Origin of the sequence: Paenibacillus faecis, from assembly GCF_008084145.1 — a bacterium.
In the GTDB taxonomy this organism is placed as follows: Bacteria; Bacillota; Bacilli; order Paenibacillales; family Paenibacillaceae; genus Fontibacillus; species Fontibacillus faecis.
On record NZ_VSDO01000004.1, the window covers coordinates 230,687 to 346,029 of the forward strand.

Annotated in this window: 89 protein-coding genes, 1 tRNA gene, 2 pseudogenes and 2 CRISPR repeat arrays (2 of these 94 running past the window's edge); of the genes and pseudogenes, 71 read left to right on the forward strand and 21 right to left on the reverse strand. The window is 54.5% G+C overall.

The window, feature by feature from the left end; translation table 11 throughout:
• The 4 genes from FRY98_RS19135 to ahpF all read left to right on the forward strand — a co-directional run.
• Positions 1-854 carry the 3' portion of a bifunctional transcriptional activator/DNA repair enzyme AdaA gene (locus tag FRY98_RS19135; protein WP_148454953.1) on the forward strand. 199 nt of this gene lie to the left of the window's left edge, so the window shows 854 of its 1,053 coding nt (coding positions 200-1,053); its start codon lies beyond the left edge, outside the window; it ends in the stop codon at positions 852-854.
• A gap of 157 nt (positions 855-1,011) precedes the next feature.
• A complete protein-coding gene (locus FRY98_RS19140; protein WP_249043492.1) occupies positions 1,012-1,446 on the forward strand; it encodes a DJ-1/PfpI family protein in 435 nt (144 codons plus the stop codon).
• A 239-nt stretch (positions 1,447-1,685) separates the two neighbouring features.
• Positions 1,686-2,249: an alkyl hydroperoxide reductase subunit C gene (ahpC, locus tag FRY98_RS19145; protein WP_148454955.1), complete on the forward strand. Its 564-nt coding sequence runs from the start codon at positions 1,686-1,688 to the stop codon at positions 2,247-2,249.
• Between the two features lie 14 nt (positions 2,250-2,263).
• Positions 2,264-3,793, forward strand: a complete 1,530-nt coding sequence (gene ahpF, locus FRY98_RS19150) for an alkyl hydroperoxide reductase subunit F (RefSeq protein WP_148454957.1) — start codon at positions 2,264-2,266, stop codon at positions 3,791-3,793.
• A gap of 525 nt (positions 3,794-4,318) precedes the next feature.
• Here ahpF and FRY98_RS19155 read toward each other — a convergent pair.
• Entirely contained in the window at positions 4,319-8,230 is a 3,912-nt protein-coding gene (locus FRY98_RS19155; RefSeq protein WP_148454959.1) for a glycoside hydrolase family 10 protein, read from the reverse strand.
• A gap of 616 nt (positions 8,231-8,846) precedes the next feature.
• Here FRY98_RS19155 and FRY98_RS19160 point away from each other — a divergent pair.
• Positions 8,847-12,098, forward strand: coding sequence for a cellulase family glycosylhydrolase (locus FRY98_RS19160; protein ID WP_148454961.1), 3,252 nt, complete (start codon positions 8,847-8,849; stop codon positions 12,096-12,098).
• 916 nt (positions 12,099-13,014) lie between these two features.
• Positions 13,015-15,021: a sensor histidine kinase gene (locus FRY98_RS19165; protein ID WP_148454964.1), complete on the forward strand. Its 2,007-nt coding sequence runs from the start codon at positions 13,015-13,017 to the stop codon at positions 15,019-15,021.
• Here FRY98_RS19165 and FRY98_RS19170 read toward each other — a convergent pair.
• Entirely contained in the window at positions 15,005-15,643 is a 639-nt protein-coding gene (locus FRY98_RS19170; protein ID WP_170287132.1) for a response regulator transcription factor, read from the reverse strand. The two genes, FRY98_RS19165 and FRY98_RS19170, sit on opposite strands and share 17 nt — an antisense overlap.
• A gap of 230 nt (positions 15,644-15,873) precedes the next feature.
• On the opposite strand from FRY98_RS19170, the gene FRY98_RS19175 reads away from it, so the two are divergent.
• The 28 genes and pseudogenes from FRY98_RS19175 (at position 15,874) to FRY98_RS19305 (ending at position 52,704) form a co-directional block, all read left to right on the forward strand.
• Entirely contained in the window at positions 15,874-17,013 is a 1,140-nt protein-coding gene (locus tag FRY98_RS19175; protein ID WP_148454968.1) for an acyltransferase family protein, read from the forward strand.
• 114 nt (positions 17,014-17,127) lie between these two features.
• Positions 17,128-18,732, forward strand: coding sequence for an ABC transporter substrate-binding protein (locus tag FRY98_RS19180; protein ID WP_249043466.1), 1,605 nt, complete (start codon positions 17,128-17,130; stop codon positions 18,730-18,732).
• A complete protein-coding gene (locus tag FRY98_RS19185) occupies positions 18,729-19,715 on the forward strand; it encodes an ABC transporter permease (protein ID WP_249043467.1) in 987 nt (328 codons plus the stop codon). The genes FRY98_RS19180 and FRY98_RS19185 overlap by 4 nt, the downstream gene beginning before the upstream one ends.
• Positions 19,712-20,575 carry an ABC transporter permease gene (locus tag FRY98_RS19190; protein WP_148454972.1) on the forward strand — a complete coding sequence of 288 codons (864 nt, stop codon included), beginning with the start codon at positions 19,712-19,714 and terminating at the stop codon, positions 20,573-20,575. The genes FRY98_RS19185 and FRY98_RS19190 overlap by 4 nt, the downstream gene beginning before the upstream one ends.
• Entirely contained in the window at positions 20,572-21,330 is a 759-nt protein-coding gene (locus FRY98_RS19195) for an ABC transporter ATP-binding protein (RefSeq protein ID WP_249043468.1), read from the forward strand. Before FRY98_RS19190 ends, FRY98_RS19195 begins: the two co-directional genes overlap by 4 nt.
• A 1-nt stretch (position 21,331) precedes the next feature.
• Positions 21,332-22,120, forward strand: coding sequence for an ABC transporter ATP-binding protein (locus FRY98_RS19200; protein ID WP_148454974.1), 789 nt, complete (start codon positions 21,332-21,334; stop codon positions 22,118-22,120).
• Entirely contained in the window at positions 22,104-23,177 is a 1,074-nt protein-coding gene (locus tag FRY98_RS19205) for a pyridoxal-phosphate-dependent aminotransferase family protein (RefSeq protein WP_148454975.1), read from the forward strand. The genes FRY98_RS19200 and FRY98_RS19205 overlap by 17 nt, the downstream gene beginning before the upstream one ends.
• A 4-nt stretch (positions 23,178-23,181) precedes the next feature.
• Positions 23,182-24,327: an amidohydrolase family protein gene (locus tag FRY98_RS19210; RefSeq protein WP_148454977.1), complete on the forward strand. Its 1,146-nt coding sequence runs from the start codon at positions 23,182-23,184 to the stop codon at positions 24,325-24,327.
• A gap of 621 nt (positions 24,328-24,948) precedes the next feature.
• Positions 24,949-25,494 (forward strand): hypothetical protein, encoded by a 546-nt coding sequence (locus FRY98_RS19215; RefSeq protein ID WP_148454979.1) that lies wholly within the window; start codon positions 24,949-24,951, stop codon positions 25,492-25,494.
• 4 nt (positions 25,495-25,498) lie between these two features.
• The gene (locus tag FRY98_RS19220) at positions 25,499-26,155 is read left to right on the forward strand and encodes a PspA/IM30 family protein (protein WP_170287133.1); all 657 of its coding nucleotides are present in this window, start codon (positions 25,499-25,501) and stop codon (positions 26,153-26,155) included.
• A gap of 25 nt (positions 26,156-26,180) precedes the next feature.
• Positions 26,181-27,008, forward strand: coding sequence for a hypothetical protein (locus FRY98_RS19225; RefSeq protein WP_148454983.1), 828 nt, complete (start codon positions 26,181-26,183; stop codon positions 27,006-27,008).
• Between the two features lie 171 nt (positions 27,009-27,179).
• Complete coding sequence (locus FRY98_RS19230) at positions 27,180-27,677, forward strand: nitroreductase family protein (protein ID WP_148454985.1); 498 nt, start codon at positions 27,180-27,182, stop codon at positions 27,675-27,677.
• 573 nt (positions 27,678-28,250) lie between these two features.
• Positions 28,251-29,076: direct repeats of the CRISPR family, unit length 32 nt; unit sequence GTCGCACCCTATGCGGGTGCGTGGATTGAAAT.
• 409 nt (positions 29,077-29,485) lie between these two features.
• Complete coding sequence (gene cas3 / locus FRY98_RS19235) at positions 29,486-31,921, forward strand: CRISPR-associated helicase Cas3' (RefSeq protein WP_148454987.1); 2,436 nt, start codon at positions 29,486-29,488, stop codon at positions 31,919-31,921.
• A 45-nt stretch (positions 31,922-31,966) separates the two neighbouring features.
• A complete protein-coding gene (gene cas5c, locus FRY98_RS19240) occupies positions 31,967-32,686 on the forward strand; it encodes a type I-C CRISPR-associated protein Cas5c (RefSeq protein ID WP_148455880.1) in 720 nt (239 codons plus the stop codon).
• Positions 32,683-34,621: pseudogene (cas8c, locus tag FRY98_RS19245) on the forward strand (type I-C CRISPR-associated protein Cas8c/Csd1). The gene cas5c and the pseudogene cas8c overlap by 4 nt, the downstream one beginning before the upstream one ends.
• A 5-nt stretch (positions 34,622-34,626) precedes the next feature.
• Complete coding sequence (gene cas7c / locus FRY98_RS19250) at positions 34,627-35,490, forward strand: type I-C CRISPR-associated protein Cas7/Csd2 (protein ID WP_148454989.1); 864 nt, start codon at positions 34,627-34,629, stop codon at positions 35,488-35,490.
• Positions 35,480-36,125 (forward strand): annotated as a pseudogene (cas4, locus tag FRY98_RS19255) (CRISPR-associated protein Cas4). The gene cas7c and the pseudogene cas4 overlap by 11 nt, the downstream one beginning before the upstream one ends.
• A complete protein-coding gene (gene cas1c, locus FRY98_RS19260; RefSeq protein ID WP_148454991.1) occupies positions 36,122-37,153 on the forward strand; it encodes a type I-C CRISPR-associated endonuclease Cas1c in 1,032 nt (343 codons plus the stop codon). The pseudogene cas4 and the gene cas1c overlap by 4 nt, the downstream one beginning before the upstream one ends.
• Before the next feature lie 9 nt (positions 37,154-37,162).
• On the forward strand, positions 37,163-37,453 hold the full coding sequence (cas2, locus tag FRY98_RS19265) for a CRISPR-associated endonuclease Cas2 (protein ID WP_148454994.1): 291 nt from the start codon (positions 37,163-37,165) through the stop codon (positions 37,451-37,453).
• Between the two features lie 169 nt (positions 37,454-37,622).
• A CRISPR array of direct repeats spans positions 37,623-39,136; the repeat unit is 32 nt; unit sequence GTCGCACCCTACGCGGGTGCGTGGATTGAAAT.
• A gap of 354 nt (positions 39,137-39,490) precedes the next feature.
• Positions 39,491-42,481: an Ig-like domain-containing protein gene (locus tag FRY98_RS19270; protein ID WP_148454996.1), complete on the forward strand. Its 2,991-nt coding sequence runs from the start codon at positions 39,491-39,493 to the stop codon at positions 42,479-42,481.
• Positions 42,482-42,578: 97 nt separating this feature from the next.
• Positions 42,579-42,929 carry a zinc ribbon domain-containing protein YjdM gene (locus FRY98_RS19275; RefSeq protein ID WP_148454998.1) on the forward strand — a complete coding sequence of 117 codons (351 nt, stop codon included), beginning with the start codon at positions 42,579-42,581 and terminating at the stop codon, positions 42,927-42,929.
• Positions 42,930-43,473: 544 nt separating this feature from the next.
• Positions 43,474-45,753: a helix-turn-helix domain-containing protein gene (locus FRY98_RS19280; protein WP_148455000.1), complete on the forward strand. Its 2,280-nt coding sequence runs from the start codon at positions 43,474-43,476 to the stop codon at positions 45,751-45,753.
• 275 nt (positions 45,754-46,028) lie between these two features.
• The gene (locus tag FRY98_RS19285) at positions 46,029-47,642 is read left to right on the forward strand and encodes an ABC transporter substrate-binding protein (RefSeq protein ID WP_148455002.1); all 1,614 of its coding nucleotides are present in this window, start codon (positions 46,029-46,031) and stop codon (positions 47,640-47,642) included.
• Positions 47,643-47,654: 12 nt separating this feature from the next.
• Positions 47,655-48,566, forward strand: a complete 912-nt coding sequence (locus FRY98_RS19290) for an ABC transporter permease (RefSeq protein ID WP_148455004.1) — start codon at positions 47,655-47,657, stop codon at positions 48,564-48,566.
• A 33-nt stretch (positions 48,567-48,599) separates the two neighbouring features.
• Positions 48,600-49,526 (forward strand): carbohydrate ABC transporter permease, encoded by a 927-nt coding sequence (locus FRY98_RS19295; protein ID WP_148455007.1) that lies wholly within the window; start codon positions 48,600-48,602, stop codon positions 49,524-49,526.
• A gap of 85 nt (positions 49,527-49,611) precedes the next feature.
• Positions 49,612-49,764: a hypothetical protein gene (locus FRY98_RS28485; RefSeq protein WP_170287134.1), complete on the forward strand. Its 153-nt coding sequence runs from the start codon at positions 49,612-49,614 to the stop codon at positions 49,762-49,764.
• Positions 49,765-50,213: 449 nt separating this feature from the next.
• The gene (locus FRY98_RS19300) at positions 50,214-51,221 is read left to right on the forward strand and encodes a VanZ family protein (protein WP_148455009.1); all 1,008 of its coding nucleotides are present in this window, start codon (positions 50,214-50,216) and stop codon (positions 51,219-51,221) included.
• Between the two features lie 88 nt (positions 51,222-51,309).
• Entirely contained in the window at positions 51,310-52,704 is a 1,395-nt protein-coding gene (locus FRY98_RS19305) for an ABC transporter substrate-binding protein (RefSeq protein WP_148455011.1), read from the forward strand.
• 91 nt (positions 52,705-52,795) lie between these two features.
• Here FRY98_RS19305 and FRY98_RS19310 read toward each other — a convergent pair whose 3' ends face one another.
• Complete coding sequence (locus FRY98_RS19310) at positions 52,796-54,598, reverse strand: right-handed parallel beta-helix repeat-containing protein (RefSeq protein ID WP_148455013.1); 1,803 nt, start codon at positions 54,596-54,598, stop codon at positions 52,796-52,798.
• Positions 54,599-54,813: 215 nt separating this feature from the next.
• On the opposite strand from FRY98_RS19310, the gene FRY98_RS19315 reads away from it, so the two are divergent.
• Genes FRY98_RS19315 through FRY98_RS19330 form a run of 4 tightly spaced genes read left to right on the forward strand, consistent with a single transcriptional unit; the run spans position 54,814 to position 58,412 of the window.
• Entirely contained in the window at positions 54,814-55,530 is a 717-nt protein-coding gene (locus FRY98_RS19315; RefSeq protein WP_148455015.1) for a PspA/IM30 family protein, read from the forward strand.
• Between the two features lie 43 nt (positions 55,531-55,573).
• Positions 55,574-56,605: a TFIIB-type zinc ribbon-containing protein gene (locus tag FRY98_RS19320; protein WP_148455017.1), complete on the forward strand. Its 1,032-nt coding sequence runs from the start codon at positions 55,574-55,576 to the stop codon at positions 56,603-56,605.
• Entirely contained in the window at positions 56,602-57,399 is a 798-nt protein-coding gene (locus FRY98_RS19325) for a TPM domain-containing protein (protein WP_420819710.1), read from the forward strand. The genes FRY98_RS19320 and FRY98_RS19325 overlap by 4 nt, the downstream gene beginning before the upstream one ends.
• A 17-nt stretch (positions 57,400-57,416) precedes the next feature.
• Entirely contained in the window at positions 57,417-58,412 is a 996-nt protein-coding gene (locus tag FRY98_RS19330) for an SPFH domain-containing protein (RefSeq protein ID WP_148455019.1), read from the forward strand.
• A 398-nt stretch (positions 58,413-58,810) separates the two neighbouring features.
• Here FRY98_RS19330 and FRY98_RS19335 read toward each other — a convergent pair whose 3' ends face one another.
• Positions 58,811-59,647: a hypothetical protein gene (locus tag FRY98_RS19335; protein WP_211373335.1), complete on the reverse strand. Its 837-nt coding sequence runs from the start codon at positions 59,645-59,647 to the stop codon at positions 58,811-58,813.
• A gap of 600 nt (positions 59,648-60,247) precedes the next feature.
• Between FRY98_RS19335 and FRY98_RS19340 the strand changes: the two genes are divergently transcribed.
• Together FRY98_RS19340 and FRY98_RS19345 are read left to right on the forward strand one after the other, a co-directional pair.
• The gene (locus tag FRY98_RS19340) at positions 60,248-61,423 is read left to right on the forward strand and encodes a DUF5050 domain-containing protein (protein WP_148455023.1); all 1,176 of its coding nucleotides are present in this window, start codon (positions 60,248-60,250) and stop codon (positions 61,421-61,423) included.
• A gap of 303 nt (positions 61,424-61,726) precedes the next feature.
• Positions 61,727-63,844 (forward strand): ATP-binding protein, encoded by a 2,118-nt coding sequence (locus FRY98_RS19345; RefSeq protein WP_170287135.1) that lies wholly within the window; start codon positions 61,727-61,729, stop codon positions 63,842-63,844.
• A gap of 87 nt (positions 63,845-63,931) precedes the next feature.
• Here FRY98_RS19345 and fba read toward each other — a convergent pair whose 3' ends face one another.
• From fba to iolA, 4 genes are all read right to left on the reverse strand, one after another.
• Positions 63,932-64,786, reverse strand: a complete 855-nt coding sequence (gene fba, locus FRY98_RS19350; protein ID WP_148455027.1) for a class II fructose-1,6-bisphosphate aldolase — start codon at positions 64,784-64,786, stop codon at positions 63,932-63,934.
• Between the two features lie 94 nt (positions 64,787-64,880).
• Positions 64,881-66,215, reverse strand: a complete 1,335-nt coding sequence (locus FRY98_RS19355; protein ID WP_148455029.1) for a gluconate:H+ symporter — start codon at positions 66,213-66,215, stop codon at positions 64,881-64,883.
• Between the two features lie 86 nt (positions 66,216-66,301).
• The gene (gene iolC, locus FRY98_RS19360) at positions 66,302-67,285 is read right to left on the reverse strand and encodes a 5-dehydro-2-deoxygluconokinase (RefSeq protein ID WP_148455031.1); all 984 of its coding nucleotides are present in this window, start codon (positions 67,283-67,285) and stop codon (positions 66,302-66,304) included.
• A gap of 17 nt (positions 67,286-67,302) precedes the next feature.
• Entirely contained in the window at positions 67,303-68,766 is a 1,464-nt protein-coding gene (iolA, locus tag FRY98_RS19365; RefSeq protein WP_148455884.1) for a methylmalonate-semialdehyde dehydrogenase, read from the reverse strand.
• A 313-nt stretch (positions 68,767-69,079) separates the two neighbouring features.
• Between iolA and FRY98_RS19370 the strand changes: the two genes are divergently transcribed.
• Positions 69,080-69,841, forward strand: coding sequence for a DeoR/GlpR family DNA-binding transcription regulator (locus FRY98_RS19370; protein ID WP_148455034.1), 762 nt, complete (start codon positions 69,080-69,082; stop codon positions 69,839-69,841).
• A 32-nt stretch (positions 69,842-69,873) separates the two neighbouring features.
• Positions 69,874-70,263, forward strand: a complete 390-nt coding sequence (locus FRY98_RS19375; RefSeq protein WP_148455037.1) for a tautomerase family protein — start codon at positions 69,874-69,876, stop codon at positions 70,261-70,263.
• Between the two features lie 55 nt (positions 70,264-70,318).
• Here the strand turns inward: FRY98_RS19375 and FRY98_RS19380 are convergent, their stop codons facing one another.
• Positions 70,319-71,224 (reverse strand): AraC family transcriptional regulator, encoded by a 906-nt coding sequence (locus FRY98_RS19380; RefSeq protein ID WP_170287136.1) that lies wholly within the window; start codon positions 71,222-71,224, stop codon positions 70,319-70,321.
• Positions 71,225-71,647: 423 nt separating this feature from the next.
• On the opposite strand from FRY98_RS19380, the gene FRY98_RS29020 reads away from it, so the two are divergent.
• Together FRY98_RS29020 and FRY98_RS19390 are read left to right on the forward strand one after the other, a co-directional pair.
• On the forward strand, positions 71,648-73,033 hold the full coding sequence (locus FRY98_RS29020; RefSeq protein WP_148455042.1) for an SEC-C metal-binding domain-containing protein: 1,386 nt from the start codon (positions 71,648-71,650) through the stop codon (positions 73,031-73,033).
• A 322-nt stretch (positions 73,034-73,355) separates the two neighbouring features.
• Entirely contained in the window at positions 73,356-74,588 is a 1,233-nt protein-coding gene (locus FRY98_RS19390) for a hypothetical protein (RefSeq protein WP_148455044.1), read from the forward strand.
• 48 nt (positions 74,589-74,636) lie between these two features.
• Here FRY98_RS19390 and FRY98_RS19395 read toward each other — a convergent pair whose 3' ends face one another.
• The 4 genes from FRY98_RS19395 to FRY98_RS19410 are packed head-to-tail and all read right to left on the reverse strand — an operon-like array spanning position 74,637 to position 79,709.
• Positions 74,637-75,473 (reverse strand): WYL domain-containing protein, encoded by an 837-nt coding sequence (locus tag FRY98_RS19395; protein WP_148455046.1) that lies wholly within the window; start codon positions 75,471-75,473, stop codon positions 74,637-74,639.
• Positions 75,460-76,770 (reverse strand): helix-turn-helix transcriptional regulator, encoded by a 1,311-nt coding sequence (locus FRY98_RS19400; protein ID WP_148455048.1) that lies wholly within the window; start codon positions 76,768-76,770, stop codon positions 75,460-75,462. Before FRY98_RS19400 ends, FRY98_RS19395 begins: the two co-directional genes overlap by 14 nt.
• Positions 76,771-76,817: 47 nt before the next feature.
• The gene (locus FRY98_RS19405; RefSeq protein ID WP_148455050.1) at positions 76,818-78,641 is read right to left on the reverse strand and encodes a vWA domain-containing protein; all 1,824 of its coding nucleotides are present in this window, start codon (positions 78,639-78,641) and stop codon (positions 76,818-76,820) included.
• Between the two features lie 6 nt (positions 78,642-78,647).
• Entirely contained in the window at positions 78,648-79,709 is a 1,062-nt protein-coding gene (locus FRY98_RS19410) for an AAA family ATPase (protein WP_148455052.1), read from the reverse strand.
• 600 nt (positions 79,710-80,309) lie between these two features.
• Here FRY98_RS19410 and FRY98_RS19415 point away from each other — a divergent pair.
• The 5 genes from FRY98_RS19415 to FRY98_RS19435 all read left to right on the forward strand — a co-directional run bounded on the left by FRY98_RS19415 (position 80,310) and on the right by FRY98_RS19435 (position 87,032).
• Positions 80,310-80,393 (forward strand) — tRNA-Lys (locus tag FRY98_RS19415).
• Positions 80,394-80,782: 389 nt separating this feature from the next.
• Positions 80,783-82,288 carry a TROVE domain-containing protein gene (locus tag FRY98_RS19420; protein WP_148455054.1) on the forward strand — a complete coding sequence of 502 codons (1,506 nt, stop codon included), beginning with the start codon at positions 80,783-80,785 and terminating at the stop codon, positions 82,286-82,288.
• Between the two features lie 6 nt (positions 82,289-82,294).
• On the forward strand, positions 82,295-83,092 hold the full coding sequence (locus FRY98_RS19425; RefSeq protein ID WP_148455056.1) for a nucleotidyltransferase domain-containing protein: 798 nt from the start codon (positions 82,295-82,297) through the stop codon (positions 83,090-83,092).
• Between the two features lie 46 nt (positions 83,093-83,138).
• Positions 83,139-84,407, forward strand: a complete 1,269-nt coding sequence (locus FRY98_RS19430; RefSeq protein WP_148455058.1) for a class I SAM-dependent methyltransferase — start codon at positions 83,139-83,141, stop codon at positions 84,405-84,407.
• A 3-nt stretch (positions 84,408-84,410) separates the two neighbouring features.
• Positions 84,411-87,032: a metallophosphoesterase gene (locus tag FRY98_RS19435; protein WP_148455060.1), complete on the forward strand. Its 2,622-nt coding sequence runs from the start codon at positions 84,411-84,413 to the stop codon at positions 87,030-87,032.
• 503 nt (positions 87,033-87,535) lie between these two features.
• Here the strand turns inward: FRY98_RS19435 and mscL are convergent.
• Positions 87,536-87,928: a large conductance mechanosensitive channel protein MscL gene (gene mscL, locus FRY98_RS19440; RefSeq protein ID WP_148455062.1), complete on the reverse strand. Its 393-nt coding sequence runs from the start codon at positions 87,926-87,928 to the stop codon at positions 87,536-87,538.
• A 73-nt stretch (positions 87,929-88,001) separates the two neighbouring features.
• On the opposite strand from mscL, the gene FRY98_RS28495 reads away from it, so the two are divergent.
• From FRY98_RS28495 to FRY98_RS19470, 7 genes are all read left to right on the forward strand, one after another.
• Positions 88,002-88,175 carry a hypothetical protein gene (locus FRY98_RS28495; protein WP_170287137.1) on the forward strand — a complete coding sequence of 58 codons (174 nt, stop codon included), beginning with the start codon at positions 88,002-88,004 and terminating at the stop codon, positions 88,173-88,175.
• 273 nt (positions 88,176-88,448) lie between these two features.
• Positions 88,449-89,003, forward strand: coding sequence for an RNA 2'-phosphotransferase (locus tag FRY98_RS19445; protein WP_148455885.1), 555 nt, complete (start codon positions 88,449-88,451; stop codon positions 89,001-89,003).
• A gap of 59 nt (positions 89,004-89,062) precedes the next feature.
• The gene (locus FRY98_RS19450; RefSeq protein ID WP_148455064.1) at positions 89,063-89,980 is read left to right on the forward strand and encodes an ATP-grasp domain-containing protein; all 918 of its coding nucleotides are present in this window, start codon (positions 89,063-89,065) and stop codon (positions 89,978-89,980) included.
• Positions 89,981-89,988: 8 nt separating this feature from the next.
• The gene (locus FRY98_RS19455) at positions 89,989-90,864 is read left to right on the forward strand and encodes an ADP-ribosylglycohydrolase family protein (RefSeq protein WP_148455066.1); all 876 of its coding nucleotides are present in this window, start codon (positions 89,989-89,991) and stop codon (positions 90,862-90,864) included.
• 89 nt (positions 90,865-90,953) lie between these two features.
• On the forward strand, positions 90,954-91,676 hold the full coding sequence (locus tag FRY98_RS19460; RefSeq protein ID WP_148455068.1) for a LytR/AlgR family response regulator transcription factor: 723 nt from the start codon (positions 90,954-90,956) through the stop codon (positions 91,674-91,676).
• The gene (locus FRY98_RS19465) at positions 91,673-93,043 is read left to right on the forward strand and encodes a sensor histidine kinase (protein WP_148455070.1); all 1,371 of its coding nucleotides are present in this window, start codon (positions 91,673-91,675) and stop codon (positions 93,041-93,043) included. The genes FRY98_RS19460 and FRY98_RS19465 overlap by 4 nt, the downstream gene beginning before the upstream one ends.
• A 91-nt stretch (positions 93,044-93,134) precedes the next feature.
• Positions 93,135-93,671, forward strand: coding sequence for a hypothetical protein (locus FRY98_RS19470; protein WP_148455072.1), 537 nt, complete (start codon positions 93,135-93,137; stop codon positions 93,669-93,671).
• A gap of 109 nt (positions 93,672-93,780) precedes the next feature.
• On the opposite strand, the gene FRY98_RS19475 is transcribed toward FRY98_RS19470, so the two are convergent.
• The gene (locus tag FRY98_RS19475; RefSeq protein ID WP_148455074.1) at positions 93,781-94,926 is read right to left on the reverse strand and encodes a DUF4261 domain-containing protein; all 1,146 of its coding nucleotides are present in this window, start codon (positions 94,924-94,926) and stop codon (positions 93,781-93,783) included.
• Positions 94,927-95,058: 132 nt separating this feature from the next.
• Between FRY98_RS19475 and FRY98_RS29595 the strand changes: the two genes are divergently transcribed.
• Positions 95,059-95,490, forward strand: coding sequence for a hypothetical protein (locus FRY98_RS29595; protein ID WP_249043469.1), 432 nt, complete (start codon positions 95,059-95,061; stop codon positions 95,488-95,490).
• Positions 95,491-96,227: 737 nt separating this feature from the next.
• Here the strand turns inward: FRY98_RS29595 and FRY98_RS19485 are convergent.
• A complete protein-coding gene (locus tag FRY98_RS19485; RefSeq protein ID WP_148455078.1) occupies positions 96,228-97,217 on the reverse strand; it encodes a dimethylarginine dimethylaminohydrolase family protein in 990 nt (329 codons plus the stop codon).
• Between the two features lie 417 nt (positions 97,218-97,634).
• Here FRY98_RS19485 and FRY98_RS19490 point away from each other — a divergent pair, with 417 nt between their 5' ends.
• Both FRY98_RS19490 and FRY98_RS19495 read left to right on the forward strand, forming a co-directional pair.
• Positions 97,635-98,936, forward strand: a complete 1,302-nt coding sequence (locus FRY98_RS19490; protein ID WP_148455080.1) for a GntP family permease — start codon at positions 97,635-97,637, stop codon at positions 98,934-98,936.
• 21 nt (positions 98,937-98,957) lie between these two features.
• Entirely contained in the window at positions 98,958-100,094 is a 1,137-nt protein-coding gene (locus FRY98_RS19495; RefSeq protein WP_148455082.1) for a glycerate kinase family protein, read from the forward strand.
• 43 nt (positions 100,095-100,137) lie between these two features.
• On the opposite strand, the gene FRY98_RS19500 is transcribed toward FRY98_RS19495, so the two are convergent.
• Positions 100,138-101,172, reverse strand: a complete 1,035-nt coding sequence (locus FRY98_RS19500) for a CdaR family transcriptional regulator (protein ID WP_148455084.1) — start codon at positions 101,170-101,172, stop codon at positions 100,138-100,140.
• Between the two features lie 281 nt (positions 101,173-101,453).
• Here FRY98_RS19500 and FRY98_RS19505 point away from each other — a divergent pair, with 281 nt between their 5' ends.
• The 9 genes from FRY98_RS19505 to FRY98_RS19545 all read left to right on the forward strand — a co-directional run bounded on the left by FRY98_RS19505 (position 101,454) and on the right by FRY98_RS19545 (position 109,712).
• Positions 101,454-102,182, forward strand: a complete 729-nt coding sequence (locus tag FRY98_RS19505; protein WP_148455086.1) for an amino acid ABC transporter ATP-binding protein — start codon at positions 101,454-101,456, stop codon at positions 102,180-102,182.
• Positions 102,183-102,257: 75 nt separating this feature from the next.
• Positions 102,258-103,061, forward strand: coding sequence for a glutamate ABC transporter substrate-binding protein (locus FRY98_RS19510; RefSeq protein ID WP_148455088.1), 804 nt, complete (start codon positions 102,258-102,260; stop codon positions 103,059-103,061).
• A gap of 90 nt (positions 103,062-103,151) precedes the next feature.
• Positions 103,152-103,802 (forward strand): amino acid ABC transporter permease, encoded by a 651-nt coding sequence (locus tag FRY98_RS19515; RefSeq protein WP_148455090.1) that lies wholly within the window; start codon positions 103,152-103,154, stop codon positions 103,800-103,802.
• A gap of 28 nt (positions 103,803-103,830) precedes the next feature.
• Entirely contained in the window at positions 103,831-104,481 is a 651-nt protein-coding gene (locus FRY98_RS19520; RefSeq protein WP_148455092.1) for an amino acid ABC transporter permease, read from the forward strand.
• Positions 104,482-104,573: 92 nt separating this feature from the next.
• A complete protein-coding gene (locus tag FRY98_RS19525; RefSeq protein ID WP_249043470.1) occupies positions 104,574-105,863 on the forward strand; it encodes an ATP-binding protein in 1,290 nt (429 codons plus the stop codon).
• A 3-nt stretch (positions 105,864-105,866) separates the two neighbouring features.
• Positions 105,867-106,838: a response regulator gene (locus FRY98_RS19530; RefSeq protein ID WP_148455094.1), complete on the forward strand. Its 972-nt coding sequence runs from the start codon at positions 105,867-105,869 to the stop codon at positions 106,836-106,838.
• 684 nt (positions 106,839-107,522) lie between these two features.
• Entirely contained in the window at positions 107,523-107,909 is a 387-nt protein-coding gene (locus FRY98_RS19535) for a GntR family transcriptional regulator (protein WP_148455095.1), read from the forward strand.
• Between the two features lie 16 nt (positions 107,910-107,925).
• A complete protein-coding gene (locus FRY98_RS19540; protein ID WP_249043471.1) occupies positions 107,926-109,329 on the forward strand; it encodes a DUF5808 domain-containing protein in 1,404 nt (467 codons plus the stop codon).
• Between the two features lie 182 nt (positions 109,330-109,511).
• Positions 109,512-109,712 carry a hypothetical protein gene (locus FRY98_RS19545; protein ID WP_148455096.1) on the forward strand — a complete coding sequence of 67 codons (201 nt, stop codon included), beginning with the start codon at positions 109,512-109,514 and terminating at the stop codon, positions 109,710-109,712.
• A gap of 98 nt (positions 109,713-109,810) precedes the next feature.
• Here the strand turns inward: FRY98_RS19545 and FRY98_RS19550 are convergent, their stop codons facing one another.
• Positions 109,811-110,467 carry a spore coat protein gene (locus FRY98_RS19550; RefSeq protein WP_148455097.1) on the reverse strand — a complete coding sequence of 219 codons (657 nt, stop codon included), beginning with the start codon at positions 110,465-110,467 and terminating at the stop codon, positions 109,811-109,813.
• 120 nt (positions 110,468-110,587) lie between these two features.
• Here FRY98_RS19550 and FRY98_RS19555 point away from each other — a divergent pair, with 120 nt between their 5' ends.
• A complete protein-coding gene (locus tag FRY98_RS19555; protein ID WP_148455098.1) occupies positions 110,588-111,355 on the forward strand; it encodes a sporulation protein in 768 nt (255 codons plus the stop codon).
• A 235-nt stretch (positions 111,356-111,590) separates the two neighbouring features.
• Positions 111,591-112,265 (forward strand): lysozyme inhibitor LprI family protein, encoded by a 675-nt coding sequence (locus FRY98_RS19560; RefSeq protein ID WP_148455100.1) that lies wholly within the window; start codon positions 111,591-111,593, stop codon positions 112,263-112,265.
• A 48-nt stretch (positions 112,266-112,313) separates the two neighbouring features.
• Here FRY98_RS19560 and FRY98_RS19565 read toward each other — a convergent pair whose 3' ends face one another.
• Positions 112,314-113,399, reverse strand: a complete 1,086-nt coding sequence (locus FRY98_RS19565) for a phosphotransferase (RefSeq protein WP_148455101.1) — start codon at positions 113,397-113,399, stop codon at positions 112,314-112,316.
• 143 nt (positions 113,400-113,542) lie between these two features.
• On the opposite strand from FRY98_RS19565, the gene FRY98_RS19570 reads away from it, so the two are divergent.
• Positions 113,543-113,755: a DUF378 domain-containing protein gene (locus tag FRY98_RS19570; RefSeq protein WP_148455104.1), complete on the forward strand. Its 213-nt coding sequence runs from the start codon at positions 113,543-113,545 to the stop codon at positions 113,753-113,755.
• 22 nt (positions 113,756-113,777) lie between these two features.
• Here FRY98_RS19570 and FRY98_RS19575 read toward each other — a convergent pair whose 3' ends face one another.
• Together FRY98_RS19575 and FRY98_RS19580 are read right to left on the reverse strand one after the other, a co-directional pair.
• Positions 113,778-114,686, reverse strand: coding sequence for an EamA family transporter (locus FRY98_RS19575; RefSeq protein WP_148455106.1), 909 nt, complete (start codon positions 114,684-114,686; stop codon positions 113,778-113,780).
• A 621-nt stretch (positions 114,687-115,307) separates the two neighbouring features.
• Positions 115,308-115,343, reverse strand: the final stretch of a protein-coding gene (locus FRY98_RS19580) for a winged helix-turn-helix domain-containing protein (RefSeq protein ID WP_148455108.1). The gene runs 2,592 nt beyond the window's last position; the window shows 36 of its 2,628 coding nt (coding positions 2,593-2,628); the start codon falls outside the window, past its right edge — the gene reads right to left on this strand; it ends in the stop codon at positions 115,308-115,310.

Below are 115,343 nucleotides of genomic sequence, written 5' to 3' on the forward strand. Positions count from 1 at the left end.
GCCAACGCTGCCGCCCTTTGTCCCATCCGAACCATGTTTCGGAGCTTGTACGCAAGTTGGTCGAAGCGGTCGAAGAAAACCCGGAACACCGCTGGAGAGAGGAAGACTTCCGGAGATTGTCGGTCGATGCTTCAACGGCCCGCCGGCAGTTTAAGAAGAGGTTCGGTATGACGTTTGTCGAATACGCGAGAGCCCGGCGAATGGGGATGGCCTTAAAACAGATCCGGGCCGGCAGCGCGGTGATCGATGCCCAGCTATCCACGGGCTATGAATCGGGCAGCGGATTTAGGGATGCATTCTCGCGGATCATGGGGGCCGCCCCCGCCCAACTGGGGGAGCAGCGGATTTTGAAGGCTTCCTGGTTGGACACGCGTCTGGGTCCGATGGTTGCCATCGCCGACGAACAGGCTCTGTATCTGCTCGAGTTTGTGGACCGGAGAGGACTGGAACGCGAGATCGAACGGTTGAGAAAGCGGACGAAAGCCGCGATCATTCCGGGCAGCACACCGCCGATCGAATCCATTGAGAGGGAGTTGACGGACTATTTTGCAGGCCGGTTAACGGAATTCAAAACACCGGTGACCCTGCTGGGCTCCCCTTTTCAGAAGGAAGTGTGGGACCAATTGCGAAAAATCCCGCCGGGGCAGACCACTTCGTATGCCCATCTCGCCGCGGGAATGGGGAAGCCGAGTGCCTACCGCGCCGTAGCCCAGGCCAATGGAGCCAACCAGTTGGCGATCCTGATTCCCTGTCACCGCGTAATCAATTCGAACGGCGAATTGGGCGGCTATGGGGGAGGGTTGTCGAGAAAGCAGTGGCTGCTGGACCACGAGAAGCTGGGCGTGGCAGAGTAAAAACGGGTTTATGTTCCTTAGGCCGAGTGCTATTGTTATATAAAACAATACATAAAAAGTAGGTGCCTGATGAAATATCATGTTTTTATCTATGAAGGCTACGTCAGCTTTGAAATTATGCCTGCGACATATTTTCTGAAAACCAGGGGGGGACATCATAACCGTAGGCGTCTCCAAAGCGCCGGTCAAATCCTGCGAAGACTTTACGGTTCTCCCGGATGTGGGGCTGGAAGAGGTCACGGCGGAGGAGATTGGGGTTTTCCTTCTGCCGGGAGGCGATTTGGAACCTTGGGCAAACCACCTTCCTTTGCAAAAACTGCTTCGGGAGCTGATCTTCAGGAACAAGGTGGTCGCGGGCATCTGCTCCGCCGCGGAACTGGTCAAGGCCGCGCATCAAGCGGCGCGGGGACCGGATGGAGCGGAGCCCGCCATCGTTCGCAACGGGGTGGAGATTGCCGGGAATATCGTGACGGCTCCGCCGCATAAATATGTCGACTTCGCTATCGAGCTGGGGCGGGTTCTGGACATTTACAAGGATGACGACGATTTCGAGGAGACGATCCGGTTTTTCAAGAAGTTTGAAGCGGAGTAAATCGTGGTAAGCACCCTTTAAGATGTTTTTTTGTCTCCCTCGCTTGATAGAGAGGTGACATTTTTTTGAATTCATCTGATTTAAATCATGAAGACTTTATGAAGTTGCTTGTAATTGAGAATGGTTCGCATATAATAATTAGTATAAATATAAAGTATAGCAAGTTAAGGAAACGGGATACACTACCTTAAACTACTATGCTTATAACGAAACCAAAATAACAGGAGGTACATTTAATCATGTCATTGATTGGAAAAGAAGTCCTGCCCTTTAAAGCACAAGCTTACCACAACGGAAAATTCATCGAGGTGACCGAGGCTGATCTGAAAGGAAAATGGAGCATTTTCTGCTTCTACCCTGCGGATTTCACTTTCGTCTGCCCTACCGAGCTTGAGGATCTGCAAAATCAATACGCTACGCTGAAAGACCTGGGTGTTGAAGTCTACTCGGTTTCGACGGATACGCATTTTGTACACAAAGCATGGCACGACAGCTCCGAGGCGATCGGCAAAGTTACTTATATCATGATCGGCGACCCTTCCCACACGATCTCCCGCAACTTCGATGTGCTGGTTGAAGAAGAAGGCGTTGCTAACCGCGGCACGTTCATCATCGATCCGGACGGCGTGGTTCAAGCGATTGAAATTACGGCGGAAGGCATCGGCCGCGATGCAAGCACGCTGATCGACAAAGTCAAAGCCGCTCAATATGTACGCAACCATCCAGGCGAAGTATGCCCGGCGAAATGGAAAGAAGGCGGCGAAACCCTGAAACCAAGCCTTGATCTTGTAGGCAAAATCTAAGGAGCGTTAAAATCATGAAACTGGATGCAGATATTAAACAACAACTAGAACAGTACCTCCAGCTCATGGAAGGCAACGTTCTGCTGAAAGTCAGTGCAGGAAACGATTCTGTATCCAACGACATGCTGGACTTGGTTCAAGAACTGTCCAGCATGTCGGACAAAATTTCAGTTGAACAAACCTCCTTGCCCCGCACTCCGAGCTTTAGCGTCAATCGCGTGGGGGAAGACACGGGCGTGACCTTTGCTGGGGTACCGTTAGGCCATGAATTCACCTCTTTGGTGCTGGCTTTGCTGCAAGTGAGCGGAAGACCGCCCAAAGTGGAACAAAGCGTTATTGATCAAATTAAAAGCATCAAAGGCGAATACCACTTCGAAACCTATGTCAGCCTGACCTGCCATAACTGCCCGGATGTGGTGCAGGCCCTGAACATGATGAGCGTTCTGAATCCCGGGATCACCCACACGATGATTGACGGCGCGGCATTTAAGGAAGAAGTGGAACGCAAGGAAATTATGGCGGTGCCGACGGTTCATTTGAACGGGGAATTTTTCGAGAGCGGACGGATGTCCATCGAAGATATTCTTGGCAAATTGGGGACTTCGGACGCATCGGAATTCGAAGGCAAAGAGCCGTATGACGTATTGGTCGTCGGCGGCGGGCCTGCCGGGGCCAGCGCGGCGATCTATGCGGCGCGTAAAGGCATCCGGACCGGTGTGGTGGCTGAGCGTTTCGGCGGACAAGTGAACGATACGCTGGGCATCGAGAACTTTATCAGCGTGAAGTACACGGAAGGTCCGAAGCTTGCGGCCAGCCTGGAGGAGCATACGAAAGAATACGGCGTCGACATCATGAAGGGACAGCGTGCCAAGCGTCTGGAGAAGAAGGAACTCGTCGAAATTGAATTGGAGAATGGCGCTGTACTGAAAAGTAAGACCGTCATCATCTCCACCGGGGCTCGTTGGCGCAACCTTGGCGTACCGGGCGAAGCGGAATTCAAAAACAAAGGCGTGGCGTACTGCCCGCACTGTGATGGTCCTCTTTTTGCGGGTAAGCATGTTGCCGTTGTCGGCGGCGGGAATTCCGGGATTGAGGCGGCGATCGATCTCGCCGGGATTGCGGAGCATGTCACGGTTCTGGAATTTATGCCGGAATTGAAAGCCGACTCCGTCCTGCAGGATCGCCTGAACAGTTTGCCGAATACGACCGTCCTCAAAAACGCTCAAGTGAAGGAAATCACAGGTGACACCAAAGTAAACGGGGTAACTTACATCGAGCGTGCGACCGGAGAAGAGAAGCACATCGAACTTCAGGGCGTATTTGTCCAAATCGGTCTGGTGCCGAATACGGATTGGTTAGACGATACAGTAGAGCGCACCCGTATGGGCGAGATTGTCGTGGATAGTCACGGCATGACCAACGTTCCCGGCGTATTCGCAGCAGGGGATTGCACCCATACTCCTTATAAGCAGATTATTATCTCGATGGGATCGGGCGCGACAGCGGCCCTGGGCGCATTTGATTATATGATCCGGAATCAATAGAGTTTTAGTTGAATTATTAGGCGAATTAGCGGGAGGGTATTCCGCTAATTCGCCTTTTGTTCGACATACAAAGAGGCGCCTAGAGTGCTTCCAAACTTCCAACTCCAAAAGGATGCAAATCTGCAGGAATTTTAGGACGATCTCCGAGGGGATGGGGAAAAAGGTGCAAATCTGCAGGAATTTCTAGCGATTTTAGAGAAACGAGCCGGTTTCGTCAAAAATTCCTGCAGATTTGCAGGAATTTTGAAATTTTGGGCTCCGAACAAGAAAAAACATGCACATATGCAGGAATTCTAATCAAGGATGTCTGAAGGGGGACTAGTAATAATCGCACCCCTACAGGGGTAGGCAAAAGCGGCAACGGCATACTTGAACGTAGTGAAAGCTAGCGCCTTTAGACGCGAGCCGGTAATAAAGGCTTATAGCCTAAGAGCAAACCACCCGTTTGACGGGTGGTTTGCTCTTAGGCACCCAATGAACGGGATGAAATTCCCGTTCATTGGGTGCCGTTTCTTTTAGCGTAACTTACAGTTTCCAAATCCGATAGAGAATCACCGCGGCTTCCGCACGGGTGAGCAGGTCGTTCGGCGCGAGCTTGCCGCCCTTGCCGTTGAGGATGCCATGCTTCACCAGGGCGGCGGCGCTGTCTTTGGCGGAACCGGTCAGACCGGCGGCGTCCGGGTAAGCGTCCAGCGTTCCGCCTCTTTCGAGCGGATTGCCGTCGGCCGCCAGCGCGCGCGCCACCAGTTCCATCATATCCCGGCGGGAAAGCTCGCCGCCCGGTCCAATGCCGCTGCCGATGTTCTCTTCAGCCGTCCCCTTTAATTCAAGAACCCTGACAAGGGCGGCGATGAAATCCGCTTTTTTGATCGGCTCGGCGGGAGCGAAGCGGCCTGGGCTTCCCACGCCTTTCAGGACATCCCGCGCCGCCATAGCTCCAATAGCCGATTTGGCCCAAGGGACATGATCGAGATCGGCAAAAGCCAGCGGCACGTAGGCCACGGCAAAGGTTCCCAGCCGGGTCGTCTCAAATACAACCGCTCCCGCTGCCGCATCATAGCGTCCGTTCGGAAGGGGCACGGCACTGCCGTCCTCATTCATGTACAAAACCACGAGCTGATCCGAGCTGCCCGGCTCTTCGCCAGCCGGAGAGTAAGGAATGGACACAACCCAAGGCGTTTCGCCTTCGGGGTCATCCCAACGGAGAACTTTACCGTCGGCTTTCATCCCCAGTTCGATGACCGGCCGATCGCCAATCCTTTCGCGGACCGTGACATCCGAGCCCTCCGCACCCTCCGAACCCTCCACTGAAGCTTTGCCTACACGGACGGTTACTTGTTTGGCGTTCGCCGCGGCATCCGGCAGCAGGCTGCCCGGGATCTCTATCGAAGCCGGTTCGGTGTCGAGCAAAATCGTAAATGCCCCTTGGCTTCTTAACCCCTGCACCGGCAGCTGCACTTCATACGAAGCTGCGCCTTCCCGCTTTGGAACTTCAATCTTAATCTGTTTTTTCCCGTTGGCCGTCGCAGCGGATTGCTCGAGCGCTTTCTGCAAATGGCCGCTGGAGATGGCCGCTGTGGCCAGGCCGTCAACGACCTTCGTCTCCGGCCGGATCACGCCGTTGACGGGTTCAGCGCCTCCCGGCTGCGGGGCGGAGCTGCCAGGGCTGGCACTACCGCCGCTATTGCCCCCGGAGCTGCCGCCTCCACCGCTGTTGCCGCCCCCGTTATTCGGATCGCCGGGTTTCCCCTTCAGGGTAACCACGCCGAAGACGGAGGTGTCCTGATACGCGTTCCCGGTCGTGTCGTTCCAGGTGGCCACGCTTTGGCGGGCACCGTCTTTCGCGTCGTTGATCTGTACGTCCAAGCCGATGCCCTTGTCGTTATTCGGCGTGATTGTTTTGAACGGAATCTTCACTTCCACCGTGTAATTCGTTCCGGAAACTCGGGCCGCCGAAACGAAACCGTCCGCCCGGCTTTCCGGGCTGAATGAAGCTTGGTTGTCAAAGTTGACGCGGAATTGTCCGTCATCGTTCTGATAGAACGAAGTTTTGGCGTTGTTTTCGTCCAGAAAAATCTCGACGGAATCCTGCTCCCACACATTGGCGCTGCTCTTATCCAATTGCGCGTCACTTACCTCAACGAGCACATACAAATTCCGCTCGTCCCAGAGGGCTTTGGCCGTGCCGGTCGCCCCCTGCCAGGCCAGCTGGTAGCGATCCACCGGCAGGGCGGGTGCCAGGGACCAGACCGGGTCGACCGTTCCGTCGATCACCGGAGTTGCGAAGGCCGCGGTGGAGCGCCGGGAATCCGGCAGTTCGGGTTCATACTCGCGGATGTATTTTGCCGGATCGATCACGCCATAGTAAGCCGGCTTCGCCTGCAGATTCTTGTCGAACAGCAGCGGATTGGACGAGGCCCGCCAACTCGTGCCGTCATCCAGCCCCCAGAACGTAACCCGGCTGATCTGCGCCGCATGGGTCTTGAACAGGTTCATCAACTGGGCATACAGATAGCCTTGAGCTTTCGCCAGATTCTCGGGAAGCCGGTAGTCGCTTCCGGCCTGAACGTCCAGCTCGGTAATGCTGACTTCCACGCCCAAGGAAATAAACTGTTCCAGGGACAGCCGGACATTTTCCGGGTTCGTATTGACGTTGTAATGCCCCTGCATCCCGATCCCGTCGATCAGCAGCTTGCCGTTGTGAGCGGCCGCGTAACTCTCGTTGATCTCTTTTACCATGTGATAGATGGCCTGGGCTTTGTTCCGGTTGTCCTCGTTGTAATCGTTGTAATAGAGCTTGATATCCCAATCGGGATGCTCGTCGAGCACCTCCCGCGCCGCGAGGAAGGCCTGCTCCAGATAGTCGGGACCGATCGCCTGGTACCAGAAGGATTTGCGCAGCGAACCCTCCCAATCGGCGGGATTCGGCGGATTATCGCTCATCGCTTCGTTGACGACGTCCCAGGAAATCACCCTATCGCCGAAATGCTCCACTACCGTTTTGATATGGGTGCGTAAATTCCGCAAAGCCTCCTCCCGGCCCAAGGGGACCGTTTGGCCGCCTTCACCGACGGTGGTGTTCATCCAGGCCGGGGATTGCTGGTGCCATACCAGGACATGCCCGTGCATTTTCATGCCTTCGGCCAGAATTTTATCGACCATGGCATCCGCCGCATCAAAAGTAAACTTTCCCTGCTCCCGCTGCAAGGCGTCCGGTTTCATAGCGTTGCCTGCCGTGGCGGCGTTATGATGCATCTTCAAAAGTTCCAGCCGTACGCCCTCCAGGTCTTCCGCCGAAATGGCGCCCCCGATCAGAAAATCGTCGCGATACGCCTCCTTGACCGGAGTCAGATCCCTTTGAATGTCCGTCGGGTCCGAACCCGTGCTTACCAATTGAATATCGTCGATATAAAAAGACGCGTTGGCGTTATTGGAACTTTCCACATAGATCGTCAAATATTCGCCGCCGACACTGTTATAGCGGTAAGTTCCCTCGAACAGAACCCAGCCGTCGTCCGCGCTGATCGTTTTGGGAGCGAGGGCGACATAATTCGCGCCGCTTCCGCTCCCGACCTGGGTGGACAATTGGAGCTGCGAACTGGCGGGTTCGATCAATTTGACCCAAGCCGAAATTTTGTATTCGCGGCCCTTGTCGACATATTTCTCGACGCGCAAGGACGGGCCGTGCCAGGTGGAGGTCCGGCCCTCTACCTTCAGCGCGTAAGCCCCGCCTTCGGTATGGTTGGCCTCGTTCGTCACGGTCAGCGTTTCGGAACCGGCTCGCCCTTCAAAACCGCCGGTCGTTTGGTCCTCAAACGTAACCGCGGCAAAAGGCAAAGCCGGCTCCCTTGGCGGGTCCTCACCGCCCGAGTCCGCTTTTGCGGTAATTTTTACATCCCCGATGTAAAAAGGAACCTCGGCCCCGGGATCGTTCGACTGAACGCGTAAGGCCGAATCCTTCCCCGTATCGACGGTAAACTCCTTCGTCAAAGTCGCCGCCCGGCCGGGGGTCAGCTCCGCTCCGGCCAACCAGCCGTAGCTGTTCACCGTTTGGAGGTAGACTTGCGCGCCGTCCGGCACAAGTTCCTCGGCGTCCACGTACACGGATACGGTAACCGTATAGGTTTTGCCGTTCTCCAGGCCGATGTCGGCGAATTTGAAATCCGCCGCGTCCCAGTTGTTTGCCCGGTTGCTCACGTACAGGGCCGCTCCGTCCTCGTTTCCGGCAAAAAATTTGCCGCTGACCGGCGTCAGTCGGGCGCCCCCCGCCTGGGTCGCGGCCCCTTGGCCGCCCTCGAATGTCTCATGATACTTCGTGACGGTGCTTTCCTCCTGCGGCGATCCCGCCGCCTGCGCATCCGTCGCCAACCATCCCGACGGAATCAGCAGAATGGCGGCGAGCAGGATCGGGATGATGCGCTTCCTCAATTGACTCATTCCTGGCACTCCCCTCAGTGAAATGAAATGGACTTTCAAACACAAGGTTAAGCGCTTACATAAATAAAGGGCGATCCCTCCTTTCGGTACCAGATCATACCATTTTTTAGGGGCGCGTACCCTATTCAAATTAAAGGACCTGTCGTGAATTTCTTAGGTGAAATGCCTGCGGATGGAAAAGAGGATGATAACTTTTATTAAATTTGTTATTTCAGTACATTGACATTAATAATAACGGATTATAAATTATGGATAATTCAAATGTTGAAAGCGCTTTTAAAAACGTTCTGCAAATCCTCCATACAACCCGCCAGTCCCAGCATCCGAATGAATCCAATCATCCCTTCACCACACGAAATTGCAGGAAACATTTCACCAAGCCGCAGTAATGTCAGAGATGTTTTCAAACGAACTTATTTGAAGACATTTATATAAGTTTGAGCACCTTACAACCGCTTTTTGTTCAGCATGGAATGACGGCGCTGACTGATGTGAAGAGGAGGTGGGAGTATGCCGTGAATTAATTAAAATTTTAACAAATTAAAAACAAAGGCAGGAGAGCAGGGGACAACAAGTGTAAGGTGTTCAAAAAAAATCACTAGTGGGAGGTCCGTGGATGAAGAGGATGTTAATCTGTGTGGTCATTTTCGGCTTGTTTTTTAGTCTCATACCACCGAAGTACGCAGGGGCGGCAGGGGCGGCAGCGGCCAATCTGGCCCGAAACAAACCGGCAGCGGCAAGTACGGTGGAGGATTCCGGCAAATTGGAGGCTATGGCGTTCGACGGGAATCCTTCAACAAGGTGGTCATCCGTTTATGACGATCCGCAATGGATCAGCGTGGATCTGGAAACGGTCCGTGAGATAAACGGGGTCCTGCTGAACTGGGAAGTCGCTTACGGAAAATCCTATCAGATTCAAACCTCCTTGGACAATCATCAGTGGGACACCGTTTATTCCACAACGGAAGGGGACGGGGGAATCGACGAAATTTCCTTTGAAACCAAGCCCGCCCGGTATGTAAGGATGTACGGGACGCAAAAGGGGACGGAGTGGGGCTATTCTCTTTGGGAATTTGAAGTGCACGGTCCGGACGGCATGCCGGATACTACGGCCCCTTCCGCTCCCGCAAATCTTGCCGTCTCCGTCAAAACCGATACGACCGTAACCCTGACTTGGACCGCGTCGACGGACAATATAGGGGTAACCGGCTATGATATTTATCGCGGATCGTTCCTTGCGGGCTCGAGTACCGCGACAAGTTACACCGTAACGGGCTTGACGGCGAACACCGAGTACCGCTTTACGGTCAAAGCCAAAGACGCCGCGGGCAATGTGTCGGAAGCGAGCGGCGAAGTAAGGATTACAACGGACCCGGCATCAATGCGTACCGGGTTTTACATCGACGGGACGACGCTTTACGATGCGAACGGAAATCCGTTCGTGATGAGGGGGATCAATCATGCGCATACGTGGTATAAAGATCAGCTGTCCGCCGCCATCCCCGCGATCGCCGCGACAGGAGCCAACACGGTAAGAATCGTGCTTTCGGACGGCCAACAGTGGTCGAAGGACAGCTTATCCTCCATTCAGAACCTCATTACACTTTGCGAACAAAATAAACTGATCGTCGTGCTGGAAGTCCATGACGGCACAGGATCGGACAGTCCAGCGGTCTTGGAGAACATCGCGAATTACTGGATCGAGATGAAGAACGCCTTAATCGGCAAAGAAAAAACCGTGATCCTAAATATAGCGAACGAATGGTATGGCTCCTGGGATGGGGCGGGCTGGGCCAACGGCTATATTTCCGTCATCCCCAAGCTCCGGAATGCCGGCATCAAGAACACGATTATCGTGGATAGCGCCGGATGGGGACAATATCCACAGTCGATTTTCGACTATGGGACCCAAGTTTTTAATGCCGACCCGCTTCTCAATACGATGTTTGCGATCCATATGTACGAATATGCCGGAGGAAACGCCTCGACTGTAAAGAGCAACATAGATCAGGTATTGAACAAGAATCTGGCCCTCGTGATCGGCGAGTTCGGCATCCGGCATACGAATGGGGATGTGGACGAGGCTACGATCATGAGCTACAGCGAAGAAAAGGGCGTAGGTTATCTCGGCTGGTCCTGGAAAGGAAACGGTTCGGGGCTGGAGTATCTGGACATGTCCCACGATTGGGCGGGCACCAGCTATACCGAGCAGGGGAATATTCTCATCAACGGGCCGAACGGCATCCGGGCGACTTCGGAGATTTGTTCCGTTTTTGATCATGCCCCGTCCGACCGTGAAGCCCCGTCACCGCCAGCGAACCTGACGGGTCTATCGCCGGATTACGCTACGGTAGAGCTTACATGGAGCGCCTCCGCCGATAATGTCGGCGTGACCGGGTATAACGTGTACCAAGACGGAGTTTTGGTGGATATTAGCCCAACTACAACTTATAAAGTGACGGGGTTGAAAGCAAATACGATTTATACGTTTACGGTAAAAGCGGTTGATGCCGCGGGAAACTTATCGGAGGCCAGCGACCCGGTAAGCGTGAAAACCGCGGACAGCCAAGATAAAACGGCGCCTACGGCTCCAGCCAGCCTCACGGTCGTACCTTCCATCACGACGGCGAAGCTGTCCTGGACGGCATCCACGGACAATATCGGCGTGGCGGGGTATCGGGTGTACAAAGACGGGAACATGATCGGCACTAGCCCGATAACCGGTTTTGTCGCTTCAGGCCTGGAAGGGAATACAACGTACACGTTCACTGTGAGGGCTTTTGACGATGCGGGGAATTTGTCGGAGGCCAGCAACGCCGTTACGATAACCACCGGGGACCCGAATCAACTGCCGGTGATCGATCCCGGCATCATTGACGACTACTCGAACTGGTACGTTGGAATAAACGGCGGTGATCAGCCGACGAATCCGACCGAGGCCAAGCTGGCCCCGCTTGAAAACGGCGGACTAACCATGAATTTCGATCTCCAAAAGGAGAATTACCCCAGCTTCCAGGCGGATCCCAGCCCGGCGGCAGACTGGAGTTCTTTTGACTTGATGAACCTTATAGTGACCAATCCCAACTCGGTTGAAATTCAACTGCAGCCGATCGTTAAAGACAGCGCCTGGAGATGGGTGGAGCTCGGTCAGTACATTAAAGTCCCGGCAAAAACGACGATGTTGGCTACCGTTCCGTTGACGGCTCTCTCCGATGAGGAAGTTAATCGGATCATTCTGAGGGTGCAGGGGGGAGGCGGCAATTTAAAAGGCAGCATCCAACTGCATACCGTCAGCTTCGATTTGCCGACGGGTGCCTATGCGGCGACCATTGCCGAGATGAACCGCCCAAAAACCGCAAGTTATTATCCGTGGAACTTTGCGGATTCGGCTTTTGCGGGGAGCATTTCAAGCGGCTTAAATGGAGAGACCGTGTTCGTAAATTACGCCTCCACCTTAAGCGACACGGTGGCGGCGGGCGTGGCGACCGAGACGAAGCCCGGTCTGGGGATTGGAGATGACTGGTCCCGCTATGCGAGCATTTCATCCACCTTAACGAATGACGGCCCCAAGCCGGTTCGCGTGTCCCTGGTGCTCCGGACCGGTACCGGATGGAATTGGGAGGAGACCGGCGGCCAAACCGCAGCCGATCCTTCCGTTGAGCGGGTTATTGCGCCGGGAGAATCAGTGGATGTGACGTACCCATTCAATGCTCCGATCTGGAAGTCCAAAGATACAAACTGGGTGAACAATGCGCCGGTATCCGATCTGACGGACATCCGGGCTATCGCGTTCAAGGTTTATACTGGAACGGGTGAGGCCGTGGAGGCGGGTACCCTGAATATCACGAATTTTGAGGTGAATTTCTAGCAAGTCCCGACAAACTCCAATAAAGGGATAGGAAACAGAGGGCACTCCAAAGGTCATCCGTCGATGGCCGAGGGGTGCCCTTTTCGGGCGGGCCAGGTATATGCTGGGGACAGCCCGTGGCCAAGAGCAGACTAGGGGCCCGTCCTGGGGACAGCATCGTGACCGTGTCCAGGCTAGGGCGGGGCTACTCCGGGCGGGTCAGGGCGCACGAGTCGTACAGCCCGCCTCCCTGTGGAGCCGAGCGCGTCGAGGCGAGTGATAGCGGCCGAAAGAGGCGCTATTTTGTCGAATTTGGCTCATCGGAGGGAAATAGCGGTCTAAAAAGGCCTTATTTTCGTGAAAAACGGGCCAAACCAAGGTTTTCGGGCCCATTCGGTTGAAATAAGGCCTCAAATGACCGCTATTATCCCCGCGGAGCCAAATCGGGCCCGAATAGCGCCCCAAAATGCCGTTAATGCGGCGGCGGCTCGGAGCTTGGCCGGGTGCGTTGCCCGTCTCTGCATCGTACAGCCCGCCCCCCTGCGTGGCCGAGCGCGTCGAGGCGAGTGATAGCGGCCGAAAGAGGCGCTATTTTGTCGAATTTGGCTCATCGGAGGGAAATAGCGGTCTAAAAAGGCCTTATTTTCGTGAAAAACGGGCCAAACCAGGGTTTTTGGGCCCGTCCGGTTGAAATAAGGCCTCAAATGACCGCTATTATCTCCGCGGAGCCAAATCGGGCCCGAATAGCGCCCCAAAATGCCGCTAACGCGGCGGCGGCTGGCTTGCGAAGCTTGGCCGGAGCGCGATGCCCGGACGCTAAAATGCGGCCGGTGGCTAACTCGAAGCTTGGCTAGGGTGAAAAAAGTTTTTCCGGCTTGTCACGGGGGAGCGGCGGTCTTAAGATGGGGATAGTTACTTTAAGGAAGGAACATAGCCTGTGAAATTCCCGAATCCCCACTACCCGAATCTCCGCTACCCGAATCGTCGCTATTGGTATGTCCCCATATTGTCAGCGCTGCTCCTGCTCCTTAATGGCGGCGTCAATTTGGCGCTGATGCGGCCGCTGACCGATGTGCCGGCGAGCATGGACAAGCTTCGCTTTCATCTGGACGATGCGGTATTCTCCCTCTTCTTCCTGTTGGCGGCGGCTGTGTTCGCCGGGGCTTTCTCCGTGCTCCGCCGGGAGCGTGGCTACCTTTATTTGAGCTTCTTCTCGCTAATGGCTTCTCAGCAATTTTTCTGGGAGTGGGATGGGAAACATCTGTTGTTCGGCGATTTCCCCGTCCTCCCGGCCGAATCGCTGGCGGTCAAGAGCGGCATGACGTTCGCCGCCTTTCTGTTCTTCCGCTATCTGCAGGGGACGAACCGCCGGCTGACCGACCGGATCTTCATCTATTCGGCCGGCGGGGTCTGGGCGATGTCCGTGATCTCCTCGATCAGCCCGCTCGCTTCGCCTCTGTTGCCTTTCCTGAGCGGGGCGCTGCTCGCTATCGTGCTGGCGTATCTCCTGCTAGCCGCCGGCCGCTTCGCCCATCGGTTCCGCCGTTATCCCGAGGATTCCGAACTGCGCCTGATCGTCAACGGCTTTGCGGTCTTTGCGATTCTGATCCTTCCCGATGTCGGCAAAGATGTGCTGCAAGTCCTCACCGGTCAAAGGCTGGGCTATCTCCCCGTGTTCTGGGAGGCCTGCCTGGAGGATACCTTTCCGTGGGCGCTCATGCAGCTGATTTTTGTGTTCGGCTTGCTATTTTTCCGGCGTTATATGAGGGTGCTGGAGCAAAACCGGGAGGCCCATGCGGAAATCCGGACGCAGCATGAGTCCCTGAAGCAGGAGGTGGCCATCCGGCAGCATATGGACCGGCTTCTGGACGCGCTTTCCGGCTCCTACCGGCTCAAGGATTTGGAGCATACCCTCGTTGCGGAAGGCCGCCGTCTGTTTGAACCGCATTCCTTCCATTGGATTCCCTATAACCGGAAGGCACGGTCCATCGATAACTCTATCGATAACCCGGGTCTGGACAGCGGCGAGCTCCGGGAGTTGGAGGAGCTGCTTTTCGCCGCGGATCACGGGCTCGTCCCCGGAGAGATCCTGCCCGGTTCGAAGTTCGCTCCGGTCTTTATCGGAGTGATGGGCCGCGAAGAGCTGTACGCCGCGATTTCGCCCAAGGGCCGGCCTTTGCTGGAGCGCGAGCGGTTTGCTCTTCAACTGTTGGCGAAGTACGGCGCCTTGTTCCTGGATTATTATGCGATGATGGAAAAGCGTATATCGGAGTTGGAGCGGTACCACGGGGAGCAGCCTTGGGTGGGGAAATTGTTCATGCAAATGGCGGAAAAAGAACGTAAGCGGCTGGCCTCCGACCTGCATGACGAAGTGCTGCAGGAGCTTCTTGCGGCGCGCCGATGGCTGGAAGGTTCCGGGTCCGCCGATGATCCGATGCCCGCGCCGGAGCGGATGCGCCTGGCGCTCGACAACGCGGAATTTATGATTCGGGAAACCTGCGCGGAACTTATGCCTTCGTTCTTATCCGAACATGGAGTGATTCACGCGGTGCTGAAGCTGGCCGACAAAATGCGGGTCCGCGCCGACTTTCAACTGGAGGTTCGAACCGGAACGCTTGCCGCCAAGCTCGATGACGATCTGTCGTTAACGGTTTACCGGATTGTCCAGGAGCTGCTCAACAACGCCTGGAAGCATTCCGGGGCCGCACGGGTGGGGCTGGATATGGACCAAGAGGCCGGCGAGATCGTGATCCGCTATGCCGATGACGGGAAGGGGATGGATGCCGAGGCCGCCGGTATGAGTCCGGACAGGTTCGGCTTGAGAGGCCTGAACGAACGGGTCCGCCTCATGGGCGGAAGCGCCTCGATCGACACCCGCCCGGACGAAGGCTTCCGGGCCGAGTGCCGCCTGCCGCTAAAACGGACGGCTACGGCTCCAGCCTGAGCCACTTTTTCTCGATCGCCTTGGCGACCGACTCCTGCCGTGACTGGGTGTTCAGCTTGGCCATGATATTCGAGATGATGTATTCGACATTGCGCTGGCTCATAAAGAGCCGGTCGGCAATGTCTTTATTTTTGCCGCCCGTGGCGATGAGTCGAAGAACTTCGATTTCCTTGGCGGTGAGCGGGCGTTCCTCCGTTTCCCCCGGCAACGTTAGCGGCGATTTCGTCCGCAGCCCCCGGGCCAAAGGCAAAGGGAGGACGACCAAATCCTGCAGGGCGAGCCGGATACCGGCGATAAACTCCTCCTCGCCCAGCGATTTTTCCAGCATGCCGCAGACACCCGCTTCGATAAGATGATCGTAATGATCGGCCAGATCCTCCCCCGTCAGGATGACGATCCGGGCTTCGGGCCGCCGCTCGAGCGTCGCCTGGGTCAACTGAAACCCGTTCATCCCTGGAAGCTTGAGATCGAACAAATACAGATCAAAGGCCGTTTCTTCCACCAGTTTTAATGCCTGGTCTCCATCCGAGGCTACCTGTGCGTGAAATCCGTACTTGTCCAAAATCATCGCGGTGCCGCTCAGAAAAGTGCGGTGATCGTCAACCAGTAATAATCGTGCCATGCTTTTTCGCCTCCGCCAGTGGGTTAAAAAGGTCCGTGTTCCGCTTCTGTTCATTGTATCATCCCGGACAGGCTCCCGGCACCGCCGCATTTTGGCCGATCGGCCGAAAAGATGCCGCACCGTTTCCGAAATCTCTCTTTCGGTACCCTGTCCTTTTCTTTCGGTGAAAAGAGGCGGAACTCCATGGTAAGGTAGCATCGATCACGCATTAGCGAAATGGGGGCTGCAATATGATACATAGCGCAAAGCGCATAGTTTATCTGGATCGGCTGAAAACGTTTATGACGATCCTGGTTATCCTTCACCACACCGCGATTACATATGGCGGGGCCGGCGACTGGTATTATGTCGACCCGGAGAATGACGGGGTGTCCGAAACGATCCTGACCATTTTCACGACGGTCAACCAAACCTTTTTTATGGGACTGTTCTTTTTTATCTCGGGATATGTGACGCCGACTTCCTATGACCGAAAAGGGGGAGCCCGGTTTTTGAGCGACCGTCTGCTGCGATTCGGACTCCCGATCCTGGCATATATGACCGTAATCGGGCCGCTGGTCAACGGGATTTCCCAAGGGTTCAAAGGCTCGTTCGCGTCTTATGCCGCCCATGAACTGTTAACGGACTCTTGGCGGGGAATTGTGGAATTCCAGGTGGGACCGCTTTGGTTTCTGGTGGCGCTGCTGTTGTTCTGCGGGGGATACGCGCTTTACCGGCAGGCGGCGGACAAATTAACGGTCCGCTTCGGGATGCGCGAGTTAAGCCCGGGCCCAGGGCTCTTTTGCGGGTATTTGCTTGCCGTTTCGCTCGGCAACTTCGCGGTCCGGCTCGTTTACCCGGTCGGGGAAACGTTCTTTTCTTTGCAGTTGGGGTACTTCCCCGCTTATATCGCCCTGTTCTTCGGCGGCATCGCCGCAAGCCGGGGGCGGTGGCTGGAAAAGCTGACCGCGGTGGAGGCACGCAGATGGAGAACAGTGGCTCTGATCGTGCTTGTGCTGCTCTTGGCCGTGCTGGCGTTTGGCGGGGCCGCGGATGACATCTCGCCGTACATGGGCGGCTGGACATGGCAATCCGCCGTCTATTCGGCGGCCGACCCCGTGCTGGGTTTCGCGCTCAGCTACGGCCTGCTCGTCTATTTTCGGGACGCCCGTAACCATCCTTATGGAAAATACACCGCCTGGCTGACCGGTGCCGCCTTTGCCGCGTATATCATTCATCCGCTGTTCGTCACGGGCGTCACCTACGCCATGCGCCATTGGACGATATTCCCTCTTTTGAAGTTCGTCGTCGCGGCGGCGCTAATCGTGCCGCTTACCTTTGCCGCTGCCGGGATGTTAAAGAGAGTTCCGGGGTTGAAAAAGGGACTATAGATCCAAATCGCATTTTGTCAATTTTTGTTGACAGATATAGAGGACTGGTCCATACTATTGCCATATTAATTCAATAGGAATTATAAGAAATTAGTAATTAAGGGGGCAGTTGTGATGCGTTTCGGATCATCTCTAAAGAAGTCGGCAGGGCTAGGCTTATTGACCATTTTATTATTGGGGTTGGTTGCCGGATGCGGGGGAGGCACTAAATCCGCGGAACAAACCCCAGCAGCCGGGGAGAGCGCGAATTCAAGCGCCAATTCGACCGAACCCGCTAAGGGCGGAACATTCGTGTATGGACGGCCCGCCGCGGTGAACTCGTTTGATTTGCACAATCAAATTACGGCGAACAACGCTTTTGCGATCGATAAAGTGTTCGAATCTTTGGTTACCTTCGACAGCGAGGGCAACATCGTCGACTGGCTGGCGGAGTCCCACAAGATCAGCGAGGATGGATTGACCTATACGTTCGTGCTGCGCGACGGCTTGAAATTCTCCAACGGCAATGCGGTTACGGCGGAAGATGCGGTCTTTTCGCTCCAGCGGCACTTGGAAGTCGGCGGTCCGCTCGCGATTTCGGCCAAAGTGGACGCGGTGAAAGCGCAGGATGACCGCACGCTCGTCATCACGTTGAAGGAACCGTACACGCCGTTTATTTCCGAGTTGTCCAATTTCTCGAACGGCATTATTCCGAAAGACTTCGGCGGGGTTTCCGAGGAGGAGTTCTTCAAGAAACCGGTGGGCACAGGACCGTTTGTGGTCGACAACTGGGACCCGGCGGGCGATGTGACTTTTGTGAAAAATCCGCATTACTGGCAGGAAGGCAAACCCTATATAGACAAGCTGGTTTACAAGCTGATTCAGGATGACAGTCAGGCTATCAACCAGTTGAAGGCGGGGGAAGTGAACGCGATTGAGTCCCTGGCCTTGCAAAATGCCAATGAAATCAAGCAGGGCCCCGGCACAAAAGTACTGACCAATGGCGGCTGGGTGACGGAGCAGCTGTTCTTCAATACGTTGGACGAGCATTTCTCCGATGTACACGTTCGCCGCGCGCTGGCACTGGCCATCGACCGCGCGGGGCTGACCAACGCGCTGACCTTTGGATACGCCAAACCGGCGAATTCGCTGCTGCCGACGGCGATTCCTTACAACGCCAACGATACGATCCAACCGTTGAATTTCGATGTGACCGCCGCCAAGGAAGAGCTGGCCAAGTCGGCTTTCCCTAACGGCTTCTCCACCAAATTGCTCGTTGCGTCCGGAAACAGCACCCGCGCGCAGGAAGCGCAAATTATTCAGGCCGCGGGCAAGGAAATCGGAATCAATATTGAGATCGAATCCATTGAATTGGCCACGTTCCGCGAGCGTTTCTTTGCTTATGACTTCTCGGCGATGCTGAACAGCGGCCAGGCCGATTCGCCCGACGCGAACTCGATTATCGCGTTCCAGACCGATCCGGAGGGCTTCAGCAAATCTTATTGGACGCATTATACCAATGATGAAGTGACCAAGCTGCTGCATGAAGGGCAAAAGACGCCAGATGGAGATGGCCGTGCCGCGGTGTACTCCAAGCTGCTGCAAACTCTGGCGGATGAAGTGCCTTACATCCCGCTTTATTATCCGGATATTCTGAAGGGCGTCGGCTCTTCCGTGGAAGGCCTCACGGTTTTGCCAAACGGAAGCCTCCGCTTTGAAGAAGTGCGTATTCAGAAATGATAAGATCCGGCAGAACGTTGACGAAGTCGGCGGGGACCGCATCATACCGGTGGCTTGCGACAGCCGTCTTGAGAGCCGCGGCCGTCATCCTTCTCGTGATGACCGCCGTGTTCTTCCTCATCCGCATCGTGCCCGGGGACCCCGCCAAAATGATCCTGGGAGAGTACAGCACGCCCGAGGCCATCGCGCGAATGCGCCATACGCTCGGGCTGGATCTCCCTTTGTGGGAGCAGTTTGTCCGGTTTGTGAAGACATTGTTCACGCAGGGGGACACCGGCAATTCCATCATTGCCGGAACCTCCACCCGGGAGCTGATTGCCGAACGGGCACCCGTGACGCTGCTGCTGATCGGGATGGCCTGCATCGCGGCGATCGTGATCGCCCTTTTGCTCGCCACGCTGGCCGCTACGCAGAAAGACAAGCTGCTGGATCATCTGATCCGTATTTTTCCTACCGTCACGCTGGGTATGCCAATCTTCTGGGTTGGCTTACTTTTGATTCTGGTGTTCAGTGTCCGTCTGCGCTGGTTCCCGGTCGGCGGGATCGGGGAAGGCTGGGCCGGTACCCTGCACAGCCTCGCGCTTCCGGCGATTACGGTGGCTTTTTCGCAAATTCCCACCCTGATTCGGTCGCTGCGCGTCCAAATGCTTGAAGTGTTGGAATCGGATTTTGTGGTCACCTTGAAGGCGGCGGGAATTCCCGGCAGGGTGATTCTGTTCAAGCATGTGGTGCGGAATGCCGCTCTTCCGACGCTGATGCTGCTCGGCGTAAATATTTCGTATCTGATCGGCGGCACTCTGGTGGTTGAGCAGGTGTTCGGCATTAAGGGAATCGGCAGCCTGCTGTTCACTTCCATTTCCAATCGGGACTTCCCGGTCATTCAAGGAATCGCCCTTTACTGTGCGATCGGGGTCGTTATCGTCAGTCTCCTGATTGAGATCCTATCCTGGTGGCTTGATCCCAGAACGAAAGGAACATCATGAAACCTATAACGATAGACTCTCCAACGCCAAGGAACGGGAAGACGGGCGCTCTAAGCCGATTATGGCGGACCCCTTCCCTTCTGGCGGGAAGTATCATGCTGGCCGTCCTTGTTTTGCTGGCGGTGTTGATTCCCCTGATCAGCCCTTATGATCCCACGAAGCAGGATTTGAGCGCTTTTTTGCAGCCCCCGTCCGCCGAACATTGGCTGGGGACAGACCAGTTGGGCCGCGATTTGTTCACGCGGCTGATCTACGCCGCACGGACGGATTTGACCATTATGGTCCTGGCCGAGATCATTCCGTTCTGCGTCGGCGTTTTTTTGGGAATGATCGCGGGATATTACGGAAAATGGCTCGATACGGTCATTTCGCTGATTACGGACACATTCATCGCTTTTCCGTTCTACTTGATTGTCATTATCGTCGCTTTTGCCAGCGGTGCCGGGCAGCGGGGTATTTATATCACCTTTATCCTGGTAGGCTGGATCGTATTCGCCCGAGTGACCCGGGGGCTAACGGCCTCGTTTCGCCGTCAGGAATGGGTAGCGTCCGCCCGGACCTTGGGACTGCCCGGAGTGCGGATCATGCTGCGCCATATTTTGCCTAACGTGCTGCCGCAGGCCATTGTAGTGCTTATGACGGACATGGTCGGATTGCTCGTGGCGATCGTGACGCTTGGTTATCTTGGCATCGGCATTACCCCGCCGACCCCGGATTGGGGGACGATGATTTTCGACGGTCAGCCGTTCATCACCACAGCCTGGTGGCTGTCGGCGGTTCCCGGATTTGCCGTCGTGTATACGGGAATCGCGTTGTCTCTGGTGGGGGATGGATTGGCCGATTTATGGAGGAAAAAATGATGTCGATACAACCGCTCCTGGAAGTAGAAGGACTGTCGTTGGCGGCCAAACCCGGCGGCAAAATCTTAGTCGATACGATCAGCTTCACGTTGAACAAAGGAGAAACGTTGGGCTTGGTAGGGGAATCGGGCTCCGGCAAGTCGCTTACGCTGCGTGCGGTCCTGGGGCTTCTTCCCCGGGGCGTGGAGAAGGTCGGAGGAGCCATCCAAAGCGGGGCGAGCAGCGCGATGGTGTTTCAGGACCCCCGCGGGGCGCTGGACCCGCTCTGTCCGGTCGTGAAGCAGCTTACGGAAGTCGTGTACTACCGGCAGAAATTAAGCCGGAAGGCTTCGCGCGCGGCCGCATTGGAATTGCTCGATCGGCTCGGACTGCCGGATTCTTTAAAGCACACCGACCGGTATCCGAGCCAGCTGTCGGGCGGACAGTGTCAGCGCGTCGTCATCGCCATGGCCCTGGCGTGCAAGCCGGGGATTCTGCTCTGCGACGAGCCCACCACGGCGCTGGACGTCACCGTGCAGCGGCAAATCATCGAGACGATTTCGGCGCTGCAGAAAGAGTTGGGATTTGCCATGGTCTTCGTCACGCACAACCTGGCCATTGCGGCGGCGATGTGCTCCAAGCTGTGCGTGATGAAGGAAGGGCGAATCGTTGAGCAGGGAGAAGCCCGGGCTCTTTTGCAGAATCCGCAAGATCCTTACACGCAAATGCTGATGAACTCGGTGCTTCCCGTACCTGAGCTGGAAGGGAGCGTTTAATATGGAGTCAGCCCTGCAAGTCAAAAATCTGACCGTCCATTATGGCGGGTTTACGGCGCTCGATGGGGTCGATTTAAACATAGAGCGGCATGCCACGCTCGGTCTTGTCGGCGAGAGCGGCTCGGGGAAATCGACGCTGGCCCGGGTTGTCGCCGGGTTGATCGCGCCGGATGAAGGGCAGATTCTACTGGAATCGGAACTCTTGACGAAGAAGAGAAGCCGCGAGCAGCATAAAAAGATTCAGATGATTTTTCAGAATCCCGACGCCTCGCTTAATCCCAAGCATTCCATCCGGCAGATCCTCAGCGAAGCGTTATTGTTCCATCGTATCGTGGACCGCAAGCAAGTCGAGCGGCGGTGCAGGGAATGGCTGGACCGGGTCCACATTCCGGGGAACGCTTTGGACCGGTATCCCCATGAATTCTCGGGCGGCCAGCGGCAGCGGATCGCCATCGCTCGCGCTTTAAGCGTGGAACCACGCATACTGATCGCGGATGAACCGACGAGCGCGCTGGATGTATCCGTTCAGCGCAGCGTGCTGGACTTGTTTAACACGCTGAAGGAGGAGCTTCAGCTGACCATGCTGTTTATTTCCCATGATCTGGGAGTCATTCATGAAATCAGCGATACCGTGGCGGTCATGAAACAGGGGAGGCTCGTGGAGGTCCAAGCCAAGGCTCCGTTCTTCGCCCGCCCCGAAACGGCATATAGCCGCGAGCTGCTGTCCGCGGTTCCGAGAATGCCGAAGCTCAGCACAACACCAGGAGGTAATCATGAGTCAAGAACCTAAAAATAGAGGCTTTGCCGGATTCGTACCGCTGTCGCTTTCCGAGTTTGAGACGTTGACAGGACAGCTCTCCAAGCTGTTGTCAACGCAGTATGCCCCCGTGATCATTCCCGGGGAGGCGATCCTCGGCATCGAGGCGATGGCCGCGGGGATCGCCTCGCCCGGCCGGAAGATTTTGAATGTGGTGACGGGCCCTTACGGAAGCTTGTTCGGCAAGTGGCTGGAACGCGGCGGCGCGGAAGTCGTCCAAGTGGAAGTCCCGTTCGACGAGGTCGTTACCGCGGATGAAATTGGGAGGGCGATAGAGAGGCACAAACCGTGTGCGCTCTCTTTTGTGCAGGCGGAAGTGGTCACGGGCGGTTCCAATCCGGCTGAAGACATATTAAAGGCGGCGCGCGAGTTCAACCTCATCACGGTCATGGACTCCGTGTCGGCGGTGGGGGGAGAGGCCCTGCCGGTCGATGCGTGGGGCGTTGACTTCGTGGCGGTAGGCGCGCAAAAAGCCTTGGCCGGTCCCAACGGCGTCAGCGCCGTAAGCATTTCCCCGCGCGGCTGGGACTTCCTTGAATCGAACGCCCATGCGCCGCGCAACTCCATCTTGTCCCTGCTGGATTTGAAGCCGAACGAGCAGGGAACGGCGCCGGTACGGGTGCCGCCGAATATTCCGACCCTGGAGGCCAGAGCTTTGATCTCCGCTTTGGCGCGCGTGGAGGAGGAAGGGTTGGAGCAGGTGATTCGGCGGCATGAACGGGCCGCCGCCTCTGCGATTGCGGGCATCCAAGCCTTGGGGATCGCGCCATGGCAGAAGGACAGCCGATATTATTCGACGCTGACGACGACCGTGCAGATCGCCGGTGAACCGGGTTTGCGGATCGGCCAACCCATCGGCATCGTCGCTCCCGGAGACGGGGAGCTGTTCGGACAGCTGCTGCGCATCAACCACTTCGGAGCGAACGCTTGCCGGGAGAGCGTCGAAGAAGCCATCCGGACACTTGCGGGGCTGGTGAACCGCGATCCCGAACCGTCTGTCGAAGCGATCAAGAAAGTATGGGGGGAATGAGACCATGATCGGCAAAAGCCCTGCATCGCAGCCCCAAACCCTTCATCAAGTGTATATAGCGGGGATGGGGGAGAAAAGGTTTGACATCTCGATCCGAGACGGCCGGTTCGCCTCGATTACCGAAGCCGATCCGCGCCGTCCAGCCGAACCGGATCAGGCGGCCCGGGAGATCTGGATCAGTCCGGGCGTGATCGATCTGCATACCCATCTGGCTTGGACCGACTTTGACCATGCCGATCAGTTGAAACGGGATCCGCATGAGGTGGAAGTGATGCAGGCCCGGGCTTTTGAAGCCACCCTGCGCACCGGCGTGACGACGGCGAGGGATGCGGGCGGGATTCGGCCCGGGACCGTGCGGCATATCGTCGAGCACTATGGGCAGCCCCTGCGGGTACAGACCTGCAGCGATATGTTGGGGGCGGCCGATGCCCGCGGGGTTCAACATCTGGGACGGCGTCTCTCTGAGATTTATGAGACCGGTGCGGGCTGGGTCAAAATCATGGCGACAGGCGGCCTGGGAACGCCGGCGGAGCAGGTGCTCGATCCGAACTTCTCCGAAGCGGAGTTCCGTTTTATCGTCCGCCATGCGCATGAGCATCACAAAAAGGTGATGGTTCATACCTGGGGCGGAGTCACCGTCGATTGGTCGATCGCCGCGGGAGTGGAGTCCATCGAGCACGGGATGTTTTTGACGGCGGATCAGGCCGGACGGCTTGCCGAAGCTGTGGGCGCCTTTGTGCCCACGGCGTCGATTTATCGCATCGCGGCCGATCCGCATGGCGTGCTGGGCCTGCCTCCGGTGATCCGCGACCGGGCGGCTCGCGCCGCCGAAGCCCATCCGAAGGCGCTGGCCTATGCCATGTGTGCGGGCGTCCGGATCGGCTTCGGCACGGATTACGCCACCCCCGCCCTGCACGGGCACAACCTTCAAGAGCTGGACGTCTTGAAGGATTACGGCCTGTCCTGGGCCGATGCGTGGCGGGCCGCCACCGGGACGGCCGCCGAGATTCTCGGCAGCGGCGGCGAGCTGGGGAAGATCGCGGAAGGGTACGTGGCGGACGCGATTCTTTTTGACGCCGATCCTTACCGGGCGCAAACGGCGGCCGAGCTGCAGAAAAGCATCGTATCCGTTATGGTCGGAGCGGGATAAGGCGTTTAAAAATTGAAGCAAAAGCAGAAACAGAGACAGAGACAGAGACAGGCCTTTGCGTTGAAAGTTGAAGCGGCCTGTTGAGTTGAGGCAGCAGCAGCCCTTAGGGGCTGCTTTTTTTGTGCGAAAAAAACCAGGAAAGTGGCAGAAATGCAGTACAAGTAAAGATTGTTGCGTGGTAGCCGTGTTTTCTCGCAGATGAGGGCAGGGGGGGCAGGTGGATAGGGGCCTGGAGAGGCGCTATTTTGTCGAAAATGAACGGTTGGAGCGAAATAGCGGCATTTTGGGGTCTTATTTTAGAGAAAGTCGGGCAAAAACCGGATTTTTGAGCTCGCATCAGAGAAATAGGGCCCTTTTTAGCCGCTATTCTTCCCGAAAAAGCGAATCTGGACGAAATAGCGGCCCAAAACGCCGCTATTATAACGGACGGCCAGAAAAAGCTGCGGACCGGCAGCACTATGTCAGGGTTAATGCAACGTCAGTGCCCTTTAGGGCCGCTATTTATTCTCCCAGAGCACCGGCCCATATCGCCACGCGATCGGCTTTTTTTCCATTTAAGATTCACTAAAGGTTCCTGCCCTAAGATAAGGCCATGGAGATCACGGAAGGAGGTGAACGCCAATGAAACGATCTTCAATGCTTCTGAGTATCGCCCTTGCGGGAATCGCCATCTTGCTGATTGCCTTAGCATTCAAAATGAGCATGGCGCCCTCGTTCGGCGAACCGCTCCCTCACCGCCAGGCATGGCATGATGGGATGCGGCACGGTCAGCATGGATTTGCGTTCGCGATGAAGGAGGCGGGGCGGATGAAGCCGGAGACGGCCGGTTTGGCCGGGTCGGCAGCCGCAGCAGCCTCGGCAGGAACAACGCTGCTGAAACTGGCGGTCTTGCTCGGGGGCGTAGCTCTTTTTGCAAAAGGTACGGGGATGCTCAAATGGATCGGAGCCGGATTCGCGGCCTTATGCACGCTAAGTTTGCTGACGCCGCTTTGGGGCGTGATCGCGCTGCTTCTCGCTTTTTGGCTGTACCGACGATTTGGAAATTATCATCTTAACCATACATCCCCCCAGGCTCTAATCGCCTACACTTCTTCGATGGAAGCCAGTGTAAGCCGGGGCCGGTTCCTGGATGAATGGGAACGGGATCAACATAAAAAGGAGGACTAACCACATGGGGATTTTCGGAAGAATCAAAGATATTGCCGCGGCTGATGTGCATCGGCTGCTGGATCAGGTGGAGGACCCGGTCAGCATGGCCAAATATTATATCCGGCAGCTGGAGGAGCAGATCGACAAGGTCCGCGCGGCGCTGGAGGTGCAAATCGCGGCGGAGCAGCAGTTCGATGTGTTGATCGCCAGAACCATCCAGGTGGTGGACAAGCGTTCCCGCCAGGCCAAGCTTGCGGTGGACCGCGGCGAGGAGGATATCGCGAAGCTGGCGATTCAGGAGAAGCTGCATCATGCGAAGCTGCATCAGACCTACATGGAGCAGCGCGAAGCGATCCGGCAGCAGATGGAGGCCCTGCGCGAGGAACTGGGGCGCCTGATCGACCTGCGCCGGGAGCTGAACGACAAGCTGACGTTCCTGATGGCGCGCATGAACGCGGCGGCGGCTTTGCGGGCTACGGCGCGTACTGTTCCGGCGATCGACGCGGGCCGAATTTCCCGTGGATTCGATCAAATGGAGCAAAAGATCATGCGGCTGGAAGCTAGTACCCTAGCCTATCAAGCGGTGGGTCAACCGACTTCCCGTCTGACGGACTGGTCGGAGCAGGATGAGGTGCAGGCGGAACTGGATAGTCTTAAAGCAGCCAGACAAAGCTCATAAACACTTAACTGAGGAGGAAACCTTCATGAATAAAAAACTACTTGCAGCTGGTGCGCTTGCTCTGACGATGACATTAGGCGGCGGTGCCGCCCTGGCCGGACAAGCTAATGCCGCGGCGGCGGATACGGCGGGCGGCACACAGCAATCATTCACTTCAACGGATACGTCCGCGAAAGGCACGATGAAAAAGAGAGGCGGCGCCCAAAAGTTGGACCACGCGGCGATCGCATCGCTGCTGGGGATGACCGAGGAGGAGCTGCGGACGGCCCAGCGTGAAGGGAAGACGTTGGCGACCCTGGCTGGTGAGCAAAGTATCGTGGTTCAGTCGGTGATCGATTTGGTCTCGGAGCAACTCACTGCGAATCTGGATGCGAAGCTGGCGGAAGGCCGCCTGACGCAGGATGAATACAGCATGGAAAAAGCCGAAGTCTCGACGAAAGCGGCGGAACTGGTGAACCGGGTGCCGGGCGGAAAAGGCGGGTTTGGCGGACGCGGCGGAACTCATCTGGATAAGGAGGGCATCGCCTCGCTGCTCGGTGTGACAGCGGACGAGTTGAAAACCGGCTTGCGTGCGGGCAAGTCTCTGGCTACCCTGGCTGACGAAAACGGCGTGTCCCAGCAATCGGTCGTTGACCTCGTCACGAGCGAGTTGACCGCCGCGCTCGACAAGCGGTTGGCCGACGGCAAAATTACGCAGACGGAGTATGACAGCCGCAAGGCCGGTTTGGCGGATCAAGCGCTGGAGATCGTGAACGGGACGCAGCCGGATAAGGGCGGCCGTCAGGGGCATGAATCTCAGCCGAATCCGGATGAAGCCCAAACGGAAGCGCAAGCACAGACGACGGAAAGCTGATGAAGAGAATCCCTCTGCTTCGAATGAAGCGGGGGGATTTTAAATGTTGAGACAGCCTGGTAACTTAAGAAATAGAGCAGAGTTGCTTTACTTTGACAATCTCCAGGAAGATGTATACATTTGTAATCGTATACTTGTCGTATACATAGGTATTTGCGAGTGAAGGAGAGGATGGAAATCATGAGTAAGGTGATAGAGGCCATTAAGGCCCGGAGAAATATAAAGGCGTTTAAACCCGATATGATCGATGAAAAGGAATGGCTATCTTGGCTGGAAGCCGCCAGCTTCGCTCCCAACCACCGGATGAACGAGCCTTGGGAGGTTTTGGTTGTCGGGCCGGAAACCAGAACCGGTTTGGGCCATAAAACCGATTTTGGCGGGGCGCCCGTCGTGCTTGCAGTCCTGTCGAAACCTGCGCCAACGCCTTTGGAGCGCGACGAGAATGTGATGGCGGTCTCCTGCTTTATCCAGAACTTCATGCTGGCCGCTCATGAAGCGGGCGCCGGCGTATTCTGGTCGTCCATCGGCGCTTCGCCCCGTAACCGCGAGGTTCTCGGCGTTCAGGAAGGTTACGATGTCATCGGCGTCCTGGGTGCCGGCTACCCGGCCGAAGTGCCGGAGGCGAAGGCAAGAACACCGATTACCTCGAAAATCGCGTATCTGCCTTGAACGGTTATCGTCTGTTTTTCGTGTAGGATAGCCAGCTTCTCCGGGGATATTTTCCTAAGGTATAATGTGGAAAAAGTGGGGGATTTCATGGGAATCTCCCAACCTAGTTACTAGTTGCAGGTTAAACGTTGCTGACGACATTCACCATGTAGATATAAAGCCCCACCGTTGGAGTCTATACGCTTAACCATAAATAACGGGAAAACCTCCAGTTAATTTACCGATCTTGACCTTTGGAGCCAATTTAACTGGAAAAGTTCCATCTATTTCGCGACCTAATGGCCGATATACGCAATTTCGGTCAAATTAACGGGAGTTTCTCCAGCTAATTTGCCTCAGCAGCCGCTTAGGCACCAAATTAACGGGAGGAATTCCCGTTAATGATAAAGCGGCATATCCTTTTGGTGCGAATGTGAAGCGAACATGATTTCCTAGGGGGATTCGCACCAAATTATTTTACTTTAGTATCCTTATTTTCATAAAATAAACAGAAAAATTAATCACTTATTTGTTTAAAGTAGTGATTTTGTAATTTTTAAAGCGACATTTTAACAGTATATGTTAAAACACGCTGTCGCACCCTATGCGGGTGCGTGGATTGAAATAATGTCTGATCCGTTGTTGATTAATATATAAAGTTGAGTCGCACCCTATGCGGGTGCGTGGATTGAAATGGGCCGGGTGCTTTGTCCATATCGAAATCGAAGAAGTCGCACCCTATGCGGGTGCGTGGATTGAAATCCCCGGGGTATTATTACGAAGATAATGTATACAGTCGCACCCTATGCGGGTGCGTGGATTGAAATACTGACAACTCCACCACGACCATCATCCGCAATTGTCGCACCCTATGCGGGTGCGTGGATTGAAATCATATTGGGCTGTGTGTATATTACCGTAGTTTCGTCGCACCCTATGCGGGTGCGTGGATTGAAATTTGGTCTTTTTGGCTATTACCTACGCCAACGAATGTCGCACCCTATGCGGGTGCGTGGATTGAAATACCACCGCCGATGCTTTGTCTCCGGGAAGAATATTGTCGCACCCTATGCGGGTGCGTGGATTGAAATAGGAGATATTATTGGGACATCAAATGTTAAAGAAGTCGCACCCTATGCGGGTGCGTGGATTGAAATTGATAAGACCATAAGAGCTAACCATCCTTGGGTCGTCGCACCCTATGCGGGTGCGTGGATTGAAATCATAAATCATTCCGGTTTTGCTCTTTATAATACCGTCGCACCCTATGCGGGTGCGTGGATTGAAATATCAATGCACCCGAGGCACTCCCCTACTGGCTCCGTCGCACCCTATGCGGGTGCGTGGATTGAAATATATTCCAGCGTGTGGATAACAAAGTGCTTTGCGTCGCACCCTATGCGGGTGCGTGGATTAAAAAATAAATCGTGACCAACCAGCGTAACGATTAACAAGTGCTCCACCAGACAACTTTAACTAACATAGAATTCCTGCAAATCTTCATCCTTTGGAGTTGAAAGTGCGGCAGGCACCTTCATTATTTAGAATTACAGGTGTCAGAGTCGGGAGCTTCTCAACTTTTGCTAATACTGTCATGACGCTTCGGACGCAAAATTAAAATACTTTTAAAGAAGGCAGCCCGGCAGGGCTGTTCTTTTTTATCCAATAGATGTGTGCCCAACTTGGGGACTGACGACACACACTTGAAAAAAAGCAATAAACATAGAATAATGTAGAAATTTGGAAAGGGAATTTAATAGTTCTATAGAATTAGATAGTTATCGTTAGAATAAATATTTTGAACTAATTTCCGTAGGGGAGGCAGGGTTATGGAGTTTATCGCTCATATCCGTGAAAGCGACCGGGGACGACAATCCCTGTGTGCTCATCTGCACGGAGTTCGGAAGCTGGCGGAATCATTTGGGGCAAAGCTCGGAATCGCCCATATAGCCGGGCTGGCGGGTTTGCTGCATGATATGGGGAAATTCTCGAACGCGTTTCAGAATTATCTGATTGAGGCGGTGAATCATCCGGAAGCTCCGCCCAAACGCGGGAGCGTAGATCATTCCACAGCAGGTGGCCGACTTCTCTACGATTTATTCCACAAAAGCAACATCGAGCTGGAAAAGGGGATACTGGCTGAAATCGTGGGCAACGCCATTATATCCCACCATTCTTACATACATGACTATCTGGACCCGGATTTGCAATCCCCCTATTTACGGCGAGTCAGAGACAAAGAAGATATAGCGGATTATGACGAAAGTGTGCGCCGTTTCTTTGAACAAGTGATGAGTGAAGTGGAGTTTCAGCATTATGTCGATCAGGCTGCAAGGGAACTAAAACAATATTTGTTGGCTCCTTCTTCTTTTAGCAGGGAAGCTAAATGCATGTTTTTAACAAAGTTTGTATTCAGCGCTCTAATTGACGGGGACCGTACGGATACAAGGCGCTTCGAGGATAATGTTGCTGATGGAGAAGAGGAGGCTCATCCCGCCAAGGAACTTTTTCAGGGTTATTACGATAAATTGATGGCTGTGATCCAGTCCATGGGTAAGCAGACAGGCTCCGCTTCTTCCATTAACAAGTTAAGGAACGCCATGTCGGAGCAGTGTGACCGATTTGCAGATAGGCCGTCGGGGATTTACACGCTGTCCATTCCTACGGGAGGCGGGAAAACGCTGGCGAGCCTTCGATATGCCTTGAAGCATGCGATAACCCATGGCAAAAAACATATTATTTATCTGTTGCCCTACACTACGATCATTGAGCAGAATGCTGCCGAAGTCCGCAGAATTTTGCAGGATGACGCTCATATTCTGGAGCACCATTCCAATGTGATTGAAGATTTGGATGGGGATGATGAGGCGGATGACGGGCTTATGAATGTGCGGCAAAAGCTAAAGCTGGCCAAGGACAACTGGGACTCTCCCGTCATCTTCACTACATTGGTGCAGTTTTTGAATGTGTTTTATGCCAAGGGCAGCAGAAATATTAGGAGATTGCATAACCTTAGCGAGTCCGTGATTATTTTTGATGAAGTTCAGAAAGTGCCGGTTTCTTGTGTGTCTTTGTTTAATGAAGCGGTGAATTTTCTTAATGATTTCTGCCGTACGGGTATCGTGCTATGCACGGCGACCCAACCGGCGCTAAACTTTGTGAAGCATCAGCTCCAGATCCAACCGAATGCAGAAATGATTCAAGATCTGGGTCAAGTGATTACGGCGTTTAAGCGTGTAGAACTGATGGATGAAGCAAGTCATGAAAAATACACGAACGAGAAGCTGGCCAACTTTGTCCTCCATAGGCTGAAGGAAAAACGCAATATTCTAATTATTCTGAACACCAAAGCAGTAGTGAAGGATTTGTATCAGCGTCTCCTTAAACAGTTGCGGGAGATCCCGGTTTATCACTTAAGCACGTCGATGTGTCCGGCGCATCGGAAGGACAGGCTGGGCAAAATCCGCGAACATCTAGCGAATCAGGAGCAAATGGTTTGCATCAGTACACCGCTGATCGAAGCAGGTGTCGATGTCAGCTTTCAATGTGTCGTTCGTTCGCTGGCCGGGCTGGATTCCCTGGCTCAAGCGGCCGGAAGATGTAACCGGCACGGGGAAGACACCTTGCAGCAGGTCTATTTGATTGATCATGCGGAAGAGAATTTGCGGCATTTGCAGGAAATCGGCAAGGGCAAGGAAATCGCGAAGCGGATGCTCATCGATCTGCAGCATGAGGCATCCAGCTATGGCGGTGATCTTTTGTCGGTGCAGGCCATGACCTATTACTTTCAGCGGTTTTATACGGAAGTGAAGCCATTCCTGGACTTTAATGTTCCGAAATTGAATGTAGACATGACCACCTTACTCTTTGCCGGGTATAAGGAGAATAAATATTTCCAGGACTATTGCCTTAGCCATCAAAAGCGGCCCCCTCTGTTTCTGGTCAATAGCTATCGAACGGCCGCAGAGCATTTTCACGTCATCGATAATATGACCACACCGGTCATTGTGCCGTATGGAGAAGGCGAGGAGATCATTACCGAGTTGAACGGGGCAAAAAGTATCGAAGATTTCGGCAGGGTGATGCGGAAGGCGCAGCAGTTCACTGTAAATCTTTTTCCGTATGAGTTGGAGAAATTGAGTAAAAACGGCGGTCTGGAATACTGTCTGGATGGACAGGTACGGGTGCTAAAAGACGGTGCTTATAACGAGGAGTATGGGTTAGATCTGGAGAATGAGAGCTGGTCGGGGGCTAGTTTTTTTTGAAAAATAAAGCGTAACAGTGAACTCGAAAGGAGGTGAATCTATATGATCAGAAATTCTGTTGAATTTTCCGTCTATGGAGATTATGCCTTATTCACCGATCCCTTGACGAAGCTTGGCGGTGAGAAGCTGAGCTACCAGGTCCCGACCTACCAGGCGATCAAAGGGATATGTGAAAGTATCTATTGGAAGCCTACGATTCTTATGATCGTCGACGAGATCCGGGTAATGAAGGCGATTCGAATGGAGTCCAAGGGGGTTCGCCCCATTGACTATAGCGGCGGTAATACGCTTGCCAATTACACCTACTTAAAAGACGTGCATTATCAAGTCAGATGCCATTTTGAGTTCAATATGAACCGTCCGGATATGGCTTACGATCGGAACGAGCACAAACACCATAATATTCTTATGCGCAGCGTTAAGGCAGGAGGACGGAGGGATATTTTTCTCGGCACTCGGGAGTGTCAGGGATACGTGGAGCCTTGCCGGTTTGGAGAAGGTGAGAGTTATTATGACGACTATGGCGAAATCCACCTTGGCACGATGGTGCATGGGATCAACTACCCGGATGAAACGGGCAGAGACCAGTTGGAAGTACGGTTGTGGCAGCCGGTAATGAAGGACGGAATCATTTCGTTTCCACGACCGGAGGAATGTTCACAGGTCCGCGTGATAGCGGAGATGCAGCCGAAGCGCTTTGATTCGTCGGATGTAGAATCCGCAGACCAACTGTTGGCCAGTTGGGGAGAGGAGGAATATCTATGAGTTGGCTGCTCAGTTTATATGAAACTTATGAAGCCAATCTGGATCGTGTAGGCGAGATTGAACTGAATAACGGCCGGGAATACACACTCCTCCCCGTCTCGCATACGACTCAGAATGCACATATCGAGGTGCTCATTACGGAGGAGGGCGAGTTCCACTCGGCAAAAGTGATCGACAAAAGCGACGCAAGTACCTTGATTCCCTGTACCGAGAAGTCCGCCAGCCGGGCGGGGTCCGTCATCGCACCTTACCCGCTGCATGACAAATTAAGTTACGTGGCGGGGGACTTTGTGGCTTACGGCGGGAAAATTAAAGGTGAGGAGCCTTTTGAAACTTACATACATGAATTGCGGAATTGGGCGGAGTCACCTTATGCTCACCCCAAAATAGTAAGCATTTACCGGTATCTCAGCAAAAGAACGCTGATCCATGACCTGGTCGAACATCAACATGTTCTGGCGGTGGATGAGGACAACCGTTTGATTGAGAAATGGGACAAAAAATATGAAGCACGGTATCCTGATAAACCGGATATTTTTGGCGTCGTAGCGGGAGACCAAACCAGTGCGTTTGTCCGGTTCAATGTCTATTCGCCGGATCGTATTTTAGCGGACGTCTGGAAAGATCGCGAAGTGTACGATTCTTTTGTCGCTTATTACCAAGAGCGGCTGGGTGAGGAAGACATCTGTTACGTCACAGGAAAAAGTCTGCCCAGCACAGAACGGCATGCGAACAAAATTCGCAATGCGGCGGATAAGGCCAAGCTGATTTCGGCGAACGATACCAGCGGATTTACCTTTCGCGGGCGTTTTGTTCAGAGCAGGGATGCCGCCAACATCAGCTATGAGGTATCTCAAAAAGCGCACAATGCCCTGAAATGGCTCATTAACCGTCAAGGAAAGACGATAAGATCAACGGGTATTCCTGGTGTGGGGCAATGATTCGTTATATATTCCCGATCCGTCGGAAGACACGTTCGCACTGGATCCGGACGCCATCCCGGCTGTGGTTTACAAGTCCAATACGAATGAAGCGCTAGCCCGGGAAGTAGCCAAAGCATTGGACGGATACAGGAATAAACTTGGGGAAAGAGTGGACAGCAAGCTCCAGCCGACCGTTTATATTTTGGTGTTGGATTCCGCTACTACAGGCCGTATGGCGGTTTTGTACTTCCGGAATATGAATAAGGAGCTGTATTTGGACAGGCTTGCCAAATGGCATAGCACCTGTGCCTGGCTTCACCGGTACCGGAAGAACGACCAGGGTGAATTTGTCGCATTTTACGGGGCTCCGGCCACCAAAGACATCGCATTTGCGGCCTACGGGCCCAGGGCGGGAGATAAGGTTGTCAAAGGTCTGATGGAACGCATGCTTCCATGTATCGTGGACGGTAGAGGGGTTCCTTTGGATATTATCACGAGCGCGGTCAACCGGGCCTCCAATCCTGTAGGCATGGAAAATTGGGAGTGGGAGAAGACGCTAAGTATCGCCTGCGCTTTAATTAACAAGCATTTAACGGATAAACAGGAGGGAATCGGAATGGCACTTGATGTAAACAGCGACGACCGCAGCTATTTGTTCGGACGCATGTTGGCCGTGGCCGATGTGCTTGAAAGACGGGCGCTTGGAAAAGAAGAGAAGCGGGCAACCAATGCCATACGCTATATGAATGCATTCTCCAAGCACCCCGAACGGACCTGGCGGATTATTCAGGAAGGTCTGCAGCCTTATTTGGCCCGATTGGGCAGGGATGCCGCATTTTGGACAAGAGTGATCGACGAAATCGGGTTCAAGTTCAAACCGGAGGATTTTAACAACAAACCGTTATCCGGCAAGTATTTGCTTGGCTTTTATAGTCAGAGACATGTCTTTTATCAAAGTAAAAATCAAGAAAGCAGCACGGAAGCGGAAACATCATCAAATATGGAGGAGTGATTGGAATGAGCAGTTTGGACCATAAAATCGATTTTGCCGTTGTCTTGTCGGTGACTTGCGCCAATCCCAACGGCGATCCGCTAAATGGAAACCGTCCGCGACAAAACTATGACGGTTATGGAGAAATTTCGGATGTGGCGCTCAAACGGAAGATTAGAAATCGGCTGCAGGATATGGGGGAAACGATTTTTGTACAATCGAACGATCGTAAAGTGGATGAGTACGATAGTTTAAGAGAGCGTGCCGAAGGTAACGCGGAGCTGAACCAAATCTTGAAGGCAAAAACGAGTTCGAGCGACGACTTTGCCAAGGCGGCTTGCCGGGAATGGATCGATGTGCGCAGCTTCGGACAAGTGTTTGCCTTCAAAGGAACCGGTAATGGCGGAGGCGTCTCGGTCGGTGTAAGAGGACCCGTGTCCATTCATACGGCCAGAAGTGTAGATCCCATCGACATTAGTAGTATGCAGATTACCAAGAGTGTCAACTCGGAGCCGGGCAAAGACCGCGGGTCCGATACCATGGGGATGAAGCACCGCGTTGATTTCGGGCTGTATGTTTTCTATGGAAGTATCAATACCCAATTGGCGGAGAAAACCGGCTTTACTAACGAAGATGCGGAAAAAATAAAACAAGCCCTTTTGACGCTCTTTGAAAATGACCTATCGTCAGCCAGACCGGAGGGCAGCATGGAGGTGCATAAAGTGTATTGGTGGGAGCATAGTTCCAAATTGGGGCAATACTCCTCCGCCAAGGTGCATCGCTCCTTACAGGTCAAATCCAAGGTGGAGGAACCGCGTTCCTTTGAGGATTATGCCATCGAACTCTATGACTTGGATGGATTGAAGGCCGAAGTTTTGGATGGACGCTAATCCGGAAGATGATTATCTGATGCTGTCCGGCATTCAGCATTTTCAATTTTGCCAGCGCCAGTGGGCACTGATTCATATCGAACAGCAATGGGAAGAAAATGTTGGAACGATTGAAGGCCAGCATCTGCATCGTAAAGCCGATCAGCCATTCGTTAGGGAGAAGCGTGGCGACAAGCTGACCGTACGGGCGCTTCCCGTTAAGTCCGAGGAACTGAAAATCACGGGGATTTGCGATGTAGTCGAATTTATTCGAGATGAAGATGGTGTTGAAATTAGCGAGGCCGAAGGAAGGTACAAGGCTTGCCCCGTGGAATATAAGCGGGGCAAGCCTAAAAAGAACGACGCGGATATTTTGCAACTGGCGGCGCAGGCGATTTGCTTGGAGGAAATGCTGCTCTGCTCCGTTCCGGTGGAATGAAATTAAACGCCGAGTCGAAGTACCATTGACCACGGAATTGAAAGATAAGGTACGGGGAATTGTTGCACAAATGTGGGATTACTATGGGCGAAGACATACGCCCCGGGTGAAGGTGGGTTCTTTTTGCCAAAGCTGTTCCTTGAAGTCGGTGTGTCTGCCGGAGGTTCTGCAAAAGCGTTCGGTGCGAAGCTATATTGAAGGGAAGCTGAAGGAATGAAGAAGCTGCTAAATACGCTGTTCATTAATCAGCCGGACGTTTATTTATCGCTCGATGGCGACAATATCGTACTTTTGAAAGAGCAGGAGAAACTGGGCCGCTTGCCGCTGCATAATCTGGAATCGATTATCGCTTTTGGATATACCGGGGCGAGCCCCGCGTTGATGGGCTATTGTGCGGAGCGGAATATCTCTATCGTCTTCATGACGATAAACGGGAGATTTCTGGCTAGAGTCATCGGCGCTAGCCGGGGGAATGTGGTACTCCGCAAGAAGCAATATGCCATCTCGGAGAACGAGACTTTGTCAGCCAGAGTGGCGCGTAACTTTATTTTAGGTAAGGTGTACAACCACAAATGGATGCTGGAAAGAATGACTCGGGATTATCCTTTGCGGATTGACGTGCCCCAGTTTAAGGAAGCTTCACTCCAGTTGTCGGAACTGATGATGGCCATCCGGGAATGTGAGGACCTGGACCGGCTGAGAGGGCTGGAGGGGCAGGCGGCGTTAAGTTACAACAAACTGCTGGACGCCATGATTTTGCAACAGAAAGAGGATTTTTATTTTCATACTCGGTCCCGGAGACCTCCGCTGGATCATGTCAATGCCATGTTGTCTTTAGCCTACACTTTGCTGGCCAATGATACGGCCTCTGCGCTGGAAGGAGTCGGACTGGATGCCTATGTAGGCTTCTTGCATCGCGACCGGCCGGGGCGAGTGTCTTTGGCCCTGGATGTGATGGAGGAACTACGCGGGGTATTTGCCGACCGGTTTGTCCTTTCGCTGATCAATAAAAAGATAGTGACTGCAAATGACTTTGTCCGCAAGGAGAACGGTGCCGTACTAATGACCGAGGACGCTCGCAAGAAGTTCCTTTCCGCCTGGCAGAGCAGGAAGCAAGAGAAAATGACTCACCCCTACCTGGGAGAAAATATCGCCTGGGGGCTGGTGCCTCACGTTCAAGCCTTGCTGTTGGCTCGATACTTGCGCGGGGATCTGGATGAGTACCCTCCATTTTTATGGAAGTAGGTGGATCGGATGCTGGTACTGATTACTTATGATGTAAGTACCGTTGATGCAGCAGGGCAAAGAAGACTACGTCAGGTTTCTAAAGCATGTCAAAATTACGGACAGCGTGTTCAAAACTCCGTATTCGAGTGTATCGTGGATGCGGCGCAATGGGCGACACTAAAAATCAAGTTGATGGAACTCATTGATCCGGAGCAAGATAGCCTTCGATTCTATCAGTTGGGCAATCAGTATAAGAATAAAGTGGAACATGTGGGAATCAAGGCGGCCCTCGATTTGGAGGGCCCCCTCATTCTGTAGTGCGAATGTGAAGCGAACATGATTTTCCCGGGGGATTCGCACTAAGGAATATACTTAATTTTCCATAATGTTCAGCTGATTTGACGTATGAAGGGAGAATATTTATCAAATAAAGGATAATAATTAGCAATATTTTCATATCATTACTTATTTTATGCCGAAAATCGGAGTCGCACCCTACGCGGGTGCGTGGATTGAAATATAATTCGCTTATTTTCAAAAGAGGGCCTGATATGTCGCACCCTACGCGGGTGCGTGGATTGAAATCATGAATACAAAGAGGCAAAATGCTTTGATTGTGATGGGTCGCACCCTACGCGGGTGCGTGGATTGAAATAAGGTCTACTAATTCGAAGTAAGGTCTTACCCCGAGTCGCACCCTACGCGGGTGCGTGGATTGAAATTAGAGTAATGCTGTTTTCCTTCGTTTCAATTGGACCGTCGCACCCTACGCGGGTGCGTGGATTGAAATCCGACCCCGAATTTCCAGCAACGGAAGGGAACGAAGTCGCACCCTACGCGGGTGCGTGGATTGAAATCTACCATTCGACAGGAAGCGGCATCAGCGCAAGCGTCGCACCCTACGCGGGTGCGTGGATTGAAATACATATCAAGGTATCTCCAATTACGGCGGTACGCGCGTCGCACCCTACGCGGGTGCGTGGATTGAAATAACCGTCAAATGGTGAATAGCTGGCTCGTAGATACCGTCGCACCCTACGCGGGTGCGTGGATTGAAATTTTAACAGCCGGCCTACCAAGTCATCTTCATGCCAGTCGCACCCTACGCGGGTGCGTGGATTGAAATTAATTTGTTGGGGTTTATTGATTGGTGTAGTTAATGTCGCACCCTACGCGGGTGCGTGGATTGAAATGGCTTGCCATCAGGGCCGATCAAATATGCTGCCAAGTCGCACCCTACGCGGGTGCGTGGATTGAAATGTAACTTCGATTAGAGCGGCCGCCGAGTTGGCCCGGGTCGCACCCTACGCGGGTGCGTGGATTGAAATTTCGCCTCGCGTTGGATCGCTTTAAGGCCGCGGATTGTCGCACCCTACGCGGGTGCGTGGATTGAAATATTGAGGAAGTTGAGGAAGCAGAAAAGGAGTGATGTCGCACCCTACGCGGGTGCGTGGATTGAAATGCCGGAGTTGGCTTGGGTAGGTGAGGGAAAGAGCCCGTCGCACCCTACGCGGGTGCGTGGATTGAAATCCTCATCAAATTCAGCATATCTAACCAGGATGTTAAGTCGCACCCTACGCGGGTGCGTGGATTGAAATGGTTGCTGGGTATCATCCCGGACAAGAGGAAAGGTTGTCGCACCCTACGCGGGTGCGTGGATTGAAATATCGACATGCGCATGCGTAACAGTAACGGAAAACTGTCGCACCCTACGCGGGTGCGTGGATTGAAATTTAAGATCAGCAAACCAAGTCACGAGTTGCAGCGTGTCGCACCCTACGCGGGTGCGTGGATTGAAATGTCCAGAATGTGCATCTCCGCCATCTACATCATCACGTCGCACCCTACGCGGGTGCGTGGATTGAAATCCGCGTAAGGCCGCCGCCAGATTGTATATTCCAGTCGCACCCTATACGGGTGCGTGGATTGAAATCCGTCGGGCAATTCGGCATAAAGGGCGGCGTATTTCGTCGCACCCTACGCAGGAGTGTGAATTGAAATTGGAGATCGATGACGGTACCGAGATTACCGCAACCGTCGCACCCTACGCCGATACGTGGTAGGCTTCTTATCCAAGCGAAAACTTGACTCCGCTAAAGTCGCACTCCCGATATCTCCTCCCTCTTTAGGAAACGTCAACTCGTTTTCCGAGAGGGGGATTTTTTTGGCAAAAATTATTTCAAGCCGACAATATTAAAATCCTCTAAATTTATTCCGATAAAGACTTATTGCATATTCACACTTAAAAAGGGAGAGGCGGAGACAGCAGGGATTCACAGACAAGAGGACATCGGAACGTAGTGAGAGATGGAACGTCGCTAAAGTTTATTTCATCCAAGAAGGAGCAACCCAGAATTGAAAAAGGACAAATGGTTATCAGCGGTTCTATCTTTCGTATTGTCGGCAAGCTTTGTGCTGACCTCCGCTTATACGGGAACGCAAGTTGCGTATGCAACGGATTCAATTGTGAATGTAGACAGTGTGGAAATAACCGGAGATGTTGAGGAAGTGTACGTGGGCGAATCCGTGCAGATGACCGCCCGAGTGCTGCCGACCAATTCCACAAATCAAGGAATTCATTGGTCGGTTCTATATAGGGACGGGGTAGCGAACATCGATTCGGAGACCGGTATTTTGTGGGGAATTTATCCGGGAATCGTCGAGGTGTACGCCTTGGCCGATGAGAACAATGTCATCCGGGCCACAAAGCAGATTATGGTTAAAGGGCAGACCTTGCCCACCAGCATGACGATTAGCAATCAAGAAAATACAACCCAAGTTACTTTGGGAGATTCTTTACACTTTATGGCGGATATACTGCCTGCCGACGCCTTTAACAAAAAGGTGGTTTGGTCAATCAACAACCTGCCGACGCCGGGGGTTGACGATCAGGGACAACCCGTGACTCTGCCGGGGGGCTACGGAAGCTTCGATGAGAATGGCGTACTGACCACAACGCAGACGGGTAGAGCCGAAGTAATGGCCATATCCCTCGGCAATCCCAACCTGAGAAAAACGATGCAAATTGAAATTGTTCCGCCTCAGGTCGATGTGAGCGGAATTACGGTTTCTTCTTTGACCGATGAAGTGTATACGGGGGGCAAGTTGTCTATGACTGCAACCGTTACCCCATCTAACGCGACGGACAAACGGGTAACCTGGAGTATAGTGCCTTTGGACGGCCAAGCCTTGATTCACCCCGTTAGCGGTGAGGTCAGCGGGTTAACTCCCGGTCAAGTAAAGGTTGTCGCCACTTCGGTACAGAATCCGTTCCTTAGCGGAAGCAAGACCATTACGGTTAAGACGCCTCCGGCGATCCCCGTATCTTCCATTGCGATCACTTCGCCCGACACCGTTCAGGTTGAAAATACGTTGCAGTTGACCGCAAACGTGCAGCCGGACAGCGCCCATAACCGCGGTGTGACTTGGAGCGTGCAGAACGGAACGGGCTCGGCGACAGTGGATGCCGCTACCGGTCTGCTCACGGTAACGGGGGTTGGGAAGGTAACCGTCACCGCTACGGCGGCCGACGGCAGCGGTGTTTTTGCGACTCAGGAGATAACGGTGACGCCGATTCTAGTGAACGAGATTGTAGTGACGAGCGAAGGATCCACGGCCTCGGTCACTGCCGGAAACAAGCTTCAATTTGCGGCGGAGGTAAAACCGTCTAACGCGACCAACAAGAACGTGATTTGGACGGTTGCGAATGAAACGGGCTCCGCAGTTATTTCCGACGTGGGCTTGTTGACCGCCAACACGGCGGGAACTGTAACCGTAAAAGCGACTGCCGCAGATGCCAGCCGCACCGTCGGCACATTCCATTTGACCATCCAGGCTGCGGCTCCGGGATCCAATCCCAACCCATCCGACGGCGGACCTACCGGTGACGGCGGCTCCGGCGGGGGAAGCGGCGGCGGATCTAATGGCGGCGGATCTACCGGCGGGTCCGGTAGCGGCACTTCCGGCGGTTCAGGCGGCAACACGACATCGGCACCTACACCAACACCGGCAGGCAACACCAAGGAGATTGAGGTCATTGTGGATATGGGCCAAGGTCAATCCGAAGTCTCCAAAGCGAAGATTCAGCGTACCACCGGAACGGACGGGCTCGTCAAGGATCATGTAACCCTCGGCCGGGAGAAGGCGCAGGAAGCGGTGGACAAGGCCGTGGCCGCAAATCAGCCGACCGTGCGAGTCGTCATTCCGGACGAGAAGGACGAGGTCGGCGAGACCCAGGTCAACGTACCGGTTTCCGCGTTGAACGTCGTAAGCTCCGGGGGCAAAAACCTGGAGATTTATACGGAGAACGGCAGTGTACTCGTACCGAATGGTTCGCTGTTGAACTTCCCGGATGATTTGTATTTCCGATTGGTGCCGGTAAAACAAAAGTCCGAACAAGAGGTTATCCGCGACCGCGCCGTGAAAGAGCCGGTGGTTGCGACCATTTCAAAGGAACTGGCGCCATTCGTGGTGAGCCGTCCCATGACGATCGAAACCAATATGCAGAGCCGCCCGGTTACCCTGGTGCTGCCGCTGCGCGATGTAACTATACCGACCGGCGAGCAGGAGAAAAAGGCCTTCCTCGATTCGCTGGCGATTTATATCGAACATAGCGACGGATCGAAGGACTTGGTTCGCGGATCGGTTGTGGATTATGGAAACGGGGAGCAGGGGCTCCAGTTCCAGGTGAACAAATTCAGTACCTTTACCATCCTAAGCTGGGATGGAAAAGAGTTGACCACTCACCAGGCGTACATCAAAGGTTATCCGGACGGCACCTTTAAGCCCGATCAGTCTGTAACCCGGGCGGAAATGGCCATGATGCTGGCGCGGAACCTGGGCTATGCGGGTACGGCAAGCCGCGCGGTTTACCCGGATATGGCGGACGGCTATTGGGCCAATGGAGCGATTTCGTTTGTAAAAGAGAAGAACCTGATGGTCGGGGACGAGCGCGGGAATTTCCGGCCGGAAGCGGCCGTAACCCGCGCCGAAATGGCGGTGACTGCCGCCAGAATTAAACAACTGGCCCCAATGGGCGACGCGGAGGCAAGTACTGCCTTTAACGATATCCAGGGCCACTGGGCCGCCGGGTACGTCGCGGCGGGTAAAGCGTCCGGCGTGATCGCTGGCTACCAGGACAGCAGTTTTGCTCCATCGAAGGAGCTCACCCGTGCGGAGACCGTCACAATCGTGAACCGGTTATTCGACCGCGGTCCTTTGTACGGCGTAGACAACCGGTTTTGGAGCGACGTAGATACCGCACACTGGGCCTATCAAAATATTATGGAAGCCTCCTACAGCCATGACTATGATGTCCGGGCCGAAGGCGGCGAGCAGGTGAAATAATATAGAAGGGCTCCGGAGAAATGCCCGTCCGGAGCTCTTTCTTTTTCCGCATATGTTACAATGGCAATAAATTAAATCAGAGATTGGAGAACCTACCATGTCTAATTTGCCCAACTGTCCGCAGTGCGGATCGGAGTATACCTATGAGGACGGTAGTCTATTGGTTTGTCCGGAGTGTGCCCATGAGTGGATGCCCGGGGCCGAGAGCGGGACGGAGCCGGTTGAGGGTGCCAAAACGGTCAAGGATGCCAACGGAAACGTGCTGCAGGATGGCGACTCGGTAACGATCATCAAGGATTTGAAGGTGAAGGGGAGCTCGTCCGTTTTGAAAATAGGAACGAAGGTCAAGAGTATTCGGCTGATCGAGGACGGAGACCACAACATCGATTGCAAAATCGACGGATTCGGGGCGATGAAGCTTAAATCGGAGTTTGTGAAGAAGGCTTAAACGGAGAATTTTAAATCGTTTGGAAGACTGGGGGCGCGGAGCGCGGCCCCTTGTTTTTAGTGGCTTTAGCCAGTTAATCACGAGAAGCGTGCGAAACAAAAAACACCTGCTATGAAGGGTGGTGTAGTGACTTCCAACTCCAAAAGGATGCAAATTTGCAGGTATTTAGGCCGATTTGCGAGGGGGATGCGGAAAAAGATGCAAATCTGCAGGAATTTCTAGCGATTTTAGAGAAACGAGCCGGTTTCGTCAAAAATTCCTGCAGATTTGCAGGAATTTTGAAATTTTTGGCCCCGAACTAGAAAAAGCATGCAGATTTGCAGGAATTCTATATAATCAAGGTTGCCTGAAGGGACTAGTAATAAACGCACCCCTTCAGAGGTAGGCAAAAGCGGCAACGGCATAAGTAGCTATTTCCGCAGCCACGGCTAACGAACCTCAGTTTGGGTCCGCGCTCACGAGGCGAAATTCGCTCTATTGCCAATCCCCCACCCCGACGCTACGATAAAAAAGATGGCAGTTAGAATAGGAAGGTGGGACCGGATTGGGAAGAAGCAAGGTGAATTTGCTGACGAAGCTGTTGATTTCTTATCTGCTCGTACTGCTGTTTCCGGTGATGATTCTGTTGTTTTACTACTATCCGTACTCGGCGGAGGTCGTGAAGCAGAAGGAGCTGGACTGGAACGCCCATATTACGGAGCAGTTCATGACTTCCATGGACACGTTCACGCGCTATGTCTACAATCTGCCGTTCGAGCTGGTGCAGAACCGCGAGTTCAGAATGTACCAGGCGGAGGAGATCGACTATCAGCGGGTGCTGATTGCCAATGAGATGAAAAAATACAACGCGACCGATGCGTTCATCTACAACACCTTGCTGTACGTAAAGAACATCGGTTATTTGTTCTCTAAAACTGGAAGCGCATACATGCTGGAGGATATGGCGAAACCGGGGGTCGGTTTTTACTACGAAAATTGGCCGTACGAGGATTTGGTGGAGACGCTGGATACGCTGGACGCCACGATCGTCCGGCCCGTGGAGGATGTGGTTATTCCGGGGAATAACCGGATGCGGATGCTGACCTTCCTGCAGCCGCTCCCGGTCGGCGGCTCCCATTCTCCCGGCGCGGTGCTGATCATGGTCCGGGAGGATACGATTCTCCGCATGATGAAGTCGGTGTCGGAAACGTATCGCGGGGAGTTTTTTATATTTGACGGACAGGGAAAACCGCTGGTGGCTTCCAACGGGTCGTTGTACCGCAGCTCGGACGACTTGTCCCGGCTGGTGGACGGGATGGGTCAGACGGCCGGCCCCGTCTCCGGCATTCACAAGATCAACGGCGTCTCCTATCTCGTGTCGGCGACGGTATCGGAAAAGAACGGGTGGAAGTACGTCAGCATGCTCCCGGAATCGGCAACCTTGCAGGGCATTCGCACGATTCAGCGGAACACGGCGCTCCTGGTCGGACTGATTCTTTTGCTGGAAGTGATTGTGATCTACGTTTCGATCCGCAAAAACTACCACCCGATCAAACGGCTGGTCGAGGTGGCCACGGCGCTTTTTGAACCGGGAGCCTCCAAGCCGATGAACGAAATCGAGACGATTCGTTATACCCTGAACGGACTGTCCGCGGCCAACAGCCGGCTGGACGAGGAGGTCAAGGGGACGCTGCCCTTTATGCGGGACAATGTCCTGCTTGAGCTGGTGAACGGCCATTTCACGGCCTGGTCGGAGTTTGAGCGGGAAGCGGTCCGGGCGGGAATTGTCCTGAACGGCCCCATGTTAACCGTAGCCGTCTTCTCCTGCGAAGCCGAGCGGGGCGGGGAGACGAACCGGGTGCTTGAATTTTGCAAAGCCCGGGAGTCCGAGCTGCCCGAAGGGATGCGGGGATACTTTTTCAAAAGTATGTATCATCACGAAATCATCCTGGTCTGCTCGCATGAAGCGGACGTTCCGGCGAAAGCGCATCTGGCGCGGCTGCAGGACGCGCTCCAGGCCAACATAGGGGAGAAGACCCTCGTCGGAATCGGCAGTCCGGCGGAAGCCCGCTGTCCCCACGGGGCGCACGTTTCCTATTTGCAGGCGCTGCGGACGGTGGAGCAGCTTCGGCTCGGCGGCACTTCCCGAATTCTCTCCTTTGAGGAAATCGAGGTATCCCCGTCCGGCACGGTTTCTTATTTCGCCGAACTGCTGCAGTCCCTGGAATTGTCCATCCTGAAAAATGAAGCCGCCCAAGTGGAGTCGCTGGTTGAGCGCATCATCGGGTATATCGGCGGGGAGGGGCTGTCCCCGCACATGCTGCGCAGCGTCTATTTGAACACGGCCAGCGTGATTTTTAACGGGCTGCAGCGCTTCCGCGATGACGATCAGCGCTTGCTGCGCCTGACGGATGCCGCCTTTCAGCCGCGCTATACGCTGGAACAAATGACGGGGATACTGCGGGAGAGCAGCGCCAAGCTCTGCGAGATGATCCGGGAGACGCTGCCCGCGTCCCCCCGTTCGGCCGACCGGGAGGATATCCTCGCGGTTCTCGAAGCGAAATGCCTGGACCCCAACTGCTCCCTGCAGCTCATGGCCGACCACTTCGGGATGTCGGTTTCGAATTTCAGCCACCATTTCAAAAAAACGGTGGGGCAAAACTTCAAAGAAACCCTCGACCGCCTCCGGATTCAGAAGTCCGCGCAACTGCTTCGGGAGAGCGAGGAAGCGTTGGATGCGATCGCGGTCCAAGTCGGGTTTACCAATACTTCGAGTTTTATCCGAACCTTTAAAAAAATCGTGGGCACCACCCCCGGGCAATACCGTCAAACTCACCGAAGCTGAGTCCCGAGCCGCCGAGGCCGCAACCGAAAAGCGCCGCAGCGGTTTTTTGGCGATTAGGCGTGCGATTTAGAACCTTCATTTTTTGAAGATCCACAAAATTTGAATCCCTTGCTGCGATTAAACGCTTTCAAAAATTGTAAACCGGCGAAAAACTGCCCGTATACGCGGCCCGGAACCTCCCGTTACAGTCATAGGTGCCGGCTTAAGCCAGGCGAAACTGTGGCAGCGATCCACAAAAATCGATGTGCCCAAATTCAACGTGTGGAGGTAGAGAAATGCGAAAAAAGGTAACCGTTTTCACGTCGTTCGTCATCATCGCGGCCATGCTGTTGTCCGGGTGCGGCTCGGGAGGAGCAAGCAACAAGGCTTCGGAGGCGGCCGGAGAGGCGTCGGGAGAGAAGGTCAAGCTGACGGCGATTATGACGAAGCATCCGCTCACCAAGCCGCTGAAGGAAATGGAATGGCTGCGGCAGGTGGAAGAAGCCGCGGGGGTAGAGATCGAATGGCAGGAGATCACGTCCGACTGGGGGCAAAAAAAAGGAACGATGCTGGCCAGCGGCGATATTCCGGACCTGTTCATCGGACCGAATGTCATTACGGATGCCGACTTCGCCCAGTTCCAGGGGTTGTTCCAGGATCTGTCCACGATGCTGGATCAGGCGCCGAATGTACAGACCATGTTTAAGGAAAAACCGGAAACCAAACTCATCGCCACGCAGCCGGACGGAAAAATTTACGGGCTTCCGAAGTATCAGCGTTTCTGGCCTTCGTCCGCCCAACGACAGTACATCAACCAAAAGTGGCTGGATGAACTGGGTCTCGACATGCCGACGACCTGGGATGAGCTGTATGAGGTGCTCGTCGCGTTTAAAGAGAAGGATGCCAACGGCAACGGGGATCCGAACGACGAGATCCCGATGGATTGGCCGGGCGGCATCGGCGGCTACTTCAATCCGGCGGTACTGCTCGGCAGCATGGGCGTCACCCTGTCCGACGGGAACGCGGAGGGCTATTTCGTTGAAGGCGGCCAGGTGAAGAATTTTCTGATCGATGACCGCTACAAAACGATGGTCGCCTTCCTGAACAAACTGTACAAGGCCGGCTTAATCAATAAGGAAGTGTTTACCCATGATTATACGAAGTTCCAGTCGGTCGCCCGCGGCGAGGGAGATATCGCAAAGGTCGGGTTCACCTGGGGCTGGGTGGCCTCGGACCGTTTCGGGGAACAGCTTGCCCCGCAGTACGCGTCCATGTCTCCGCTGAAGGTTTCCGCCGATTATACCGGGAAGCTGGGCTGGAGTTACGACCATTACAACCTGAACTACGGTGTGAACCATATCGTGATGTCGGCCAAAACCAAGCATAAGGAAGCGGCCATGCGGTTTATCAACGAAATGTACGATCCGAAGGTGGGCATGCAGGTGCTGTTCGGTTCCATCGGCCCGAATATCAAGGATAACGGAGACGGCAGCTATACCGTTCTGCCTCCGGCGAAGGCGGAGATGGACCCGGGAACCTGGAAATGGACGTCCACGATGGCGGACCATGGCGCTTTTTATATCCCGGATTCCTTGAAGCTGACGCTCGGCAAAGATATGCAGGAAGTGCTTACGCAGTCCGAACCCTTGAAAGAGGCGCAGGAGATCGATTTGGACAACGATATCTTCCCCGCCCTGTTCATTAAGTACTCTACGATGGACAACAACATCCTTAGTTTGAACAATACCAACGTGATGAATCTGGCCGATTCCAGCTTCGCCAAATGGGTGACCAAAGGCGGGATCGAGGCGGAATGGGACGCTTACGTGAAGGAGGCCCAAAAGGCCGGCATCACACAGAACCTTGAAATCATGCAGAAGTACTACGAGGAATACAAAAGCAAGCAGTAAGGGGGAGATGTTATGCCGTCCCGCAAAGGACTTCAGGTTCTGAAACGCGATTATCAGCTGTGGATTATGATCCTGCCCGCTATTATCGTGGTTCTGATTTTCAACTACATTCCCATGTACGGGATTCAGCTGGCTTTTCGCGATTATGATTTCAGCAAAGGGCTGACCGGCGGCGAATGGCGGGGGCTGGCGTACTTTCAACAGTTTATCGACAGCTACCTGTTCACCGACCTGATGCGAAACACGTTTATGATCAGCCTGGCGAGCATCGTGCTCGGCTTTCCGGCTCCCATTGTTCTGGCGCTCATCTTAAACCAAATCCGGCGCAAAAAAATGAAGCAGCTCATGCAGACGACGGTGTACCTGCCGCATTTTATTTCGGTCATCGTGCTCGTGGGGATGCTGAACGTGCTGCTGTCCTCCGAAACCGGGGTGGTCGGGCATTTCATGAAATCGATCGGGCTGGGGCATATCAATCTGCTGGCTTCCACCTCCACGTTCATCCCGGTCTATGTGCTGTCCGACATTTGGCAGCATTGCGGCTGGAACAGCATCATTTATCTGGCCGCGTTGTCCACGATCGATCCCCAGCTGTACGACGCGGCCAAAATCGACGGCGCCAGCCGGTGGCAGACGATCCGCTACGTCGATATTCCGGCGCTTGTACCGGCGATTATCATTCTGTTCATCCTCAGTATGGGGAATATTCTCAGCACCGGCTTCGAGAAAATATTCCTGATGCAGAACTCGCTGAACCTCCCGGTCTCCGAGGTGATCGCCACCTACGTGTACAAGATCGGGATCGTCTCCAACCAGTTCAGCCTGGCCTCGGCGATCGGCCTGTTCAATACGCTGATTAACTTCGTGTTCCTGTTCGCCATGAACGCGATTTCCAAACGGGCTTCACAGACCAGCCTCTTTTAAAATGACAAAAAACGAGAGAAAGGAGGACCTGCTATGGAGCTGGCCAGAACGCGGGCGGGCAAAGCGTTGAGCGGACCGCGGACCGGAGGAAAAGACCTCGTCTTTAAAGTGGTGCTCGGGTTCATCTGCACCGTCATCTTTTTGCTGATCGTATATCCGCTGTACTTTATCGTCATCGCCTCTTTCAGCGATTCAACCCTCGTCTCGACGGGCAAGGTGTTGTTCTACCCCAAAGGGATCAGCTTCTTCGGATACCAGGAGATTTTCAAGGATGCCCGGATTTGGACCGGATACCGCAACACGGTGTTCTACACGTTATTCGGGACGCTGGTCAACATGGTGTTTACGATGCCGGCCGCTTACGTGCTGTCCCGGCGGGAATTCCGGGCGAGACGGGTAATCATGTTTCTTTTTGTGGTGACGATGTTCTTCAACGGCGGCCTGATCCCGACTTACTTGTTGATGAAAGACCTGCATATGACCAACACGATCTGGGTCTTTATTCTTCCGTTCTGTGTGAACGTGTTTTATCTGATCATCGCCCGGACGTTTTTTGAAAACTCGCTGCCGCAGGAGCTGCATGAAGCGGCGGTCATCGACGGCTGCTCGCATTTCACCTTTTTCTTCAAGGTGGCCTTGCCGTTGTCCAAGGCGCTGATTTCCGTCATCGGCCTCTATTATCTGGTCGGGCATTGGAACGATTTCTTTACGGCTTTGATTTACATCCGCGATAATGAGCTGCAGCCGCTGCAGATCATTTTGCGGGACATCCTGCTGTCCAACCAGGTGTTTGCCGGCGGGGCGGGCACCGGCGGTGACGGCGGGGGCTACGCGCAGCGGTATGCCGACCAGATCAAGTACGGCGTGATTATCGTCTCCACGCTGCCGATCTTAATTATCTATCCGTTTATTCAGAAGTATTTTGAGAAAGGCGTGATGATCGGGTCGATCAAGGGATAAGGGCAACTTGCAGCTCGCGGCTTGCGACTTGCATAAAATCCGGCTTGATCACAAAAACTGGTCAAAAAGGCCGGGAGTGAACGCGATGAGACAGGATTACGTATTTACCGATCTGGAGAACAAGGAGCACCTGGTTCAGGAGATCCGGAAGCTGGAGGAAAAACTGGAGCAGTCGACAGGGGAAAAGATCAACCTGATCGCTTACTCCGAGAAAAAAGCGAATACGGAAGACGAATAAATGAATCGCTCTGTCGCGGAAGAACCCAATCTTTAAGGTTGGGTTCTTTTTTTGTGGCTAGGCTAGTGCTTCATCAGGCCTCCAAATCCGTACGAAGCCCATGGCCATCCAGTCGGCGAGCGCACTCCAAACTTTCAAACTTCCAACTCCAAAAAGATGCAAATGTGCAGGTATTTTGGCCGATCCACGAGGGGATGTGAAAAAAGATGCAAATCTGCAGGTATTTCTAGCGATTTTCGAGAAACGAGCCGGTTTCGCCGAAAATTCCTGCAGATTCGCAGGAATTTTGAAATTTTGGCCCTAAACTAGAAAAAAAACATGCAGATATGCAGGAATTCTATATTATCGAGGTTGTCTGACGGGGTACTGTGTAACTAAATATTCAGGATAAACGTTTTTTTGATGAAACTATATGAATAGATTTCAAAATAAGGAAAGGTGTGACAAACGTGGACCTCAAGTTGAACCGCAACCGGGAGCGTAAACCGGAGAGTAACCCGGAGAGTAACCCGGAAAAACCAGGAGGCAACAGGTTATTGATCTTCCTGTTTTACTTGATGTTTATTGCCTATGCTTTAATTGCAATTAAGGTTATTTTGTTTAAGACGATTCCCTTTTCAGCACTGTTCCATTCAGGGATAATGCCAGCATTAAGAAGTATTAATATCATTCCTTTTAATACAATTATAGATTTTTTTACAAGTGAGAACATTGACATGGGAAGGGCTTTGGCGAATATCGGGGGGAATATTGCGATATTTGTTCCTTTGGGGATTTTTGTGGCTTATGCCGCACACAATAAGCCCCTTCGCATTTCACTTCTTTACCTGCTGCTGACCTCATTTGCGCTGGAAGTGATTCAGTATGTATTGGCTTTGGGCAGCAGCGACATCGATGATATTTTATTGAATTTCGCCGGTGGGGCTATAGGTGTCGGTATATATGAATGGTTCCGCAAAATAACGTCGTCACGGAATCAATTCCTGATGTCGCTTATCGGTTTCTTCTTGGTTACAGGACTCTTAGGGGGCGCCGCAATTAGGATGATTGCCCCTGATTTGCTGCCTTTCTCCACGGCTAAGGTGGAATTTGTTTATGAAAATAAGGAGGTCCTGGCGGGATGGGATGAAGCAAAGGCAGACTTGGTTGGAGATTTGGCGGCGGTGGATGCCCATGAAATTACCATACATATGAATCCTAAGCTTATGAGAAGTACAGATGAAAAAAGAACGGATGAGGAGGATGTGCATATCCAAATCAACGCCTCAACCCAAATATTTACCCGTCATATTTCCTCCGATAAGGATACCGTCATCACCAAGTATGAAGAAGCAACAGGTTCTGATATATCCTCCTTGCTGAAAACCGGGAACAACGCTCCAAGTGTTATGGTCTGGTTATCTAATGAAGATAAGCAAGTGGCTGAAGCGGTTCTCATTAGCACTTTGAAGGAATAGACAGATTACTTTTTACATTTCTGGTAACAATTCTGCCTCTAAAACGTGAAAGAGTCGGCAATAAAATAACGTTGTTTTGGAGGTCAGGATGAGAAGCAAATGGCTGCGTAAGGCCCTAGTGTTATTTTTATGCGGTGTCGTGTTTGGGGGTTGCTCCAGTGCTCCCGCCAAAGAAGCGGAGCAGCGCTCCAGTTTCAAAATCATGTATATGGACGATATGGACGAATCGAGCTTCTTCCAACAATATTGCGATTTGTTTACGATGCAACACCCCAACATCGACATTGAAGTGGTCAGTCCGTTTAGTATTTTCAGGGAGGAAGTGCAGGATTACAACAAAGCGTTTGCGGACCTCGTGGAGAAGGAACAGCCGGATGTAGTTTTGTTGAGGATGGACACGTACGAGAAATTCGCCGCGGAAGGTAAATTGCTGGACCTCAATACTTTAATTGAACGCGACAAATACGATCTCAAGGGCATTTACCCGGCTCTGATCGAGATTCTTAAAGAGAAAGGCGGCGGCAAGCTGTATGGCTTATCTCCTTCCTTTTACGGTAGCGCCCTCTTCTATAATGCCGATCTGTTCGCTAAATACGGCGTCGAAGTACCGCATGACGGGATGACATGGCAGGAGATCATCGATACGGCCCGGCGGTTTCCGACCGATGGCGACGAGAAGACCCGCGTCTACGGATTGGGCAGCGGCGACGGCGGCATGTCCCTGGAGAGCCTCGCCTCGGCCATCGCGGGTACCCAGGGTTTAAAATATATCAATACGGATACGATGAAAATCACACTGAATACGGATGCTTGGAAGCAGGTTTATAAACTGGCCAAGGACGCGATCGATTCGGGAACGATCTACAATCCTATGGATGGCGGTTTCCAGGGCGGGACGATCGAAGCGTATTATCAGAGTCAGCCGTTTTTGATGGGCCGCATGGCCATGACGAGCGGCAGCGCGTATTTGCTGCGCAGTATGAAAGAAGCCAAAAGCACGCTAAAGGATTACAAACCTTTTCAAGTCGGCGTCATCGCGGGGCCGGTCGATCCGGCCGAACCCGAAACAACCCGGGATATCGACATTAATGAAATTTTCACCATCCGGGCGAATTCGCCGAATCTGGATGCGGCTTGGGAGTTCCTGAAATTTGTGAACGGGGAAAAGTTCGCCAAAGTGAAGTCGAGATCGATGAATAACGGATTTTTATCCCATATGGGAATAGCGAAGGAATATGACGGCGTCAACCTGGACGTATTTTACAAATTAAAGCCGAGTTTGGACGGAGCAAGTTCGCTGGACAATGATAAAATCCCCCGCGATTTCTACGCTCAATACCAACCGATCGTGGACCGTGAGCTGAAGTTGGTCGAGGAGAAGAAGAAGTCCATTGAAGAGGCGCTGCAGACGATAGAGCAGGAAGGGCAGGTTGTATTGGATAAGGCGGTAAAAGAGGAGGCCGCCAAGAAGAGTGGGGAGTAGGACGATAACGGTTCCGGAGGCAGTGATCATTAGGGAGGCTGTCGAGTTAAGACTCGACAGCCTGGATATTGGTTTTCAGAACAGGTATGTCTTAAACAATCACCGTATTGCCAAGGTTCGTGTCTGTCTTTTCATTTAATTTCAGGATGCCCTTGATCGCCAGATTGTTTACTACCTTGGTGGAGTTCGCCTTCTCCGTAACGATCGAGCCGTTAAGGGCAAAATTAGAATGGGAACCGATCGAATTTTCCGCGACGAGCGCATCCACGGTGTTCAACAAGATGATGCCGTAACCGCCGTCCGCCGTTCGGTCGTAGGTGATCCGGTTGCCGGCAATTTCGGCGCGCGCTCCCCCGTCCAGTTGAATCGCCGCCGTTACGCCTGTGCTATCCACAATCTCGTTGTCCGTAATTTTGACGCTTCTACCGGCGGCGCTGGCTCCGTAAATGGCAATATTGCGGGCCCCGCGGATATAGTTGGATTTGATGGCGACATCGCTACTCTTGTCGAAGCTGATTGTATACGTCGATTGTCCCGTGTAACCGGTGCAATCGATATGATTGCCTTCCGCCAACACCTGTGTGCCTGTTGTTCCGCGGTTCGTGATTTGAATACCGCCCTTGCACCGGCTCAATACGTTCCCCCGCAAAACGACTTCCTGGGACTTGCCCACCTCCATGCCGTACCTGTCCGACTGGTAGGCCTTGTTGTTCAAAAGTTGAACATCCTTGCTGTTGTCAACCTTGTAGGCCAAGCCTTGGCCGCGGTGAACGGCATTCTCCGCAATCAGCACATTCTCCGCATCCCATACGCCGATGCCCGTGCCGCTTGCGCTGCCCAAATGGGAAACCGTATTTCCGGTAACGACGACGTCTTTTCCGCGTGCGTCGATACCGCTGCTGAAGCCTTTGATACTGTTGCCGACAATCGTTACGTTGTTCCCGTCCAATCCGTTCGACACCTTCTGCCCCGCGATGGCGACTCTGGCGTTGTCCGTGCGCAGCAGTACATTGTTGCTGATGACGGTATCCGTGCCGTTGCCGTAGGATATCGTATTGTCCGAATGATTGCCGTCGATAATCACTTCGTAGCCGTTAAAGCTCAGTACGGACGATTCGGCGTTGCCGCGGAACACATTCCCCCGGATCACGACTTTACGCGGCTCCTCGTAATCGATGTCGCCTTCGCCGTATCCTTCAATATCGATACCGGCCCAAGGCTTGGTCCCTTTTACGGTGCCCGCGTTCGTAATTTCATTATTTTCGACAAAGACGCCTTCCCCGCCCGTAATCGAAATATTGTTTCGGCGCGCTCCGTCCAGTTGGCAATTGCGGATGGATACCTTCTCCGGCTTGTCATAGTCGGGGTCCACCCCCAAGAGGCCCACCGGACCGAGTAAAATGCAGTCCCCGGTGCATTTGCGGATCTTCATGTTTTCAATCGTAATGTTTCTGCCCCCGTGGATGTAGATTCCCAGCCCCCATTCTTGGGTTGATTTAGGAAGCTTGCTGAAATCATGCTGGTCCAGGTCGCCCGTAATGATTCCACCCGAAATCGTAACATTTTCCACTTTGCGAAGGTAAATGCAGGAATACCCCTTCGAACTGTTCGGCTCGACCTTCAGCTCCGCTTCGTGATCCAGAGTGAGCTTCAAGTGAGAGGGCACGTGGATGCCCGCGCCTTTCTCGGGAGACGCCGGGTATGCGGTCCCGACACCTTGGATCAAATAGGTTCCCTTCGGAATAAAAACTTCGGGGTATCCGGCGTTCTTCGCGTAAGCGATCGCTTGGTTCAGTCCGTCCGTGGTCTTCACGGCATCGGTGCCATCCGTCCGGATTCCCCATGCCGAAGGCTCAATGATGTAGCAGGTTGTCTTTTTTGGTTCGTTTTCCATGATTGGATCAGTCTCCTATCCGTCATTTTTTTCACTTGCTCCAGATGCGGCAAATCTTCGTTGTAGCTTAAGGATAACAAAGCTAAACTCAAGCCGACGGTCAATCGCTGGACAAGCAGCGGACAAAATGAGCCCTCTTTTGTTCCCTCGTTTGAAACCAATTTGCGCCATTTGATGTATTATTAAATAAACAAAGGGTTGAAGGAGGGACGGATGTGGGAATTTTGTCGAGGTTTCGGGACGTGATGATGGCGAATGTTGGCGGTTTGCTGGGACAGTCGGAGGATCCGGAGAAGACGATTGAGGAATGCCTCCGCCAAATGAACCGCGATTTGGGTCAGGTCAAAGCGGAGACGGCCTCGGTGCTGGCGGAAGAGAGCCGGGCCAAGCGGAAACTGGAGGAGTGCGCCGAAGAGGCACGCAAGCTGCAGCGGTATGCGGCGAAAGCGGTCGAGTCGGGCGACGAAACGGGAGCGCTGAAGTTTCTGGAGCGTAAGGCCGGTATGGCTGGGCAGCTGCGGGAACTGCAATCGGCCTATGACCAGGCGGCCGATCACGCCGCAAAGATGAAGCAAATGCAGGATAAGCTTGCCGCGGATGTAAGCAAACTGGAGGCGCGGCGCACCGAATTGCGCGTAAAGCTGGCGGAGGCCGAGGCACTGCGGCGGAAGAACGGCTCCGGCGGAGCGGGCGAGGCCTTTCGCGAATTGGAAGCGAAGGCCGGCCAAGCCTTGAACGAAGCGGAGGCGCTGGCCGAGCTGCGAGCGGGGACGCGGGAGGACGATCTGGATGAGCTGATCGCGCAATTGGAGCGGGGAAAGGAAGCGCCGGTGCCTGGAGGACCGGAGGCGAACGCCGAATCCGGAGGCACGGCGGCGGAAATGAGCCCCGAAGACGAACTTGCGGCGATCAAAGCAAAGCTGAATAAATAAGGGGCGGAATCCTGATTTCTTCCTGATCATTGAGGTGAGGCAAATGCCGGTGATTGAATACAAATGTCCGAACTGCGGCGGCGGAATGGAGTTTGACAGTGGGACGGGGATGCTGTCTTGTCCGAGCTGCGGGCGGAAAGACGATATCGGGCAAATCCCCGATCCGCTGAAACAACAGGTGTTTACAGAGGATGAGGTGAAGGAGTATCACTGCGAGAGCTGCGGGGCCGTGATCGTCACCGAGCCGGAGACCAGCGCCACCAGCTGCAGTTTCTGCGGCTCGGCCGTGGTCCTCAGCGAGCGCTTGACCGGGAAACTGGCTCCGGCGCAGGTGATCCCCTTTGCCATAAGCAAGGAGGAGGCGATGGCCGCCTTTAAGAAATGGTGCCGGAAGGGCAGACTCACTCCGAAGGGCTTTATGACCGCGGATCGGGTCCAGGGCATTACAGGCGTTTATGTTCCGTTCTGGCTCTACGATCTGCATAACGACATCGATGTCCACGGCCATGGAACGAAGGTGAGAAGCTACACCAGGGGAGACTACAGAATTACGGAAACGGAGCATTACGAGATTTACCGGAAGATCCGGCTCGATTATGCCCGTCTGCCGGTCGACGCCTCGCAGAAAATGAACGATGAGCTGATGGATAAATTGGAGCCTTTTCCATACGACCGGCTCAAGCCTTTCAAGACGCCCTATCTGGCCGGATACATAGCCGAAAAATACAGCTATACCGATGAGGAGCTCACCCCGCGGGCCAAGGAAAAAACGGCCCCTTACGTGGAATCCTATATCGCCTCGACCGTTTCGGGATACACGACGGTGAATCTCTCCGATAAACAGGTACATACCCAGGTGAAGCGGTCCGATTACGTCCTGCTTCCGGTCTGGATGGTCTATTACGACTACAACCGGAAGCCGTATATTTTTGCCATGAACGGCCAGACGGGCAAGATCGTGGGCAAACCCCCGATCAGCAAGGGGAAGGTGGCCGCATGGTTTGCCGGGATTTCCGGCATCACCTTCCTGTCGCTGAAGCTGGTGGCGTGGATGATGGGGGGAGGATGGCTATGATCAGGCGGATGAAGTCTTTTTGGCTCACAACCGCGCTAGGGTTGATGGTCCTATGGTTGATGGTTCCGGCAGCGGCTCAGCAGGCGGCGGCATCCGGGGATGCAAGCAGACTGATTTATGACGATGCCCGATTGCTGAACCAGGCCGACTACGATGAGCTGGACGCCATGGCGAGGGAGTACGGGGCCAAGCATGAGATCGAAATCATCATTCTTACGACCGAAAATCCGGAGAATCGGGACGTCGTACAACTGACCGAGGATTTTTACGATGCGCAGGGGCCCGGATATGACAAGGCCCATGGGGATACGATCATGCTGACGATGGATATGCGCAACCGCGACATTTATTTGGCTGGGTTTTATAAAGGCGAGGAATATTTTGATGATGCCCGCTTGGACCGGATCCGGGAGAAAATGACGCCTTTGTTGTCGGCGGGCGAGTATCGGCAGGCGTTCGAAACCTTTATCAAAACGGTGGATCGCTATATGAACTATAAGCCGGGCTTCAACCCGGACAATATCCTGTTTAATCTCTGGTTCCAGCTCGGCGCGGCGCTGGCGATCGGCGGTATCGCCGTCGGCGTGATGGCTTATCGCTCGGGAGGCCGGGTGACGGTAAACGGCGGAACCTACGAGGATTCCGGCAACTCGGGTGTGCTGCAGCGCGAAGACCGTTATATCCGGACAACGGTGACGAAACGGAAAATCGAGAAAAGCAGCAGCAGCTCGGGAGGCGGAGGCGGCACGACGAGCGGAGGACATTCGCATAGCGGCAGTAGAGGATCATTTTAACGGAAGGGATGAGGAGCATGAGCTTTTTTAGAAATCAGTTTTCGAATGTGGTGGAATGGGAAGAGTTTCGCGATGATATGATTTTCTGGAAGTGGAACAACCCCGAAATCAAAAAAGGGAGTAAATTAATCATTCGTCCCGGCCAGGACGCCGTCTTTATCAACAACGGCAAAATCGAGGGCATCTTTAAAGACGAGGGCGAGTTTCAGATCGAATCCGATATCATTCCTTTTTTATCGACATTAAAAGGGTTCAAATTCATGTTTAACAGCGGAATGCGGGTGGAAGTGCTGTTCGTCAACACCAAGGAGTTCACCGTGAAATGGGGGACGCAAAACCCGATCCTGATCCCGACGCCCCAGCTTCCGGGCGGAATGCCGATTCGAGCCAATGGAACGTTCAATTTCAAAGTGAACGACTATGTGACCCTAATCGACAAGGTGGCCGGAGTCAAATCGACCTATCTGGTGGAAGACGTGAAAATCCGCATTACCTCCGTGCTGAATCAACTGCTGATGAAGTGGATCAGCCGGGAAGGCAAGGATATGTTCAATCTCCAGGCCAACAGCATGGACATCGCGCGCGGCATTCGCGAAGACCTGGACATGGAGGTGATGGGCGACGGGCTGGCCATTACCGGATTCCAGGTGATGAGCTTCAATTACCCGCAGGAAATTCAGGATATGATCACCAAAGTCGCCTCCCAGGGGATGATCGGCAACCTGACTCAATATCAGCAGGTCAGCATGACGGACGGCATCGCTTCCGGACGAGTGCAGGGCGGCGGGGCGGCCGCGGATATGGCAGGGATGATGATGGGCATGAACCTGGCCGGCGAGATGATGAAAAACCTGAGCCAGAATCCGGTCGCGGGACAGCATCCGAATTCGATCACGGGTACGGGAGCGGGCGCGGCGGGAAATGCCGCTGCCCGTCCCAACTTCTGCCCGAACTGCGGCGCGAAGAACGAGGGGGCGAACTTCTGTCCCAATTGCGGTCAGAAGCTGGGGTGAAGTGAAGCGAATACGATAGTGTAGAGCGGGGGACCCCCAACCGATAGAGGTTGGGGGTTTTTGATGAGATGTACTTCGACCGGCGGAGCCTTAACTCGTTCTAACGGAAATAGCAGCCGCTATTTCGGCATATGCGGTAGAAGTCATATTTTAACGGAAGCAGCAGCGCCTATTTAGCTCTGTGGCGGCCTTTTCTAGGACAATCTAGGGAAATAGGCGCTATTACGTCCGTTAGAATTTCCAAAAAGCGTTTTTTAGCGAAATAGCAGCTATGATTTCCGTTAGAAGTTTGCGCTGCTGCAAAACTTGCAGAGTGCGCTGTTTTCCCTTAATTACCGCGACAGATAGCAAAGGATCCGCTTTTGGGATTTCAGGTCCTTCGGCCGTTTAAGGCCCTTTTATGGTCTGCGGAAAATATAGACCGCATTTTCCCCGGATGGGGGCAGAAGGAGAGAGGATAGCCGTTCGTTCAACTCCATCTTGAAGTTTGTGGCATTTGCATAAGCCTCGAAGTCCCCCGTGACCGCCGGATTTCTGGTACCGATTACAATGTAGATTTCGACGGAATCCGTTTGAAAGACATGTTTCTCATAGGGGTTTCGGGGCACCGGCCAGGAGCAGACCACGACTTGGGGGCGGTATTTGTTCAAGGCGTTCTTGGCATCTATTCGTTCGATGAAATCAGGGTAGGCGATGTAATGCGCCCAGCTGTAATCATCCGTGCCCTGGCACGATACGCCCGCATTTTGCAGGAACCGCGTCAACGTTCCGTCTCCCGCCGCGATTTCAAGACAGGCCCTGTCTCCGATTAAGTTGGCGAGCTCTTTTACCAGGGGCTTGGAATAAAAACAGTAGATCCCTTTCTTATTAACCAGCGGCATTAAAATCTTCTTGTTCCCGATCAACGCCCAGCAAATATGGAACAGCCGGAGGGAGACCGGTTTTCGCTCAAACCCTTTTTTAAACAACAGCTTCTGCAGCAGCGTCCCATCCCACAAGTTAAATCTCAAGGTACCGGGAAGCTGCTCCGAGGCGGCGATGCTTAATTGTTCGATGTAGGAAATGGCGAGTCTTGCTTTAATGATGTGAGGAAGGAAGGCCTGAACGGTTTTTTCATTCATTCCGCTTTTGTGAATCTGTTGGCTGGCCATTTTGGCTAGCGCGGTATACTTAGCAATAACCGAATCCGCAAAATCCGAGGCATTCTGATTTCTCAGCTTCCTCAGTTCATCCAATACCTCCTTTTGATATGCGGGAAATAGGCGTTTTAAGGCTTCCGGACTTAATTCGTTGGTTAGAATTTTTTGAGCGGTCTCTTTACTTAAGCTCCTCATAGCGATCTCCAAATTGTGGAAAATACCTAAATTTGTCTAGTATTATAGCAGGTTGCTATCATCCAGAAAGCGACAAATTTTGCATAAACCCTGAATGTTTGGTTTGAATTAAAGGGAGTTCTTCCCGTTAATTGGGTACGTATGCGGCCGCAGAGGCGAATTAGCTGGAAAATCTCCCGTTAATCCACCTGAAATTGTTTACTTCGGCAAAAGAGCCGCGAAATAGATGGAGCTTTTCCAGCTAAATCTGATTGAAAAGCCAAGAGCGGTAGATTAACGGGATATTTTCCCGTTATTGACGTAGACTCCGGCGGTGGCACTCTATATCTACAATTGTGGGTGTTGACAACATAGTTCCGAAACTCGATGATCACATCCTTGCCAACGCCAATTCTTTAATTCAACCTGTATAGGGAGGAATTTTTCCTTTTTGCTAGAAATGACAAGGGTACATGATTTGGGGTGGAAATTCCATCCATAATTAAAGGAGGGAATTGATAGTTGATCAGAAAATTAGGCCTTATCGCGATCTTGCTCTGCGTCTGCTTGAGTGCGCTTCCCGCAGCGGCGGAGGAAAACGTTGGGGACGGAATCCAGGAGACTGCCGCGGGGGGAGACAGCTCCACGCAGGGCGGATCCGCGGAGCAAAAGCAGGGCTTGCTGCCGAAGGTGGTTTACACCGGGGGGAGGGAGATTCTGACGGTCTACGCGGACGGGACTTTCGAGGTCAAGGACGTGGAATCTCAGGGTACGCCGCGGATGATCACTCCCATTGCGGAAAGCGGCGGGTATTTTTACACGGCCGGGTCCGTTTTTGATGCCTACCGGGTTCAGCGAGTCGGGCAGGACGGCACGGTGGAAAACTACGATTTCGATCCTAATGCCGGCATGTACTTGCAGTTTGCCCAGGACGGTTACCAGTATTACAATGCCAAAGGTTATATCGTCAGGGTGAGTGAGCATGAGGAGCCCGACCGGAAGAAGACCTTGGGGAAGGGGAGCCTTCTTTCGAGAGATGAAACCTATATCCGGAATCAGGAGATCTGGTTTACGGATGTCGACGGGGATTATGCAATTTATAAACTGGCGAACGGCAAGAAAACGAAACTGTCCAAAAATGATTCCTACCTTAAGGCTGTTCACAACGGCTGGATTTACTATCACTACTACGAAAACAAGCGCTGGGCCCTCTACCGGATGACGCTGAACGGCACGAATAAGCAGAAGCTGTCGGGTGACGCAGATATGGCCAAGACGTATATCGCCAATAATAAAATCTATTACCTGGACAACCACGCCAAGGCGCTGCGCGAAATGAACCTGGACGGTACCGCAAAGCGGGTAATTTGCAAGCTTCGGACCGATGGCGTGGACATTTTCGCGGTGGAGCAGGGCAGCATTTACTTTACGGAAGAACAGCATCCCGGCAAGTCGAATCAGCAGCTGTATCAGGCGGACCTCAAGACCGGCAAGAAAAAGCTGCTGGTCAATATTCCGCTGGATTTTGATTACGGCTGGGTACGGATCAGAAATGTAGAGCCTATCGGCGACTATGTGGCATATTCCTTGGCCAACGAAGTGTTTCTGACGAAACAGGACGGCACAAGCCCTAAAAAGGTAGCGACCTTGGGAGGCGCCGGGGCCGGCAGAGATTTGCTGCACTCTAAAGCCAAATGATGCTGGGCAAAAAACATCATGACCCCCCTCATGGTGTTTTTTTGCGCCCGCCATTTACTAATATAGCCAACCTATCGCACTTATCCTCGGCCATACGCATGTATGTGTCCGCTTCCTAAGGCGGGATGCACTTTTGCGGTATTCGGCGCTATAGTATACTGGTTTGGTAGGAATAGGATAATTATCGGGATTTTCCGAATTTTCAAGAGAGAGGATACTCCTCCGAAGGATCGAGAAAGTGGAGGCGTACGGGCTGCTCGGTGGCCGGGAGTCAGCCGAATTAGGCGAGGAGGCATGATACGGATGGAACGAGAGGAGTGCATCACTTCGCTGCTATGCACCGTTTCCGGCACGATCATCAAGATCAAGCGGGATGACTTCGGCCTGTTTGAAAGGACCGGCGGCAGCCTGATCGGGACGAGTATGTTCGCGATGATGGACGAGTCGGACGTTTCCGCCTTCAGCGGATTAGTGGAGCGGGCCCAAAACGGGCAGCCGATTTTGAACAGGCGGGTCGGTTTTAAACGGGCAGGGAGTTCCGAGCTTTTTTATGTCGACGGCGGCATGTTGGATGAACAGCTTCTGCTTTTGGTATCGGACCGGGCTATGGACTCGTCCTGCTTTGTCCGTGAAGTGTTGAGGGCAAGCAACGAGCAGTTCAAGGCGCTCCGCGAAACGAACGAGAAGCTGGGCAGGGAGATGGCGCGGAAGCTGGAACAGGAAATGAAAGCTCTTGACGAGTTCTCCGCGATGAATAATGAGCGGGTCTCTCTGCAGCGGGAACTTGCGAAAGCCAACATCGAACTCAAGGCGGCCAAGGAAAAGGCGGAGAGCGCCGATCGGAGCAAAAGTCTTTTCCTGGCGACCATGAGCCATGAAATTCGTACGCCAATGAACGGTATTATCGCCACCGCCGAACTGCTGGCGGATTCGCGATTGGACGACGAGCAGCATAAATCGGTTTCCCTTATTATGGATTCCGGCAATTTGCTGCTCAATATTATTAACGACATTCTGGACTTGTCCAAAATTGAGGCCGGACAGATGAAGCTGGACCAAGCTCCTTTCGAGCTGCCGGAACTCGTGGAAAACGTGGTGAAACTGCTTGGCAGCCGGGCGGAGGAACAGCGAAACGAAATGAAGGTGGTTATCGATCCCAAGGTGGCGTCCCGTCTTATGGGCGACCCGAACCGGATGCGGCAGATTCTGATCAATTTGACGGGGAATGCGGTAAAGTTCACCTACGAGGGTCAAGTCGAAATTCGGGTGAGTTTGCTGGAGGACAGCGGTGTCCGTCAGCGCCTGCGCTTCGAGGTCAAGGATACCGGTATCGGAATCTCGAAGGAGAACGCGGAGCGGCTGTTTCAGCCGTTTTACCAAATCGCCAACAGCTTTTCGGCGAAATTCAGCTCGACGGGGCTTGGACTCTCGATCACCAAACAGTTGGTGGAGATGATGGGCGGCACGATCGGCGTGCACAGCAGCCCCAACGCGGGCTCGACCTTCTGGTTTGAAATCGAGCTGGAGAAATCCGAATCCCGGGGGCCGCAGGCCGCTCCGAACCGGCAAGGGAACGGGCGAGCGCTTCGGCGCATGGAGGATAAAGACTTGGACACCCTGATCCTGTTGGCGGAGGATAATGTGATTAATCAGCACATCACTACGCTGCAGCTCAAGAAGCTCGGCTTCGAACGCGTCCTGATCGCCGGGGACGGCGAGGAGGCGGTGCGGATGTGGCGCGAGCGCAGGCCCGGCTTCATCCTCATGGACAATAAGATGCCGGTGCTGGACGGATTCGAAGCTTCAAGGCGCATTCGGGAGGCCGAACAGGCGGAGGGAGGGCATGTGCCGATCATCTCCATTACCGCCAACGCTATGCAGGGCGATCGGGAGCGCTGTCTGGAGGCCGGGATGGACGATTATATCACGAAGCCCGTCCATCTGGAGATGCTTCAGGCGGTGCTGGCGCGCTTTCTTCCCGACGTGCGTGCAGAGGAAGAGGGGGAGAGCTTGACGGACGATCTCGACCTTTCCGATGCGGAAATCCTGTTGAACCGGAAGACGATAGATGATATCGCTCCGCCGCCATGGGATGAGGAAGACCGGGACATGCTGGGCAGCCTTTTCGAGATGTACTTGACGGATACGGAGGCCAAGCTGGATGAACTGCGGACAGTACTCGCCCAAGGAGATCAAGGCGGGGACCTGGAACAAATCGCCCACAACATGAAATCGGCGAGCATCAGCGTGGGCATGGTCGAGTTGGCGCGGATTCTATCCGAGATCGAGCGGTTGGCCCGCGAAGATAACGTGGAAGCCGCAAGGTCGCGGTGGGGGCGGCTTGAGCGGGTGTATCGGCAGTCCTGCCAAGCGTTTCGCGAACTGATCGGCAGCGAGAGTATGAAGATGATAAGCCAATGAGAATGAAATCAAATCCATACCGGGAAAAAAGCCCAAGCGCCGCGGATGCATGTCGGCGCTTGGGCTTTTTTGAAGGATTCCGTTCCGCTAAGCTTTCCCCACGGACCCGAGATCGGTCATAAGGGCTTTGATCTTGACCGTCAGGACCTCTTTGGCGGGGGTCATAATCACCTTGGGCTCCACCGCGGAAGGGTTGAACTGCAGCATGCTCCGGACGGAGCCGGCCCATGCGGTAATCAGTTCGGTGTTGTAATTCACTTTGGCGTGGCCGAGTTCAATGGCCTTGTGCAATTGGGCGATGGGGATTCCGGAGGCCCCGTGAAGCACCAGCGGGATCCGGACGGCCTCCGCGATTTCCCGCATTTCCCGGAATCCGAGCTTGGGCTCGCCCTGGTATTTGCCGTGAACGGAACCCAGCGCCGCGGCCAGGGCGTCTACTCCGGTCTCCGCCACCAGCCTCTGGCATTCGTTCAAATCCGCGTAAGATATTCCGCCGACCAGGCCGTCCTCCATGCCGCCGACGGTCCCGACTTCGGCTTCCACGGAGACGCCGCGCTCATGAGCGTATTGGACGACCTCTTTCGTATGCCTGATATTATCGGCAATGGGGCCGTGGGAGCCGTCGAACATGACCGAGCTGAATCCCGCATCGATCGCCTGCTTGCAGCGGGAGACGGAGGAGCCGTGATCCAGATGGAGAGCAACGGGAACGGTGACCTGCTGCTCCTCCATAATGGAGGCGACCATCGCTTGGATCGTTTTAAAGCCGCCGAGGTAATCGATGAGGCGGTCCGACGCGGCCAGAATCACCGGCGATTTCGTTTCTTCGGCCGCTTGCAGAATGGCTTGCACCCACAAAAGTCCGTTGATGTTAAACTGGCCGACGGCATATCCGCCGTCCAGGGCCTTTCTCAGCATGGATGTCATGGAGATTAGAGCCATGAGTTGATCTTCCTCTCTATCCGGTTTCTAGATTTGTTAGCGATAGCCTTTATCCTTTAGCCGTTTAGCCGTGTTCCGCTTCGCGGGCTTCATGCTACATGAACAAGCTTAGAAGCATGACGCATCCCAATCCGGTTACGGACAGCACCGTCGTCAGCAGCGTCCAGGTTTGGAACGTCTGTTTCATGCTGAGCCCGAAATATTCCTTGATCATCCAGAAGCCGGCGTCATTCACATGGCAGGCGATAACGCTGCCCGCTCCGGTAGCCAGCACCATGAGAGCGGGATCTACCGTCCCGGCGACCATCATCGGCGCTACCAGGCCGGCGGTCGTCAAAGCGGCCACCGTGGCCGAACCCAAGCACAGCCGGAGAATCGCGGCGATGATCCAGGCGACCAGCAGCGGCGACATATTCGAATTGCTGAACAAGGTGGCGACGTAATCGCCGACGCCCCCGTCCACGAGCACCTGCTTGAAGGCGCCGCCGCCGCCGATAATCAGCAGCATCATGGCGATTTGGGCAATCGACTTGGATAACGATTCGCTCACTTCCTTCATGGAGATGCCGCGCGAGCGTCCCATGGTGTAAATGGCGAGCAGCAGGGAGATCAGCATCGACGTTCCGGGATTACCGATGAAGACCACGATTTCCTTCAAGGTATTGTCGGCCGGGAAAATCAGGGTATAGATGGTGGACAGCCCCATAAATATCACCGGAAAGAGCGAGGTTAACACGCTGATTCCAAAACCCGGGGTTTCCTCGAGCTTGAATACCTTCCGCTCTCCGAGGGCGCTGATGTTTCCGGCTTTTTCGTAGGCGGTCGGGAAGAATTTCATCGCAAACTTGTTGAACAGCGGGCCGGCCACGATCGTCGTCGGGATCCCGACCAGAATGCCCAGCAGCAAAACCTGTCCGATATTGGCGTTATAAGCGACCGATATCGCCGTCGGTCCGGGATGAGGCGGCAGAAAAGCATGCGTGACATTAAGCGCCGCCGCCATAGGGATTCCGAGGTACAGGAACGGCATTTTCAATTCTTTGGCGATGGCATATACGATCGGGATGAGCAGAACCAGGCCCACCTCAAAGAAGAGGGCGATCCCGATAATAAACGATGCGATGACTACCGCAATTTGAATGCGCTTTCTACCGAAGCGCTCGATCAGGGTGGTGGCGATCCGGTAGCCGCCCCCCGCATCGGAGACCAGCTTGCCCAGCATGGCGCCGATCCCGAAGACCAGGGCAAGATGACCGAGCTGACCGCCGATGCCCTTTTCGATGGTGGAGATAATCTGCGACAAGTCCATACCCAGGCAGACCGCCACAATAACGGAGGTAATGACCAAGGAAATAAAGGTGTTCAACTTCAGCTTCATGATCATGAACAACAACAGCAGTACGCCGATGGCTACAATTAGAATTGGCATGGGGTTGCCTCCTAGATAGTCTGTCTGGAATGAGGTTTACAGGTTGAAGCGCTTTCTAAACTCCGACCATGATACACCGCCGCCCCTTAGCCGGATAGTCCGGCTTGGGCGGCGATCAGCGCTTCGATTTCGGAAACGGTCGGCATGGCCTCGGAGGAGCTGTGCTTGCTGACGACGATGGCGGCGGAAGCGCTGCCATACTGCAGGGCGGTTTGAATGTCTTTTCCGGTCATCAGCGCGTACAGGAAGGCCGAAGCGTAGGAATCGCCGGCACCGAAGGTTTTGAGCACTTTGCTTCGGTAAGCTTTGCCGCGGTATATCTCGCCTGTCTTCGTATAAGCATAGGAGCCGTCAACGCCATGTTTGATGACGATGAGCCGGGCTTGATGATTAAACAAATGACGGACGGTATGTTCATTGTCGCCTTTGCAGCTGTCCATCATATCGAACTCGTCGCGGGTTCCGATAATCACCTGGGCCTGTTCGGCAACCAGGGAGTAGTAGATCGAAGTTTCCTGAAGGGACTTCCATGTGTAGCCGCGGTAATCCAATTCAAAAATGATCTCTACCTCATGTCTTTTCGCATAGGCGATCGCCTGGAACACCGCCTCGCGGGAAGGGCTTTGGGCCAGGGCCGTACCCGAAACCAGCAGGGCTTTGGCCTGGCGGATATAGTCCTCGTCCACTTCTTCAGGGCGCAGGTATAGATCGGCCGCTCCTTCGCGGTACATCAGAATGCTGCACTCCTCGGGGCTCTTGATCTCCGTAAAAGCGAGCCCGGCCTTATGCCCCTCCTGGTCGACGACCATCCGGGAGGTATCTACCCCGGCGTCTCCCATAAATTTTCGGATAAACCGGCCGTGCTGATCATCCGGGATTTTGCCGATAAACCCGGCTTTCAGGCCGAGCTTGGCGCTTCCGATCGCGATATTGGCGGGAGAACCGCCGACATATTTGGAGAAGGTCAGCGTTTCTTCCATGGGCCGGTTATATTCCACCGCATTCAGATCAATGCAGGCGCGTCCGATGGCAATCACATCGTAATTTTTGGATGCTATGGATTGTTGCATGTCGTTCGTCCCCTTTGTTATTCGAATGAAGGCTTAGGATACCGTGCCGTAACCACTTTCTTCCGCGTATAGAAGTCCACGCTGTCCTTCCCGTTGGCATGAAGCGTTCCATAGAAGGAAGACTTCCAGCCGGAGAAGGGGAAGAAGGCCATCGGTGCCGGAACGCCGAGGTTGATGCCGAGCATGCCGGCGTCGATATTTTCCCGGAAGTACCGGATGGCCGACGCGTTGTTCGTGAACAGGCAGGCTCCGTTGGCAAATTCCGAACGGTTGGCGATTTCGACGGCTTCCTTCAAGTTCTTCACGCGGATAATCGACAGCACCGGCGCGAAAATTTCATCCTTCCAAATGGTCATATCGGTGGTCACATGATCAAAAATCGTCGGACCGACGAAATAGCCGTCATCCGCTTCGGGATGTCTTCCGTCGCATACCAGAGTGGCTCCTTCGGAAATCCCTTTTTCGATATATTGGTGGGTCCGCTTCAGATTGTCCTCACGGATAACCGGTCCCAGAAAAACCCCGTCCTCCAGGCCGTTGCCGATCTTGATGTTTTGCGCCCGCTCTTTGAGCTGCCGGATGAACTCATCGGCGATGCCTTCTTCCACCGTGACGACGGCACAGGCCATGCACCGCTCCCCGGCCGAACCGAAGGCCGCTGAAATGATGTTGGTGAGCGTTTCGTCGAGGTTGGCATCATTCAGCACAATGGTGTGGTTTTTGGCCCCGGTCAGCGCTTGAACCCGTTTCAGGTGCTCGCTGCCTTTTTTGTACACATATTCGCCGACCGGCTTGGAACCGACAAACGAGATCGCCTTGATTTCCGGATGCTCCAGAATGCCGTTTACGACATCATGTGCCCCGTAGACTACGTTAAAGACGCCTTTCGGTAGCCCGGCTTCCGTCAACAGCTCGACCAAACGCTCGGTGAGCAGCGGCGTCCGTTCCGACGGCTTCAGGATAAAGGTGTTGCCCAAAGCGATCGCCATCGGGAACATCCAGCAAGGCACCATCATCGGGAAGTTGAAAGGCGCGATACCGCCGACAACGCCGACCGGATAGCGGTAATTAACCGCTTCCACATCGGTTGCGATGGAGGCCAGCGAATCACCCATCATTAATGAGGGGGCGCCTGCCGCGAATTCAACGTTTTCGATCCCGCGCTGTACTTCGCCAAGGGCTTCGGTAAGGTTTTTGCCATTTTCCAGAGTAATGAGGCGGGCCAATTCGTCCTTGTGCTCCGTAAGCAGTTGTTGATAATTAAACAGGATTCTGGCCCGCCGGGGAACAGGAACATTCTTCCAACTCTCAAAAGCCTGTGCGGCTACGCCCGCGGCCTCCTCAATATCCTCCTTCGTGGAAATGGGAACGTAGGCGATAATTTCTTTGGTCGCCGGATTAACAACGCTTTCATATCGCCCGGTGCGGCTCTCTTTCCAGGCTCCGTTTACATAGTTGCGCAATCTTCTGGCTTCGGTCATCATGCCCATCCTCTCTATTATTTGTAAAAAGACGCCCTCTTCGGACCAGCCTGTGAAGGCGCTTTCCGGAAATGCCGGGTCTTTCGTTTCAGCGGGTCCATAAGCAAAGGTGCAATCGCAAGACTTAAAACTTGATTGTGTTGTTTTACTCACCTTTTGGGTATCTTTTGAGTAAATATTATTATTATAATGATTATATGTCAACAGAAATTTATTAAGTGATTGTAAACTTAGGTAATTGTTGATTACATTTTGGTTATATGTTATCTTTTTTATGAGATTAATAGTAATAGAATAGGAACGGAGCATAACCATGAGAGAGAGACGTTTGCAGGAATTGGAGGACTACATTCATTCGCTGGGAACGATATCGCTGGATGAGCTGTGCGAGCATTTTCGGGTCTCGAAGAACACCATTCGCCGGGACATTCAAGTTCTGCTGGAAAAAGGAACCGTTCAAAAAGTATACGGTGGCGTGACCTCGCTTTCTCAAGGGCTAATCCCTTTTGAAAATCGGGACACGACCAATAAATCGGTGAAACGGGCGATCGCCCAGCGGGCGGCCGAGTTCGTGGAGGGAAACGAGCTGATCTTCATCGACTCCGGTACGACGACCCGGAATCTGGTCGAATATTTGCCCCGCACGGCCAAGCTAACCATTCTGACCACCAGTTTGGATGTCATTAACGCCGCGTCCCATTTGGACAATATATCCCTCTTGGTTTTGGGAAACATGTATAAACGGGACACGAAATCATTCGTCGGGAGCGACGGGCTGCTTTTATTGGACAAATACAATATTAACAAGGCTTTTATGGCCGCAACGGGCGTCTCGATCACCAGCGGTCTCACCAATTCCGACGTGTTGGAATACGAGATCAAGAAGCGGGTGGCCGAGAAGGCGAATCAGCTGATCCTGCTGGCGGACGCGTCCAAATTCGGCCGTTCCACCCTGCTGACCTACTCGCCGCTGGATAAGGTGGATGCGGTCATTACCTCGCCGGGAATCCCGATGGAGTATGCAACCTATTGCGAAGAACACGGCATTGCCGTCCATATCGCCGAAGAAGAGTAGAGCACAGAAATATTGAAGGAGGGCGGATTATTATGCCGTTATTGCGTTTTGATGTGATTAAAGGAAGAGATGAAGCTGGTTTGCGCAAACTGCTGGACACGGCACATGAAGCGATGGTGGAGGCGTTTGGCGTTCCGGTCCGCGACCGCTACCAAATCGTTCACCAGCATGAACCTTACGAGCTGGTGATTGAGGATACGGGCCTCGGTTTTACCCGCAGCCGGGATGTGGTGCTCATCAGCATTGTCAGCAAGACCCGGACCGTGGAGCAGAAACAGAAGCTGTACGCGCTGTTGGCGCAGAGGCTTGAGGCGGAATGCGGCCTTTCTCCGCAGGACCTCATGATTTCGATCACCGAGAACGGAGAAGCCGATTGGAGCTTCGGGCTGGGAGAAGCCCAGTTTTTGACCGGCAAATTGTAGATTGGACTCACGAAAAAAAAGTCCCCTCGACCCATAAGGTTGAGGGGGCTTTTTGCTACACTTGGACTTTGACCACCGGCGTACATAAAAAAGTCAGTTGCAATTCGGGAGGAACGCCGTGGTTTTGATACCATTCGTAATTGGGCCTGGAAGGGTCCGCCCGCCAGCCGCTGTCCGGCAGCCATTCCTGCATCCAGCGGTCCCAGGTCGGGCCGATTTCCTCCGAGGAACCGAAGTGAACGGTTACGGCATACAACCCTTCGGGGATCGTGTATTCGTCCAATCCATACCGATTGTCGAAGTCGGGGCTTACGGCCATGGCGGCGTAAGACATTTTGTCCTCCACCGGTATCGCGTCGGCATGATCCGGGAACACGGACATCATTTCCTTAGCCTGTGCGTATAGACCATGCTGTCCAAGAATTTGGTGGAATTGCTCCCACACCCGGGGCAAACCCCAGTAGTCCCCGACATTTCGCAGGCCGACGATGCGTTTTGGGGCAAAAGCGGTGATTTTCGTCTGCATGATATTCACTCCTTCGGGATTGAGGTAGAACCAATAGGCAGGTCGATGCTCACTGTAGTGCAGGCCCGCGGAGGAATGGAGAACGCCATTCCAAAACGGCAGCCTTCTCGCTTCGCTGGGCGTCAAGCCATAGATCCGCTTGAACGCCTTGGTGAACGCCTCCGGCGTCTCGTAGCCCGAGTCCAGCGCGATGGTCGTTACATCGGCCGAGGAGTGCCGCAGGAAGTGCATCGCCCTTTCCATCCGCAGCCGCTTCAGGCACGCGTGCACATTCTCCCCGGTAAGCTCGCGGAACTTCCGGTGAAAATGATAGGGCGAGGCATGGACCTCCTGCGATATTTGGCGGAAATTCAGCGGTTCATCCAGCGCACCCATGATTCGGAGGATGGCTTCCTCCACTCTTCGGTGCCAGTCGATCTTCGTATTGGTTCTCATAACACCTCTCATGATAATCCTAAAGGGAGAGTTTGACCTGTCCGCGGTTGCGGATTTGTGTAGCAGCTCGTTTTTTCAAATTAACGGGAAAACCTCCCGTTAATTTGGTGCCTATGTGGCTGCAGAGGTGAATTACCTGGAAAATCTCCCGCTAATTTGTCCGAAATGGCCCATTTCTTAGGCCGAGGCGCGAATTAGATGGAGTTTTTCCAGTTAATCGGACTCAAGGGTCAAGAGCGGCAAGTTTAACGGGAGTTTTTCCCGTTAAATTCTACATATCGGCAAAGCTCTCCTTCCTCTGATAGGTATGGCATTGAAACTTCGTTTTCCAACGCGCAAATAGTAGAATAGAATAGAATAAGTTGGAACTTGTAACACATAGTCAAGCAGGAACAAATAGTATTAACGAGAGGATGTAATATAGTGCCAGCCCCGAATGCGCAAATTTCTCCCAGACTGATTTCATTATTAACGGATCGACCTTTATCGGATATCCCCGAAAGTCCGTCTGCGTCTCATCTTCCGGGAGCCCTGACCAAGCTCATCAATAGAAACCGGAAGAAGTTTGAAGCCTACTCCGAGCCCAACAAGCAAACTCTGATTTGCGGCCACTGCGGCAGACAAGGCCAGTATGATCTTGGACAGATCTTGTTTGATCCAGAACAACAGGGGCGGGATGCCGAGGAATCTATAACGGCCGACTCAGCGGCGAACGATGGAGATATGTTCAAACATTTTCAAGCAACGGGCTACTTTCGCTGCAAGCATTGTAATGGTGCGGGGAACTGGGCTGTAAAGAACCCGCTTTTTCTTATGGTTTACCTGCTAAAGATGAATGCCGACCCCATGGAAGAGCAGGCGAATTTTAGGATAGGAAAAACGGCCCTTCACGACGGAACCTCTTTTCAATGGGTGACCGATGCGGAAGAGCATCTGCTCGATTTGCTCGCGGACCCGGACCCTGAGCAGGCCGGATTCCTGTGGAACCGCTTAGGCAACCTGTATAAACAAGGGAAAAGACCGGAGCTGGCGGCCGCGGCCTTCGAAAAATCCCTTCAAGCCGATCCGGCTCAAGCCGAATCCCACTTCAGTCTGGGACTGCTGTTGGATCAAATTCGTGAAAACGAGAAAGCGGCCTACCACTATAAGAAGCATTTGATCAGCGCCAAATATGATCGAAGAATGGATATCCTCGATTTAAGGCAGATGATGGCTGCGGCACTGCGGGCCCTGACCGGTATCCATCTGCGAACCGATGGCGGCATTGAAATCATGCCGACAAAGGAGGATGTCACTGTTTTGGACCCGTATGGAGAGACAGCAGCGGGTTTCGGTTTGGCGGAAGATAATGGCGAGTCGTTGCCTGAGCATTTGGAAATGGATTTCGATCTTATTCCGGATCAGTTGGAATCCTTTTATCCGGTAGCTGAAATGTACTTGGGGAACAGGAGGGAGGAGATACCGGAAAAGTATCGGACTTTTGACGCGATGATCGCCAAAACACGAAAAGAGGCTGAGGCCCAGCCGGAGAGCAGGTCAGCGGCACGTCAGGCCAAATCCGGTAGAACAGTCATCGTAACCGTTAAATCGGAAGAACAGGCCGCTAAAATCTCCCGAATTTGCGAAAAATACGATTTGGAGTGTATCATAGGGATCGAATTTTTCGAGGATTTAAGCGATTTACGAAAGGCGTTGACCGAAAAGCTGTCTCCGTCCAATATTTATGAACCTTGTCCCTGCAACAGCGGCAAGAAGTTCAAATTCTGCTGCGCAGCCAAGCTGAAAAAGTTTGATTTGGACGAGTTTTGAAGAAAGTAGCCAGGGACACACGGCTTTTTGATCAGATTAACGGGAATTGTTCCCGTTAATCTGATGCCTATGCGGCCGCAGAGGCAAATTACCTGGAAAACCTCCCGTTAATTCGCCGGAAACCATGTGTATCGGTGTTTGGGCCGTAAATTAGATGGAGTTTTTCCAGTTAAATCGGAATCAAGGGCCAGGAGTGGAAAATTAACGGGAGGTTTTCCCGTTATTTAACTGGAAACTGGTTAAGTATGAAAATGAAAATGAAAATAGTGCAGATTTCAGTTGTAACTTAAGGCGTTTATGTTAAGAAAACAGGAGGGCTACCATGCCGGAACATCCGCAATTCAAGGAATTTAAGGAGCAGCTCAAGGCGTTGATTCGCCGCCATTCGGACCGGGGCTTCTTGCCTTACGGCGGCAGTAATCGGGTCGGTGCGGAAATGGTGGCGATCCTGGAACAAGCCGAAGCTATGGACGACCCCGTCCTGGCTTTTGATATCGAGATTATGTTGGTTAAGGAAGGAATCAAACTTCTTTCCCACGCCGATGATTCATCAGGGTCCCTGGGAGAAGCGATCCGTTTCAGCAGCCAAGCGCTTGCCGCCCTATGCGAGACGGCGGATGAAGCTAACCGGAAATACTTTTTCGAAACCCTTCTCAAGACTGCCAAACTTCAGGGAATGAGGGATTGGGCCGATTTTGGCTTTCGTCTGTTAAAAGCCGCGGTCGTGTTGGTTCGCGATGAAAAGCAGGCGCAAAAAGTCTACGAGGTGTGCGGAAGTTTCGGGACAACGTTTAGCGGCTCCAAATACCCGGATGAGCATTTGATCACTTATCAGATTGTGGAGCGGCTTGAGGGACCGGAGGCGTCAGACCGGTACCTGATGAAGAATCTGGAAGTGTTCGAGGTCAGGGAACTGGCCGTCAACAAGGCGTTGGAAAGAAAAGACTATGCGTTGGCCGAGCAACTATGCGTTCAGGCGATGTCCCAAAGAAAAGAGTGGGGTGACCGCAACCTCAAATGGGCCCAATTCCTGGAGTCGATCTATACGGAAACCAACGACTCAGAGAAGCTGGAGGAGGTTGTTCATTACATCCTGCTCCTTGGCAAAACATTGTATTACCCGAAGCTTAAGCTGCTTTATGAAGCGAAGGGGATTTGGGAGCAAAAACGGGAGCCGCTGCTGCAAGAGCTTTCCACACAGCTTATGTCTCAGGATTACGCCTCCCTGCTGAATCAGGCCGGAGAGTTTGAGAAGTTGCTGGACCTTCTCCGTGAGCGCAAGTATCTAATTCAGTACTACGGGAAGCGGGTAGCCAAGGATTTTCCGGAAGAGACTTATCTTCTGTATGAGGCGTTTATTTTGGATCAAGCGAAGGAGGCGACGGAGCGAAGAAGGTACAGGGAAACCTGCAAGCTTCTCCAAGAATACTTTGAGGCGGGTGCCCGGGAGGAGAGTCTGCGGTTGCTGGACCGGTTGAGTGAGATGTATCCGCGGCGCCCGGCCATGCAGGACGAACTGGACAAGCTCAAGAAGAAGCTGGAGAAGCGGAAATAGCGGAGATCCTTTCCTTCAAGCACAAGGATCTCCGCGCCGCTCTCGTTTTTACGAGGACAACTCCACCTCATCGGCATTGGGACTAACCTCGTCCCCGTACCGCTCCAACGCTTTGGTGGACGCCTCCAGCATTCTCCGCTTCAAGTAGTCGCCCTCCAGAATCCGCACCCGTTTGCCGAGAAAACGGATTTTGGACAGGAGATACTCCACCTCGTCCCCCAGAACGCAGACGCGGAGGCGATAGGTGCCTTGCTCTTCATCGTATTCGACGGTTTTCTCGAAGCAGGAAAAAGCGTACAAAATGCGCGACAACTCTTTGTGGTATTCCCGGACCACCTCCAGGACGGTTTCCGTCTTTCGCGAGTCCAGCGTCCGGGCGATTTCCTCATAGACCTGGTCGGCGGCGGCCGGGTCCAGCGGTTCGGGGGCGATGGAGATCAATTTGCTCAGCCGGGTGCTCATGAGGGCATGGCGGCGCAGATCGTACCAGAGCAGATACCACTCCCTTTTGACCATGGAATATTCCAGCTTGTAAGCAAGCCCCGAACGATCGGGCTGTACCCGGCCGCGCTTGACCTGGAACGAGATCCGGATGCCGCTCCGCTCGACGATATGTCGGCGAAGGATGCGCAGCAGCGGATGATAGACCTGTTTCTCCGCGCTTTTCGCCTTTTCGGTCAGATAATCGGAGGTGCTCAGCTCCTCTATGCTTTGCAGCAGCCCCTGCAGCTTTTGCCGGGTTTCCGGGGTAAAGGCCTCTTCGGCCGCCGGATGCTTCAGCATTTTTTTCAGCCAGGCCCGTTCGTGCGCGGTGACCATAAACGTGCCGGAATCGTCCAGACGGGAGATGACCTGGTAGTTAAAAATTTTCTCAAACGGATTCATAATAGGCCTGAATCTCCTTCCACTCGGCAATCATTTCGCGGCGAAAATAAAGCGGTTCGAGCACCTCGCAGCTGGAGCCGAAACTCCGAAGCCACGGCTTGATTTCGGTTGTGCCGTTAACCTTGATCTCGTAGATGAAGCTCTCCTCTTCCTCGGCGACGATTTGCCCCCATTGACCTTGCAGCAGGACGCGCTCCCTGACAAAGTTGGGTTCGAAATGACCGGGATTGAAAAAGCGGGCCCGCACCGTAACCGGCCGTCCGGTATCGAGCAGCCAGCTGTACCTCATCCTCTCCTCCAGTGCGGCCGCTTTCTCCGCAAATACCTGCTCGGCCACCGGGTCCTCCTCCTCGAGCTGGGTCATCCCTTCCATCCGGTATTTGCGGATGCCCTCTCTGCCGGAGGCGAGCAAATACCAGCGCCCGTATTGGTGATCGTAAACGACCTTCAGGGGGAGGGTCTTCTCCAATTTCCCTTCCGATTCCCGTTCGAACAAGGGATTCGTATTTTGCGCGGCGTAACTTTTGTCGGCTTTGGGCGAAAAATACAAAAACCGCACCCGCCGCCGGTGCCGGATCGCGTCCAGAAGCGTGAACAAATGCGCCTCATCCAGAATCCGCGAATAATAGTGGTATTTATACAAAAAATGGTCCAGCGCCAGTGGCTCGGCCTGGTTTCGCAGCAGGTGCTTCTTTAGGCCGTCGCGGAGAAGATATCCCTGAACGGAGGGGATCTGCGTATTGGCCATCACATCCACGAAGTCGTACAGGTCGTAAAGCTCCTCTTCCGTCAATTCCCGCACCAGGTCGTTGTCCAACCGGTAGCGGTAGGGGCGGGAGGCGGACTCCTTGCGGATGACACCGACCTCTTCCAAATATTTCAGATCCGACCGAATCGTCTTCTCGTCGGGGAGCGGGATGTCGGCGGGGAGGCTGCCGCAGCAGTAGTCCATCAGCTCCATCGCCGTCAGCGCCTGGTCGTTCAGCGCGGCCAGAAGGAGCGAGTAGCGCACCGATTCCGATCCCTTCAGCGATTTCGCGCGGAACAGAAAGAGCAGCATCGGGTCGGCCGACTCGTAGTAATTAAAGCGGATCGCCTCCGCGAATTCCTTGCTCTGCTCCTGCGGCAGCTGCTGATACATCGTGCCGACGATATCCTTCAGCCGGCGCAGCGTCTTGTCGAACGTATGGACGGAGATACCGAGACGTTCGGCGAATTGCTGCCTGCTGTAGGCCCCGCTGGTCAGCACGAGCATCCGCAGAAACTGGATTTCCTTATCGAAGCTTTCTTTTGCCACCTCAACCACCTGTTTCCTGATTATGTATAATCCTATTTTAACAGGCGTCAGTCCATTCGGAAAACTTTGCCCTTGGGCACGAAGGGAAGATGGTGGCCTTTCGGAATCAGGAAAGCGTGCTCGCGGCGGATGCTCACCCGGTCGCAGTAGCCGTCCGTGATGATCAACAACGGGCCGCTTTTCGGAAAATCCCCGGCATGCTCGAGCAGATCGATGGCCGGCTGCAGGATTGTTCCGCCCCTGCCTTTGACGGAGACGCGGTCCGCAATCGCTTCCGGCGCGAGGTATCCTTGATCATAGACGGCCGCGTCGCAAAACACGACCCGGACGAGCGGCACATCCCGGGCCATGCTGTAGCTGGCGATCGCCCCAAGGGCCTTGCCCAGCAGCTTGGTGTCCATGGAACCGGAGGTATCCAGAACCACCCCGAAGGTGCGGCCGTCCTCGGCTCCCGCATCCGGCACCCAGCGGGGGCGGGGAATATCGGGGGTGGACGCTTGCCGGCGGCTGATCCTGGCGTAAGTCCGGACTTTTTCCAGCGGGGAAAAGTAGTTGTCGAACCACTTCGCCAGTTCCACGTCCCACAGGATCGGGGGCTGGGACAAGGCCCGGATCTCCTCGATCAGACCCGCCGGCAGGAAGCCCCGGTTTTGGTCAAAATGATAATCGAGCCCTTGGCTAAGACAGCTCCGATAAAATTCATCCAGTGTCAGCCCGTCTTTTCGGTCCCACCAATCGGGGACCTTCGGCTCCAGAATATCGCCCGTTCCGACGCCGCGAAAAGTCGCGACTTTCCGGTACAGCCGCATGTCCGTGACGATCCGGTCGTAAACGGATTCCGCCGACAGTCCTTTAAGCTCCGGGTCATGCAGGCCTCCCACCCGCGGAAAGGCGCCCAACCCCATTTCCATAAGCCACCCGTTGATGACATAGTCGCAGGCGACATTCCACAGATAGGGGTCACGCCCTTCCGCGCGGGCATGGTGCCGTAGTCCGACGTGCAGAAATTCGTGGGCGAGCACAAAACGGCATTCCTGCTCGTCCAGCCCGGCTGCAGGGTTGACGTAGATTTCCTTGGCCTCGGCATCGACGGCGGCCACCGAAATCGACAGGCGGGTGCAGAGCAGAGGATCCTCAATGATCCGGAAGTCCGCCGCCATCGCGCCCATCAGCGGGTAACTGCTGACAAACCAGTTACGGGCTTTCATTGCGGGCGTTAAAATATCGCGGTTTGCGCCGAGGTAAGCTTCATATCCCGCCGATACGTTGACCGCGCTCGTCACGGCCATGGCGAGCCCTTTGCCCAGCAAATCCTGCCAGTTGACGTTCTTGTTACCCCAGTAAGAGCGGTCGGAAGCCCTTGAGCTTAGGAGCATATCCTGGTGTCCGGGCCCAGCCGTGCCCAAGTTATGAAAGGAAGGGGGAAGCCCCTGGTCGATGAAGCTGCGATAGAGATCTTCTTCGGCCCCCTTTCCGGAAGGGATCTCTACCGACCCGTTCATCCCCTCAGGGGGCTTGCCCAGCCGCATATCGTATAGAAACTTGGCGATAAAAGCGTCGCAGGCCGTGTTCCACATGTCCTGCCGTTCCATTACCTTGAAATGCCCGAAACCTAGATGCAGAAGAGCATGGGCCAGAATGTAAATCCATTCTTCGGGCAGGGCCCTGCGTTTCGGATGAACATGGATATACCCGCTGCTTGTCGTGACCGCCCAGCCGTTATCCGGACAGAGATTGCCCTCCATGCGCACAAAATGAGCGTGCGACGCGAGCGGGGCAAACATCGGGTGACGGGAGATAAGCCGCAGCCCCTCCTCATAAGCCCGTGTGGCCGGGTCCATTTCTCCGGATTTTTGTTTTTGTTTTCCCATAATCGATCAGGCTTCCTTCTTCTGCACAAGTCTGGGCAAGTCCCGAACGATCTCCACCAGGAACCAATCCGGCAGACTCTCGCCGGCTTCGTCCCTGGCCACGGCCAGTTGGGCGATTTCGAGACTGATCGCGCTTAAATTTTTGAGCAGGGCCTTGGCGCGGTGGGCCAGCTTCTTATGATGTTCGGCGAGCGCGTCCTTGGATTCCGGCAGCTCCTTGATCAGGTGAGCCCGGAAAGACTGGGCCATAAAGTAAAGCACATCCCGGTCCTCCGGCTGGTGGGGCCAGTTCGCTCCGCCTTCGATAATCTCATGCAGCTTGTATTTATAATGGCTTTGCTTATAAAAAGCCTTCAGCTGCCCGGCGTGATGCGGCGATAGACAGCCCGTAGCAAGCACTTCCAGGGTATCCGGCCGCAGCCGATCCCCGTATTCCTTCAGCGCATCGCTTAACATATGCCACGATCTTGGCGTGGAGAACGGTTCCTCGTGCTTCGGCGGCTGAACCCACAGATGATCCGGGCGCGTCTCGATATATTGAATGACCAGGGGGTGGAGCTCGTTCTCGTAAGCCCACTCCAGCCATTCGCGGTGGGAAACCTTAAGCTGCACATGAAACATGCGGTTCATGAGCGCGGACGACATCGGCTTCACAATCGCGCTGTCCTGCGCCCGGTTTCCGGCTCCAATGACGACCGAGCCTTCCGGCAGACGGTATTCGCCGACGCGTTTTTCCAGAATCAAGCTGTAAAAAGCTTTCTGTACCTCGTGCGTGCAGGCGTTCAACTCATCCAGAAACAGGCAGTACGGCTCGTTTCGGGCGATCATGCTCGGCGGGCAAAACCGGCTCACCCCGCCGACGATTTGCGGCACCCCGATGAGGTCTTCCGGTGCCAGCTGGCTGCCGAGCAGCGAGACGCAAGGCAAGCCGACCAGATCGGCAAACCGCTGAACCAGCGAGGATTTTCCCACGCCCGGCGGCCCCCAGATAAACACCGGGCGGACGACGGCTACGTTTAATAGCAGCTCCATTAATTGCTTGGATGTTACAGAGGATGAAATATTCATGCTTTATAATGATTTCCTTCCCTAAAAATTAACGTTATGAACATGATACCATAGGGTCCTTGAGGCGCAGGCCCGAAAAGATGGCTATACCCGTTTTGTCCCAAAAGGGGCCGGTTGCCGCGGACGGGACGGGGAGGAACCTTGGTCAGCGGTCGGCACCTCATTGGAGTTGTAATTAACCCGAGAGGGCTAACGCCTGTAACAGCCTTCCTCTGAAACCGGGCAGGGGGATAAGTGAATAAGAGCCTTTTGCGGCGCGATTTTGTCGAATTTGGCTCTTTGGCGTGAAATAGCGGTCTTTTGGGGCCTTATTTTAGAGAAAGTCGGGCAAAAACCGGATTTTGGGCTCGCACCAGAGAAATAAGGCCCTTTCTGGCCGCTATTTTTCCCGAAAACGCAAATCGGGCCGAAATAGCGGCCCAAAATGCCGCTATTGTGGCGGGCGGCCGGGCGGACCGGGGAATTGGCGGCTCGGATCGATCGGCTCGTCACCATCCCCCTCAAAAACCGGCTAAATTTTCCCCTCGTAATACTTTTGCCATGTTCGCGCGCGTAAAAATGAGCGAAGATAGGTTCACAAGGTCATCGCCGCAAGGGGACGGCCGAGTGAGATCTTCGAGGCGCCTGGACGGGATCCTTCGCCTTTTAAGCGACTGGCCGTTGGTTCGAATCCAACTTCCGCCTAACGGCGGAATAGCTCAGAGGTAGAGCAGTTTATGTGACCTGTCCGCCTTTTTCCTCGAAGATGAGTTGCATCAAATGCAGGAACGCGCGCGAGGCGCCTGAGAGGGTTACTTCGACTAATTAGGGATTAGTAATGATCGTGCCGGAGGGCACAGCAGCCTTCTCAACAAGCTTTCTTCCTCGCGCACCCGTTCCCAGCACATCTAAATAATACCGGTGAGGCGCCGGGGCGGGTTACTTCGCCATCCAAGCGCACTTATGGAATTACCGGGCTTTACGGCAGGTTCGACTCCTGCACCGAACCCGCCCCTCTTTTTCCTCACCGGTGTTATCTAAATATTCCGTTGGGCGTCATTGCACTCACACACGGATATAGGAGGTTATTTAAAATGAGTTTCGCCCAAAAATTGTTCGGTCCGTTCAGACCGACCACTCGCAACAAAGATCATTATCCCGCTTATACGCGGTCTGCGGAGGAACAGTACCTGCAGACTTTGCTGACCAATACGATGAGCAATACGTTTTATGCCGATCAAAAAGAACTCCTGAGCGATGCCGAGCAGCTCCACCATGAAATGGCGGCGGCCAACCCGACGTTTATGGCAAAAGCGCTCGTGTTCGCCCGCAACACCGGCCTGATGCGCCTGCAGCCGATCTTCGGCTTGGCGGTGCTCTCGGCCTACCGGCCGGATTTGTTCGCCAAGGTGTTCCCGCAGGTCGTGCGGATTCCTTCCGACCTGTTCGACTTCCTGACCATTCTGAAGGGTCAGGGTCGGGGCGAGGGCGGCCGTGCGGTCAAGCGCCAGGTGAACCACTTCCTGGCCGGCGTCAGCGAATACTGGGCCGTCAAATACAACGGCCGCGGCCGCGGCTACAGCCTGGGTGACGTGATCGCCACGGCCCATCCGAAGCCGGCGGACTTGAAGCAGCAGGCGCTGTTCCGGTACCTGCGCGGCTGGGAGGCCGACCTCGAGCTGCTGCCGCAGGTGGCGGCGCTGGAGCGGCTGAAGCGCGCCGCGAGCGAAAGCGAGCAAATCGAGTGGATCGGCCGCGGCAAGCTTCCGTACGAGACGGTCACCGGCGCGATTCAGCCGACCAAGGCCGTGTGGGAGGCGTTGCTGTACCAGATGCCGACCTTTGCGCTGCTCCGCCACCTGAACGCCCTGCAGCGGGCGGGCGTCCTCGACGACAAGCGGAACCTGGACTACGTCATCGCGCGGTTCAACGATGAGGAGGCGCTGCGCAAGGCGCGCATCCTGCCGTTCCGGTTCGCGACGGCGTTCCGTCAGGTCGAGCATCCCGATCTGCGCGACGCGATGCGGGACGCGGTGGACCTGACTTTCGGCAACCTGCCGGATTTGGGTGAGGACACGGCGATTTTCCTGGACATCTCCGGCTCGATGGAGGGACAATACCTGGAGACCGGTTCGGTATTTGCCCTGGCCCTGTATAAGAAGACGCAGGGGAACTCGCTGTTCTGGCTGTTCAACCACGAGGTCCGCGACGCGAGACCTTCGAAGCGCGACAGCATTCTCGGCCAGGCGCAGCATATCCGCGCCGGCGGCGGGACCGATACCGGTGCCCCCGTGCGCAAGCTGCTCCTGGAGCGCAAGCGGGTGGACCAGATCATTATCATTACGGATGAGCATCAAAACACCGGCAGCCCGTTCTACCGGGAGCTGGCCCAGTACCGTGCCGCCATCAACCCGGAAGTCAAGGCGTTCATCGTGGACATCGCTCCTTACCGGTACGCGATGGTGCCGGAAATGGACCGCAACACCTTTTACATCTACGGTTGGAGCGACACGGTCCTGTCCTACATTGCCCAGACGCTGCAAGGCTACGCGTCCATGACGAAGCAAGTGGATGCCATGGACCTCGACAAGAAGGAGTGATCCCCTATGACCCAGGAATCGTCCGAATTCCGCCCCGTCATCCTGAACGAGCTTCGGCGCATTGAAGAGCAGGAAGGGGTTCGTATTCTGTACGCCTGCGAGTCGGGAAGCCGCGCTTGGGGCTTCCCTTCGCGGGACAGCGACTACGATGTCCGGTTTCTTTATATCCGGCCTCTGGACTGGTATCTATCCATTTTTGAGGGACGGGATGTGATCGAGCGGCCGATCAGCGATCAACTGGACATCAACGGTTGGGACTTGAAGAAGGCCTTGCAGCTATTCCGCAAATCGAACCCGCCCTTATTGGAATGGCTGTATTCTCCGATACAATATTTGGAGAAGTATTCCGTGGCGGAGCAGATCCGCCGCATATCCCCGCTGACGTTTTCGCCAAAATCATGCATATACCATTATCTCAACATGGCGAAGGGGAATTTCCGGGGATACCTGCAAGGGGAACGGGTGAAGATCAAGAAGTATTTCTACGTACTGCGGCCGGTGCTCGCCTGCGGCTGGATCGAGAAGCACAATACGATGCCTCCGGTGGAGTTCGATAAACTGGTGGAGGACTTGATCCCGCCGGAAAGCGCACTGATGGATGCGGTTCAACGCCTGCTTGCTCGCAAAAAAGCCGGGGAAGAGCTTGATCTGGAGCCTAAGTTGACCGCCATCCACGAATATTTGGAGGAGCGCTTGGATTACTTCGAGGAGGCGGCCGCCCAATTCAGGACAGAACCGTTGCAGCTCGAAGACGAGCGGTTGGACGCCCTCTTTCGCTCCGCCTTGCGCGAGGTATGGGCGTAGAGGCGGGCAACCGCGTACATATTTTCACATTGGAAGAAGGTTCATTATGGCTATCGTACAGGTTACATCCACGAATCCGAAGTTTTCATTTTTGATCAAGAAAAATCCGCAATCCGGTATGCAGCTGCGCTCGGTTCGCAAAGGGACGGCGTACGGCTGGTATAGCGGTGAACAGACCTTTAACGTGTATTTTAAAGACGCGGACAACGATATTTCGTATAAGCAGCATGAGGGGGAGACTTTCGAGTACCTGAACGTGTCGAGATACAATACGCCGCTGTTTCCGTTGAACGCGATCGGCGAGTTCTTTTCCGCTCCGTTAAAAGCGCGGCATGAGCAGGATACGGAGGGGTATGAGCATACCTTTTTCATCAATATGATTCATATCGAACGGTTGCCGTATATCGATTTTTTCAAGAAGCACTTGCAGGATTTCTCATTCGAAATCACCCACCGGGCGCACAAAAGCTATGCCCTGACCGTTAGGACGCACAAAAGCCTGTACCAGCTCCTTCACGCGGTGAGCGTATTGTGCTTGTTCCTGTCGATGTTCGGCAATGAGCACGTGGATATTTCGGACAGCATTCTGGACAAATACATCAAGAGCCTCCATGTGATCGACGCGCCGTTTTACATTCGGAGCTTGTTCGTACGGAATTTTCTGGCTTCCCGGGACCGGTTCAAAAAATACAAGGCGGAGCTCGAGAAGACGGACCGCTACAGCATTCGCTTTGCTTTTGGCGGCACGGCGCTGCAGCGGCGGAACTACATCGGAAGCGCGCTCGCTTTTGACAAGTCGATTCTCGACGTGGGCTGCGGGGAAGGATTCTACGCGATTCCTTTTGCCGGAAAAATCGAAGGCAGCTATTACGCGGTCGATATCAACGAGGAGCTGTTGGAGCAAGTCCAGCGGAAGGCCGCGCGAAAAGAGCTGGACAATATCATCACGTTCGCTTCGATCGATCTTTTTCTGGAGAGCTACAACGGGGAACGGGTCGATGTGATTTTGACCGAGGTCATCGAGCATATGAGCCAGGAGGAAGCGGAGCGACTGATCCGGCAAATCTGCGGGCAGGTGGATTTCGACCGGTTGATCATCACGACGCCGAATGCCGACTTTAACCGCTATTATGAGTTGGAGGGTTTCCGGCACGACGATCACAAATGGGAGCTGGGCGGAGCTTCGTTCCAGGCCTGGATCGGCGATCTGTTGAAGCGCTTCGCGAACTTGCAGTATGAATTTGTGGCCATCGGCGACGAGGTCGACGGGATCACCACGACCCAAGGGGTTATTTTGAAGAGAGAGGGGGCCTGATCCATGGAGATCCGGACGAAGGTTCATACGGTTTTTATGCTGATCGGCTCTACCGAATGCGGCAAAACCACGTTCGCCAAGGAAGTGTTGGTTCCGGGGCTGCGGTTTGAAGATCGGGACAAAAACATCAAGGCCAACGTGCAATATCTGTCCTCCGACCAGATTCGCCAGGAGGTGCTCGGCCATGATTACGACAAGTACGACCAGGTGATGCTGGAGGCCAGCGAGCAGGCGTTTCATCTTCTGTTCGAGCGGTTGAAAATGGCGACTTCTTTTCCGGTCAACGCGGAGTTCGTGGTGGTCGATACCACCGGGTTGTCCGAGGATTTCCGGGCCAAAGTGAAGGATATCGCCTATCGGAACAATTACAATCTGGAAGCGATCGTGTTCGATTACCGGAAGCGGGACGATTACTACGCCTCGGAGCGCTCGAAGAAGCTCATCACCAACCATATCAACCGGCTGAAAAAAGAGGTCCTGGGCTCGCTGGCCCGCGAAGGGTACGACAAAATTCATAAGGTGCGGGCTAAGGATTTTTACCGGTCCGAGGAAGGGAAGGCGAATCCGGAATACCGCGTCGTCATTGAAAATCTGGAGGATTATCTGGGCGGCGTTCTCCCGCAGGATCAGCAGTATATTATCATCGGCGACGTCCATGAATGTGTAGGCGATTTGCAGGGGCTGCTGCGCGACCACGGCTTCGGGCTGGAGGACGGCAGGCTGTCGGCGCCCGAGCGATTGCGGCGGACGAAGATCGTCCTGGTGGGGGACTGGATCGACAAAGGCCGGCAAACGAAGGAGATCATCGAATTCCTTTACGAAAACCGGGAGTATTTCTACTTTGTGCTCGGCAACCATGAAAATTTTGTGGGCAAATATTTGAACGGGGAAATTCAGGGCGCCGATCATGAACTGGTCCGCTCGTATTTCGACTCGATTGAGGTATTGCGCAGCGATGCGGAACTTCTGGAGAAATTCCGGCAACTGGTGTCGCTGTCGAAGCCGTTTTACCGGTATGTCGGGGTCCAAGGTCCTTCGTTTTATGTCACCCATGCGCCGTGCCGGAAAAAATACATCGGGAAGCTGGACACAAACTCGGCGCGGCACCAGCGGAATTTCCGGATCGACCGGGAGGCTCCGCTCGAGGAGCAGCTGGCCTTTCTGGAGGAGGAAGCGGTGTCCAATCATCCGTACCATGTGTTCGGACATATTGCGGCGAAGCAGCCGTTCCGCATCCGCAACAAAATCCATATCGATACCGGCAGCGTTCACGGGAATCAGTTGACTTCGGTCGGCATCTCGTACAAACCGTTCCTGAAGTCCCGCAAGTCCGCCCAGGCGGTCATCGGGGGAGGGGAAGAGCTGAAGACGCTGTTCAAGCGGGAGCGGAAGGTGTCGGTGGCGGACCTGGAAGAGGACGAAATCCGCCGGCTGCATTACTGCTCGCGGCATAAGATCAACTTTATCTCCGGGACGATGTCGCCGGCCGATAAGGACGAAGCGAGCGGCGAGCTGGAGTCTCTGGAGCGCGGACTGGCTTATTTCAGGGACCGCGGCGTGACGCAAGTCGTACTGCAGCCCAAATATATGGGCTCGAGATGCAATGTGTATCTGCATAAGGAGCCGGAGCGTTGCTTTGCCGTCAGCCGGAACGGATACAAGATCAATCAGGTGGACTTGTCGGAGATCTTCGGCAAGCTGCTGCGGAAGTTCGGCGCCTATATGGAGGAGCGTCAGATTGCCATGCTTATGCTGGACGGGGAGCTCCTGCCGTGGAAGGCGCTGGGCGAAGGCCTGATCGAACGGCAGTTTAAGCCGATCGGGGCAGCGCTGGAATCCGAGCTTGCGTTTCTGCGGCATAACGGCTTCGAGCAGGCGTTCGGGAAGCTGCTGGAGGACTATGAAGCGAGCGGCTTTGAGCAGGACCAGTTCCGCGTTTCGAAGTCCGCCCTGAGCGACAAATACGGTCCGAGCGTGTACCAGAACTACAAGCATGTTCATGAGCTCCGCGACACCTATGTCCCGCTGGAAGAACATGTCCAAGCTTACGAGACCTATAAGCGTCAGTTGGAATGGTATGCGGCGGACGGCGAAGGCGAAGTGGAGCTGGAGTTGGAGCTGGAGCTGGAGTACAAACCGTTTGCCCTGCTCAAAATCGTCTACGAGGACGGGCGGGAGCAATTGCCGGATTGGACGACGTCCGACATGTACGGGTTCCTGTCGGAGGACGAAGCGCTGGCGCTGGACTTGTCCGCGCCGGACAGTCTGGAGCAAGCGGAGCGGTACTTCGCCGAACTGACGCTGGAGAAGCATATGGAGGGCGTCGTTATCAAACCGGAGGTGTGGACCGGCGCCACCGTGCCTTACATGAAGGTGCGGAACCCCGAGTACCTGTCCATCATCTACGGCTACGACTACCGGTTCCCGCACAAGTACCGCAAGCTGCTCAAGCAAAAGAACATCAGCCAGAAGCTGCGCGCCTCGCTGAACGAGTACCGGCTCGGGATGAGCCTGCTGGGCGTTCCTTTCGCCGACATCGCCCCCGGGCACGCGGCGTATCAGGAAATCGCCGCCAACCTGCTGTTTGAAGTGGCGCAGGAGAAGGCCATCGATCCGCGGCTGTAATGACGATGCACAAGAGCCTGAACCGCCGGGAGGGGGTTCAGGCTCTTTTTGGGGCATCCGTGCCGCTCTGAATATTATTAACGGGAAAACCTCCCGTTAATTTTCCGCTCTTGGGCGTTGGATTCGAAATAGATGGAAAAGTTCCATCTATTTTACGCCCAACCGCCGAGATACATTGGTTTCGGCTAAATTAGCGGGAGGTTTTCCAGCTAATTCGACTTTGCAGCCCAATAGGCCCAATTTAACGGGAGGAAATCCCGTTAGTTGGGACTATGGCTCCGCAAAACGGGTTAGTCACCTCGTTAACGGGAGGGAGTGCCGCTAGCCGGGATACTTGTCCCGCAAGACGGGGAGTCACTCATGATGATCGGAGGGATTCCCGTTAGCTGGGCGCTGGTACTGGGTACTGGCTACTGGGTGATAATTCATGGCTTCCTGTATCCCCAGCCGGCGCTCCGGCGCCTCCGGATTCATTTGGTTGGCGGCCTGCTCGTTGTTTGGACTTACGCCCCGGTTTGCCCTTGCTGTTTCAACAGATCGCGGATTTCCGCGAGCAGCGCTTCCTCCTTGGACGGTTCGGGCGGGGCTTCCGGCTTCGGCGCCTCTTCCTTCCGTTTGAACCTGTTGAGTCCTTTCACAAACAGGAAAATGGAGAAAGAGATAATGAAGAAATCGATGACGGTCTGCAAAAAAGCGCCGTACAACAATTTCGTTTCCCCGTATTGAAAGATCAGGTCCTTGAAGTCGATGCCGCCCATCAAAATCCCGAATAGGGGCATCAGCATGTCATTGACCAGGGAAGTTACGATTTTTCCGAAAGCGCCCCCGATAATGACCCCGATGGCCAGATCGAGGACATTGCCCTTCAGGGCAAAGGCTTTAAACTCTTTCCACATTCTAGTAAACCCACCTTTTTTCATATATTACAGGCAGTATACCATATAAGGTGTAGGGGAGAAATCCATAGCCATGGCGGAACGGACGGGACGGGGCCTTTGCGAATGTACGGAAGGTGGTGCATACGGCGACCACTGTCTCCTGTTGGAGCTGGGCGGAGGAATAGCGGTCATTTGCGCCGTTATTTTGTCGAATTTGGCTAATCGGAGGAAAATAGCGGCCTTTTGGGCGCTTATTTTGGGGTAAAACGGGCCAAAACCTGATTTTGGGGCCGGTGAGAGGGAAATAAGGCCTTTTTTGACCGCTATTTTGCTCGCGGAGCCGAATTTGGCCGAAATAGCGCCTCAAAAGACCGTTATTTGCGGCGGGGAACGAAAGTGCAGCGGGAGCGGGACGACAAAAAGATCCGCCGCATGACCTTCCGGTTCAGGGGAGTTATAATGCAATCAAGGACAGGTTGGTAGAATCCGCCAACAGAACAATCACAGCACAACCAACAGAACGAAGGGGGTGAACATGATGCTGGATTCAAATTCGGAGAAAGGGCTCAGCAAGCTGATGAGCAAAATGCTCCGCCATACCCCGGAGGAATTCGGCCTTCAACTGAGTCCCGAAGACGGGTCGTGCGCGATGGACACGTTTCTCCAGGCGGTCACGGCCCAGCGGCGGTGGTCCTGGGTACGGCGCGAAGATGTGGAGCAGGTCGTCCGCAACTCCGATAAGCAGCGTTACATCATCGAGAATGACCGCATCCGGGCCAGATACGGCCACAGTCACACTCGGGTGCAGTACGCTCCGGCCGAGCCTCCCGCCGTGTTATACCACGGAACGAACCGGAAGGCGCTCCCGGCCATACTCCAGGAAGGACTTCGCCCGATGACGCGGCAATATGTCCATCTGTCGGAAGGGACGCATTTCGCCACGCTGGCGGGGAGCCGCCGAGGAGAGCTAGTCATCCTCCGGATCAATACGCAAAAAGCGAGGGAGGCGGGCGTGAGCTTTTACTTCGCCGGGAATGAAGTATGGCTGGCCGATCGGATCCCGCCGGGATGCTGCGAAATGGACGGAACCTAGCCGTTCCGCGGACCGCGGCGGATTTTACCCATGACATAACTGCGGAGGTTGTACGGAAAATGAAATTTGTGTTTTGTTCGGACCCTTTGGACGAGAAGGCTCCGGACATGGAGTACTTGCGGGAATATGAAACCGCCCGCGGGCTTGGCGCGGACGTTTATTTGATCTCTTTGGAGGCGCTGCTGGAGGGCGGCGCGGAACGGGCGGTCCGGCGCCTGCCCGTTTTTGAAACGCGGGAAGTGTTTGTATACCGGGGCTGGATGCTGAAGCCGGATGATTACGAGCGCCTTTATCAGGCTCTATCGGACAAGAACGCCATCCTGATCAATTCGCCCGAGGAATACAGGAATGGGCATGAATTCCCTTATGCTTACGAAGCCATTAAGGCGGTGACCCCTTTCAGTATATGGGTTCCCAAGGAGGAGCTAAACGAGGGTTTGACCCCGCTCTTTGAAAAAATGGACGTCTTCGGGAACAAGCCTGTTCTGGTCAAAGACTATGTCAAATCAAGAAAGCACGAGTGGGATGACGCCTGCTTCATTCCGGACGCCTCGGATCGGGAGGGGGTCCGCAGAGTCGCGGAGAATTTCCTCAACCGCCAAGGCACGGATCTTAACGGAGGACTTGTCATCCGGGAGTTTGCGGCTCTCGCCGGACTGGGCGTGCACCCGAAGAGCGGGATGCCGCTGGCCCAGGAGTACCGGTTGTTTTTTCTGGACCATCAAATGATCGCCTGCATGGACTATTGGGATGAAGCGGCTTATGAACACGAAAGCCGGGCTGATTCGACGCTCGCCCCTTTCCTGAAGGTGGCCGAGAGGATCGAGAGCCGTTTTTTCACAATGGACCTGGCCAAGACAGCCGGCGGGGAATGGCTGGTGATCGAGGTGGGCGACGGACAGGTTTCCGGCCTGCCGATTCAGGCGGATGCGGCGTATTTTTATAGAGCAATCATAGAAGGATTGGCGAAGGGGTGAGGGAAGAGATGCGTATCGACAGCAGAATTAAAGGCGGAGTATACGGCGTGGCCGTCGGGGATGCTCTTGGCGGAACGACCGAATTTATGAGTGCCGGCGAAATTCGGGCGCAATACGGGTACTTGCAGCAGATCATCGGGGGCGGAGTTTGGGGGCTCGCGCCCGGAGAAGTCACGGACGACACCATGATGACGTTATGCGTCGCCGAAGGGATTTTGCAAAACCCGGCCGACCCGGAGGAGCAGATCGGGCGTCTTTTTCTGGAGTGGTACCAATCCCGGCCGAAAGATATCGGAAACATTATCCGTCACGTTTTTGAACACTACGAGGACAGTTGGAAGGAGGCCGCTTTCTACGCGCACGTGGATCTCGGGCAAAGCGGCGGGAACGGCTCTCTGATGAGATGCTTGCCCGTAGCTTTGGCCTACAGGGAACCGGCCGATATCGACAAGGTGACGGTGATGCAATCGCGGATGACGCATTATGACCCACGGTGCAATGAAGCCTGCGTCATCTATAACCGGATCGCTTACCGCTTGCTGTGCGGGGAAGAGCTCGGGGACGCCATCCGGCGCGAGGCCGCCGGGACGGAATACGAAGGGTTGATCGAACGGGAGCCCGATTGCGAACCGAGCGGGTTTGTGGTGCATACGTTTCGCTGGGTACTGCATATTTTGCTGACGGCTCCGGATTTCGGCGCCGTAGTCGAGCGGGCCGCCAACCTTGGCGGGGATTCCGACACGATCGGAGCGATCGCGGGCGGACTGGCCGGGATTTATTTCGGTTACGAAGGCATTCCGTCAAAATATACGGAAGCGATCTTGATCAAAGAACGGTTGGAGAGGGTTGCAAGCCGGTTGGCACAGTTAAGAGGTGCGCTGTAAACAATACGGCGAATTTCCTGAATTTCCTAAAATTAGGGCTATGAGATCCGAAATATATATCTAAAGAATATTAGAGATGAGTGACCGGAATGCTATCTATCGCCATTTGCGACGACCAGGCCCTGGATTGCCTCAAGTTTTCGGGAAAGGTTCGCGCTATTTTGCAAGAAGCGGGTGTTGCCCATAACATTAAGCAATTCCTATCGGGGGCGGCTTTAATGGAGTCGGCGTGCGCGTTCGATCTTGTTTTTTTGGACATCAAAATGGAGCGGTTGGACGGATTAACGACCGCCGCCTTGATGAGAAAAAGGAACCGGCCTTTTCTGCTCGTATTTATTACGGCTTACCGGGAATATGTTTACGAGGCCTTCGACGTAGAGGCCTTTCATTATCTCGTCAAGCCTGTCGACGACGGAAAGCTGGCCAAGGTGCTTCTGGCGGCGGTTGATAAATGCTTGAACGGCGAGAGGGAAGAAGGGTATATGGTCGTAACCCGAAACCGGGAGGCCATAAAACTGGCTTTGGACGATGTGATTTACTTTGAAATTAGCGGGCGCGTGATCAAAGCACACTGCAGCAATCGCGTGGTGGAATACTACGATCAGATTGGCGCTTTAGAGGAGAGACTCATCGGGCGGAGCTTTTTTAGATGTCACAAGAGCTTCCTTATTCATCTAAAGCATGTAGTGAGTTTCGACAAACATGAAATTCTGATGGACAACGGGGACAGGGTCTTACTGTCCAAACGCCGATACAAAGAGTTTACGGAAGCGCTTCTGAAATATTTGAAAAAAGAAGGCGGCATGATATGAGCTTCTGGTTCTTCGCCAAATGCCTTGTGTTAGGCCTTTACGGAGTTGGAATTTTCCTTTTTTGCCACAGGGTGCTCGGGACCAAGGGTTCGCCAAGAACAGCGGCCGTCGTGCTGGTCCTGTATGAAATCGGCTTTGATTACTTGCTTCTGAACAGAGTGCTCGGCGTAAATTATTTTGTGGCGGTGACCTGCTCCTGGTTGGGACTGCTGCTGCTGATCCAGCTCTTGTTTAGAGGCAACCCCGCTCAGAAGCTGGCTATAGCTATGGTGTTATACGTCATTCAACAGCTTACCGCGTATGCGGTTGTTCCACTGCTGACACGAAGTGTGGATGTGATGTTTGATCACTATGATGCGGTGACGCCATATTATATCAATTACTGGATCAGCACGCTTCGCTATGTGGTCTGCCTTGCTCTTCTCCATGTCATTTCCCGTCGTTGCTCCGCTTTGGGCGGCAATCTTCCGCACCGAATTTCCGCGCTTCTGCTGCTTCCCATGGCTTTTATCGTGCTGGCGTTGGAATTAGCGGCGTATGTATTCAACACCAAACAGTTTTTTCATCTGCTCTACGTATACAAAGCTGACCCGCTGCCACTGTGGTTTTTCCAGTTTGCCGATCCGGCCGTGCTGTTCCTGCTATCCGGACTTGGCCTTGCGGCAAGCTTGAAGCTCGTCTTCGGGACCGACCACGCGATGGTTCAGCTCATGAACGAGCAGCGCCTGGCCTTGCAGATAGCGCATTATCAGGCTCTGGAGAACCAGCACAAGGAATTGCGGCATATCCGGCACGATATGAAAAATCATGTGATCAGTCTCATGGGTTTGCTGGAAGACCACCGTGTGAACGCCGCCCAAGTCTATTTGAACCGCCTATCCGAAAAAAGCGGGTTGCTGGCGGATTACGCAACAACCGGGAACCCCGTTGCCGATGCGATATTATACGTTAAGGGGCAGGAGGCAAGGGAGCATGGCATCGATTTTCAATGCGACCTGCACGGGCCTGGGCTTTCCGGGATCGCGGATTTTGATCTTAGCGTCATGCTGGGCAATGCGCTGGATAATGCCATAGAGGCTTGCAACCGGATCAAGCAGCCGGACCGGCAGAAATTTGTTCGGATTCAGACCGGGGCCGCCAAGCACTTTTTTATATTGGAAATCAGGAACAGTATGGAATACGCAAGGGACCCGTCCGCGGTTCTATTAACCCGTAAGGTCCCAGCCTCATGGCACGGCATGGGAATGGCCGGCATGAAAGCCATGGTGGAGAAGTATCGGGGGACGATGAATATCGAGTTGCAGCCCGGGGTGTTCTGTCTCTCCCTTATGCTGCCCTTGGCAAACAGGCAGGCCGACCGTTCATGACATGCAGGCGGCCGGTTATGACGGGATGCTTTAGTTTCCTTCCTTTTTCGTCGAACATAATCGTAGATTTTGTTGAAAGGAGGGACTTGGAATGAGTATTTTACCAGCCGGCGTCATGCAGGGATTGATGAGAGCATCCTCTTCCATGAAAATGGCGGATGCGTCCATGGGGGTATATCGTTGGGCGAAAGACAGCAAACAATATGACATCATGGACAGAGCGGCGGGCTATGCCTCCGTCTCCATGAAGGAGGCCGAGGCCCACAGCAAAGAGGCCGGGAAAGCGCTGGAGAAAGACCAGCGGGAGAAGCGGGCTAAGGAAAAAGCGGAGCGCGAAGCGGCGCTTGAGAAGCACCGCCAGGAGGCGGCGGCCGCCCGGGAAGCGGAGATGCGGAGGCAAAACGCAAGCAAGCCGGAGGCCGTGGACAACGGCGGTACCGGACAAGCGGAGCAGAGCCTGCCTGGCGGCCCGTCCTCTACCGAAGGGGGCATGCCGACGGGGGGATGGACGACCGCGCCTGCGGTTCAACCGGCGGCCGTTTCTACGGCATCCGACGTGAAAACCTACACTCCGCAAGGAACGGTACAGTCCGTGTCCGCCGAGCCGAGCATTTCCTTCCGGGTGTGACGGCCGTCCTGGGTCAGCAGACCGTTGCTCGCAAATGAAAAAAACCGCCTTTAAGCGGTTTTTTTCATGCCGATTGCTTCAGGTACCTATCTTTTATCTGAAGTTCACCTCAAAACGGAATCTTCAGGCTTTCCCCTTCCACATAGACCCCTTCCGAGCGGGTGATCGGCAGCTTCTCTTCCTCCGAAAAGCCGATGGTTTCCCCATCCCGCAAAGTGACATTTTGCTCAACGACATAAAGAGAAATATCGATCAAGAAGTCGCGGAGCTCGGCCGGCGTCGTTGGGCTGTCCAGCACCTCGATCTCATCCTTGCCGAAGGCCTTCAGCCCGCAAGTATAACCGCTGAGGCCTTTTTCGCTTCCGACCAGGCCGAAGTGGACCAGGTTCATCAGAGGGACGGTATCCTCGGTTTTCAAGAGCTCCACCATATCCAAATAGAACCGGGGTTCGAACACGGTGCCGGACATGTAGAGGCCGACCGCATTCGGGAGCTTCAGACAGCTGGCGGCCAGCTTCGCGTACAATTTGCCGCTGTCGATCGGAGAGCCCGACTTGCTGAACACGGCGACGATGATCTGAGCGACATGGGTCGCGGTAACCTCGGCCGCCTCCCGCCACAGGTAGTTCCCCTGTGCGTAAAAATCGGCTTCCCCATCCGGAATGGGGGCATCGATAAAACTCAGCGCGAGCATGCAGCCCTCCGCCTCAAAAACGAGAATCCCCTCTTTTTCCCCGGCGGCTTGCGGCTCATCTTCATCGGCCGCGGAGGTGGAGATATTCCAATCCTGCAGGAGATTCGCTTTAATCTGCTCCATATCGCATTCGGTGGAATTCAACAGGACGAAGCCGTTGAAAACCCCCGATTTATCCTCCTCCTGCTTCTGAACCCCATCGGAACTTTCCCCGGCCTGCGCCCGGGCCTGCTCTATTTCGGCCGCCCGCTGCATCCAGTAAGCGCGGATCATCTCCACCATGGCGATGGCGTCCTCCTCGGCGGTAGCGGGGTTGTAAGGCTGCATCTCGCTGAAAATATGACCGCAATGCTCCGTGTCGGCCGGGCTTTCATAGCCGCCGCAGACGCCCAGGAGCCATTTGCCGAGCAGATTCTTCTTGTACTTGAATATGTAATAGTGCATATCGTGGCGGTCGAATTCCCCCGCGATTTCGATTTTGGCCGGCTCCTTCCCGAGCTCGTTTTCGTGCGCCAGCCAATCCACCATGGATTGCAGGGCCGCTTGCCGTTGGGCTGTCATAAATTCCTCTCCCTTGCATGAAAAATAGGTGCTTAAAGGTACATTCTACCAGTCAGCGGGAGCCGCTTCAATAACAGGCGGACGAAACGACGGCTTTAGCTTGACACCATTTTACATATGACGACAAACCTTTTGATGAAATCAAAAGTTTGGTTAAAGAGGGCAGTGCCCGTTACCTTGGCGGGTGGTTCCATCCTGCTGTCCAAGGGAATCGAGCTGTACCAGCTTCCCAAAATCAAGCAGCTTGTGGATTCGGGGAAATACTTCGACCCGGGCCAGGCCATGACCCGCGCCGAACTGGCCGCCATGCTGGCCGGGCGCTCCCGGCCGACGCCGGCGGATGCGGCCGACGCCGGCGGATGCGGCCGACGCGGCGAGCATCCCGGCCTGGGCGGCGCCATCCGTCAAGGCGGCCCTCGGGACGGGCCTGTTGACGGGCGATCCGGACGGCCGCTTCCGTCCGGATCAGGCGGTGACCGGCGCCGAAGCCGCCGTGGCGGTCTACCGGCTGCAGGAGGGCCTAAACCGGTAAGCGGCGTGGCTTACCGGTATTTAAACCCATGAAGGTTTCCTTAGGACATGTAGTTAATGTCTTAAGGAAACCTTTTTCGCTTGGGGGCGGACACCTGGGAGTGAGAATTCCTGCAAATCTGCAGGCTTTTCTCTGGCTGAAGGCCCAATCTGCGCAAATTCCTGCAAATCTGCAGGCTTTTTTAGCGAAATCGTCCCGTTGGGTCCAAATCGCTAAAAATTCCTGCATTTTTGCATTTATTTCGCTTCGGGCCCTCCAAGAGGGGAAAAATTCCTGCACATTTGCATCTTTTTGCTCGACCGTATCGACACGTCTTCACCTCGCCAGCCTACCCGCCCTACCTGATCACCCGCTCAACCTGACCACCCTACGCACCTGATCAGCCCGCCCGACCAGACCAGCCTAACGAATCTGACCAACCCGCTCAACCTGACCAGCCTACGAACGTGATCAACCCGCTCAACCTGACCACCCTACGCACCTGATCAGCCCGCCCGACCAGACCAGCCTAACGAATCTGACCAACCCGCTCAACCTGACTAGCCTAACGAACCTGATCAACCCGCCCGCTCAACCCGCTCAACCCGCTCAACCCGCTCAACTCGCCCAACCTCCCCTACATCCCTTACATCCCCCTATCTACTTACTCTACCTTACCTATCTTACCTACCTAATCTTACCTACCTAATCTTACCTACCTACTTCCCCCACCTTACCCACCCTTCATCTCGGTTGCCCGCCTAACCGGCATGATCACGCCGGATCGGCTCTACTCCACGGCCGCCCGGATCAGCGGCAGGGTGCAGCAGTGAATACCGCCGCCCATTTTGGTGATCTCGGACACCTCCACCGGGATGACCTCGATGCCGTGCCGCGACAGCAGGTCCATCGTGTAGGCGCCGTCGGCGGAAAACAGCAGCTTGCTGGGCGAGAGGGCCAGCGCATTGATCGTGAGCGAGGGGTCCCGCGGGTCGACATGGAACAGCTCGATGTGCCGCCGATTCAGCTCGTGCAGGAACCAATAGGGCAGGAGGGAGATATTCACCAGCGCCTTGTTCCGGTCGATCATCAAAAAGGCCTCGTCGAGATGGATTATCGAAGCCGGCAGGTCGACCGTAAGCAGCTCGATCTCCTGCAGCGCCAAAATCTGCCGAAGCTGGTGGATGCCTTCGGGATTCACGCGCTCCGAACGGCCGATTACGGCGGTACGCCGGTCCAGCATGATGAAGCTCCCGCCCTCGGCGAAGCCGTGCCCCTGAACGCTCCCGAGGAGCGGCATGCCTATCCGGCTGAGGGTTTGCGCGGCCAGGCGGGTCTCGCCGTAGCGGATATATAACGCGAAGCGGGATAGCACCACCCCGCCGGGGATGACCATTCCGAGATCCCGGGTAAACATGGCTTCCGGCCAGGCATCCGCGGGACCCTCCAGGGGAACGACCCGGACGCCTTCTTTTTCCAGGGCCGAGGTTAATCCGTCATGCTGGCGCTGAAGGAGGTCCAGGTTCGGTGGGCCCCCGCTGCCGTCCTGGCTCCCCCTGCCCCGGATCCGATTCAGCAGGAGCGGCCCGGACTCGATCCGTCCGGCCGCCCCGTGCAGTTTCAAAACTTCTTCGCCCGGGCGGTGCATGAGGATCCGATCGATTCGCCCGACCGGATTATCCGTACCCCAAGGCTGCCCCCAGATCGACGCCAGGAGTTTACGGTCGTGGAACGGTTCTTTCACCAACTTGCGCGACATTACCGGAAAAGGGGATGACATGGGCAGGACTCCTTTGGCACAAAATGGACGAGGCAGGGTCTTCTAATCATCAGCTTTCCCGCCAACCCGAAAATATAACAGGGAAGATGGCCGGGGCTAAAGGGCCGGGTGAGGCTGGTGCAATGCGATCGTCAAATTTGGAGCGTGAAAATAAAGTTTTTTATGACTTGTGCATATGCACAAAATTATTCAGAGTTTCATCAATTGTTCTAAGGCGGCGATGCTCTTATACTGAAAGCGTATCCAAATGAAAGGGCTTCACGACGATAGATGAAAGGGGTTGCAAAACGAAGCGCATAGAGACGGCATGCATGAATTCGGCAACCAGCACATGTGAAACTTACCACAAGAACCAATAGAGAAGCCGGAAATAGCGAAAACCGGATAAAAGAACAAAAACGGCAAGGAGGAACTATCATGGCAACCGCAATTGAGATTAGCTGGATTGGCGCGTTGATCGGTTTGGCGCTGGCCATTATATTGATTTTGTTAAAGCTCGCACCCACGTATTCGTTGATTTTGGGGGCGATTGTAGGCGCTTTTATCGGCGGGGCGGACTTTGCGGAAGCCGTCGGCATCCTGATTTCCGGAACCCAAAGCGTGATGGGCACGGTCGTCCGGATCATCGCGGCCGGCGTGTTCGCAGGGGTGATGATGGAGTCGGGGGCGGCGGAGACGATCGCCAAGGTCATTGTGGACAAGCTGGGGGGAACGAAAGCCATGCTGTCGCTGGCCTTGGCCACGATGATCATTACCGCCGTCGGGGTCTTTATTCCCGTAGCGGTGCTGATCGTCGCCCCGATCGCTCTGTCGGTCGGTCATAAAATGGGCTATTCCAAAGTGGCCATGCTGGTCGCTTTATCGGGTGGCGGCAAGGCGGGGAACATCATTTCCCCGAACCCGAACACGATTGCGGCGGCCGGCGGCTTCAAGCTGGATGTGAACCAGGTTATGATCGGCGGATTGGTCCCGGCGCTCTTCGGAGTGGCCGTGGCGGTCATTTTGGCCTCCGTGATGAAATATAAAGGAACCAAGGTGACGGATGCCGAAGTGGCCGAGCTGGAAAAAGCGAATGCAGCGCAGCTGCCCGCTTTGTCAAAAGCTTTGGTCGCCCCGCTCATCGCGATCGTGCTGCTTATGATCAGTCCGATCGGCTCGATGCTGGGGATCGACGCTCTCGCTTCCTTAAAAATCGATTCCTTGTTCATTCTCCCCTTTGCGGGGATCATCGGAACGTTGGCATTGGGCAAGCGCACTAAAATTTTGGACTACTGCGGGGCCGGTTTGAACCGGATGACCCCCACGATTCTGATCATCATCGGCGCCGGGGCCATCGGCGGCCTGATTACCGCTTCGACTTTGCCGGCACAAGTGGTGGCGCTGGTCGAATCCTCGGGAATTTCGGGCACCTTCCTGGCTCCGATCGCCGGCGTACTGATGGCTGCGGCCACCGCGTCGACGTCCACCGGCGTCATTTTGGCGACAGGGTCGTTCTCGCACGCGATTTTGAATACCGGCGTAGCGCCTTTATCGGCCGCGGTCATGACCCATGCCGGGGCGACGGTCATCGACCATCTGCCGCACGGCACGTACTTCCACGTGACCCGGGGCGCGATGAACATGAGCATGAAAGACAGAATGAAGGTCGCCCTTTACGAAAGTATGGTCGGTTTGACGATGACGATTGTAGCGGTTGTGCTTTACGGATTTATGATATAAAAAGACAAGGGAGTGGACGCGATGGGAACCAAATTTGTACTGGCACCGGATTCGTTTAAAGAAAGCATGACGGCAAAAGAAGTGTGCGAGGCGATGGAAGCGGGGATCAAAAGAGCGATTCCCGACGCGGAGTGCATTCATGTCCCCATGGCGGACGGCGGAGAAGGCACCGTCCAGTCTCTGATCGACGCTACCGGCGGCACCTTGATTCAGAAGGAGGTGACCGGCCCGCTCGGTACCCCGGTGCTTGCGCAATACGGCATTTTGGGCGACGGAAAGACAGGGGTCATTGAGATGGCGTCCGCCAGCGGCATTCACCATGTGACCAAGGAGACGAAAAACCCGCTGATCACGACCACCTACGGGACAGGAGAACTCATTCGGGATTGCCTCGAAAGAGGCATTACGGAAATTATCCTCGGCATCGGCGGAAGCGCTACGAACGATGGCGGCACGGGGATGGCGGCGGCGCTCGGGTACCGGTTTCTGGACAAATCCGGCGAGGAACTGCCGCTCGGCGGGGGATTCCTGGGCGAACTGGAACGCATCGATGCGTCCGGGGTGCTCCAGGGACTCCAGGACCTTCGCATTCTGGTCGCTTCCGATGTAACGAACCCGCTTTGCGGGGAACGCGGCGCCTCGGTGGTGTTCGGTCCGCAAAAAGGAGCCACCCCGAAAATGGTGGAGGTCCTTGACCGGAATTTGTGGCATTACAGCCGAATCGTCAAAGAGCAGCTCGGAATCGAGGTGGCGGACGTTCCCGGAGCGGGGGCCGCAGGCGGGCTGGGGGCCGGGCTTCTCGCTTTCACCAAGGCCACGATGAAGAAAGGCATCGAAATCATGATCGAATATACCGGCTTGAAAGAAAAACTCCGGCAGGCGGACTACTGCTTTACGGGCGAGGGCGGCATCGACTTCCAAACCAAGTTCGGCAAAGCGCCTTACGGTGTGGCCCAGGCCGCCAAAAGCGTGAATCCCCGGCTGAAGGTGATCGCCCTGGCCGGGTATGTGGGTCAAGATGTGGAGACGTTGTACGAGGAAGGGTTTGACGCCATTTTCGGCATCGTGCCCGGAGCCTCCGATCTCGAAAGCCTGCTTGCGCGGGGCCAAGAAAATGTGGCCCGTACGGCGGAAAGCATCGCCCGCTTGTTAAAATAGAACTCATAAAAAAGGACGTCCACCGAATCCGGCGGACGTCCTCTTATTTTGCCCGGTAAACCAGCATGAACAACAGCTCCACAAGCTCCAGCAGGTTCTTCGGATCTTTCCCCGTTGTTTTATGGATCCGGCTTAACCGGTAATTCAGCGTATTGCGGTGGATGATGAGCCGGCCCGCCGTTTCATTGGCATTCAGGTTGCACTGAAGGTAGACCTGGAGCGTTCGGATCAGCTCTTCGTTCTTCTCGAGCAAATGAGCGAGCCTTTCGGCTTTGGGGTCGTTCTTCTGCTTTTGCAGCTTCGCCATATCCGCGATGAATTCGCACTCGGCGTAGGCCAGTCTTTTTCGCTGAAAAAAGACCCCCTTCAGCACGCGCATCGCCGCCCTCGCCTGGCTGTACCCGGCTGCGACCGTCTCGTTGCGGTGGCTGACGGTCATAAACGCCTCCGGATACAAGTCCGCGATCCGTTCCTGGAGCGCCTCCACCGGTCCATCCTCCTGTATGACGAGGCAGAGCGAGTGGCCGGACGGCTTGAAGGAAGGGAGATCGGCGACCGGCTCTTCGGCCATCTCATCCGGCGCTTCCATATATATGATCCGGGAAGGCTTCGCCAACTGAATCCCGTATACCGAGGCCTGCTCCGCCAGTTCCTTGGTATAGGCGGTTTCCGGATCGGTGATGACCTGAAAAAACTCCTGCTTGAGGGCGTTTTTCAGGTTTTCCCGCTCGAGGGCCATACTCTGCTCAATGAGCAGGATCACCGCGGAACGCAAAAGATTCCCGAACGGCCTCGTTTCCGCGACCTCGCCGCTGATTCCCACCACGCCGACAATGCGGCCGTTCAATTCGATCGGCAGGTTGATGCCTTTTTTGACGAATCGCTCGTCCTTCGTAATATCGACGCCTTTCTTTTGCCGAATCGCCTCTACCGCTCCATGATGCAGGGTGCCGATCCGTTCCTTGTTCCCGCTGCCGATGATCCTGCCCGTATGATCCATAATGTTGATGTTATACGGAATGTCCTTCATCATCCTGTCCACAATGTTTTGAGCCTGAACCGGCGTTAATTCATACATCGCTTCGTCCCCTTCGTAATTTCCCTGGTTCGATTGTAAACATGCGGCCCGAACTTTTCAATGAACCGTGCCGGGGAGACATAAACCTCCCATAAGGCGTTATTGCCAGCGCTTTCTCCTCGACTTATCACCCTCATAATAAACGGTTATCACAATTTTTAACGGATTTTTTCGTAGGATGGCGTAGGATTCCGTAGTCGTTCCTGTACGGTGAGTTTACTACGTAACAAATCATAACATCGGTCCAGGCAGTGACGGATTTTAGAAGGGAGGGACTCAAATTGATCCAATTTCATCAGGTAGAGAAGCACTACGGGCATTTTCACGTGTTAAAAAACATCAATTTGTCCGTGGAGGAAGGGGAAGTGGTTGTGGTCGTGGGCCCCTCCGGCTCGGGAAAAAGCACGATGCTGCGCTGCATCAACCGGCTGGAGACGATTACGAGCGGCCTGCTGACGGTAAACGGGGTACAGATCCATGACCGAAAGATCGACATCAATCGCGTCAGACGGGATATCGGTATGGTATTTCAGCATTTTAACCTGTACCCCCATAAGAAAGTCATCGATAACATCACCCTGGCACCGATCAAAGTGCTGGGCCTGTCCAAAGCGGAGGCGGCCGATACGGCGATGTATTACCTGGAGAAGGTAGGCATCGCCGACAAAGCGAACGCCTATCCGTCCCAGCTTTCCGGCGGTCAGCAGCAGCGGGTGGCGATCGCCCGGGGACTGGCGATGAAGCCGAAGATCATGCTGTTCGACGAGCCGACTTCGGCGCTCGATCCGGAGATGGTCGGCGAGGTGCTGGACGTGATGAAGGCGCTGGCGCGCGAGGGAATGACGATGGTCGTCGTGACCCATGAAATGGGCTTCGCCCGCGAGGTGGCGGACCGGGTCGTCTTCATGGACCAGGGGCAAATCCTCGAGGAGAGCGAGCCGGGGGCGTTTTTCGACCGGCCGCAGGAAGAGCGGCTGAAGACGTTCCTCGGCCGGCTGCTGAGCCACTAACATCGGGCTTTGCCCCCCCGCCGGCGGAGTTTGCAGGCGGAGACGCTATTTTGATGATAAAGGAGAGGGAATTTCATGAGAAAACATTGGAAAATGATCTCGCTCGGCCTGGCGGCGTGCTTGATGATGACCGTTCTGGCCGGCTGCGGCGGCAAAAAGGAAGAGGGCGGGCTCGCCGCCATTAAAGAGCGGGGCAAACTGGTTGTCGGGGTGAAGTTCGACACCAAGCTGTTCGGTCTGAAAGACCCGTCCTCCGGGAATGTGGAGGGATTCGACATCGACATCTCCAAGGAGCTGGCCAAGCGGATTTTGGGCGACGGAAGCAAGGTGGAGTTTAAGGAAGTGACGTCCAAGACGCGGATTCCGATGCTCAATAACGGGGAAATCGACATGGTGGTGGCCACGATGACGATCACCGAGGAGCGGAAGAAGGAAGTGGATTTTTCGGACGTGTATTTTCAAGCCGGACAGTCGCTGCTGGTGAAGAAGGGGAGCCCGATCCGGGGGATTGAGGACGTGACCGCGGAAACCAAGGTAATGAGCTCCAAGGGCGCCACCTCCGTGAAAAATATCAAGGAAAAGGTGCCCGGCGTCACGGTTCTGGAATTCGACAATTACCAGGATGCCTTCAGCGCGCTGAAAGCGGGGCAGGGCGATGCGCTGACGACGGACGACGCGATTCTGTACGGCATGGCGGCGCAGGACCCGAATTTTGAGGTCGTCGGGAAACCGTTCACCGATGAGCCGTACGGGATTGCCTTCCGCAAGGGCAACGCCGAACTGGTGCAAGCGGTCAATGACGCGCTGAAAGCGATGCGGGAGAGCGGAGAGTACGATGCGATTTACGAGAAATGGATCGGGAAGAAGCCTGCGGAATAGGCAAATTTAACGAAAGGATGGGCGGGAGCGGGGTGGCCGGGATTTATTCGGAGCCATCCTTCCCTTTCCATCCGGGGGGTGAGGGCATCGATGGATTTTACCGTGTTGACCGAAAATATGGAGCCGTTTCTGCGCGGCTTTCTCAATACGATTTGGGCCAGCCTGCTCGGTTTGGCCGGAAGCTTCGTACTCGGCGTCATCATCGCCGTATTCCGGATCACGCGGCTTCGTCCGCTGGTCTGGTTCGGAACGGGGTACGTGGAGTTTTTTCGCAACATTCCGCTGCTCTTGGTCGTGTTCCTGTTCTATTTGGGACTACCCTCATTGGGCGTGACCTTAAGCGGCTTTGCGGCGGGAACGCTGGGACTGGCCGTGTACACGTCCGCTTTTATAGCGGAGGCGATCCGGGCGGGGATTTTGGCGGTGCCTGCCGGTCAGACGGAAGCGGCCCGTTCCTCGGGGCTCGGCTACGTGCAGACGATGGTCCATGTCGTTTTGCCCCAGGCGATCAAGCTGGTCATTCCGCCGCTCAGCAACCAGTTTATCAACCTGGTCAAAAACTCTTCCGTCCTGAGCATCGTCGCCGGGTTCGATCTGATGTATTACGGCGACGTGGTCGCCACGGAGACGTTCGACACGATCAATACGTACTTGTTCGTCGCGATGTTTTACCTGATCATCACGCTGCCGCTTAGTTACGGCTCCCGAGTGCTGGAACGGAAGCTGGCCAGGCATGATTAAGCGTTTATGAAGAGAGGAGGGGAAACGCATGGATTTTGCCGGAGCGTATTCGGGTGAATTTTTGGTATTTCTGTTGGACGGCCTGTGGATGACCTTGAAAATCGCGCTGATCTCCATCGTGCTCAGCTTCACCTTCGGCTGCCTGATCGGGATCGTCAGGTATGCGCGGGTGCCGGTACTGTCGCCCGTCCTGGCGGTGCTGGTCGAGCTGCTGCGGAACTTGCCGCTGCTGCTGATCATCCTGTTCAGCCGCTTCGCGCTGCCGGACCTCGGGCTTCAGCTCGGACCGGAAGGCGCGGCGATCGCGGCCCTGACGGTGTTCGAGATGGCGATGATCTCCGAAGTGGTCCGCGGCGGGCTGAACTCGATCCCGAAAGGGCAGATCGAAGCCGCCCGATCCTCGGGGCTAAGCGGGGTACAGACGCTGCGCCATATCGTCCTTCCGCAGGGTCTGCGGCGGATGGTACCGCCTCTCGTGAGCCAGTTTATTTCCCTGCTCAAGGACACCTCGCTCGCTACGGCGATCGCCCTGGCGGAGCTGATGCACAACGCCCAGATTATTATCGGGCACAGCTACAATTATGCGATACCGGTGCTGCTCCTTTGCGCGGTCATTTATTTTATCGTCAATTACGTCTTGTCCCTGCTGTCCCGGCGGCTGGAGAACAAGATGGTTTAACCCCGCCATTACACCCGATGTCAGAGTGCTTATTGAAAAAAATCGGGAGTATGCTAGTATAGTTCCAACGTAACGGCGGGGGATGAGAACCGATGATGACGGGGCCTTTTTTTCGCCATCGGGCAGGCCGGATGCTCCTGGTGGCTGCGGGTACGGCGATCGCCGGCGAATTTAAAATCAATCCGTTTGACGGCGATATTTTTCGTATTGCCTTGGGGAGCAGCGCTTTCCTCCTGTTCCTCCTCCTTCTCCGCGACCTCCCTTGCCTGAAGACCGGCATGGCGACGGGGGCCGTCGTCCTGCTGTTCCGCGTGGCGCTGGATGTGCTCTGGCCGAATCACGCTCCCCCGCTTCAAAGCTTCTGCAACCATATTTCCGCGGCCGTGTATTATATCGCCTTCGGGGCGGTTTTATCCTTCGTGCGCCGGCTGGACCGCGTCCATCCGCTGCTGCTGGGCGGCGCGGCGGCCTGCGCCGATTTTATTTCCAATGAAGCGGAACTGCTGACCCGCATGCTCGTCCTCGGCACGTCTTCCTTCCACTTGAGCGAGTGGGCGTACCTGTCCCTGATCGCCGTGCTCCGAACGTATTTCGCGACCGGCATCTACAGCAGTATGGCGATTTACCGGATGCGCGCCGTCCAGGCGGAGCAGCAGCGGCGGATCGACCAGATGCTTGGCTTCGGCTCGGGGCTGTATGGCGAGGTGTTTTACCTGCGCAAATCGGTTGACACGGTGGAGCGGCTGACGGCAGAAAGCTACGGGCTGTACCGCGATTTAAAACAGGATGGCCGGACCGCGCACGCCAGGCGGCTGCTGGATATCACGCAGCAGATTCACGAGGTGAAGAAGGATTCGCAGCGCATTCTGGCCGGGCTGCTGAAGCTGTCCGAGCAGGAGGACGCCGCAGCCGACATGCGGCTTGCGCAGATGGCCGATTTTTTGCTCAAAAGCAACGCCGAGTATGCCCGGATGCTGGGCAAGGAGATCAGTTTCGAGCAAATGGTGACGGCCAACTACCGGACGAACCGGTACATCCCGCTGCTTACGCTGCTCAACAACCTGTTGGCGAACGCGGTGGAGGCGATCGAAGAACGCGGAACGGTAGGGCTGCGGATTTTTGAGGCGGAGGGCCGGACCTGGATCGTGGTGCAGGATAACGGACGAGGCTTTGAGGAGGGAGACAGGGATCTCCTCTTTGAGCCGGGCTTCACCACGAAATTCGATGAGGAGGGCGCCGCTGCCACCGGCATCGGATTGTCGCATGTGAGGGATATCGTAAATGCTTTTGGCGGACGGATTGAAGTGAGAGCACCGGTCGCGGGACCGGGAGCGGTATTTGAAGTCGCGATTCCAACGATCACGATCAAGAGAGGGGATTGAACGATGGCGCTTTCCTTTTGCATTGTGGACGATGACCGGGGGACCCGGCGCATGCTTCAGCATATCATCGAGGGGAGCCGGCTCGGCGAGGTCGTGGGCATGGCCGCTGGCGGCGCGGAAGGCACCCGTATGATTCTGGAACAGTCGCCCGACGTCGTGCTGATGGATCTGCTGATGCCCGATCAGGACGGCATTGAAACGATCTCCCTGCTCCAAAGCCGGGGCTGCGGGGCAAGGTATGTCATGATTTCGCAAATTGAAAATCAGGACATGGTAGGGCGCGCGTACCGGACGGGAATCGAGTTCTTCATCCGCAAGCCGATCAACCGGATCGAGGTTGAAGCGGTGCTGCGGAAAGTATCGGAGCGCTGGACGGTGAATCGCTCCCTGACGGAAATCCGCTCCGCGCTGGCGAAGCTGGAGGGAATGCAGCGGGTGATGGCGGCGTTGGACGGGGTGGGAATGCCCGGCGTGCCGGAAACCGGGGAGGCGGCCGGCCCTCCCCCGCCGGCAAACCCCGCCGCTGCCCGCAAAACCGTCAAGGACGCCGTGCAGCCCATTCTGATGAGCATGGGTATGATCGGCGAGAGCGGGAGCCGCGACATCATCGCGATTCTGGAATGGCTGATGGAGGGGCCCCGGACGGGATTTCCGCCGCTGCGGGAGATCTACCTGGCCGTGGCCGGTACCGGCGGAACTCGGGAGCCGGCCGACCCCGAGAAGGAGATCAAGGCGATCGAGCAGCGCCTGCGCCGCGCCCTGACCGTCGGGATCGGGCATCTGGCTTCCCTCGGGTTGACCGATTACGGCCACCCGAAGTTCGAATACTATGCGCCGCTCTATTTTGATTTTGCTGAGGTGCGCCAAAAGATGAAAGACCTGGAGCACGGGCGCGCGGGCGGCAAAGTGAAGGTGAACATCAAGAAGTTCCTGCAGGTGCTGTACCTGGAGGTCCAGGAGCAGCTGCGGGATTGAAGGGGCCTCGGGCGAGGGGGCCGCTATGCCCGGGCGGCGGGGCGGTTGGGCTCCGGCTCCGCCCCCGCCCGTCGTGCCCGGCGGGTCACTGCCGGTGGCGTGCTCCCGGGGAGCCAAGTCCCGTCAGCCCACTTGCGTCAGCCCGCACCCGTCCTGGGGCAGGGCCGTTTGGTGGCGCATCGGTGGCCCACTTGCGGCACCCCGTCCCCACCCGTCATGCCCGGCTGTCCAGCCCGCGCTCCTTTGGAACGCGGGCAGGGGAATAGCGGCCAAAAGGGCCGCTATTTTGTCGAATTCGGCTCATTTGTGAGAAATAGCGGTCATTAAAGGCCTTATTTTTGGGGAAACCGGGCTAAACCCTGATTTTTGGGCCCGATTCAGAGAAATAAGGCCGTTTTTGACCGCTATTTTCTCCGTGGAGCCGAATCGGGCCGAAATAGCGGCCCAAAAGGCCGCTATGCCCGGGCGGCGGGGCGGTCGGACTTTCGGCCCCACTCTGGTCCCGGAAATGAATGACCAATGGCGGTGTAAACGATCCTCCGGAAGGAACGGGTTAGAAACCAAGAAGTTAGCCGATAAGGCTGGCTTCTTTTTTATTTTCCCGGGCATGGCCTGGAATTTAAGTATTATTTGTATTAATATATATAATACAAATAATACTTAAATGTTAAGGAGCACCCAGCCATGCTGCTTTCTTTGGATTTGGATAGCGAGACGCCTTTATACGAACAGCTGCGCAATCGGATTATTATCGGAATCGCAACCGGGGAGCTGGCGGAGCAGGAAAAACTTCCCACGGTCCGGCAATTGGCGGACGATCTGGGGATCAACGCGATGACGGTCAATAAAGCCTACGCGCTGCTGAAGCAGGAAGGCTACATCGCGATTGACCGGCGGCATGGGGCCAAGGTAAGCGCCCGGCAGCAGGGTAAGGTCGATGCCGTGCCGGAACCGGAACTGGAAAGGAAGCTTGAATTGCTTATCGCGGAAGCGGCGATCCGAGGGGTTGACCCCTCGCGTTTTCACCAGCTTTGCGCCCGGATTTTTTCGAAAATGAGCTACCAACCCTAATCCTGGATGAAATGAGTTGATTCCTATTTTTACGCTGCTGTTATCGGGTATTGCCCTGTTCAGTTACATCGTGCTTCTGGCGACTTACGGTCCGCAGACCAAATATCAAAAAGGGATGTTATTTGCTGTGACCTTGCCCGGCCATGCGATGGAGCATCCGGAGACGGCAAGGATCCAGGCGGGTTTCCGCAGGCGCTTCAGGAATGTCAGCCTTGGCATGGCGCTGTTGTTTGTCCCCGTGCTGTTCCTTCGCCATCATATGGCTTTTCAGGCGGTTTACTTTTTCATGTGGTTTCCGACCTTTTTCATCGTGATGGCCCTGCCCTTCCGCAAGGCGTTTCGGCAAACGCTGGCTTTAAAGCGTGAACACGACTGGTTCGTCGGGCCGAGACGCGTGGTGATGGGCGATTTGCGGGTGGCCCGGCTGAAAAACCGGAAGTCCGCTCCCTTGTGGCTGTTTTCCTTCCCTTTCGCCATGGCCGGCGGAACGCTGCTGTGGACGGCCCGTGAGGAAAAGGGGCTTCTCGCCATCGCTGTCGGGGGGCTGGCCGTCACGGCTTTGCTTTTTCTGATATCCGCGCTGATGAGGAGATCCAAAGCCAAGGTGTACAGCGAGAACAGTGAAGTCAATCTCAGCCTGAACCAGGCCAGACGGAGAGTGTTGTCCTTTTTATGGCTCGCGGTGGCGGTGGTGGAGAACATCCATTTCTATCTCATCACCCTATCGGCGCTTCGGGAGAATGACGGAATGACCGGATTTTGGACGGCGGTTACGCTGCTGTTTACGGCAATCCCCTTAGCGATGGTGATTTACGCTTATCGTAAGATTCGCGTCCTGGAGAATGATATACTGGCCCAGGAGGGAAAAGAGATCGTTACGGATGACGATGAGTACTGGGCTAACGGGTTTACCTACCATAATCCTGACGACCGAAGCGTTTTCGTTCCCAAGCGGGTGGGGATGGGCGAAACCGTGAACACGGCGACCTTAACCGGAAAAATACTTGTCTGGGGGGTTCTCGGTCTGACCGCCTCGGTGCTGGTGGGAGTCATCTTTATGCTGATCCGCTCCGAGCTCACATCGCCCGAGCTGCGATTTGCCGCGGACAATCGCGTAGAAATCGATTATCCGATGTATTCATACGGCTTCCGAGCGGAGGACATACGGGACATTGCCCTTGTCGACGAACTGCCGACAGGGATCAAAATCAATGGGGAGGCGACCGACCGGCACGCGCGAGGACATTTCCGGCTGAAGGAATTGGGCAAAGCCAGGTTGTATGTTTTTAAGGATCGCCCTCCGTTTATTCGAATCAAACTGAAAGACGGATATATTTTTTACAATGAGGAGGAGCCGGGGCGGACGCAAAGTTTGTATGATCAGTTGAAAGAGCGTGTCGCATCCGGAATGGAAAATTAACTGGAAGAAAACGGCAAATTTAAGCATAAACCTTTATGATGGGTCCCAATGATTAGGGGAGGATCTCATCTTACGATGTTTATGGGGATCGGCATGTTCGGGCTGTATTTCCTGCATATCCGTAAGGCCGGAAAGCTGGGTTTTCCGCTTTTGCCATTCATTCGTTCGCAAGTTTTTTGCTGATGGCGCTCGTCTTTGATTCGCTGACGTTCCGGGTCTATGAGCCGTCGATGCTGGACTCGCCGCCCCCGCCTTTGCCGATCGCCATCACAGGGCTGACGTCCATGCCCCTGCTGATTCTCAGCATGGTGCTGTTTCCGGTTTGCGTCTTGCGGACCCAAATTTCGGACATGGCCCGGCAGGACGCGGATCTCGCAGCCTGATTTCTGAAGTAGCCCGATGGGCCGTATCCATCTCAAAGAAAGAAGCCGCTCGCGGGCGGCTTCTTTGAGTTCCATGATATTCGCCGGTCGGCAAAAAACTACATGTATTGTTGACCGGACTGCTGGTTGCCCACGCTGCCGAGGTTGCCCATGTTGCCCAGATTGCCGAGGTTCCCCATCGTCGGGGCGGTGCCATAGGATTGCATGTAGGTGTTCATTGTCGTGTCCTTCAAGGTCGGGATTTGATAGTATCCCTTTTGGTTGGCGTATTGGAAGCCTTCATAAGCCATGTCCGCGGATTTGTTGGCACAAGTTTGCATGAATTGGCGCAGCGTCGGGTTGGCCATTTCCAGGGCCGCCTTCATTTTTAAAGCAGCCGTTTGCTTGTGACATGTAATCAGACAGAGAGCCACGTCCATGTCATCGATTTGTTCGCTGCTTTGGGCAGGGGTTTGGGTTTGTGGGTTACGCAGTCCATAAAGCGGTTGGAAGGACATGTCGGCTGGATTCATCCGCATATCCGGCAGCGTTTTTTGGGCGCGGGCCGGCATCGCTTCGGAAGCCCCCAATTGATGCGCCATTTGCACCAGGTTGTTGTACTCCATCGTGCAGGCGTGCAGATGATTGTTCATCATCGTTTGCAATTGCGGGTCTTTTGCGTGCGGGCGGAACAACTGCAATGTATTCAATCCGTGAATGGCATCGTTCATTACTTCATGCAGTTCCATAACCTCATGTGCGCCAAGAGTATTCATCGGTTGGTAAACCCTCCATAAAGTTAAATTTTTTTACTTCAAAATTTTGCACAAAGGTTATCCCAATTATGCATCGCCATATGCTATATTTAACCTAAATTATTGAAAGTGAGGGGTATGATGTCATTCGTAAACAAATTGCTGGCTAGTGTGGGAATCGGTTCGGCCAAGGTGGATACCGTGCTGTACCGCGACCAGTTGATCCCTGGGGAGCCCGTTGAGGGGGTTGTCCGCATAAAGGGAGGGCATGTCGAGCAAACGATCGATAGCATTTATCTTCAATTGTTTACGACCTATGAACGCAAGTCCAATGACAGCACGATTACGTCCCACGCGGAGCTCGGAAGCTATCCGCTTACCCGGCCGTTTACGCTGAAGCCGGACGAAGCGAAGGAGGTCCCTTTTTCCTTCACCCTGCCATTGGATACCCCGCTTACCTTGGGAAAAACCCGCGTCTGGGTACAAACGGGGCTGGATATCAAAAACGCCGTCGATCCGTCCGACCGCGATTATATCGCCATCTCCCCAACGCCGCTGGTATCCGCTTTTCTAAATGCGGTCCAATCCTTAGGCTTTCAATTGCATTACGCCAATTGCGAACAGGCATCGGGCATGTTCCGCAATCGCCTGCCGTTCGTGCAGGAATTTGAATTCGTACCCGTGAACGGCGTGAACCGCCAAAGGCTGGATGAGCTTGAAGTGGTGTTTCTGCCGCAGGCGGACGGTATCAAAGTCATCATGGAAATCGACCGCAGATCGAGAGGATTGAGCGGATTTCTGGCGGAGGCGATGGATATGGACGAAACGAAGATCAGCCTCTTCGTCACGGACCGCGATATCCCGAACTTGCCGCAGATGATACAATCCTGCATTTCCCGGTTTAGTTAAGTCGCTATTTTTAATAGTTATTATGAGCCCGCTCCTTGTGGAGCGTGCTTTCTGTCTATGTTTTCAGGGCAAAGCCGGGATATTTTTGCAGCAACCACAGCATAACCTTTTCACTTTTTTCTGGTAATTTGGAAGAACTATGCAACTTTATCGGACTGCGTTTCGTTTCAGTTAATATAATGTTGCCACATGAACGTTATATGGGATAAAAAAATCGAAGGATAGGTGAAATATATTGAAGAAAGCACTTCTCCCGGCATTGTTGGCTTGCGTGTTTCTGTCCGGCTGCGGGAGTACTGGAAATGAGGGGACCGCGGAGATCCTTCCCGTTCCTTCAGGACAGGAAAGTCCGGCGGGGGATCAAGGAAGTGCGGCATCGAACGGCGGTGTGAAGGGGACGGACGGCAGCGTTCCGACAAATAGCCCGTCGACGGACAAAAACAGCGAAAGTGTGAGCCACGCTCCGGCGACGGCCGAAACGAAAGATAACACCGGTCCGGTCCAAGGCAAAGAACCGGCCGAAGCCGGAAATAAGCCGGCCGAACGGAAGGAAACCAAGGCGGATTATCTCGACAAGCTCAAGGGGATTGAAGAGGGGTTGGCGGATTTGGATCCACTCAACGAGGAAGGAACTACCGCTTCGATGACCCAGGCGGCGGATGAAACCTACAAACGATGGGATGCGGCGCTAAACGAGATATACGGGGAGTTGAAGAACCGGCTTGCCGAAAGCGCCATGAAGGACTTGAAGGAAGAACAGCGGAAGTGGATTGCCGAGCGTGATGAAGCCGCGGCGAAAGTGGCGGAGGAGTTCGAGGGAGGAACCATGGAAGCTTTACAGTTGGTTGCAGCCAAGGCGGAAATGACCAAGAAGAGATGCTACGAGTTGGTTGAAAACTATATGAAGTGAAAAATAGAAAAGGGAATGACCTCCGGGTAGAGGGGGCATTCCCTTTTTTTATTCCGCCGCGTTCAGCAGTTCACCGCCTTGCAAGTCTTGAAACGCCAGAACGGCACGTTCCAGCTCTCTTCTCCATAGCCAGCGCATTTCCGTCCTCTCCGCCGGATCGATGCACCAGGAGGCGGCGACATAGAAACATTGCATCGCCGACAGTTTATAGTCGATCCATAACTGTTCCCAGCGATAATCCGCAGCGCATCGGCCGGAAAGAACTTGGTGATAGGCTTTCAAGAGGTCTCGTTCCAGCTTGCGCCGGTTTTCCGGCTCCCAGAATAAAACCGTCAAGTAAGCTAAATCGGCTGGACCGAACCAGCTTAATAACGACCAATCAAAGGGTTGACGGTCGATCAGGAACACGCTGCCGCCGGAACCGGATTTGGGAACCAAAATATTCCCTGGATTTATATCCCCGTGCACCAATGTACATAGGGAAGGGAATTGCCGGATTCTTCGTCTCAGCACGGCCGGAAGCTTGTCAAAAACCAACCGGGCGACGGCTGCCAGGTCATGGCGCCCCTCTTGCATAAGCTCCTCAAGCAGCGGAGCGCATCCTCGTTCCACATGGGCCAGATAACGGTCAAGCTGAGAGGTGTCCATCTCCGGGTATCCGGCCTCTTTAATACGGTCGGGTCCCCACCGGCAGCTGTGCAATTTGGCGACGGCGGCCGCTACCTGGGCAGCGTATTCCGAATCGGGCGAAAGCTCCCAGCTATTCCGGTGGCTATCCGAGACGTCCTCCAGCAAAAGATGGTAGGCATGGTCTTCAAATGCGGCGTCATAGCAGGCCAGCAGAGGAATGTCGTCCGCATCCCGATAATCTCTGCCATAATAATATACTTCCGACGGGCCGAATTCCTGGCTGCGGCATACTTTTAATATGAGGCTTCGGGGCAACCGGACATCCGGGGCATCGGGGCGGAGCCGGATTTTGTACATGGAGGCGTTCGTCGCATCCATTTGTTCCACGTCATAGCTTTCGAGATTTCCGGCTCCCGAAAAGCCGGCTTGGAGCAAACAGGAACGAAGGCGGTCCAGCGAAAACTGATCGGCATCGTTCGGATCCCGTATTACCGTACTGCTCATAAAAACCCCTCCCTTCTCCAATTAAAAGATATACCAAACTGAAGGACAAGGGTAATCTTTTTTGTGAAAAAATGCATAATCTTCTCAAAAAACGGGAATTTTCTTAATAAACAAGTAAGTATACCTTAAGGAGTGGACGGAAATTGAAAACCTTAAATGTCATTGCTCTTACCTTACTTATCATTGGGGGGTTGAACTGGCTTCTGGTGGGTCTGTTTCAGTTCGACTTGGTGGCTTCGCTCTTTGGCGGCCAGGACTCAACCTTGTCCCGGGTCGTTTATGTGATCGTCGGCATCTGTGCATTATATTCGCTCAAATTCTTTAACGATGTGAGCAACGGAGAACGTGCAAGATAATTGTCGCCTCGCTTCCCTCGACTCATAACTCATCCGCGATCCCCAGCAGGGCGATCCCCAGGATGACGATAACAATGAGAGCATACTGCCCCCGGCTCAGCCGTTCCCTAAGGAACAAGCGGGAGAGAAGGATCGAGAAAATGCTGTAGGAGGCGATCAGCGGCGCGGCGATAATCGCGTTGCTGGACATGGCGAAGACATAGAAAAACTGCCCGATCGTTTCGAAGACCGCCGCAGCCCCTTTGACCCGTTCCCGGAACAGGTTGAAGGGTTGTTTTTTGATTCCGCGCAGATAAACCCATGCGGCCAACGCGCACAGGAAAAAGGTGAACTCATAAGCCAGCAGGGCCGAATCCTCGCCGATCAAGCTCCATTCGTCCAGGTAAATCGCATCCGCGAAGGTGCCGAGCCCGTCGATCAGGCAGTAGAGGATCGGGAACAGGATCGCCATAACGCCGATCTGATACTTTTTGTCGAATTGGATCGCACCGGTTTGAAGCGCGGCCCGTTCGGCTCTTTTTTCGAGGATGGCTATGCCGACCACCCCTGCCGTAATGATCGTGATCCCTATAATTTCGAGAGCTCCCAAGCTATGCGTGAAAAACAGAAACAACAGAATCGTTGTCACGGCCCCGGAGGAATTCTGCACGGGAGAAGCAATGGACAGTTCGATATAGCGCAGGCCGATGTATCCGATCGTCATGGACAGAATATATAAGGCCGAAACGGGCAGATATCGGATCATGTCCGCCGGGTCAAAGGCGATTCCTTTCAACAGCATGTAAGAAACGGCGTGAACTCCCATCACCAGGCCGACCATGATGACGATTTTAATGTGACTGAACCGGTCGCTGCTGTCGCTGCCTTTTTTGTAAAAGAGATCCGCGCCTCCCCAGGCCATCGCCGTCAATAGTGCAAATATAAACCACATTCATGAAAACCCCTTGTTCGTTCGATTTCAAAAAAAGCCCCAAAGGCTTTCTCATTATAATCGTCGTCGCCGGAGGGATGTCAATGACAAATGCACGCCCGGGACCGGTTGAAAAATCATAACCACCCGTCCAACGGGTGGTTTGCTCTAAGGCTATAAGCTTTTATTACCGGCTCGCGCCTAATGGCGCTAGCTTTCACTTCGCTCAAGGTACTATGCCGTTGCCGCTTTTGCCTACCCCTGAAGGGGTGCCACTAGTGTCCCTTCAGACAACCCTGATAACATAGAATTCCTGCATATGTGCATGTTTTTTCTTGCTTAGGGCCAAAAAATTCAAAATTCCTGCAAATCTGCAGGAATTTTCGACGAAACCGGCTCGTTTCTCTAAAATCGCTAGAAATTCCTGCAGATTTGCATCTTTTTTCGCACTCCCTCGGGAATCGGCCTAAAATACCTGCAGATTTGCATCTTTTTGGAGTTGGAGCTTGGAAGCACACGGGTGGTTTGTTGTTTCGCACGCTTCGCGAGCTCAACTGGCTAAAGCCCCAAATAAAAAAAGCGGAATACAAAGGAAACCTCCTTTGCGTTCCGCGGTAATTCGCGATTTGCCCCGTTCTTTTTTTACTCCTCCAGCAGATCCAGCGCTTCGGCGGCCAG

Coding starts and splice junctions, on each gene's coding strand:
- FRY98_RS19200 (WP_148454974.1), top strand. CDS start 21,332: ATGGAGTCAGCCCTGCAAGTCAAAAATCTGACCGTCCATTATGGCGGG.
- FRY98_RS19455 (WP_148455066.1), top strand. CDS start 89,989: ATGCGTATCGACAGCAGAATTAAAGGCGGAGTATACGGCGTGGCCGTC.
- iolA (WP_148455884.1), bottom strand. CDS start 68,766: ATGACCGAAGCCAGAAGATTGCGCAACTATGTAAACGGAGCCTGGAAA.
- FRY98_RS19420 (WP_148455054.1), top strand. CDS start 80,783: ATGAGTTTCGCCCAAAAATTGTTCGGTCCGTTCAGACCGACCACTCGC.
- FRY98_RS19195 (WP_249043468.1), top strand. CDS start 20,572: ATGATGTCGATACAACCGCTCCTGGAAGTAGAAGGACTGTCGTTGGCG.
- FRY98_RS19210 (WP_148454977.1), top strand. CDS start 23,182: ATGATCGGCAAAAGCCCTGCATCGCAGCCCCAAACCCTTCATCAAGTG.
- FRY98_RS19320 (WP_148455017.1), top strand. CDS start 55,574: ATGCCGGTGATTGAATACAAATGTCCGAACTGCGGCGGCGGAATGGAG.
- FRY98_RS19435 (WP_148455060.1), top strand. CDS start 84,411: ATGGAGATCCGGACGAAGGTTCATACGGTTTTTATGCTGATCGGCTCT.
- ahpC (WP_148454955.1), top strand. CDS start 1,686: ATGTCATTGATTGGAAAAGAAGTCCTGCCCTTTAAAGCACAAGCTTAC.
- FRY98_RS19170 (WP_170287132.1), bottom strand. CDS start 15,643: ATGGCACGATTATTACTGGTTGACGATCACCGCACTTTTCTGAGCGGC.
- FRY98_RS28485 (WP_170287134.1), top strand. CDS start 49,612: ATGAGACAGGATTACGTATTTACCGATCTGGAGAACAAGGAGCACCTG.
- FRY98_RS19405 (WP_148455050.1), bottom strand. CDS start 78,641: ATGGGAAAACAAAAACAAAAATCCGGAGAAATGGACCCGGCCACACGG.
- cas1c (WP_148454991.1), top strand. CDS start 36,122: ATGAAGAAGCTGCTAAATACGCTGTTCATTAATCAGCCGGACGTTTAT.
- FRY98_RS19205 (WP_148454975.1), top strand. CDS start 22,104: ATGAGTCAAGAACCTAAAAATAGAGGCTTTGCCGGATTCGTACCGCTG.
- FRY98_RS19295 (WP_148455007.1), top strand. CDS start 48,600: ATGGAGCTGGCCAGAACGCGGGCGGGCAAAGCGTTGAGCGGACCGCGG.
- FRY98_RS19185 (WP_249043467.1), top strand. CDS start 18,729: ATGATAAGATCCGGCAGAACGTTGACGAAGTCGGCGGGGACCGCATCA.
- FRY98_RS19230 (WP_148454985.1), top strand. CDS start 27,180: ATGGAAATCATGAGTAAGGTGATAGAGGCCATTAAGGCCCGGAGAAAT.
- FRY98_RS19545 (WP_148455096.1), top strand. CDS start 109,512: ATGGCGCTCGTCTTTGATTCGCTGACGTTCCGGGTCTATGAGCCGTCG.
- FRY98_RS19470 (WP_148455072.1), top strand. CDS start 93,135: ATGAGTATTTTACCAGCCGGCGTCATGCAGGGATTGATGAGAGCATCC.
- FRY98_RS19530 (WP_148455094.1), top strand. CDS start 105,867: ATGGCGCTTTCCTTTTGCATTGTGGACGATGACCGGGGGACCCGGCGC.
- FRY98_RS19180 (WP_249043466.1), top strand. CDS start 17,128: ATGCGTTTCGGATCATCTCTAAAGAAGTCGGCAGGGCTAGGCTTATTG.
- FRY98_RS19475 (WP_148455074.1), bottom strand. CDS start 94,926: ATGACAGCCCAACGGCAAGCGGCCCTGCAATCCATGGTGGATTGGCTG.
- FRY98_RS19495 (WP_148455082.1), top strand. CDS start 98,958: ATGGGAACCAAATTTGTACTGGCACCGGATTCGTTTAAAGAAAGCATG.
- FRY98_RS19525 (WP_249043470.1), top strand. CDS start 104,574: ATGATGACGGGGCCTTTTTTTCGCCATCGGGCAGGCCGGATGCTCCTG.
- FRY98_RS19430 (WP_148455058.1), top strand. CDS start 83,139: ATGGCTATCGTACAGGTTACATCCACGAATCCGAAGTTTTCATTTTTG.
- FRY98_RS19380 (WP_170287136.1), bottom strand. CDS start 71,224: ATGAGAACCAATACGAAGATCGACTGGCACCGAAGAGTGGAGGAAGCC.
- FRY98_RS19555 (WP_148455098.1), top strand. CDS start 110,588: ATGTCATTCGTAAACAAATTGCTGGCTAGTGTGGGAATCGGTTCGGCC.
- FRY98_RS19520 (WP_148455092.1), top strand. CDS start 103,831: ATGGATTTTGCCGGAGCGTATTCGGGTGAATTTTTGGTATTTCTGTTG.
- FRY98_RS19395 (WP_148455046.1), bottom strand. CDS start 75,473: ATGAATCCGTTTGAGAAAATTTTTAACTACCAGGTCATCTCCCGTCTG.
- FRY98_RS19425 (WP_148455056.1), top strand. CDS start 82,295: ATGACCCAGGAATCGTCCGAATTCCGCCCCGTCATCCTGAACGAGCTT.
- FRY98_RS19275 (WP_148454998.1), top strand. CDS start 42,579: ATGTCTAATTTGCCCAACTGTCCGCAGTGCGGATCGGAGTATACCTAT.
- iolC (WP_148455031.1), bottom strand. CDS start 67,285: ATGCAACAATCCATAGCATCCAAAAATTACGATGTGATTGCCATCGGA.
- fba (WP_148455027.1), bottom strand. CDS start 64,786: ATGGCTCTAATCTCCATGACATCCATGCTGAGAAAGGCCCTGGACGGC.
- FRY98_RS19390 (WP_148455044.1), top strand. CDS start 73,356: ATGCCGGAACATCCGCAATTCAAGGAATTTAAGGAGCAGCTCAAGGCG.
- cas2 (WP_148454994.1), top strand. CDS start 37,163: ATGCTGGTACTGATTACTTATGATGTAAGTACCGTTGATGCAGCAGGG.
- FRY98_RS19355 (WP_148455029.1), bottom strand. CDS start 66,215: ATGCCAATTCTAATTGTAGCCATCGGCGTACTGCTGTTGTTGTTCATG.
- FRY98_RS19465 (WP_148455070.1), top strand. CDS start 91,673: ATGAGCTTCTGGTTCTTCGCCAAATGCCTTGTGTTAGGCCTTTACGGA.
- FRY98_RS19535 (WP_148455095.1), top strand. CDS start 107,523: ATGCTGCTTTCTTTGGATTTGGATAGCGAGACGCCTTTATACGAACAG.
- FRY98_RS19190 (WP_148454972.1), top strand. CDS start 19,712: ATGAAACCTATAACGATAGACTCTCCAACGCCAAGGAACGGGAAGACG.
- FRY98_RS19345 (WP_170287135.1), top strand. CDS start 61,727: ATGGAACGAGAGGAGTGCATCACTTCGCTGCTATGCACCGTTTCCGGC.
- FRY98_RS19565 (WP_148455101.1), bottom strand. CDS start 113,399: ATGAGCAGTACGGTAATACGGGATCCGAACGATGCCGATCAGTTTTCG.
- FRY98_RS19305 (WP_148455011.1), top strand. CDS start 51,310: ATGAGAAGCAAATGGCTGCGTAAGGCCCTAGTGTTATTTTTATGCGGT.
- FRY98_RS19220 (WP_170287133.1), top strand. CDS start 25,499: ATGGGGATTTTCGGAAGAATCAAAGATATTGCCGCGGCTGATGTGCAT.
- FRY98_RS19155 (WP_148454959.1), bottom strand. CDS start 8,230: ATGAGTCAATTGAGGAAGCGCATCATCCCGATCCTGCTCGCCGCCATT.
- FRY98_RS19330 (WP_148455019.1), top strand. CDS start 57,417: ATGAGCTTTTTTAGAAATCAGTTTTCGAATGTGGTGGAATGGGAAGAG.
- FRY98_RS19225 (WP_148454983.1), top strand. CDS start 26,181: ATGAATAAAAAACTACTTGCAGCTGGTGCGCTTGCTCTGACGATGACA.
- cas7c (WP_148454989.1), top strand. CDS start 34,627: ATGAGCAGTTTGGACCATAAAATCGATTTTGCCGTTGTCTTGTCGGTG.
- FRY98_RS19175 (WP_148454968.1), top strand. CDS start 15,874: ATGATACATAGCGCAAAGCGCATAGTTTATCTGGATCGGCTGAAAACG.
- FRY98_RS28495 (WP_170287137.1), top strand. CDS start 88,002: ATGGCGGAACGGACGGGACGGGGCCTTTGCGAATGTACGGAAGGTGGT.
- FRY98_RS19285 (WP_148455002.1), top strand. CDS start 46,029: ATGCGAAAAAAGGTAACCGTTTTCACGTCGTTCGTCATCATCGCGGCC.
- FRY98_RS19450 (WP_148455064.1), top strand. CDS start 89,063: ATGAAATTTGTGTTTTGTTCGGACCCTTTGGACGAGAAGGCTCCGGAC.
- FRY98_RS19510 (WP_148455088.1), top strand. CDS start 102,258: ATGAGAAAACATTGGAAAATGATCTCGCTCGGCCTGGCGGCGTGCTTG.
- cas3 (WP_148454987.1), top strand. CDS start 29,486: ATGGAGTTTATCGCTCATATCCGTGAAAGCGACCGGGGACGACAATCC.
- FRY98_RS19310 (WP_148455013.1), bottom strand. CDS start 54,598: ATGGAAAACGAACCAAAAAAGACAACCTGCTACATCATTGAGCCTTCG.
- FRY98_RS19160 (WP_148454961.1), top strand. CDS start 8,847: ATGAAGAGGATGTTAATCTGTGTGGTCATTTTCGGCTTGTTTTTTAGT.
- mscL (WP_148455062.1), bottom strand. CDS start 87,928: ATGTGGAAAGAGTTTAAAGCCTTTGCCCTGAAGGGCAATGTCCTCGAT.
- FRY98_RS19375 (WP_148455037.1), top strand. CDS start 69,874: ATGCCGTTATTGCGTTTTGATGTGATTAAAGGAAGAGATGAAGCTGGT.
- FRY98_RS19490 (WP_148455080.1), top strand. CDS start 97,635: ATGGCAACCGCAATTGAGATTAGCTGGATTGGCGCGTTGATCGGTTTG.
- FRY98_RS19370 (WP_148455034.1), top strand. CDS start 69,080: ATGAGAGAGAGACGTTTGCAGGAATTGGAGGACTACATTCATTCGCTG.
- FRY98_RS19215 (WP_148454979.1), top strand. CDS start 24,949: ATGAAACGATCTTCAATGCTTCTGAGTATCGCCCTTGCGGGAATCGCC.
- FRY98_RS19410 (WP_148455052.1), bottom strand. CDS start 79,709: ATGAATATTTCATCCTCTGTAACATCCAAGCAATTAATGGAGCTGCTA.
- FRY98_RS19500 (WP_148455084.1), bottom strand. CDS start 101,172: ATGTATGAATTAACGCCGGTTCAGGCTCAAAACATTGTGGACAGGATG.
- FRY98_RS19550 (WP_148455097.1), bottom strand. CDS start 110,467: ATGAATACTCTTGGCGCACATGAGGTTATGGAACTGCATGAAGTAATG.
- FRY98_RS19460 (WP_148455068.1), top strand. CDS start 90,954: ATGCTATCTATCGCCATTTGCGACGACCAGGCCCTGGATTGCCTCAAG.
- ahpF (WP_148454957.1), top strand. CDS start 2,264: ATGAAACTGGATGCAGATATTAAACAACAACTAGAACAGTACCTCCAG.
- FRY98_RS19445 (WP_148455885.1), top strand. CDS start 88,449: ATGCTGGATTCAAATTCGGAGAAAGGGCTCAGCAAGCTGATGAGCAAA.
- FRY98_RS19290 (WP_148455004.1), top strand. CDS start 47,655: ATGCCGTCCCGCAAAGGACTTCAGGTTCTGAAACGCGATTATCAGCTG.
- FRY98_RS19325 (WP_420819710.1), top strand. CDS start 56,602: ATGATCAGGCGGATGAAGTCTTTTTGGCTCACAACCGCGCTAGGGTTG.
- FRY98_RS19485 (WP_148455078.1), bottom strand. CDS start 97,217: ATGTCATCCCCTTTTCCGGTAATGTCGCGCAAGTTGGTGAAAGAACCG.
- FRY98_RS19575 (WP_148455106.1), bottom strand. CDS start 114,686: ATGTGGTTTATATTTGCACTATTGACGGCGATGGCCTGGGGAGGCGCG.
- FRY98_RS19515 (WP_148455090.1), top strand. CDS start 103,152: ATGGATTTTACCGTGTTGACCGAAAATATGGAGCCGTTTCTGCGCGGC.